Below are 113,252 nucleotides of genomic sequence, written 5' to 3' on the forward strand. Positions count from 1 at the left end.
GGCGATACGGAGGCTCTGCTCTCGCTGCTCGCCAGCAAGGGCGTCATCTCATCGAGCGAGGCCCGCGCAGTCACTTCCGCGCCGCCAGCCGAGCAGGGTGATCGCCTGGTGGCGATTCTGCGCAAGAAGGGCGTGCTCGCGGACGGCGACGTACAGGTGCTGAAATCGAAGTCGCGGCAGGTGAGCGTGGCCGCAACGGACGCCCGCCCAGCCCCGGCGTCCGTCGTGCCGCCGCCGGCCGCGACGCCTGCCGGTCCTGCGCCGATACCGCGCAAGGCTGCGGCGTTCGAAGTCGGCGGCTTCGAGATCGCGCCGGTCGGCTACCTCGCGCTGACGGGTGTGAGCCGCAACACCAATACTGGCACTGCGACCACGACCAATTTCGGCGCGATCCCGTTCAGCAACACGGTCCAGGGCAATATGACGGAGACGCGGCTCTCCGCGCAGAATTCGGTGCTCGGTCTGCGTGCTCACGGCAACATCAGGGGTGTCGATCTCACCGGCTATTTCGAGGGTGATTTCAACGGCAACGACCCGGCGAACACGTTCGTCAATTCGAACAGCCACACCTTTCGGATGCGGCTAGCCTATGCCGACGTGAAGGCCGGCCAGTTCGAGACAAGTTTTGGCCAGACCTATAGCTGGCTGACGCCGAACCGCTACGGCATGGGTCCAGATCCTTCGGACATTTTCCTCACCAACAACATCGATCAGAGCTTTCAGGTCGGCCTGCCTTGGGCGCGCCAGGCGGCGGCGCACTTCGCGTGGCACGCGACACCGAACTTCACCATCGGTGCCGGTATCGAAAATCCGCAGCAGTACGTTGGTAGCAGCGAGGTGGTCTACCCGTACGCGTTCAACGCGCAGCTCGGACCGCAGTTCGACACCGGAGCTATCCCCGGCACGCCGAACCGGATGCCGGATGTGGTCGCCAAGGTGGCCTACGACAGCGACGTGTGGTCCGGGACGCGGCTGCATCTCGAGGCGGCCGGCATGTGGCGGCATTTCCGGGACACGACTCTCCCGACGGTCTACCAAGGGGGCTTCACCTGGCATGATGCGAATGGTTGGGCGACGACGGTTGCGGCGAATCTCGAATTCTTCAGGACCTTCACGCTTGTGGGCAATGCGTTCTGGAGCGATGGCGGCGGCCGCTATCTCGGTGGGCTCGGTCCAGACGTCGTGCCCATAGTAACGGGCAGTCCGGGTAACCTTGACACCGCGCTTTCGACGGTTCGCTCGTACGGCTACCTCGCCGGCTTCGAATGGCGCGTTCTCTCGCCGACGATCTTGGCGGCCTATTACGGACAGGCGCACTTCGACAGTAACTACTTCCTGGACATTTCCAACCCGTCGCCTAACCGGTATGCCGGCTTCGGCTATCCGCAATCGTCGAATGCCGCCAACAAGCAGATCGAACAGTGGACGCTCGATCTCAAGCACACCTTCTGGGCTGACCCGCAATACGGCGCCATCACAGGGCTCGCGCAATACTCCTATCTGCGGCGTGAGGCCTTCTTCGTAGCCAACGGCGCGCCGCCTGACGCGCATACGCACCTGTTCTTCACTGAGCTGCGCTACCAGCTTCCCGGCAACTAAGCGAAACGCGAGGATTTAGACCAATGATCAAGCACGCAATTGCTCTCGCTTCGCTGTTGAGCCTTTTCGCAGGCGACGCCCTGGCGGCTGATCTCGCGGCGGTGCCCTATGCGCAGGTAACAACGATCGCCACGCCGTGGACCGGATTCTACGTCGGCGTCGCCGGTGGGTGGGGGCGCGGAACCTCGCGTCAGGACCAGACCGGCGCTGCGTTCGCCGGCGTCGGTGATTCCGGAGATTTCACCCAGGCTGGATGGATCGCCGGCGGCACGGTCGGCTACGACTGGCAATTCAACATGTTCACGGTTGGAGTCGAGGGTGACATCTCGGCGGCCGATATCGACGGTAACACGTCGAATGCCGGCTGCGCCGGCGCAATTCCTTGCCGGACGAAGATCACCTGGCTGCACACCGGCCGCGGCCGCGTGGGGGTGGCGTTCGGCCAGTTCATGCCCTACATCACCGGCGGCGTCGCTTTCGCCGGGCTCAAGGCCACGAACTTCAACACCGAGAATTCCCAGCCGAATGGTATGTGGGGCGGGGTCGTCGGTGGCGGCCTGGAATGGATGTTCCTGCCGAATTGGTCGGCAAAGGCAGAGTATCTCTTCATCCCTTCGTTCGGGACGGCGACGCCGAGCGACTTGTCTGGCAAGGTGACCGAGCGCAACGTCAGCCTGGCGCGGTTCGGCGTGAACTACCATTTCGGGGACGCGCCGGTGACGGCTCGCTACTGATCGCCAAACGCGGACGGGCCTGAGCCGACACAATTGAAAATGCCGAAAGCAGCGGCCTGCTTCCGGCATTTTGCCTTGAATGAGCAATCGCGCCTTTGGCGCGCGAGTCCGATCAGCGGGATCGGCTGTCTGAATTCGCGCTCGCGACCACCTTGACGTGCGGCGACAGGACCGCGATCTGCGCAGGCGAGGCGGGCATTCCTTCGGCGGTCAGCGTCGGCGCGGCCGCCTGCTCCTGAACGTCGGCGGCGCCAAGCAATTGGACTTGCGTCGCCGAAATCGGAAATGATTTCACTTCGTAAGAGGGAAGCTCGCCGGCAAATGCGCTGACGGTGCTCGCAATCATCGTGCCGGCAACGGCAATCATCGAAAGAATCCGCATTTCAATTCTCCTTGAAAGACAACAATCGGAGGGTTAGTCGCGATGGCTGCGGGAGAGGTTCGCGGTTCTGCGAATGGCCTGCGGACAAATTTGGTTGCGATCTGCGCGTGCGACGAAGCGATCCGGAAACGCTTCGCTCCCGTGTTTCAGGACTGTTTCGCGCGATGACGAATCGTCCGCGCCTCACGCGCCAGATCTGGATTCTCGCACCGTCGCATCAGCGCGGTGGCGCAAGTCCGGCTTGAGCCCAAGGCCGAGGCCGGGCGCGCGGCGCGATACCATGCCGTTGTTGATTGCGACAGAAGATGCCAAGTCGCCGCTCTGCAAGTTTGCCAGCAGGCTGCTGCATCGCCACATCAAGAAGATGCGCAGGCAGGGACGGCATCTCGACGAGATGTCTGCCCGGGAACGGCGCAAGCTGCGCATCAGGGCCAAGAAGATCAGATATGCGCTCGAGTTCTTTGAAAGTCTTTTTCGGTCCCGGCGCGAACGGAAGCAGATGGCAGGGTTATCGTTTCCTGGTGCAGATCGGGCATTCGTTGCCGCGGATGTTGTGACCGAAATGCATCGCCTTGCGGCAAAGCGCTTTCGATTTCGCCGCAATCGCATCGAACGTCGCGCCAGTCCGAGTACCGAGCGGCCGTGATCAGCTAGATTCCTTCACCTGCGTCGGAAATGAAGGGATCGTCCGTGAAGAGAATGCTGTCCGTCGTCGTCGCGATGGTTACCGGTGGAGCGGCGACCGCCGACGCGGCCGATCTTTCGCGGCCGACCTACGTCAAGGCGCCCCGGCTCGAGAGCACGCTCTACGACTGGACCGGGTTCTATCTCGGCGTGAATGCCGGCTATGGTGTCGGCCGCAATCTCACGAGTGTCGGTTTTCCCGGCACGATCTTCAACGAGACGAATCGGCTGGCGCCGTTGGGTGCGGTCGGGGGCGGGCAGGCGGGCTACAACTGGCAGACCGGCAATTTCGGACTCGGCAACCTCGTTCTCGGCGTCGAGACCGACATCCAGGCGGCGGACCTGACGGATGATCGCGGCTGCGGCATCTTCTCGCTCACGGCGTGCAGCACGGACGGCCTGAATTATACGCAGCGGATCGGCTGGTTCGGCACGGTGCGCGGCCGTATCGGTCTCGCCAACGGACCGGTTCTGAGCTATGTGACCGGCGGCTTTGCCTATGGCGGCGTGCGGACCAGCATCACCGAAATCCCCGACAGCTTCGCGACCAGTGAGGTGCGCACCGGCTGGACGATCGGCAGCGGCGTTGAGGCCGCGCTCGCCGGCAACTGGACCGGCAAGATCGAATATCTCTATCTGAACCTCGGCACCCAGACGGGCGTCGGCAGCCTGCTCGCGACGCCCGCCAGCTTCTCATCCGATCTGCACGAGCACATTTTCCGGGTCGGCCTGAACTATCGGGTCGGCGGCACGCCTTATCGCGATCAGCCGGTGGCGAACTGGGCCGGGCTCTATCTTGGCGGCAATGCGGGTTCGGCGATTGCGCGCAATGCCAGCACCTATGGCGTCGCCGGCACGGCCGATCCCGGACGTCACGATCTGAGCCCGAAAGGCTTCATCGGTGGCGGACAGATCGGCTACAACTGGCAGGCCGCAAATTGGGTGTTCGGCCTCGAGGCCGACATCCAGGGCTCGAGCCAGCGCGACAACGAGGTGTGCCTGTTGTGGTGCGGCCCGCCGGTCGGCTTCGATCTCACCATCGATCAGCGGATGAGCTGGTTCGGCACTGCGCGGGCGCGCGTCGGCTATTCGGTCGGCTCCTCGCTGTTCTACCTGACCGGCGGCGCCGCCTACGGCAACGTCAGGACGACCCTGGTCGACACCAACAATTTCGGCCTGTTCGTCGCCCAGCAAGTCTCGGCCACGCACACCAAAAGCGGCTACGCCGTCGGCGCCGGCCTGGAATCGCCCGTCAATTTGTTCGGGCTGTTCGGGCCGAACTGGACCGCGAAGACGGAATACCTGTTCGTGGATCTCGGCAGCGTGACCGATCTGCACACCACTCTCTTCGGAGCGACGTTTGCCCACACCAGCCAGCTCCAGGAGCACATCTTCCGCTCCGGGCTGAACTATCACTTCAACACGCCGGTGGTTGCGAAATACTGAGACGACGCCATCGCGCATCCGCGACGTGCCCCGGACAGGGGGCAGTCGCGAGCCGATCACGCGCCGAGTTTGGACTCGCGTACCGTCGCGTCCGGCCTCCCGCGCAAGTCCGGGTTGAGCGCAAGGCCGAGGCCGGGCGCGCGCGGCGCCGATACCATGCCATTGTTGACGACGGGAAGCTCCGTCACGAGGTCGCGATACCAGGTCGACAGTGTCGCGCGCACGACCTCCTGGAAGATCGCGGTCGGCGCATGCAGCGCGAGATGAAGGCCCGCCATCAGCGCCACCGGACCGGTGCAATCATGCGGCGCGACCGGCTTGTTGTAGGCTTCCGCGAGCGCGGCGATCTTGCGCGCTTCGCTGAGGCCGCCGCACCAGGCGATGTCGAGCATGACGACGTCGAGCGCGTCCGCGGCGAGCAGGTTGCGGAAGCTCGCTGCGCCCGCGAGCGTCTCGCTGCCGCAGATCGGCGTCTTCACCCGGCGGCGCAGATCGGCTAGCGCCTGTGCATCGTCCATCTTGTTGAGGGGATCCTCAACCCAGAATACGCCAACATCTTCGAGCGCGCGGCAGATGCGTTCGGCGGCGTGCATCCCCCACAGGCTGTGCAGCTCGCACATGATGTCGATGCGGTCGCCGACGGCAGCGCGGATCTTGCGGAACGGCTCGAGGCCGCTCTTGAGATCGGTCAGCGTGATCGAGTGGCCGCCATTGGCGGCGAAGGGATCGAACGGCCAGATCTTCATCGCGCCGTAGCCTTCGCTCACCAGGCTTTCGGCGAGCGCGCCGGCGTCGCGCATGAAGGCGATCTGGTCGTCATAGGGGCCGAGCGCTGTGTCTTCAGTGCCGATCTCGCGGCGCTTGGCGCTCTTCGTGTTGTAGGCATAACCTGCGCAGGTGTTGTAGGCGCGGATCTCGGTGCGGCTCGCACCACCGAGCGCCTCGTGTACGGGAATGCCGTGGCGCTGGCCCTTGATGTCCCACAATGCGATGTCGATCGCGCTTGCCGCGCGCACCTCGGCACTGACGCTGTGGAAGCCGAGATAGGGCGTCAGCAACTGGCGCGAGATGGCCTCGATGCGGCGGGCGTCCTGGCCGAGCACGAGAGGCGCCGCAAGCTCATGTACCGCGGCCTCGACGGCCTGCGCGCCGCGAAAGCTCTCGCCGAGACCTGTGAACCCTTCGTCGGTCTCGACCTCGACCCAGATCAGATTCGGCCGCTCGTCAATGCGAATGGTTCGGAGGTTGGTGATGCGGGACATTCAAAGGTCCTCTTGTTTTTTCAGGCGTCGGTAGCGTCACGTCACCGGTGCCGGATTGAACAGTGTCAGGTCGTTGTGGATGCCCCAGCGATCCGACCACGGCTTGGTGCGGCCGCTGGCGACGTCGAGGATCAGGCGGAACAGGTCCCAGCCGGTTTCCTCGATGGTCTTCTCGCCGGTGGCGATGCGGCCTGCATCGAAATCGATCAGATCCTTCCAGCGCCGCGCAAGTTCGGAGCGCGTCGCGACCTTGATCACGGGGGCTGCGGCGAGGCCGTAAGGCGTGCCGCGGCCGGTGGTGAACACCTGCAGCGTCATGCCGGAGGCGAGCTGGAGCGTGCCGCAGATGAAATCGGACGCAGGGGTCGCCGCAAACAGCATGCCCTTCTGCGTCGCCTTTTCGCCGGGCGAGAGCACGCCGGTGATCGCGCTCGAGCCGGACTTGACGATCGAGCCGAGCGACTTCTCGACGATATTGGCAAGCCCGCCCTTCTTGTTGCCGGGCGTGGTATTGGCGCTGCGGTCGGCGCCGCCGCGGGCCAGATACGAGTCGTACCAGGCCATCTCGCGCACCAGCGCGCGGCCAACATCCTCGTTGATCGCGCGACGCGTGAGGAGCTGGATGGCGTCGCGCACTTCGGTGACTTCCGAGAACATCACGGTGGCGCCGGCGCGCACCAACAGATCCGCGGCGTAGCCGACGGCGGGATTTGCCGTGACGCCGGAGAAGGCATCGCTGCCGCCGCATTGCAGGCCGATGACGAGATCGGAGGCGGGGCAGGTCTCGCGCTTGCGCGTGTTGAGGATTTTCAGGCGCGCCTCGGCCTGGGTCATGATCGCATCGATGATCGCACCAAAGCCGTCGAAGGCTTCGTCCTGCATACGGACGATGGCGTCATTCACGCCCTCGGGCACGAGCCGCTCGGGGGCGAGCTTCTCGCAGCCGAGGCCAACGACGAGAATCTCGCCGCCGAAATTCGGGTTGAGCGCGAGGTTTTGCAGCGTGCGGATCGGCACGACAGCGTCGGGCGCGGTGATCGCGACGCCGCAGCCATAGGCGTGGGTGAGGGGAACGACGTCGTCGACGTTCGGATATTTCGGCAACAGCTCGGCGCGGATGCGCTTCACCGCATATTCCATCGTGCCCTTGACGCATTGCACGGAGGAGGAGATGCCGAGGATGTTCTTGGTGCCGACCGAGCCGTCCGGATTGCGGTAGCCCTCGAATGTGTGGCCTTCGAGCGGCGGCAGCGGGGCGGGGACGGCGGTCGAGATTTCCAGCCTGTCGAGGGCAGGGGCCTCCGGCATGCGGATGCGCGCCTCGTCGACCCATTCGCCGGCAAGGATCGGCGAGAGCGCGTAGCCGATCACCTCGCCATAGCGGATGATCGGTGCGTCTTGCGCGATATCGACCAGCGCCGTCTTGTGGCCTTGCGGCACGAAGGCGCGCAGCGTGAGCCCGCAGGCAAAGCGGGAGCCGGCAGGGAGCCCGAAATCATTGACCACGATCGCGACATTGTCGCGCTCGTTGAGCTTGATATAGCGGGGCTGCTCTTTCGCTGCGACTGACTGGTCCATGAGGACTCCAGGAATGGTAGGGTGGGTTAGCCGAAGGCAAACCCACCATTCTGGCGCGTTGAGAGAAGAGGTGGGTTACGCTTCGCTAACCCACCCTACGATCGCATCATCAGCCAGGGAACGTGTAGCCGGTCTTCACCGTGGTGTAGAACTCGCGGGCATACGAGCCCTGCTCGCGGGCGCCGTAGCTCGAGCCCTTCCGGCCGCCGAACGGCACGTGATAGTCGACGCCAGCGGTCGGCAGATTGACCATCACCATGCCGGACTCGCTGTTGCGCTTGTAATGCGTGGCGTATTTCAGGCTGGAGGTGCAGATGCCGGAGGCGAGGCCGAACTCGGTGTCGTTGGAGATCGCCAGTGCCTCCTCGTAGTTCTTGGCGCGGATGACTGCGGCCACGGGGCCGAAGATTTCCTCACGCGCGATGCGCATGTTGTTGTTGGCTTCCGTGAACAGCGCCGGCTGGAGGTAGTGGCCCGGGGTCTCGCGCTTGAGCAGCTCGCCGCCCCAGGCGAGCTTGGCGCCCTCGTCCTGGCCGATCTTGATATAGCGCAGGTCCTGGTCGAGCTGGCTCTGGTCGACCACCGGGCCGATATGCACGCCGGCCTTGAGCGCGTCGTCCACCGACAGGCCCTTCAGGCGCTCGGCCATCGCCGCGACGAAGCGGTCGTGGATGCCTTCGGTGACGATCAGGCGCGAGGACGCCGTGCAACGCTGGCCGGTCGAGAAATAGGCGCCGTTGACGGCGACCTCGACGGCGGTCTTGAGGTCCGCATCATCCAGCACGACCAGCGGATTCTTGCCGCCCATCTCGAGCTGGAATTTCTTCATGGGGTTCGAGAGCACGCAGGCCTGCGCGATCTTGCGCCCCGTTTGGACCGAGCCGGTGAAGGAAATCGCGGCGACGTCGGGGTGATCGAGCAGGGTCTGGCCGACCACGGAGCCGGAGCCGACGACGAGGTTGAACACGCCGGCCGGAATGCCGGAGCGGGTGATGATCTCGGACAACGCATGGCCTGAGCCCGGCACGAGCTCGGCCGGCTTGAACACCACCGTGTTGCCGTAGCAGAGCGCGGGCGCGATCTTCCAGGCGGGGATCGCGATCGGGAAGTTCCAGGGCGTGATGATGCCGATGACGCCGACCGGCTCGCGGGTGATCTCGACCTCGAGGCCGGGACGGACGGAAGCGCCTTTCTCGCCGATCAGGCGCAGTGCCTCGCCGGCGAAGAACGCGAAGATCTGGCCGGCGCGGGCGACCTCGCCAATGCCTTCGGGCAGGGTCTTGCCCTCCTCGCGGGCGAGCAGGCGGCCGAGCTCTTCCTTGCGGGCGAGGATTTCGGTTGAGATCTTGGTCAGCGCGTCAAAGCGCTCCTGCGGCGTCGAGCGCGCCCAGGCCGGGAAGGCGGCCTTGGCAGCCGCGATGGCCTTCTCGGTCTGTGCCTTGTCGGCCTTGGCATATTCGCCGACAACGTCGTTGGTGTTGGAGGGGTTGATGTTCTTGGTGATGCCGGAGCCATCGACCCATTCACCGCCAATGAAATTCTTCAGGATCGCAGTCATCTTTTTCCTCCAGGGAAGCTTTTAGCGCACGAGGCAAGGACGCTTGTCGTCGAAGGTCCAGCCGGGGATCAGGTACTGCATGGCAATAGCGTCATCCCGGGCACCAAGTCCATGCTGCTTGTAGAGGCCATGCGCGGCCTCGATGGCTGCCCGGTCGATTTCGATGCCCAGGCCCGGTTTGTCGGGGATGGCGATCTTGCCGCCCTTGATCTGGAGCGGCTCCTTGGTGAGCGCCTGGCCGTCCTGCCAGATCCAGTGGGTGTCGATGGCAGTGACCTTGCCGGGGGCGGCGGCGCCGACATGGGTGAACATGGCGAGCGAGATGTCAAAATGGTTGTTGGAGTGCGAGCCCCAGGTCAGCCCGTTGTCGCGGCAGGTCTGGGCGACGCGCACCGAGCCTTGCATGGTCCAGAAATGGGGGTCGGCGAGCGGAATATCAACCGCACCGAGACGCAGCGCATGGGAGAGCTGGCGCCAGTCGGTCGCGATCATGTTGGTCGCGGTCGGCAGCCCGGTGGCGCGGCGGAACTCGGCCATGATCTCGCGGCCGGAGAAGCCGGCTTCGGCGCCGCAGGGATCCTCGGCGTAGGCGAGGATGCCGTGCATGTTTTTGCAGAGCCGGATCGCCTCATCGAGCGACCAGGCGCCGTTCGGGTCGAGCGTCACGCGCGCATTGGGAAAACGCTTGGCGATTGCGGTGACCGCCTCGATCTCCTGCTCGCCGCGCAAGACGCCGCCCTTCAGCTTGAAATCGGCAAAGCCATAGTGATCGTGGGTCGCTTCCGCGAGCCGCACGACGGTCTCGGGCGTCATCGCTTCCTGATGGCGCAGGTTGAACCAATCCGGCTTGCCGGTCTCGCCTTCGACATAGGCGAGACTCGTCTTGCGGATGTCGCCGACGAAGAAGAGATAGCCGAGCGTCTCGACGCTCTTGCGCTGCTGGCCTTCGCCGAGCAGGGCCGCGACGGGCAGGCCCAGATGCTGGCCGAGCAGGTCGAGCAGCGCGGATTCCACTGCGGTCACGGCGTGGATCATCACGCGCAGGTCAAAGGTCTGCTTGCCGCGGCCGCCGGCGTCGCGGTCGGCAAAGGCGGTGCGGATGTCGGCGAGGATGTTGTTCAGCGCGCCGACGGTCTTGCCGATCACGAGATCGCGGGCGTCTTCCAGCGTCTTGCGGATTTTCTCGCCGCCCGGCACCTCGCCGACGCCGGTATGACCGGAGTTGTCGGTGAGGATGACGATGTTGCGGGTGAAGAACGGCGCATGCGCGCCGCTCAAATTGAGGAGCATGCTGTCGCGGCCGGCGACCGGGATCACCTGCATCGACGCGACGATTGGTGCGCCAGCGACTGGCGCGCTGGAGACTTCGACCATCGGCTGCTTCTCCCTTTTGTCTTTCGTTATTCTGCCGCCTGTTGCGTCGATTGCGCGGCGGGCAGGTTTTGCACGAGCGCAGTGAGTTCCGCAATCTCCTGCTCGGTGAGGTCGGTGAGCGGCGGTCGGACCGGGCCGGAGTCGCGGCCGATAACTTTCATGCCGGCCTTGATGATCGAGACCGCATAGCCCTTCTTGCGGTTGCGGATCGCAATCAGCGGCAGGATGAAGTTCTTCAGGCCGGAGTGGATGGTCTCATGATCGCGGTTGCGCACGGCGGCGTAGAATTTGGTGGCAAACTCCGGCACGAAGTTGAACACGGCCGAGGAGTAGGTCGTCACGCCCATGTCGAGATATGGCAGGGCAAAGGTCTCGGCCGTCGGCAGGCCGCCGATATAGGTCAAGCGATCGCCGAGCTTGGTGTAGACGCGGGTCATCAGCTCGATGTCGCCGATGCCGTCCTTGTAGCCGACGAGGTTCGGGCAGCGCTCGGCGAGGCGCGCGAGCGTGTCGGGCTGGAGGATGGCGTTGTCGCGGTTGTAGACGATGACGCCGATCTTCACGGCGGCGCAGACCGCCTCGACGTGGGCGGCGAGGCCCTCCTGCTCGGAATGGGTGAGGTAGGGCGGCAGCAAGAGCAGGCCGTCGGCGCCGGCCTTTTCAGCGCCGATCGCGATCTCGCGCGCGGTCGCGGTGCCGTAGCCGGTGCCGGCGAGCACGGGGACGCGGCCCTTGGTCTCGTCGACGGCGACCTTGACCACTTGCGGAACCTCAGTCGGCGTCAGCGAGAAGAACTCGCCGGTGCCGCCTGCGGCGAACAGGCCCGCGACGTCATAGCCGCACAGCCAGTCCATGTTGGCGCGGTAGGTTGCCTCGTCGAAGGAGTGGTCCGCCTTGAACGGCGTGACGGGGAAGGACAGGAGGCCGGAACCGATCTTCTGGGCCATCTCCTGCGGGGTCATCTTGCTCATGGGCGCTGCTCCCTTTGGGTTTTGAAGGCGGCGCGCGGACTTGCGCCGGATGTTCTGGGGGACACGCGCAAGGCGCGCGTCCATGAGCCGTTACTTAGGAGACCGTTCGATGCGCGTCCAAGCCAAAGCCTATATCGAATGATGCGAATTCAGCATCAATCTTCCATGGTCTCCGCAGCGGCCAATTCGCCCGCGATTTTCACCAGTGCCGAGAGTAGCGGGTTCTCGTCATCGCGCCGCCAGACCATGAAGAGCTCGACCGGAACGCGCGTGCGCAGCTTGAGCGGCCGCAGGCGGACGTCGGAGATTTTCAGGCTCGCGGCCGCCGCCGGCACGATGGCAAGCCCGAGGCCGGCGCGCACCATGGCGAGGATCGAGTGGATCTGGCTCAAATGCTGGACATAGCGCGGCAGCACGTCGGCGCGGGTGAAGAGCGCGACCAGGAGATCGTGGAAATAGCGGCTCTCATAAGGCGAATACATCACGAAGGGCTGGTCGTCGAAATCCTTGATGGTCACGGACTCCGCGTTCGCCAGCGGATGCTTCCTGGGGATCGCGGCGAGCAGGGGCTCGGCGACGACGCGACGGCTGGCAAGCTCCGGCCGCGCGATCGGCGGCCGCAGCAGGCCGGCATCGATCTGGCCCGAAGCGAGCGCCTCGAACTGGTCGCCGGAGACCATCTCCTTCAGCGAGAAGTCGACCTCCGGGAGTTTGGCGCGGCTGGCGGCGACGAGCTCGGGCAGGAAGCCGTAGGCGGCGGCCGCGGTAAAGCCGATCTTCAGCGAGCCGGTCTTGCCGAGTGCAATGCGGCGGGCGACCTGCGAGGCGCTTTCCGCGAGCTTCAGGATGCGCCGCGCCTCCGGCAGGAAGCTGCGCCCGGCCGGGGTCAGGCGCACCGAGCGGCTGGTGCGCTCCAGGAGCGGCGCGTCGATGATGTGCTCCAGCACCTGGATCTGCCGGGACAGCGGCGGCTGGGTCATGTTGAGCCGCGCGGCGGCGCGGCCGAAATGCAGTTCCTCCGCCACGGTGACGAAGCAGCGGAGCTGGTTGAGGTCGAACATCGATACTGGCCTTAGATGGATAAGGCGTTTCCCCGGCATTTCTAGCATCGATCACCTCCGAAACAAAGACGGCGGCTATCGAAGCCGCCGTAAGTTGCCTGGTCCCGCTCCGGTTACCCGGAGCGCTCAGGAGGAATGCTTCAGCACCACCCGCTGGATCTGGCCGACGACGACGAGGTAGGCGATCGCGGCGACCAGCGCGTTGACGCCGACGAAGACCAGGGCGCCGTTGAATGAGCCGGTTGCGGCCACGATGTAGCCGATCACGATCGGGGTGGTGATCGAGGAGAGGTTGCCGAAGGTGTTGAACAGGCCGCCGGAGACGCCACCGGCTTCCTTGGGTGAGGTGTCGGAGACGACCGCCCAGCCGAGCGCGCCGATGCCCTTGCCGAAGAAGGCGAGCGCCATGAAGCCGACCACCAGCGCCTGGCCGTCGACATAGTTGCAGCCGATGATCGCCATCGACAGCAGCATGCCGCCGACGATCGGGATCTTGCGGGCCATGGTCAGCGAGCCCGTCTTGCGCAGGATCGCATCCGAGATGATGCCGCCGAGCACGCCGCCGATGAAGCCGCACAAGGCCGGCAGCGTCGCGACAAACCCCGCTTGCAGGATCGACAGGCCGCGCTCCTTGACGAGATACACGGGGAACCAGGTCAGGAAGAAATAGGTCAGCGTGTTGATGCAGTACTGGCCGAGATAGATCCCGAGCATCATGCGGTTGGCGAGCAGCTGGCGGATGTGATCCCACTTCGGGCCCGAGTCCGGCGCGCGCTTGTCCTTCTGATCGTCCTTGGGCGCGTCGAGATCGACCAGCGCGCCGCCTTCCTTGATGTAGTCGAACTCGGCCTCGTTGATGGAGGGGTGCTCCTTCGGGCCGTAGATGGTCTTGATCCAGACCACGCCCATCACGACGCCGAGCGCGCCCATCACGAAGAACACGTAGCGCCAGCCGTAATCATGGGCGATCCAGCCCATCAGCGGCGCGAAGATCACGGTCGCGAAATACTGCCCTGAATTGAAGAAGGCCGACGCGGTGCCGCGCTCATTGCCCGGGAACCAGGCCGCGACGATGCGGGCGTTGGCGGGGAACGAGGGCGCTTCGGCAATGCCGACCAGGAAGCGCAGCGCGAACAGCATGGTGATGGCGGTTCCCGCACCGAGGAAGCCGACCCAGCCCTGCATCAGCGTGAACAGCGACCAGACGATGATGCTGAAGGCATAGACGACGCGCGAGCCGTAGCGGTCGAGCAGCCAGCCGCCCGGCACCTGCGCGATCACATAGGACCAGCCGAAGGCCGAGAAGATGTAGCCCATGGCGACGGGATCGAGATGGAGCTCCTTGGAGAGCGCGGGGCCGGCGATCGACAGCGTGGCGCGGTCGGCATAATTGACCGTAGTGACCAGGAACAGCATGGTCACGATGAACAGCCTGACGCGGGACCTCTTCACGTCCGCCGCGGACACCACTGCGCTCATGTGCGCGCCTCCTCGAATTCGAAATGTTTCCTCGAGAGGACTCCTAGAGGGGCGCGCACGAAAGTGTCCAACTTGAAGGGAGTATCGATTGATACCGTTTTTGGATTGATGGGACGGCAGGTTGGTGATTTGGCGGGACGCCGTCGCCCCACACTCCGCAGTCGTCCTGGCTTTCGCCAGGACGACTTTGGGGGGCGGTTTCTCCGCCCAATCCGGATATTTTCGCTAAGTGTCCGACCGAAAAATAAGTTGAGTGATATCAGCGAGTTCTGATTCCATTGGTGTTGCGAAGCATCAAAGGGATCGAGAATGTGGACTGATATCACTCGGGCACAGTTTGCCCGAGAGGAGCTGCGTTTGCCAAGCGACTTGACGGATGCGGAATGGGTCGTGCTGGAGAGGTTGCTTCCTGTGCGGGCCAAGCGCGGGCGGCGCCCGAAATGGAGCTATCGGGACATCGTCGAGGCAGTGCTCTATCTGCTGCGCGGCGGGTTGCCGTGGCGCATGCTGCCGCCCACTCTGTTTCCACCAATGACCACGGTGCAGTACTATTTCTACCAATGGCGGGACAGCGGATTGTGGCAATCGATCAACCACGCACTCCTGATGCTGGCGCGCGAGGCGATCGGCCGGGAGGCCTCGCCGACGGCTGGTGTGATCGACAGCCAATCGGTCAAGACCACCGAAGGTGGCGGCCCTCGCGGCTACGACGCGGGGAAGAAGATCAAGGGTCGAAAGCGCCACATCGTCACCGACACCCAAGGGCTCCTGGTCGGCGCGATCGTTCACGCTGCCGACGTCCAGGATCGCGATGGCGCGCCAGATGTCCTGTGCAGCATTCGCTACCGCTTCCCCTGGCTGCGCCATATCTTCGCCGATGGCGGCTATGCCGGCGGAAAGCTCAAGGCGGTGCTGGGAAAGATCGGCCGGTGGACTGTCGAGATCATCAAGCGCTCCGATGCCGCACAGGGCTTCGAGGTGCTTCCGCGCCGCTGGGTGGTCGAACGAACCTTCGCCTGGCTCGGCCGCAACCGCAGATTGGCCAAGGACTTCGAGCGAACCATCGAAAGCGCAACTGCCTGGCTCTTCCTCGCCTCCGTCCAACTCATGACAAGGCGCATCGCAGCCATAAAAACAGCAATGCAATTTTGAGTCAGACTCTAAGGCAGTCCGGCTTTCGCCGCGTTACTCCTGCGAACTACTCCCCTGGCAGCGGCGTCCGGCGCGGGGGGACGCCGAAGCGCTTCTTGTAGCTCACGGAGAAATGCGACTGGCTGGCGAAGCCGCAGCGCCAGGCGACCTCGCCGAGATTGGTGGTTCCCTTCTGGCCGCTCGCGACGATGAGCAGATGGGCCTGCTGTAGCCGCTCCTCCAGCAAAACCTGTCCGAAGGTCGTGCCGTGATACTGGAAGATCTTGTGCAGGTAGCGGACCGAGATGCGATGATCGAGCGCGGCGCGCTCGGGCGTCAGGGCGTGATCGGCGAGGTTGCGCCGGACATAGGCGCTGATGCGGTTAAACAGCGAGGTGCCGAGTGTCTCCCGGATCAGCGCGCCGTTGTCGCGCTGATCGCGGCATTCGATCATCAGGCAGAGCATGTCGATGATGCAGTCCTCGATCCGCGCGCTGTGCTCGGACGGCTGCATCTTCAACACCTGCTCGCCGAGCGTGGTGATGGCGGGCACCAGCAGCGGATTGGTGAAGTCGGCGGTCGCGCAGAGATCGTCGATGCCGGCGACACGGCCGGCGAGGCGCTCGCGATCGATCTTGATGGTGATGTTCTCCGACGCGTCAGGCACGTCGATCACGTAGGCCTCGGCGGCGTTCACGAGGAATACGCTGCCCGGCATCACCAGCCCCTCGCGGCCGCGCTGTTGGAAGCGCATCGCGTGGCGGGTCGGAAACAGGAAGACGAAATCCTCGGTCTTGTCGGCCTTGGCCGCCTCCTTGCGCCGGATCACGCGCTGCGCATCGGCGCGGAAATTGGAGACGCCCATGATGTCCGACTGCCAGTCGATCAATTCACCGCGCAGCCGGTCGGTGTGGGCCGACTTGATGTCGAGCCGGTAATAGACCTCGGCCATGGCCTGCCGCCAGGCCTCGATGCTTCCCTGTCCGTCTATTCCGGCAGTCGAATATGAGTTGCTCTGCGTCATGGCGCTCAGCTCACGGTTCACTCACGGACATGCGGTTCAAACAGCATACAAGAAGTGTACCAGCGGCGCAGGCGTTCTCCCAAATACCGCCGGTTGCAGGCGTGCGCTCTGGCAAAAAACACAGTGCGCCCAACGAAAAGACGATGGCGTCGCTCCAGACCTAGCTTGGCCCCGCGTTGCAGATCGGCCTCATGGCCGAAGCAAGAGGGGGTTCTCAATGACCACGAAATTCACGCGCAGGCGCGTTTTGACGGCGGTGCCCGCTGCCGCTGCGGTCGCGGCGTTTCCGGCACCGTACATCTCCGGTGCCACCCGGGCCGCCTCGAACGATCCGATCCTGATCGGCGTGCCGACGGCCCAGACCGCCCAGGCCGGCGTCGCCGACCACCAAGACTATCTCAACGGCACGACGCTCGCCATCGAGGAGATCAATGCTGCCGGCGGCGTGCTCGGGCGGCAGCTCAAGACCGTTGTCGTCGACATCGATCCGCTCTCGCCGGAGAGCGGGCAGGTTGCGATCAACAAGCTGATCGACGCCAAGGTGCATGCGATGTCCTGCGCCTTCGTGTTCACGCCGGTGCCGGTCGCCGACGTCTCGGCGCGCTACAAGGCGCCGTTCCTCTGGGGCCTGACGCAGCGCAACTTCACCGACATCCTTAGCAAGAGCGGCGATAAGTACTCCCACGTCTTCCAGACCGATCCCTCGGAAGTGCACTATGGCTACACGTTTCCGATCTTCCTGAAGGCGATGCGCGACCAGGGCGTGTGGAAGCCGATCAACAACGGCGTCCATATCGTGCAGGAGCAGATTGCCTACAACCAGACGATCTCGAAAGCGCTCCAGGCCGCGCTGCCCAAGAGCGAGTTCAAGCTCGCAGGCGTCACCGATATCCAGTACCCGGTGCAGGATTGGGGCTCGGTGATCCAGGAGATCAAGAAGATTGGCGCGGGCGCCGTGATGATCGACCACTGGGTCGCCGCCGAATATGCCGCCTTCGTCAAGCAGTACAGCGCCGATCCGCTGAAGGGCACGCTCGTTTATCTGCAATACGGACCCTCGCAGCCGGAATTTCTCGAGCTGTCGGGCCCTGCCGCGGAAGGCTTTGTCTGGAGCACCGTGCTCGGCGTCTATGCCGACGACAAGGGCAAGGAATTCCGCGCCAAGTACAAGAAGCGTTTCCCGGGCATCATGGGCCTTTGCTACACCGGCAACGGCTACGACGTGACCTATTACCTGAAGGCTGCGTGGGAAGCGGTCGGCGATCCCGCCAATTTCAAGGGAGTGTGCGACTGGGTGCGCAAGACGCCGTATCGCGGCGTGTGCGGCTATATGAGCATGAACAACGCGCTTCAGGAGTGTGCGCATTATCCTGATACGGGCGATGCGTTCGGCGCCAAGGAACTGGAGCAGGGCATGGCCCAGCTCTTCTTCCAGGTGCAGAACAACGAGCACAAGATCGTCTATCCGGACGTCCTGCGCGAAAGCGCGCTGCGCAAGGCGCCGTGGTGGTGACGTGCACGGCACGATGGCGTCCTCACCGCTCTTCGCCTGTCGCGACATCACGCTCGATCTCGGCGGCCGCGCGATCCTGCACGGCATCTCGCTCGCGGTCGAGCCGGGCGAGGTGCTCGGCATCATAGGTCCGAATGGCGCCGGCAAGACCAGCCTGTTCGAGGTGCTGTCCGGTCGCATGCCGCCGAAATCCGGCTCCGTGCACTATGACGGCAAGGACATCACGGCCTTGCCGCTGCACCAGCGCGCGCAGCTCGGCATCGGCCGCACCTATCAGACGCCGGTCGTGCCGGAGGGCATGACGGTCGCCCAGGTGCTCAAAGCTGCGCGACAGGCCTACCGCCCGTATCTGACGCCTGACGATTCCGAATGGGGTGCGGGGCTCGTCGCGTTCCACGTGCCGGGGAGCACGATGGCCGATCAGTTGGAAACACTGAACCGGCGCAAGCTGCTGATGACCTGCCTCTTGATGCGACGGCCAAAGATTCTGCTGATGGACGAGCCTGCGGCCGGCCTGATCAATTCGGAGATCGACGAATTCGACGAGGTCATGCGCGTGCTGGCGAAGGAGCTCAACATCGCGATCGTGCTGATCGAGCATCGCATGGAGCTGCTCGACACGATTGCGGATCGCGTGATGGTGCTCGATGCCGGAGAGATGATCGCCGAAGGCCGTCTCGACCAGATCCTCGTCGATCCCCGCGTGAAGGCTGCCTATTTCGAGTTCGAGGGCGGCGAGGGCGTGCACTGATGAGCGATGGCGCACGAGATGCCGTGCTCGACGTCCACGGTCTCTCCGCCGGCTGGGGGCCGCTGCGCGTGATCCACGACCTCGATCTCACCGTGTTCGCGGGCGAGCGCATCGGGCTGGTCGGGCTCAACGGCCACGGCAAGTCGACGCTGTTCCAGGCGATCGCGGGGCTGACCGGCTGGCAGCGCGGCTCGATTCTGCTCAACGGTTTTGAGGTCGGCCGCACGCGCAGCCAGGGACCAGGCCGCTACACCCACCAGATCGTTCGGCGCGGGCTCGCGCTGATCCCGCAGGGCGACGAAATTTTTCACGGGCTCACGGTGGAGGAGCATCTCGACAGCGGCGCCTACACCAAGGCGGCGTGGAAGGAGCGGGGCGTGCGCAAGCAAAAAATCCTCCAGATCTTTCCGCCGCTCGACAAGCTGATGAAGATTCCGGTCGGCCGCCTCTCGGGCGGCGAGCGGCGCATGGTCTCGATCGGTCGCGGCCTGATGGCGGATGCCGATCTCTTCCTCGTCGACGAGCCGTCGCTGGGGCTTGCGCCCAAGATCGGCAAGTCCGTGGTCGACGCGCTGATGGCGGTCGAACTCGGCAATTCGGCGATGGTGATCGCGGAGCAGAACCTCGCGCTGCTCGAGGGACGGGTCGACCGCATCATCGGCATGCATGCCGGCAAGTTGAAGGGCGAGGCTTCGGCTTCGAAGAGCCTGATGGGAGGCCACCGGTGAACTGGAGCTTCGTGCTCTCCAACGCGATCACGCTCGCCTGCATCTACGGCACGCTGGCGATCGGCATCTCGCTGACATGGTCGAGCCTCGGCCTCGTCAACATGGCCTTCGGTTTCATCTTTGCCTTCTCCGGCTATGGCGCCTGGCTCGCCAGCGTCAATATCGCGCCACAGCCGGCGGTGGTGATGGTCGCCGGCATCCTCACCGGCGCGCTGGGCGGGCTGATCGTCTGCCTGCTCGCCTTCATCCCGATCCACGACAAGCCGAACTTTCCGCTGCGCGCGCTCATCGCAACGCTCGCCATCAGTCTGATCGGCAACCAGGCGCTGCTCTGGTACTTTGGACCGCGCGCAAAATCACTGCCGCGCCTGTTCGGCAGCTGGAACGCCGACATCTTTGGCGTCGTGGTGACATCGGACAAGCTCGGCGCCTCGCTCTCCGCGGTCGTGCTGCTGACGCTCATCCTGTTGTGGATGCGCTCCAGCCGTCGCGGGCTCGAGATCCGCGCCATGATGATGAACCCGCATGCGGCTTCCATCGTCGGCATCGGCGTGCGCCGCACCGGCTTCTACGTCATGGCGCTCACCGGCTCGCTCGCGGGGCTTGCCTCGGTGCTCTTGGCGCAGACTTACTACGTGGCTCCATTCAGCGGCATCACGCCGATGGTGAAGGGGCTCAGCATCGCGCTCGTCGGCGGGCTCGGCAGCGTGCCGGGCGCGGTGATCGGCGCCGTCATCATCGGTCTCAACGAAGCTCTGACATCAACGCTGCTCGGCGGCCAGTATGTGCTGATCACGCAGTTCCTGTTGATCATCCTCGTGCTGCTGGTGCGGCCGCGCGGCATTGCCGGCCTGCTCGACAAGGCGCGGGAGGCCTGATCGATGACTGAAGCCGTCGAACAGGTCTGGATCGATCCGACCGACTGCCATTATCCGGAGTATCCGGCGCGTGAGGCGCCGACCAATGCTCATCTGTCGCACCAGGTCACCTGGAACGAGACGCGCGCCTTCAAGCCGCGCATGCATCCTGTCGGTCGCCTGCGCTACTACTACAAATGGCCTGGCCATGGCGGAAGGCTGTGGTGGCGCAAGCGCTATTGGCCGACGCGGCGGCGGTTCCTGCAAATCCGTGGCGAATACAATCCGAAGACGATGCGCCGGGAGAAGACCATCGTCGACAAGCGTCCGATCTGGTGGACGCTGGCGTTCATCGCACTCGTGCTCGCGCCGGCGATCGTGCCCGCCGCCGGCTGGAACACGGTGATGAGCGCGGCGGCCGTGTTCGGCATCTACTCGGCGATCAATTTGTGCTGGATGCTGATCATCGGCACCGCCGGCATCTTCTCGCTCGCGAGCTACGCCGTGGTGGGCGCCGCCGCCTATGGCACGACGTATCTGGCGATCCAGTTCGGATTACCCTTCTGGCTCCTGCCATTGCTCGGTGCGTTGATCGGGTTCGCCTTTGGCCTGATCATCGGCCTGCCGGCAATGCGGCTCGACGGCTTCTACTACGCACTCCTGACGCTGGGAGTCGTCGAGCTCTGCCGGGTTTACGTGGTGCAGTCGCGCGAGTTCGGCTCGGCGACCGGCGGCCTCTATGGCGCGCCTAGCTATCTGCCGGCCAGTCTTGGCCAGATGCCGCGATTGTTGTTCAGCTACTACGCGGCGCTGGCGCTGATGGTGTTCGCGCTGTTCGTCTACCGTTTCATCGACGGCAAGCGGCTCGGCCGCGTGCTGCGGATGGCGCCGGAAAAGCGCGAGGCCTTTGCGCAGGCTTGCGGCGTCGACTTCATCCGCGCGCGCATCATGGTGTTCTTGATCTCATCGACCGCGCTCGGCTTCATCGGCGGCTTCTACGCAACGCATTTCGGCGGCGCTTCGCCGAACCTGTTCTCCTTCGACACGGTGCTGCTGTCGCTCGCGATGCTGGTGATCGGCGGCATCGGCCGCTCGGAGGGCGCGGTCGCGGGCACCGCGATCGTGGTGTTCATCGATCGCGTGCTGATCGATCTCGGTCCGCTCCGCTACATGCTGATCGGGGCGATCATGCTGGGCGTGGTGCTGTTCCTGCGCGAGGGCCTGTTCGGCATCAAACGGCAGTTCCGCACCTGGCGGGACAAGAAGAAGAGCGAGCGCCGCGCCACGCGGGCGGAGAAAGGCGGAGAAATGTTGCCAGAAGAAGCCACCGAAACCGAGGACAAGGACCAGATCTTTTTCCGCCGCTTCGACAAGATGCAGCGCGACTTCCTGAAGCGGCTGGTGACCGACACCGTGATCGAGGAGCACCGCACCCGCCCGCTCGGGCAGCACAGCGAGGCGCTGGAGCGGCTGTTGATCTATTTCCGCAGGCAGGGCCAGGTCGACAAATACGCGATCATGGTGCTGGAGGAGTTCAAAGCCTACCGCATCGTGGCGCTGTCCGGTCATCGCGGCACGGCTCCGCGCGTGGTCGAGGACCGCAACTACGCAACACCCGACGAGGCCTATCACGCACTGTTCCTGCGGCGCGTCCAGGATCTCCTCGAAAGCTGACCTTCAACTCCGTTTCACTTCGCGAGACTCGTTTCGACCATGGCTGAGCAGAAAATCTTTGGGTACGCCGACAAGATCTCGGTCAAGCCCGGCGACGATATCGGACTTTACGTGCACGCCGACGGCACGACGACCGTCGAGGCGCAGCTCGTGCGGCTGATCCATGGCGACGCCCATCCCGCCGGCCCCGGCTATCGCGAAGAAGAGATCGACTGCGAGCTGAACGGCGCGTGGACCGTGCGCAAGCAGTACACCCAGGTGGGCGCGTTCCTGAACGTAGCGGACGCCGATCAGCGCCTGGCGCTCAACGGCAGCTTCACGCTCGCAACCTTCGTCTATCCGAACAGCCCCGGTGGCGGCAAACGGCAATGCCTGATGGGCCGCTGGGACGCCTTCGGCAATCGCGGTTATGGCTTGTGGCTCAATCCCGACGGGCTGCTCGAATTCGGCTATGGCGACGGCAGCGAGGTCGACTATCTCGACGGCGAGGTGCCGCTGCTCAAAAGCAACTGGTACTTTGTCGCCGCGACCTTCGACGCCACGACGGGCGTCGCGACGCTCTACCAGGAAGGCGTCTCCAACCGCTACAACAGCCTCTTGAGCAAGGTCGCCAATGTCGACTTCCGCTCCCATGTGCGCGAGACGCTGCGCTTCCGGCCGGTCAATCCGCCCGACGTTCCCTTCATCCTGGCGGGAGCACAGGACTTCCATACGCTGCGCGGACGTTTCGTCACCCAGTGCCTCAATGGCAAGCTCGACCGCCCCGCGGTGTTCGACCGCGTTCTGACGCGCGAGGAGCTTGATCAGTTCTGCCGCACAGGCATGGCGCCCGCGAGCGGACAGGTGGCATTCTGGGACACGACGGTCGGCTACACCGACAAGGGCATCGGCGACCGCGTAGTAGATACCGGCCCCTATACGCTACATGCCGAGGGCTATAACCGCCCGGTGCGCGGCCAGACCGGCTTCAACTGGAACGGCTGGGACGACTGCTACCGGCTGGCGCCGCAGCAATATGGCGGCGTCGAATTCCACGACGATGCGATCATCGACTGCAATTGGGAGCTGACGAAACGCTTCAGGATCCCGCCGCTGCGCAGCGGCGCCTACGCGTTCCGGCTGCGCGTCGGCGACGGCAAGGGCCTGCGCGAGGAGTACATCGTGTTCTTCGTCCGGCCGCAGCGGCCGACCGCGCCGATCGTGTTCCTGGTGCCGACCGGCAGCTATCTCGCCTATGCCAACGAGCATTTGAGCTTCGACGCCGAGATCATGCAGCCGCTCGCGGGACAATCGCCGATCGTGTCGCAGATCGACATCGAGCTCTACGAGACCCAGGAGTTCGGGCTCTCGCTCTACGACCATCACGGCGACGGGCAGGGAGTCTGCTACAGCACCTATCGGCGCCCGATCCTGAACATGCGGCCGAAGGCGCGGATGTCGTCGATGGGCGTCACCTGGCAGTTTCCGGCCGACCTCTCGATCATCGCCTGGCTCGAGCACAAGGGCTATGCCTACGATGTCGTCACGGAAGAGGATCTCCATCGCGAGGGCAAGGCGCTGCTCGATCCCTATCGCGTGGTGCTCAGCGGCACGCACCCGGAATATGTCTCCGAACCGATCCTCAACGCGATCGAGGACTACATCGCCGACGGCGGCCGTTTCGTCTATCTCGGCGGCAACGGCTATTACTGGAACATCGGCTATCACAAGGACGATCCCTGGTGCATCGAGGTCCGCAAGCTGAATTCGGGCATGCGGGCATGGCAGGCGCGGCCGGGCGAATATTATCTGGCGACCACCGGCCAGAAGAGCGGGCTCTGGAAGGATCTCGGCCGGCCGCCGCAAAAGGTGTTCGGCATCGGCTTCATCTCGGAAGGCTTCGACTCGGCGCGGCCGTTCCGGCGCATGCCGGATAGCTGGCATCGCCGCGCAGCCTGGATGTTCGACGGGATCGAGGGCGAGATCGTCGGTGATTTCGGCCTTGCCCACGGCGCGGCTGGCGGGCTCGAGATCGATCGCTACGACCGCGCACTGGGCACGCCGCCGCACACGCTGATCGTCGCCTCCTCCGGCGGCCACAGCGACAACTACCAGACCGTGGTCGAGGAGATCCTCTATCCCTATCCCGGGCTGTCGGGCTCGCATGACTACCGGGTGAGGGCTGACATGGTCTACTTCACGGCGCCGAACAACGGCGCGGTGTTCTCGACCGGCTCGATCGCCTTCAGCCAGTCGCTGCCCTACAACAATTTCGACAACAACGTCTCGCGGCTTCTGGACAACGTGCTGTCCGCCTTCAGCAAGGAAGGACGGCTGCCCGGCTCGGCCTGGACGGCGGAAGAGAAGCAGTGGCGGTGACGGTGGTCGGGCCCGACCTCGTGAGTGGAGCCTACTGGCGTACGCCTGGCAGCAGCGGCGCCAGCAGGCCGCGGGTGAAGCCGGGCGGTACGGCATCCAGTCCAAGAACGGTGCTTGCGGCCGGCAAGGCCGCGTCAGCCATCGCGGCGTGGCCTTCGGCGGATGGGTGCACGGCGCCGCCATAGACGGCGGAAAGCACGCCCCATGCGGCGTCGTGAATGTCGTTCGGCTGGCTCGCGGCGGGCAATCCTTGCGGATAGGTCATCGCGGCGAAATAGCTGTCATTGGCGTCGCGGATCCAGCGGGCGCGCGGCAGGTAGGCGCGATATTCGGAGGCGCCGCGGCCGCACAGCATCGGCTGGCTCGCGGCGGTGACGATGTCGGAGTTGAAGCTCTGGCCATTCTCGGCAAAGCAGGCGCGGTCGAATTCGGGGTCGGAGCCGGCATGCGCACAGAAACCGTGGTCGGCGAACAGACCCTGATGCGTATCGACGAAGGTCATGCGGTCGGATTCGGGATCACGGCACAGCGCGCCTTGCGTGCAGGTCGCGAGCCCCTTGAGCTGCGGCAGGAATTCGGTGTCGACATAGGTCGAGACGCGGGCGAGGCGTTGCGGATCGGCGTTGAAGGCGGGATGGATGTCGAAGCCGGCGCGGCCGCCGCGACAGGGCACGCCACCGTCTGCGAGCGCCGGATTGGCGTAGGAGACATAGACGACATGCGAAAGATCGCCGTCGACCAACGGCTTCAGCGCCTCGCGCAGCTTGACGAAATTCCTAGGCAGCTCGCGCGCAAGCGCATCGCGTGAATCGTCGACGCCAGCCATCACCCCGGAGCGCGTGAACAGCGCGCGTTCGGTCGCGGTGTCCACGATCACGTCGGCGACGAGGCCGGAGAAATAGACGTCGTTGGCGCCGATCGAGAGCAGCACGAGGTCGAGCTTGCGGTCCGACTGGCGTTTCTTGGCGGCAGTGAGCGCCTCGCGCAGCTCGGCCACTTGCGCATTGACGCTGGTCTGGCAGGTGCCGCTCTTGCCGGGCGGGCATTCGCGCGCGCGCTGCGAGCCGAGCAGTCCATCGCTGATGCTCGCGCCGGTGCAGGCGAGCGGCAGATAGGTCACGGCGATGTGGGGATAACGCACCGCGAGCGCGAGCGCGGTGCGGCTCTGGTAGCTGTAGAGCGAGCGATGGCAGGCGGCATTGAACCAGAGCGCGCCATAGCGCTGCCAGTTGGCGAGCGTGTCCGGCGCCTCGCAGGCCCGTCCGCCCTTGAAGCCGGCGCGGCTTGGCCGGTAGTACTGTCCGCCGGCAGTGCCGAGATAGGAGCGGAAGCAGAAACCGTCGTCGGACAGCGCGATGGGGCGGTCCGGATTGCCTTCGCCGGAGGCGATGCTGTCGCCAAGACCCGCAACGAAGATGTCGCGGACCTGGATCTCGGTCTGGATGCGTTGGGTCGGGTCGGAGCCGGAGGAGACGTCGACGGTCGCCACCGTCTGCCTGCCATAGCGGACGCGCAGGTTCACCGGCTCGGCGCAGTCGAAGGTCGAGGCCTGCGGCCCGTCGCCGTCATCGAACGACCAGGCGCAGACGGCTCCGACCGGCACGGCGCCGGTCAGGCGCACGGTGACCGGGTGGTCGACTGGCGTGATATAGTTCTCTTTCACGTTGTCGCGGGTGCAGGGCTGGTTGACCCGGCCCTGAAGGTCAATGCAGAGGCGGTTGACCATGTTGCGGGCCCAGCCGCGGCCCTCGCTCTGCATCTCCAGCGACTGCTCGGTGGCCAGGATGCTGCGGTTGCGAGCGTTCTCGACATGGAGCAGGAAGTCGCGCTCCTCGCGGAACAGGCGGAAGCGGTTGCGCACCTCCCAGGTGATCTGCAAGCTGCCATCCTGCGCGGCAGCGCGTTCAGGCGGCAGAGCGCCGAATACCCCGACAAGCAGGGCGCCGGCGAGGAAGGTGCGGAGGTCGGTTCGGATCATGGCCCGCGCTTTCAACGTCAAAGTTGAGGCGGAAATAAGAGAGGCTTCCTCGCCCGCCCTCGACGTCTGTCTGACCGGTTTAGCTCTTGCCGCAGGGTTTTGCCGCCGTCCAGCGGCTTAGCGCTTGCTGGCCTGTCGCAGCGACCGTTCGCGCTCCATCTGCGTCACCTGCTTGGGCAGGTTGGCCTGTGCGCAGGCCTCCGCCAGCCGCCGGCGTTCCTGCCACGGCTCCACGACGTTCATCCAGAGCTCGCGCGCTCCCATGATGGAGATGGCGAGGCCGAACGGGATCATGAAATAGAGGATGCGGAACACCAGGAGAGTCGCCAGGAGCTGCTCGCGGCCGAATTCGGGGAGCGCTACCAGCATGGCGGCGTCGAACACGCCGATGCTGCCGGGGGCGTGGCTGGCAAAGCCCAGCAGCGTCGCCAGGATGAACACCACAGCCAGCGACATGAAATCGATCGGCGGGGTGGACGGCACCAGGAGGTACATGGCCAGGGCGCAGAAGCCGAGGTCGACCACGCCGATCAGGATCTGCACGAGCGTCAGCGGCGCCGACGGCAGCACCACCTTCCAGCCCTTCTGGCCGAGCTCGCGGCGCTTCTCGCCCATCGACAGCCAGACCAGATAGGCGGCGATCGAGGCAAGGCCGCCGAGGGCGATCAGGCGGTTGATCGCCGAGGGGAGCTGATCCATGGCAGAGGCGGCATCGGGATGGATCGCCATGCCGATCGAGAGCACGAAGATGTTACCGAGCCAGAAGGTGAGGCCGGAGAGGAAGCAGATCTTTGCGACGTCGATCGCGTTCAGCCCATAATCCGAATAGATCCGGAAGCGGATCGCCCCACCGGTGAAGACGGTCGCGCCGATGTTGTGGCCGATCGAATAGGAGGTGAAGCTGGACAGCGCTGCGATGCGGTAGGGGACGTGTTTCTTGCCGATCGTTCGCAGTGCGAAGAAGTCGTAGAAGGTCAGCGTACAGAAGGCGAAGAAGACGCAGAGCGCCGCAAGGCCGATATTGCCGCGGGGAATCTCGGTTATCGCGGTCAGGATGACGCCGGTGTCGATGCCCTTGAGGGTGCGCACCAGCGTGGTGATCGCGAAGGCGATGATCATGACGCTCGCGGCAATGCCGAGCCGACGCCAGCCGATCCATCTCTTGAAGCCGCGTTTCAGCGCGGGCAGCACGTCCTGCATTCATCCTCCCGGCGGGGCACACTTAACCATAAAGCCTACCCAATCGAGCTGGGAGCCGATCGAGTGCGATCGTAGCCCGAAGGTTGGCACCGATCGCAAGGCATATCCTAGTTCCTTAAGGCAAAAACAGCGGTTTGTGCAGCCCTTGACAACGGAAGGTTCTGCGCTGGGACAGCCCTTTTTGTCATACGTCCTACACATTGCCGCGCGTTAAGGATTACGAGTCGCGGCATTGCCGTATCATTGCCCGCATTTTGCCAAACCGCGGCGCGGTTCGCCTTGTTCCAGCGCAAGGTTTTCGATCCTGTCGGAACGTCCCTCATGCGTGTCGGTTAGCGCCGCATCAGCAGCCGAACATGGCGCGATAGCGGCCTGCACGCAGGCAGGCGCCGCTCTGTTCCCGAAGTGCAAGGATTGAAATGATGGGACTGTTCACCAAGGACATCAAGACCATGAACGACCTGTTCGTGCATCAATTGCAGGACATCTATTACGCCGAGCGGCAGCTCACCAAGGCGCTGCCGAAAATGGCAAATAAGGCGACCGATCCGCAGTTGAAGCAGGGCTTTTTGACGCACCTGGATGAAACCAAGCAACACGTGAAGCGGCTGGAAGAGGTGTTCAAGATGCATGGCGTCGAGGTGAAGGCGATCGATTGCCCGGCGATCGACGGCATCATCAAGGAAGCCAACGACACCGCCGGCGAGGTCGCCGACAAGGCGGTGCTCGATGCGGCCCTCATCAACGCCGCGCAGGCCGCCGAGCACTACGAGATCGTCCGCTACGGCAGTCTGATCGCCTGGGCCAAGCAGCTCGGCCGCAACGACTGCGCGGCGGTGCTCGCCAAGACGCTCGAGGAAGAGAAGGCGACTGACAGGAAGCTGACCTCGATCGCCGAGACCAAGGTGAACCTGCGCGCGGCGAGCTAGGCCCCACCTCGCTCGAGGGAGCGCCGCGCGCAACGCGCGGCGCTTTCGTGACAGCGCTGCAATCATCATTCGTTCACTATCGAATCATGATGTGAGGCCGAGGGTGTAGTCTTCGCATGGGCTGCAATCGGGATGGCAGCATGCGGACCAATATCGCCAATACCAATATCGACTACCCGTCCTCGGGAAACGCACAGCGTTCGCGCCTTGCCACCTCGCTGACGCTCGCCGCGATGAGCCTCGGCTACGGCGTGGTGCAGCTGGACGTCACCATCGTCAACACCGCGCTGCATGCGATGGGCACCGCGCTTGGCGGCGGGGTGGCCGAACTGCAATGGGTGGTGAGCGCCTATACCATCGCCTTTGCCGCCTTCATCCTGACCGCGGGCGCGCTCGGCGATCGCATCGGCGCCAAGCGCGTGTTCATGGCGGGTTTCGCCCTCTTCACGGCGGCCTCGCTCGCCTGCGCGCTGTCGCCGAACGCCAGCGTCTTGATCGGCGCGCGGCTGATCCAGGGATTGGCGGCGGCGATCCTGGTGCCGAATTCGCTGGCGCTGCTCAACCACGCTTATCCGGACGAGAAGCAGCGCGGCCGCGCCGTCGCGGTCTGGGCCGCAGGCGCCAGCCTCGCCTTGACCGCAGGGCCGTTCGTCGGCGGCGGCCTGATCACGCTGATCGGCTGGCGGACGATCTTCCTGGTCAACCTGCCGATCGGGCTTGTCGGCCTCTGGCTGACCTGGCGCTACACCGACGAGACCACGCGTTCGCGTGCGCGCGAGATCGATCTGGCCGGCCAGTGCGCGGCGATCGGAGCACTGGGCGCGCTCGCCGGTGCGATCATCGAAGGCGGCGCGATCGGCTGGAGGCATCCTGCCGTGATCGCAGCCTTCGTCGCGGCCGCTGTGCTGGCCGTGCTGTTCGTCTGGCGCGAGCAGCGCACGGCGCAGCCGATGCTGCCGCTGTCGCTGTTTGGCAACCGCTTGTTCGCGCTGACCTCGGTCGTGGGCCTGCTCGTGAATGTCGCGATCTACGGCCTGATCTTCGTGCTCAGCCTCTACTTCCAGGAGGTCAACGGGCTGTCGGCCTGGTGGACCGGGCTTGCCTTCGTCCCGATGATGGGCGCGGTGCTGCCGGTGAATTTGCTGGCGCCGCGCGTTTCCGAGCGCATCGGAGCTTTCAGGACCATGATCGTGGGCGCGTGCGTCTCGGCGCTGGGCTGCCTCGGCATGCTCGGCATGGCTCCTGGCACGAGCTACTGGGCGATCGCCGTGCAGATGATCGCGATCAGCGGCGGCCTCGGCCTTTTGGTGCCGCCCCTGACATCGACGCTGCTCGGCAGCGTGGAGAAGGCCCGCTCGGGCATCGCGGCCGGTGTGCTCAATGCCACCCGGCAGACCGGCAGCGTGCTCGGCGTTGCGCTGTTCGGCTCGCTGGTTGCGGGGAGCTTCATGACCGGCCTGCACGCCTCGCTGATCATTGCGGCGGTGGTCCTGCTGCTGGCCGCGACGGCGATCTGGCGTAGCGCGCCAGCCGATGGTTAACCCCGAGTATGCTGCCTTGGGCTCACAGCTTTCGTTCACCATGCGCTGAACCAGCATGTAGCCGGTTACCTACTGTCCATCTCTCGCCTCTTTAGTGCAGGCGCCGAAAGGGGCCTGCCATGTACCAAGTTCTTTATTGCCTGACGGACGAGCATGATTGGGGTCTGGTCGCGCTGGGCGGCGCGGTCTGCCTGCTCGCCAGCGCAGCGGCCATCAGCCTGTTTCATCGGGCGCGCGCCACACATGGCTCTGCGCGTCTGGTCTGGCTTGCGCTCGATGCCATCGTCAGCGGCTGCGGCATCTGGGCGACGCATTTCATCGCGATGCTGGCTTACGGGCCGGGCGCCGGCGCTGCCTACAACGTTCCGGTGACGGTCCTGTCGCTGATCTTCGCGATCTCCGTGACCTTCGTGGGCCTGAGCATCGCGGTGTCCTCGACGCGCACGCTTTGGGTCCTCCTCGGCGGTGCTATCGTCGGCGGCGGCGTTGCGGCCATGCATTATACCGGCATGGCGGCGCTGGAGATGCCCGCGCGCATCGGCTGGGCGAGCGGCACGGTGGCGGCTTCGATCCTGTTCGGAATCGTGTTCGGTGCGGCCGCCATCCATGTCGCGGCGCGGCGCGACGACCTTCCGCACGCCGTGAACGCTACCGGCCTGCTCACGCTCGCCATCGTCTCGCATCACTTCACGGCGATGGGGGCCGTCGAGCTGACCCCGGATCCGACGCTCGCCATCAGCGGGCTGTCGATCGCGCCGGCGACGCTCTCCTTGCTCACCGCGAGCGCTGCGGCCGCCATCATCGCCATCGCGCTCGTCGCCGCCATCCTCGATCGCCGCGCCAAGGGCGAATTGGGGCGCCAGCAGGTCGTGCTCGACACCGCGCTCGAGAACATGTCGCAGGGGCTGTGCATGTTCGACCGTGACGGCAAGATCCTCCTGTTCAACGAGCGCTACGCCGCGATGTTGCGCAGGACCAACATGCAGCTCTCCGGCCGCCTGCTGCTCGACGTGCTGCGCGAAGAGCAGGCACGCGGTCTCTGGCAGGGTGATCCGGACCAGTTCTTCGCACAGCTTGTCGCCGACGCCCGCGACAGCCGCACCACGACCATGATCGTCAGCCGGTTCGGCCGTTCGATCCGTGTCGTCAACCAGCCGATGCAGGGCGGCGGCTGGGTCGCGACCTTCGAAGACATCACCGAATGGCTGGCGGCACAGGAGAAGATCTCTCACATGGCGCGCCACGACGCGCTGACCAATCTGCCGAACCGCGTGCTGTTCCACGAGCAGCTCGAGCAGGGCCTGCGCCACGCCAGGCCCGGCGACCAGCTCGCAGTGCTGTGCCTCGATCTCGATCACTTCAAGGACATCAACGATTCACTCGGGCATCCGATTGGTGACGCGCTGCTCAAGGAGGTCGGCCGCAGGCTGGCTGCCTGCGTTGGCGAGAAGGACACCGTGGCGCGGCTCGGCGGTGACGAGTTCGCCGTGGTCCAGCTCGGCAAGGAGGAGGAAGCGGCGGCTACCGCGCTCGCCGGACGCCTGGTCGAGGTGATCTCTGCGCCCTATCAGATCGCCGACCATCAGATCATCATTGGCGTCTCGATCGGCATCTCGCTGTCGCCGCAGGATGGCAGCAATCCGGACGAACTGTTGAAGAACGCCGACCTCGCGCTGTACCGCGCCAAGGCCGACGGTCGCGGCACCTATCGCTTCTTCGAGACGGGCATGGATGCCCGCGCGCAGGCGCGGCGGCTGCTCGAAATGGATATGCGGGCGGCGCTGGGCAGGCGCGAGTTCGAGCTCCACTATCAGCCGATCCGCGACGTCGCCAGGGACCGCGTCGTGGCCTTCGAGGCGCTGAGCCGATGGAATCACCCGCAACGCGGCCTGATCTCGCCGGCCGCCTTCATTCCGCTTGCGGAAGAGACCGGCCTGATCGTGCAACTCGGTGAGCAGGTGCTGCGCAACGCCTGCACCGATGCGGTCACTTGGCCCGAGGAGATCGGCGTCGCCGTCAACCTCTCGCCGGTGCAGTTCAAGAACCCGAACCTGGTTGCCTCGGTGACCGAGGCGCTGGCCGCCTCGGGGCTCGCCGCCGACCGCCTCGAGCTCGAGATCACTGAATCCGTGCTGCTCCAGAACAGCGAGGCGACGCTTGCGATCCTGCACGAGCTGCGCGCGCAGGGCGTGCGGATCTCGCTCGACGATTTCGGCACCGGCTATTCCTCGCTCAGCTACTTACGCAGCTTCCCCTTTGACAAGATCAAGATCGACCGCTCCTTCGTGTCCGAGCTCTCGACGCGCGAGGACTCGATGGCGATCGTCCGCGCCGTCACCGGCCTCGGGCGCAGCCTCGGGATCGCGACCACGGCCGAGGGCGTCGAGAACGATGCTCAGCTTGAGCTCTTGCGGCGCGAGGGCTGTACCCAGGCGCAAGGCTACCTGTTCAGCGCGCCGCGGCCGGCGTCCGAGGTTGCGATGATGCTGGCGAAGCCCCGCCTGCGCGCCTCTGCCTGAACGTCAGGCCTTGCGGAGCGCGAAATGCGCGCCGCAGAACGCCATCACCGCGCCGAGGCACAGTGCAGCGAGGCCTGCCAGCACGCCGGAGATGGTCGGGATCGGGCTTGGTGCGGCGGCCGCCTGTCCGGCGCCGGCGAGCAGCAGCACGCCGACCGCGATCAGGAACTGCCGCATCCTTTGCGGGATCTGACCCGAGACGGCGCTCTGCATCAGTGTCGCGGTGAAGTAGCCGCCGGAAAAGCCGACGGTGGCGATCAGCCACCACGCGATCGCCGCACCCGCCGGCATGAACTCACGCCTGTCCGAGCGCCAAAGCCCGCCGAGGTCGAGCCCGTAGCGCGCGCCCAGCATGTGCACCGCGAGCGCGAGCAGCACGCCCGCGATCATCGCGCCGCCGAGAATCAGGTGACGGGGAAAAAAGGTCGTCTCAGCCATGCCTGATTTGTAGGATGGGTGAGGGCGGTCGCGCAAGCCGATCAGGCCGCGCGCAGAGTTGATAAGGTCGATCGAGATGTCCGAGGTGCAGGAGGCCGCGCAAGTCACGAGCGAGCAAGGCACGAGCTACGCCTACAAGGCGTCGCTGATCGGCTCGGCGCACCGCTTCGGGCTGACGGATGAGGGCCTGTCGTGGCAGATCGCGGGCCGTGCCGGCCTGTGGCGCTATAGCGAGATCTCGGCGATCCGGCTGTCATACCGGCCGGTCTCGATGCAGCAGCACCGGTTTCGCGCCGATCTCCGCCATGCGGATGGCGGCCGCATCGCGATCCTGTCGACGACCTGGCAGACCGCGGCGCTGATGGCGGCGCAGGATCACGGTTTTCGCGATTTCATCGTCGCACTGCATGCACGCATGGCAAAGGCGGGTAGCCGCGCCAAGCTGACCGCGGGCCTCGGGCGCGCCGCCTACTCGGCAGCGCTCGCGCTTCTGGCAATGCTGGCGGTGGCGATGGCCGGGCTTCTCATCCGCGCGGTTGCGACCGGCGAATTCATCGGCGCGCTGTTCATCGTCGGCTTCGCCGCGCTGTTCACCTGGCAGATCGGCGGCTTCATCCGGCGCAACCAGCCGCGCAGCTACAGCTTTGATCGGCTACCCGAGGCGCTGCTGCCATAGGCACGGCTGCAACCGGCGGTCATCAAACGTGACTTCGCCGGAGCGCGCCCATGTCGCATCCTTGTCGTCATGGACCGCACCACGCGAATGCCGACGGCGGATGAGATCGCCGCAATCAATGCCACGCATCTGATCGAGACTCCGCTTCGGCCGGCCGACCTGCTGTTCCTGTTCGGTACCCGCGAGGATGTTGCGCTGCGCGCCGTCACCGCGGCGAGGCTCTGGCGGGACGGCTATTTCCGCTGGTCGATTGTCAGCGGCGGGGTGACGCCGGGCTCGGAGCAATCCGAGTGCAAGCTCATCAAGGCAGCGATGGTCGAAGCCGGCATTCCGGCCGGCCGCATCCTCGAAGAGCACCGGGCGATGAATACGGGGGAGAACGTCGTGTTCTCGCTGCCGGTCATCGATGCGGCGCTGGGGCTACAAAATGTTCGCAGCGTGATCTGCCTCGGCAATACCTGGACGGCGCGCCGCTACCCCATGACGCTTCACAGGCACTGGCCAGAGGCGACGAAAATGCTCGTGACCGTCGACAGTTTTGCGACGCCGCGCCGGCTCTGGCACACCGATGCCGAGTTTCGCCGCCGCATGCTGCACGAATGGGACAAGATCGCGCCGTACAAAGCGAAAGGCTTCATCGCGGACTGGCCGGAGGCGTGAGAGCCGGCGCGCTACTCCGTCGAGTCGAAATCCTCTTCCTTCGAGCGCAGCATCGCCGAGAGCGTGCGCAGGCCCGCGTCCAGCTGCTCGAAAGTCGGCGCGCCGAGCGCAAGGCGGACCGCGTTGGGGGCGTGACCGTTGGCGATCGCAAACGTTGTGGACGGCGTCAGCGCGATGTCGCGGCGGCCGGCGGCGGCGACCAGCGTCTGCGAGCGCCAATGCGGCGGCAGTGCGAGCCACAGATGATAGGACTTCGGGTCGGCCTGGATATCGAAGCCGGCAAGCCGTTGTGCCGCCAGATGCTGGCGCTTGCCCGCATCGATGCGTTTGAGGCGCGACAATTCGGCCGCGGTGCCGTCGGCCATCAGCCGCTGCCCGGCCGCGAAGGCATAGCCGGACGCGGTCCAGCCGCCCGAGCGCACCGAGGCGAGCACGCTTTCGCGCAAATGCGGCGGCGCGACGATGAAGCCGAGCGCGAGCCCCGGCGCGACCTTCTTCGACAGGCTGTCGAGCACAAGGCAGCGGTCCGGCGCGAGCGAGGCGAGGGGCGCCTCGTCGGTGAGGAAGCCGTAGACGGTGTCCTCGATGATCGGCAGGTCGAGCTTCTCGGCGACGCGCAGCACGTCGTTGCGGCGGGCGAGCGGCATCGTGATGCCGAGCGGGTTCTGCATCGTCGGCTGGAGATAGAGCGCGGCAAGATGCGCCTCGCGATGCGCCTTCTGGATCGCGTCCGGTCGCACGCCGTGCTCGTCCATCGCGAGCGGCACCAGCGCGATGCCGAGCCGCGCGGCGATGCCCTTGATGAAGGGGTAGGTCAGCGCCTCGACGCCGCAGCGTCCGCCCGCAGGCACGAGCGCGGCAAGCGCGGCGGCAATGCATTGCCGCCCGTTCGAGGTGAAGACGAGATGGTCGGCGTTCGGCGCCCAGCCCTTACGTGCCAGGAATGATGCGGAAATGCTCCGAGCTGCCTGCGTGCCGGTGCTGGTCGCAGGCCGCAGCGCAACCTCGAGCCCTTCGGGGCGCTCGAGACCGGCGAGGCTCTTTGCGATCATCGCCGATTGCTGCGGCAGGAGCGGATAGTTGAACTCGAAATCGATGCGCGCACCGCGCGGCTCGGCGGGAGCCGCGACGCCGCGCCGCGCCTCGCCGGAAATGAACGTGCCGCGGCCGACTTCGCCGACGACGAGGCCGCGGCGCAGCAGCTCCGTGTAAACCCGGCTCGCGGTCGAGACCGCAATGCCGCGCTCATAGGCGAAATTGCGCTGCGGCGGCAGGCGGTCGCCCGGCCTTAACGCCCCGTTAGTGATATCGGCGGCAATGGCATCGGCCAGCTTCACGTATTCGAACTTGGACATTATTGCACCGAGAGCAATGTTTTGCTTGCTCCGAGCATTGTAGTGGAGCATTTAAGTTCCATCAAGTTCCGCGATTGAGCCCCGGCTGCGCGAGCAATCCGAGGGCAATAAAGGAGCAGGCGCCGATCAGCGTCTGTGCCGGCGGCATCGCTTTCGCCGCGCGGGACGATTGCCGGAGAAGAAACATGACCACCATCTCGCAAACTGCCGGGCAGCCTCTCAGCCCACCCTCGTCAGGCGGATTTCTCCGCTCCCTCGTCAACGGCGCGTCGGCGCTGCTCGACTTCCTGGAGCGCCGTGCCGCCGTCAAGACGCTGAACGAACTCGACGACCGCGCGCTGCGCGACATCGGGATCACGCGCTCGCAGATCGAGGATGCCGTTTACGGGCAGGTGAAAGCCGAACTGACGCGGTATCTCTAGGCAACCGTCGGGTCAGGCTATCGCGACGTTGCTCCAGGCTTGGCCCCACGCAACTCCGCGGGCTCGATCGTCGTCGGAACGATCGGGCTTGCGGCGCGGCCTTAGTGTCGCGTTGCGCTCACGCCGATGCCGGACATCCAGCCGTTGCAGTCCTGTTCGGAGGCTCCGGACCAGTGCCACGGCCCGCGCCGTCGCCTGCCTGGCCACGAACAGCACCGTGGCGACGCGGCTGAGAACGCCGAGCAGGAACAGCACCGAGAAGATGTCGATATAGGCGAGGAAATCGCCGATCAGCATCAACTCCGGCGGGATCGGGATCCTGTGATAGTAGGCCGCTACAAGGATAACGACGGGGATGAAGGCGATGACCTGCCGCACCGTCAGCCTGTCCAACAGCGCAGCGAACTGCACCACCAGCACGTCCCATAGCGCATCGCCAATCGCGAGCGGGACCTCGTAACTCCATTTGCGCCACCAGTCCCGCATACGATTCCTCCAAAATCAGTGCCTGACCACCAGCACCGAGCATTTGGCGTAACGCACCACATGCCCGGCATTTGAGCCGAGGAAATAGGTCCGCATTGCTGGGCGGTGCGAGGTCATGACGATGAGGTCGGCCTTCATGTGCGCCGCTTCCTCCAGGATCTCGTGATAGATGCCGCCCTGGCGTACCACGCTGGAGATACGCGGGGCGTCGATGCCGGACTCGCGCGCGACGATGGCGAGTGCTTCCTCCGAGGTCTGGCGCTGCTGCTCGTCGAAATCGGCCGGCACATATTCGGCCAGCATCACCGGCGTCATCGGCAACACGTTGAGCAGGCGCACCGTGCCGCTCCAGGTTTGCGACAGCGTCGCGGCCGTCGCGATTGCAGGTTTTGCGAGATCGGTGTCGGCGAGGTCGATGGGCACGAGAATGGACTTGAACATCTGCGCCTCCCTGTCTTTCGACGGCTGAGGACGGCGCCCTGTGTCCTCATGCCTGCTTCAGCAACTTGGGGCTGACGAACAGCACCAGCTTCCCGCGCCGGTACGCCACGTCACCCCAATCCTTGACGTCAAAGTCGAAGACCGCAAGTCCCGCTGTGGGTAGATTGTGGGCGAGGGCCTTGCGGCCGGCCTCGTCGCCGCCGCCCATCAGCATCAATGCAATTTCATGCATGCCGGGATTGTGACCGACCAGCATCAGGCTCTTCGGCGAGGCCGGAATGGTTGCGGTGCGAATGGTTTCCAGGAGCTGCGCGGGGGCGGCGCCATAGAGTTCCGGCAGCAATTCGACCTGGGGCGGCGCAACACGGTCCTTCATCGCATTCCAGGCGATATCCCAGGTCTGCTTGGCCCGCACGGCCGGCGAGACCAGCACGGTATCGGGGAACGGCCGGTGATGGGCGATCCAGTCGCCAATCTGGGCTGCATCCCGATGGCCGCGGTCGTCGAGACGGCGGTCCTGGTCACGGCCGCTCGGTGCGTCAGTCTCGGTCTTGGCGTGACGCAGCAGCATCAAACGGCGCATGGCATTCTCGAATCATTCCGGTCTCAATTAATGTACAGGCACCGGTTCAGGACAAGGTGACAAGCGCCTGACCGGTGTCTTAAGAAAACGACATGAGCGAGACTTACACAAGCGTGTCCCAGGAAGAAGCCGGCTTTCGCGAGCGCGAGCGGCTGTCATTCGATCTCGACGCCGACATTTGCGTGATCGGCGCGGGGCTTGCCGGGCTCACGATCGCGCTGGAGGCGGCTCGGCTCGGGGCCAGCGTCGCGGTGCTGGAGGGCCGCCATGTCGGCTGGAACGCCTCCGGCAACCAGCTCGGCACCGTGATGCCGGGTTTTGCGCTGCCGCCCGCCGACCTGATCGAGCGCATCGGTTTCGAGGACGCGCGCGAGCTCTGGGCGCTGTCGAAGGAGGGCGCCGAATTCGTGCGCGCCAACGCCACCGAAGAGACGATGCCGGGGATCGGCGTGAGCGACGGAGTGCTCGAGGTCTCCAATGTCGATGCCGGCGACCGGTTGATCAGCCGGCTCCAGATGCTGAACGAGGATTTCGACACCGAGGCCGAAGGCTGGCAGGCCGACCGCGTGCGCGCGGTGCTCAAGACCGACCGTTATTTCCACGGCGTCTACTATCCGAAGGCGTTTCAGGTCGACGGCCGGAAGTATGTCCACGGGCTCGCGGTTTTGGCGCGGCGGGCCGGTGCGCGCATCTTCGAGGACACGCCGGTCGTCAGCATCGATCATTCCGGCATCCGCAAGCGCATCGTGACGCCGTCGGCGCGCTTACGCGCCACGCATATTGTGCTCGCCGGCAACATCCATCTCGGCGCGCCGCTGAAGCGCCTGTCGGACACGCTGCTGCCGGTCTGGCGCTATGCCGGAATCACCGCTCCGCTCGGCGAGCGCCTCTCCGAGATCCTCGCCTTCAAGGGATCGGTGATGGATACCGACGGCATCGACCATTTCCGCATCGTCGATGGCGACCGCTTGATGTGGGAAAGCCCGGAGACGACCTGGGCCGCGGGCCCGCAGCGCTTCGCCGGCGCCGTCAAGCGCCGGATCCGCACCATCTTTCCTGATCTCGGCGAGGTCGAGATCGCCGAGATGTTTGGCGGGGCCACCGGCCAGACCGTGCACGGCATGCCGCAGATCGGGCAGCTCCGCAAAGGCCTGTGGGTGGCAAGCGGCTTTGGCCGCCAGGGCATGAACACCTCCGCCATGGCCGGGCAGCTTATCGTCCGCAGCATCCTCCGGGGTGACGAGCGATGGCGCCTGTTCTCGCCGTTCGAGCTGGTCTGGGCGGGTGGGATCACGGGGCGGGCTGCCGGCCAGATGATCGGGCTCTGGGGCAGGGCGAGCTCGGCCGCCGCCGGCTCGTTCGCCCGTTACCGCGAGCGGGTGCGGGTCAAGGAGCGGGAGCGCGAGGCGAAGCTGGCTGAAGCCAACCGGGCCGCCGGTACGGGTCCGCGGCGCCCGCCGCCTGCCGCGGTGCACCCCGTTCGGCCCGCGCCACGGCCGGAACCGGTGCCGCATGCCGAGGAGGCCGTGCCGCAGGAGCAGGGTGTCTCGCAATAATTTGAGAAAAAACTCCGCCTGACGGTGTAACGTCGCGCGTTGAAGCCCGTATCTCAGCGCGTGGACAGGTGAAAAGTCCCCTCGCACGGAGAAAGAGATGTTTGATCGCCGCATCCTGTTGACGTCTGTCGCCGGCCTGTTCGGCCTGACGGCGTTCCGCTGGTCGAGAGCGACCCCGGCCAAGGCCGCGGAGAAATTCGAGATCGAGAAGACCGAGGCCGAGTGGCGCGCCCAGCTCACGCCTCAGCAGTACGAGATTTTGCGCAACCAAGGCACCGAGCGGCCCGGCTCGAGCCCGCTGTTGAAGGAGCATCGCAAGGGCGTTTTCGCCTGCGCCGGCTGCGACCTGCCGCTGTTCGCCTCCGACACCAAGTTCGAGAGCGGCACCGGTTGGCCGAGCTTCTACCAGCCGATCGAGGGCAATGTCGGCAAGACCGAGGACCGCACCTTCGGCATGGTCCGCACCGAGGTGCATTGCCGCCGCTGCGGCGGCCATCTCGGCCACGTCTTCGACGACGGTCCAAAGCCCACCGGATTGCGCTACTGCATCGACGGTTTTGGGCTCGTTTTCCACCCCGCGGCAGCGTCCGCGACATAAGGGGTGTGCCCGGCAATTGTTGCCGGCCCGGCAATTGTGCCCCGGTCTCACGGCCGGGGCATGTCTATTTAAATCTTTGATTTCATTGAAATACCCGCATTGGCATAGGCCTTGCGACGTCTCCTTCGATTGCGGCCAAGGGTCGCGAACGGTCGGCCGGCCGCCGGAATCGAATTTGGAGACAAAGTTATGGGTATCTTCGATGCAATGAACACCTCGGTGGGTGGCCTGCAGGCGCAGTCCTACGCGCTTCAGAACATTTCCGGCAATATCGCGAACTCCTCCACCACCGGTTACAAGGGCATCGGAACCAGCTTCGAGGATCTCATCCCCGACGCCGAGGTGCCCAGCAAGCAGGTCGCCGGCGGCGTCACCGCGCATGCGCAGGCCACGATCACGACCCAAGGCACGATCTCGTCCTCCAGCGTCGCGACCAACATGGCGATCACCGGCGACGGCTTCTTCTCGGTGCAGAAGGCAAGCGGCGTCGTCGACAACGTGCCGGTGTTCGACGGCGTCAACTACTACACGCGCCGCGGCGACTTCCAGGTCAATGCCAACGGCAATCTCGTCAACGGCGCCGGCTACTATTTGATGGGCGTTGCGGTCGACCCGAAGACCGGCAACGCGCTCGGCAACGTGCCGACGGTGCTGCAATTCCAGAACAACTTCGTCCCGGCACAGGCGACCACCTCAATCCAATACGCGGCGAACCTGCCATCCCAGCCGAACACGTTGGGGAGCTCGACGGCGACGAGCGGCTCACTCGTGGCCTATGGTGGCCTCAATCCGTCCGACTTCGTGTCGAGCCCGTTGCCCTATGTCGATGCGACGACCACCGGCACGACCGTCAACAACAAGGCTGCTGCTGCCATCACCTCCGCGACGAAGCTGTCAGGCGCCGCGGGTAGCGACTCCTTGACGACGGATTTCGCCGCTGGCGACACGATCGTGGTCGACGGCACCACGATCACCATTACCGCGGCCGGCACTGGCTTGCAGGATTCGACCCACGTCCGCGCGGACGATACCGTCGGCGATCTGCTCTCGGCGATCGGCGGGATCACCGGCGTGGCTCCGACGATCAGCGGCGGCGCCATCACGCTTCACACCGGCGCCATGCAGGATCTCAGCATCACGAGCACGCCGTCGGCCGACCTTTCCACGCTCGGTTTCACGAGCCCGGTATCGCAGGCCCACGGCACCGGCAACAGTGTCGTGACCAGCAACGACGTTTCGACCTTCACCAAGGAGTCCATCAGCGGCGGCGCAGTGACCGCGTACAATGCTACCGGTACGCCGGTGAACCTGCAATTGCGCTGGGGCAAGGTCGACAGCGCCTCTCTCGGCGCCGGGCACTCCGACACTTGGAACCTGTTCTATCAGTCGAACGCCAGTGCGACCGGCACGCAGACTGCATGGATCAACACCGGCACCAATTTCACCTTTGCCAGCGACGGCTCGCTCACCTCCCCGAGCGGTTCGGGCATCACCATCCCCAACGTCACAGTCGGAGGCCAGTCGCTGGGCTCGGTTGCCTTCAACATCTCCTCGGGCGGATTGACGCAATATGCGAGCACCAGCGGCGCCGTCACCATCAACACCATCACGCAGAACGGCTACGCCGCCGGCCAGCTCCGCTCAGTCGCCGTCAACAACAACGGCATCGTGGTCGGCACCTTCTCCAACGGCCAGAACCTCGATCTCGCTGCGGTGACGCTGTCGCACTTCAACGGCACCAACTACCTGAAGGCGATGGACGGCGGCGCCTACGCCGTCACCGACCAGTCGGGCCCGGCGATCGACGGCGCTTCCGGCACCATCAGCGGCTCGTCGCTCGAGGGATCGAACACCGACATCGCCGACGAGTTCACCAAGCTGATCGTGACCCAGCAGGCCTATTCGGCCAACACCAAGGTCATCACGACAGCGAACTCGATGGTGCAGGATCTCCTGAACGTGTTGCGCTGATCAGCGCTGACGCAGCGTAACCAGAGGCGGGCAGTAGCATGGGTTTGAGTTCATCCCTCGCCAGCGCGATGAGCGGTCTGCGTGCCAACCAGGCCGCGCTTTCGATCGTCTCCTCGAACGTCGCCAATTCGCAGACGCCGGGTTACGTCGCCCAGTCGCCGAACCAGATCGAGGTCACCACCGGCGACTTCGGCTCGACGGTGACGACCACCGGCGTCAGCCGCGACCTCGACACTTACGTGCAGGGCCAGCTCCGCACCGAGACCGGTGGCGGCGGCTACGCCGACCAGATGGCGAATATTCTGAAACAGCTTCAGAATGTGTACGGCAACCCCGGCGGCAGCGGCACGCTCGAAACCGCGCTGAACGATTTCACCAGCTCGCTCCAGGCGCTGTCGACGAGCGCGGGCGCCTCGTCGGCGCAGACGGTAGCGGTCGCCGCGGCGCAGTCGCTGGCGCAGCAGCTCAACCTCACGACCAAGGGCATCCAGTCGCTGCGCAGCAATGTCGAGCAGGATCTCGGCACCTCGGCGCAGCAAGCCAACGCGTCGATGCAGCAGATCGCCGACATCAACACCAAGCTGCAAGGCCTGAGCTCGAGCGATCCGTCGGCGGCGACGCTGATGGATCAGCGCGATCAGGCGATCAACACATTGTCGAAATATGTCGACGTCCGCGTCGTCACCGACGGCTCCAACCAGGCGAACGTCTACACCAACACAGGCATCCAGCTTGTCGGCGCCGGCCTCGCCTCGAAGTTCACCTTCACGTCCGCAGGGGCGCTGACGGCGAACTCGCTCTATGACAGCAATCCGGCCAAATCCGGTGTCGGCGCATTCAACATCTCGCTGCCGAACGGCTCGTCGATCGACGTCGTCGCCAACAACGTGGTGTCGTCGGGACAGATTGCCGCTGACCTCAAGCTGCGCGACCAGACGCTGGTGCAGGCGCAGACCCAGGTCGACCAGCTCGCCGCGACGATGGCGAGCGCGATGTCCGACAAGACCACGGCCGGCACGGCCGTCGCCGGCCCGCCGTCCGGCTTCGCGGTCGACATTTCCAATACGGCACCTGGCAATTCGGTCAATCTGACCTATACCGATACCGCGACCAACACCCAGCGCCAGATCGCGATCGTCAACGTGGCGGATCCGGCGGCGCTGCCGTTGCAAAACGCCACCAATGCCAATCCGCTCAAAATCGGCGTCGACTTCTCCGCGCCGATGGCCTCGATTCTATCGACGCTCAACACCGCGCTGGCCGGCAGCGCGCATCTGTCGTTTGCAGGCTCCGGCACAACGCTCCAGATTACGGACGACGGCACTGGTTCGAGCACGGTCAATTCGGCCTCGGTGACCAAGACGATCTCCTCGCTCCAGTCGGGCAATGCGCAAATGCCGTTGTTCACGGACGGCAGCGCGCTCTACACCGGCGCGATCACCTCATCGGGATCGCAGATGACCGGGCTTGCCGGGCGCATCGGCGTGAACGCGGCGGTCGTGACCGACCCGAGCAAGCTCTCGGTCTACAACACTTCGCCGGTGACGCCTGCCGGCGATACCACGCGCTCGGACTTCCTCTACACGCAGCTCACCAGTTCGGTGTTCTCCTATTCGCCGACGACGGGGCTGGGCTCGTCGAGCCAGGCGTTCACCGGCACGGTCTCGAGCTATCTACAGCAGTTTCTGAGCATCCAGAGCAACGCTTCGACCCAGGCGACGGCGTTGCAGCAGGGCCAGAGCGTCGTTGTCTCGACGCTCCAGGCAAAATTCAACTCGACATCCAGCGTCAACATCGACTCGGAGATGTCGAACTTGATCCAGCTCCAGAATGCCTATGCCGCCAACGCCCACGTGATGTCGGTGGTGCAAAGCATGATGAACACGTTGCTCCAGGCTCAAACGTAACCAAGTGTAGGGCTCTGAAAGATGTCGATCAGCAGCATCAACTACTCTTCGTCGATTCTCGGCGCGCAGATACGCAACATCAACCAGCAGCTCACCGACCTGTCGACGCAGCTGTCCACCGGCAAGCTGTCCCAGAACTATTCGGGCATGGGCACCAACGAAGGCTTCGCGATCGCCTCGCGCGCGCAGCTTTCGAACATCGCCGCCTATACCGACACGATCACCAACGTCAACGTCAGCATCAACCTCGCCAACACCGCGCTCCAGTCGCTGACGACGATCCGCAATACGGTGCAGACGGGCTCCGCCAGCACCGCCCAGGATCTCAACGTCAACGGACAGACCATTGCGCAGAACACCGCCGCGGCCCAGTTCGCCTCGATGGTCGGCGTCCTCAACACCCAGTCGGGCAACCGCTATCTGTTCTCTGGGACCGCCTTCAACACGCAGTCCGTCGCCAACGCCGATGATATCATCAACGGCACGACGACGCAGGCGGGCTTCAAGACCGTCATGGCCGAGCGCCAGGCGGCCGACCTCGGCGCGAATGGCATGGGCCGGCTGGTGCAGACGCAGCCGACGGCGAGCTCGGTGCAGGTGTCCGAGGACGTCGCAGGATCGCCGTTCGGGCTGAAGATCGCGGCCGTCTCCTCGACGCTGACCGGCGCCACCGTGACGGGGCCGAGCGGATCGCCGGTGTCCTTCTCGGTCGATCTCAATGGCAACAATCCGAACAATGGCGACAAGCTGAGCGTTCAGTTCACGCTGCCGGACGGCACGACCGAGCAGATCGACCTGACCGCCTCCAGTGCGACGCCGACGCCGGCCGGGAGCTTTGCGATCGATGCAAGCACCCCCGTCAACCCGAACAATACCGCCTCGAACCTCAACACCGCGCTGAACACCGCGATCCAGAAGCTCGCCAACACCTCGCTGGTGGCGGCATCCGCCGTGGCCGCCGGCGACAATTTCTTCAACACGGATAGCTCGGCGATCGGCGCTGCCAAGACCAACCAGGCGACCCCAGCGGCACCGATCAGTGGCACCACCGCGCTGTCCGGCACGGCTCCCTCGGACTCGATCTCACCCGGCTTCTCCGTCGGCGATTCCATCACCGTCAACGGCACCACACTGAGCTTCGTCGCCTCGGGCGCGACCGGGAACCAGCTCAACGTCACCGACAGTATCCAGACCCTGCTGAGCAAGATCGATTCGATCACGGGCACCTCGAAGCCGTCGACAATCCATGGCGGCGTAATCACGATCAACACCGACGATGCAGCGACCCTGAGCATCTCGGGCTCGACCGCGGGCGCCACGGCTGCGCTTGGCGCGCTCGGCTTCGCCTCGTCGCCGATCACGGCCACCCAGCCGCCCTTGCGTGTCGGCTCCTCACCGGCGAGCTCGGCGACGACGCTGGTGAACGGCTCGGCCAATACCGTGAAATGGTATCAGGGCAATGACGGGCCCGGCTCGGCGCGCTCGACCGCGGTGGCGCGAGTCGACGATTCCGTCACGGTGCAATACGGCGCGCAGGCCGACGAGGATGCGATCCGCAGCCAGTTGCAGGCGATTGCCGTGTTCGGCACGTTCTCGACCTCGCCGACCGGGCAATATTCCGGGGCGCAGGTTGCAGCGCTGAGCCAGCGCACAACGCAGGCGCTGACGCCGCAGCCCGGGCAACAGAAGATCGAGGACATCCAGACCGACATCGCGATGGCCCAGAACACGATGAAGGACGCCACCACGCGCCAGACCCAGGCCAAGGCGCAGCTTCAGACCATCATCGACCAGGCCGAGTCGGCGTCTCCCGACCAGGTCGCGAGCGAGATCCTGTCGCTCCAGAACGCGCTCCAGGCGTCCTACCAGACCACGGCGAATCTGGCGCAGCTCTCGCTCGTCAAATTCCTGTAAGGGAGCGTTAAGGCTCCATTAACCATGCCTGTTTACCTCTTGGTGAGGATTTGGGGCGCGCGGGGCAATTGATGTCGGATCGGATGCAGCTTGTGGTCGCAACGCCGTGCTTCGGCGGGCAGGTGTCGAGCATCTATGCGAGCTCGATCTTCTCGCTCCAGCGCGCCGTGCACGGCATGTCCAATCTCGAGCTCAAGGTGCTCTTGCGCGACGGCGACGCGCTGATCACCCGTGCGCGGGCCAATCTGGTCGCGATGTTCCTCGACGATCCCAAGGCCACGCATTTCCTGTTTGTCGACGCCGATATCGGCTTTGCGCCCGAGCAGGTGTTCCGGCTGATCGAAAGCGGCGCCGACGTCGTCGCCGGCTGCTATCCGATCAAGCGCGTCAACTGGGACAAGGCCAGGCGGGCGATCCAGGCCGGCAGAGCCGATGTGCCGGCGGCTTCGCTCGATTACGTGCTGGAGATCGAGGATCCCGACCGCATCGTCGTCGTCAACGGATTTACGCGCGTGCGCTACGCGGGCACCGGCTTCCTGATGATCCGCCGTCACGCGCTGGAGGCGATGTGCCGGCATCCGAACTACGCGGGCTTGCAGTTCTTCCGCGAGCATTCTCACGACACGCTGGCTGCGAGCCAGAACCGCTTCGCGCTGTTTGAATGCATGATCGACCCGGCAACCGGCACCTACCTCTCCGAAGACTTCGCCTTCTGCAAGCGCTGGACCGATATCGGCGGCGAGATCTGGGCCGACATCCAGAGCTCGCTCGACCATGTCGGGCCGTCGGTGTTCCACGGCGACATCGCCTCGCAATTCGCGCCGGCACCCGCCGCCGCAGCAGACGCTGCCTGAGCCAGCCGGATGAGCGTCGGCGTATCCCGATTCCACGCTGACGACGGGCCGCGCTACGGGCTGCGCGACCTTTTCACGCCGCTGGAGACGCTGCTTGCCGCCGGTGGCGACCCGCGACTGGCGCTCGATCCACGGGACGGTCTCAACGCCTATGCTTGCGCGCCGCAGCCGACGCCCGAGATCTGGAATTTCGCATCTTCGACCGCATCCTCGATCTCGCAAGCGGCGTATGAGCGCGCCGCGCTCGCCCGCGAGGAACTCGTGCATAAATCGCTGTTCGACGAGGTGGAGGTCGCCTTCGACGCCCGTCTCGAGGACATGCGCGATGAATTGCGCACCCATCTCCAGCTCTCGCCGCGGGTCGATGTCGTGTTCTCGCCATCCGGCACCGATGCGCAGCTCTACTCGCTGTTCCTGGCGCGCGCCGTGCTCGGCGCGCCGCCGGTCACCGTCGTCGTCGGCTCCGACCAGACGGGAAGCGGAACGGCGTTTACCTCGCGCGGGCGCCACTTTAGCTCGGTGACGGCGAGCGGTGTGTCGGTCCGCAAGGACGGCCCGATCGCAGGTCTTGGCGGCGACAGTATCGCGCTGCCGCTGACGGATGAGGCGGACGCCGACTCCGCGGTGCTTCGCGCAATCGAGACGGTGGTCGCGCAAGGCGCGCCCGTGCTGCTTCAAATCATGGACTCCTCGAAGTTCGGCTGGCGTGCGCCGAGCGAGGCCTGTCTCGACGAGATCGCAAAACGTTGGCCGGGCAAGGTTCAGATCGCTGTCGATGCCTGCCAGATGCGGCTGGGCCGGCGGCGGCTGCGCTTTTATCTCGACCGCGGCTACATGGTGCTGGTCACCGGCTCGAAATTCTTCGGCGGGCCGGCCTTCAGCGGCGCGCTGCTGGTGCCCAAGGGATTTGTGCGCGCGCTCGATCGCTTGAACGAGATTGCGCCGGGCTTCCTCGACTACGCCAGCCGCTTCGACTGGCCGAAGGGCTGGAACGGCTTGCGATCACGCTTCGAGCGCCGACCGAATTTCGGTCAGTGGCTGCGCTGGGAGGCGGCGCTGGCGGAGATCGCCAGCTACTACGCGCTGCCCGGTGCCTTCCGCGCCAAGGCGCTCGGCGAGCTCAGGGCCGGCGTCGACGACATGATCGCCCTGACGCCTTCGCTCGGCGCGATCGCGTCCATCGCGCACCGAAGCGGCGTGGACGACGAGGAGTTCGTCCACGACACGATTTTTCCCGTCATGCTCCTGCGCGATGGCCGGCCGGTGTCGATCGCCGACACCAACGCGGTCTATCGTGCGCTCGCGCGCGACCTGAACGACGACGGCGTCGGCAGTGCCGCGGACCGGCAGGTGGCTGCGCAGCGGTATCTCGTCGGCCAGCCGGTGCGTCTGGTGCGGCCAGACGGCACACAAGCCGCGCCGCTGCGGCTCTGCATCGGTGCGCAGCTCGTGACCGGCGCCTGGTCGGCGGATGCGGCGCAAGCGCAAAGGAATCTTCAGCACGTTCTCGACCGCATCGCCGATGTGCTGGCGAAGATCGAGCTGCTGCTTGGTCGCACGAACAGTGCGGCATCTGCATCCGGAGCCTGACATGCAGTCCGAAGTTTCGCATCCGCCCGGCGTGAACGCGCCGCAAGTTGCCGATCGTATCGGCTTTGCGCGGTTGACGCATCAGGCGTTCGCCGGCGTCGATCTGCGGCCGTTACGCGATCAGCTCGTGAGCAGGATCGCCGAGGGCACCGCGCAGGCGGGCGAGGGGCTCGACCTGTCGCTGATCGCGCAGCTTCTCGGCGACAAGGAGGCAGGTCTTGCGATCCAGGCTGAGGTGCTTGCCTTCCATCAATTGTTTCGTTCGCCTTGCGCCGTTGCAAAGCCCGCGCTGCGCGTGCTCGCGCTTGCCGCAGCCATCGACATGGGCGGCAACACTCCGATCGAATTCCTGCTCGAAAGCTCGGACATCGAGCTGTTGACGCTCTACGTCGTCAAGGGCGTGGGCCTGCCGGAGCCGCTGCCGGATCACGACGTCGCCATCGTCGTCGCATCCGATTCCGAGGAATGCCGCGAGGCGCTCGCGGCGATCGATAATGCCGTCTCGCGCTGGCCGCGGCCGCTGCTCAACCGTCCGGACCGCATCGCCAACCTCGATCGCGACAAGCTGCATCGCCTGCTCGCCGGCACGGCGGGCCTCGACATTCCCGCAACGGTCTGCGCGACGCGCGCGCAATTGTCGGATCTGTCGCAAGGACAGATCTGGTGCGAGGATATCACGGCCGAGTTGCGCTTTCCGATGATCGTGCGGCCGCGCGGCACGCATGCCGGCGTGGGCCTCGTGAAGGTCGACGATGCCGCCGCGCTTGCCGATTATCTGACCGAGCGGCAGGAGCAGGAATTCTTCGTCGCGCGCTTCGTCGACTATTCCAGCGCCGATGGACTGTTCCGTAAATATCGCCTCGCCATCGTCGATGGCCGCGCTTACGCCTGTCACATGGCGATCGCAGATCGCTGGGACATCTGGTATCTCAACGCCTACATGGCCTTCAGCGAAGAGAAGCGCGCGGAGGAAACCGTCTTCATGCGCGACTTCGATGCCGTCTTCGTGAGCCGTCATCGTGCTGCGCTCGACGAGATGATCGCCCGCGTGGGGCTGGACTATTTCACGATCGACTGCGCCGAGAACAAGAGTGGCGAGCTCCTGATCTTCGAGGCCGACAACACGGCCGTGGTGCATAACATGGATTCGCCGGACGTGTTTCCGTACAAGCAGCCTCAGATGCGCAAGATCTTTGCCGCGTTCACCGCGATGCTGTCGCGACATGCGAAGGCGGACGGGAGCGGAGCATGAACGAGATCATCCGGGGCGATATCCAGAGCACTCCTGCAGGCGCGTCGCTCGATCCGCAGGATTGGAATGCGTTTCGTGCGCTCGCTCACCGCATGCTGGACGAGACGATCGACCAGATTGCCAATGTGCGCGAGCGGGCGGTGTGGCAGCCTGCACCGGACAGCGTTCGCGCGCAATTGAAGGCGGATGTGCCGCGCGGGGCAACCGATCTCGGCGAGGTCTATCGCGAATTCTCGGAAGTGATCGCGCCTTACGCAACCGGCAACGTCCATCCCGGTTTCATGGGGTGGGTGCATGGCGGCGGCACCGCGGTCGGCATGCTCGCGGAGATGCTGGCGGCCGGGCTCAACGCCAATCTCGGTGGTCGCGATCACATGCCGATCGAGGTCGAGCGGCAGATCACCGCATGGATGCGCGAGTTGTTCGATTTTCCAAAAACCGCCAGCGGCATCTTCGTCACGGGGACGTCGATGGCGAATTTGATGGCGGTGCTGGTGGCGCGCACGAGTGCGCTCGGTGCGCTGGCTCGACAGCATGGCATCGGCAATGACGGCGGACTGCTCACCGCCTACACGTCGAAAGCCGCGCACGGTTGCATCGCGAAGGCGATGGACATCGCTGGGCTCGGCACCGATGCGCTCCGTCAGATCGAGATCGACGCCGAGCATCGCATCGACGTTTCGGCACTGCGTGCGCAGATCGCCGTCGATCGCGAGGTCGGCTTCAAGCCGTTCCTCGTCGTCGCGTCTGCCGGCACCGTCGATATCGGCGCGATCGATGATCTCGCCGATCTCGCCCAATTGTGCCGCGAGGAGGGGATCTGGTTCCACGTCGACGGTGCGTTCGGGGCGCTGGCGATCCTTTCGCCTGAGCTTGCGCCGCGCCTTGCCGGCATCGAGCTTGCGGATTCCGTCGCGCTCGATTTCCACAAATGGGGGCAGGTGCCCTATGACGCCGGCTTCCTCATGGTCCGCGACGGAGAGAAACATCGGCAGGCTTTTGCGCAGCCTGCGGCGTACTTGCGGCGCGAGGCGAGAGGGTTGGCGGCAGGCTCGCAATGGCCGTGTGATTTCGGCCCCGATCTGTCGCGCAGTTTTCGTGCGCTCAAAACCTGGTTCACACTGAAGACGTTTGGCACCGACAGGCTTGGCATGATGATCGCGCACACCTGTGCGCTCGCCCGATATCTCGAAACACGCGTTCTCGCCGAGCCGCGACTGGAATTGCTCGCGCCAGTCAATCTCAACATCGTGTGCTTCCGCTATCGTGCCGATGACGAGGTCAATCGCGAGATCGTTGCCGATGTCCAGGTTTCAGGCATCGCCGCGCCCTCGAGCACGACGCTGGACGGCAAGTTTGCGATCCGCGCCGCGATCGTCAATCACCGCACGGATGTGACCGACATCGACGCGCTGGTGGCCGCCGTGCTGGATTTCGGCGCGCGGCGAACGGGCGATGGTCTGGTCGAGATCGACGCACCGCCGCTTGCGGCACAGTAATCCCTCAAGAGCGCCTGAAAACGAAACCGCCCCGGACCAGGTCCGGGGCGGTTTCGTTCAAGATCTGCGAGACTCTAGGCTGCCGAGTTGACGTCGGCCTTGACCTCGGTCTTGGGATGCGTGGCTTCGAACTGCTCCCGCAACTTGTCCTCATAGGAAATCAGCTTGCGGGCATCCTTGAGCGCGCGATAGAGGTCGCCGCTCATGATGTTGTTGTTGATGCCCTCGATGATCGGCCAGGCGCTCGGTACCGCCGTGACGATGTCGCGCACCAGGTTGAAATAGGTGCCGTGCTGGCTCTGCGGATCCGGCGAGATGTACATGAGCTGCACCGCCAGATAGACGAGCCTCGCCGGCGTGTTGGCGGTCTCGGGCGTGAGGATGTCGCGCTCGCGCAGGATCGGCACGTTCTCGCCGTCGATCAAAAGGCGGGCGCGCTGGTCGGTATTGGTGATCACGCAGTTGCCGACGATGATGCGTTCGTGCGGTCTGAGCTCGACTTTGAGAGCCATGCCTGTTCTCCATCAACGCTTTTGTAAATGAGCGACTGGCGCGCCCAGTCAATGCGGCTGTCGGCTCTGGTTGGGCCTGATCCTTGCTGAATGTGGTTAACGCGTCGTAAACGCCGGCGGACATCGCCGAAATGCGAATGATTTCAATTGGCTGTCGGTCGACAAGGGTCCAGCTTAAACCGTTGCGAGATACCGTTTCCGCCCGACACGGACAAAAGCGGGGGGTTCATTTCACGGATTGTTAGAAGCTTGGACGCACCGTCCGCCGGTCGTTTGATCAATCTCGGTCAAACAGGACGCGTAGCTACTACCAGAAAGGTAACAGTATGTCCGGTATCGTTCTCTCCGCATCGGTTCGTCAGAACCTGCTCTCCCTCCAGTCCACCGCCGACCTCCTCGCCACCACCCAGTCCCGTCTGTCGACTGGCCGGAAGGTGAACTCGGCTCTCGACAATCCGACCAACTTCTTCACCGCCCAGGGCCTCGACAACCGCGCCAGCGACATCGGCAACCTGCTCGATGGCATTGGCAACGGCGTCCAGGTGCTGCAGTCCGCCAACACCGGCATCACCTCGCTGCAGAAGCTGGTCGACAGTGCCAAGTCGATCGCCAACCAGGTGCTGCAGAGCCCGACGGGCTACTCCACGAAGTCGACCGTGACCTCGACCGCGATCACGGGTGCAACCGCCAGCAACCTGCTGGGCACCGCCTACACCAACAACACGGTCGCCGGCACTGCCGTGCTGAACGACAACACCGGCACTGCGGTCAATATCACAGCAGCCACCCAGCTGGTTGGCACCGCGGGTGCGGCGTCCGACGACCTTAGCACCGCCATCACCAACGGTTCGGTCCTGACGGTCAACGGCAAGACCATCACGTTCGACAACACCGTGACCACTTCGACCCAGGATGCCGCCGGCAACTTCACCATCGGCATCAAGTCGGGCAGCACCTTGACGGTGGGCACCGTGCTTTCCGCGATCGACACCATCACCGGGACCGGCACGGCTTCGACCGTCGCGAGTGGCAAGCTCACGCTGAGCACCGGCACGACCTCTGATCTCACGATCTCGGGTTCGGGCAACGTGCTCGCCGCGCTCGGTCTCACCGCCGGCACGACCGCTCGCGTCCCGCCCGCCATCTCGGGCCAGACGCTGACGATCGCCGCCACCGGCGGCGGCACTGCCACCAGCATCACCTTCGGCACGGGTACCGGCCAGGTCTCGACGCTGAACGGGCTCAATTCGGCGCTCGCGGCGAACAACCTGCAGGCCTCAATCGACTCCACGGGCGTGATCTCCATCACGACCACCAACGACGCGGCGTCTTCGACGATCGGCACGGTCGGCGGCACGGCCATTACAAGCGCCGGTCCGTTCCACAGCGCCACCGTGTCGGCTCCGGTCGCCGATCCGACCTCGCAGGCCCAGCGTGCAAGCCTGGTTGCGCAGTACAACAACGTGCTCGCGCAGATCAACACGACGGCGCAGGATGCGTCCTTCAACGGCGTGAACCTGCTGAACGGCGACACGCTGAAGCTGACGTTCAACGAAACTGGCAAGTCGACGCTGAGCATCACCGGTGTGACCTTCAACACCGCCGGTCTCGGCATCTCGAACCTCACCTCGGGCACCGACTTCCTGGACAACGCTTCGGCCAACAAGGCGCTGACCGTGCTCAATGCGGCCAGCACCACACTGCGCTCGGAAGCATCGACGCTGGGTTCGAACCTGTCGGTCGTGCAGATCCGCCAGGACTTCAACAAGAACCTGATCAACGTCCTGCAGACCGGCTCGTCCAACCTGACGCTGGCCGACACCAACGAGGAAGCGGCCAACAGCCAGGCGCTGTCGACCCGCCAGTCGATCGCGGTGTCCGCGCTGTCGCTGGCCAACCAGTCGCAGCAGAGCGTGTTGCAGCTTCTGCGCTGATACGCGGCGAAAATCGCCAGCCAAAGCATCGCGGCGGGGCATTTGCCCCGCCGCTTTTTTTCGTCTCGCGATACGACCGCTTGGCAGGGGGGGCGGTCGTGGGATTAACCGATCGCTAACCCTGCCGCTTAAGCCGCCATTAACCTTAATTTAAAGGACAGCCCCTAAAACTGGACAAAAGCCAATTCTCCAGATCGGCGAGCCCCGATTCGTACCCGGTTTCGCGTCTCAACAGGAAGATCCGCCAATGTCCAACATCGTTCTTTCGGCATCAGTTCGCCAGAACCTGTTGTCGCTTCAGTCGACGGCAGACCTGCTCGCGACGACGCAGGAGCGCCTTGCGACCGGAAAGAAGGTGAACACCGCGCTCGACAACCCCACCAACTTCTTCACTGCCCAGGGGCTCGACAATCGCGCCAGCGACATCAGCAATCTCCTCGACGGCATCAGCAATGGCGTTCAGGTGCTGCAGGCCGCCAACACCGGCATCACCTCGCTGCAGAAGCTGGTCGACAGCGCCAAGTCGATCGCGAGCCAGGTGCTGCAAAGCCCGACGGGCTATTCGCCCAAATCCAACGTCACGTCAGCCGTGATTACCGGTGCGACCCCCAACAATCTGCTCGGCACGGCCTATACCAACAACACGGTCACCGGCACCGCCGTCAACAACGACAACACGAGCGGCGCGCAGCCGATCACCGCGGCGACCAAGCTGATCGGCACCGCCGGCGCGGGTTCCAACGACCTCGGTACCGCAATCACCAATGGCTCGGTTCTGACCGTCGACAACAAGACCATCACCTTCTCGACCTCGCAGACCACCTCAACCACCGATTCCTTTGGCAACGTCACCATCGGCATCGGCTCCGGCAGCACCTTGACGGTTCAGACCGTGTTGAGCGCGATCGACAGCATCACCGGTGCCGCGACGGCCTCGACCGTCAACGGTAGCGGCCAGCTGGTGCTGAGCACCGGCACGACGCAGGATCTGACGATCTCCGGCTCAGGCAACGTGCTCACGGCGCTCGGCCTCGCCGCCGGCACCACCGCCCGCGTCCCGCCCCCGCTGAGCGGCGAGACGCTGACGATCGGTGCAACCGGCGGCGGCACCGCGACGAGCATCACCTTCGGCACCGGCACCGGACAGATCTCGACGCTCAATCAGCTCAATGCGGCGCTGGCGGCGAACAACCTGCAAGCAACGATCGACACGACGGGACACCTCAACATCGTGACATCCAATGATGCGGCTTCCTCGACGATCGGCACGATCGGCGGCACGGCTGCGGCGAGCGGTCAGCCCTTCTACGGCCTGACCGCGCCAGCCCCTGTCGCCGACCCGGATTCTCAGGCCACTCGTGCGAATCTCGTCGCGCAGTACAACAACGTGCTGGCACAGATCAATACGACTGCGCAGGACTCCTCCTACAATGGTGTGAACCTGCTGAATGGCGACACGCTGAAGCTCGTGTTCAACGAAACGGGAAGATCCACGCTGACCATTCAGGGCGTAACGTTCAACTATGCCGGCCTCAGCCTTGCGCCACTGACCCAGACTGTTGATTTCCTCGACACCAATTCGGCGAACGCCGTCCTTACGTCGCTCAATTCGGCCAGTACGACGCTTCGTGCAGAGGCATCGACGCTCGGTTCGAACCTGTCGATCGTGCAGATTCGCCAGGATTTCAGCAAGAACCTGATCAACGTGCTGCAGACCGGTTCCTCCAGCCTGACCCTCGCCGATACGAACGAGGAGGCGGCGAACAGCCAGGCGCTGTCGACGCGGCAGTCGATCGCGGTCTCCGCTTTGTCGCTGGCCAACCAGTCGCAGCAGAGCGTACTGCAACTGCTCAGGTAGTCCCGGAGCTGACGGGCCTGGTTTGAGATTTCGCGGCGAGGCTGGTGCCTCGCCGTTCTATTTGAATGAGATCGCTAAGACTCGATTAGCTGAGATCGATATATGACAAGTGCTGTCATTTACAGCGCATGCACTCGCATTTAGCTTTGACGTGAGAGAAGAATCCGCGACCCGTACTTGTCCGGAGTGCTTCCACACTCTCACGTAAGCAAATCTTAAGCGGTGCTGCCTAGGGTTGGGAAAGAAATCCTTAAGCCTGTTCAACGGGCGAGGAAGCCTCCAGGGTGATCAATGTCGAATTCTGCTGCTTCGGCCTACGCGCGTGTCGCTACGACCACTGCATCTCCTCGTGATATCGAGGCGCAGACGCTGCTGAAGGCCGCGAACAAGCTGCAGGACGCGATCAATAGCGCCGACCCGCTCAGCGAGCAGACGATGCAGGCGCTGATGTTCAACCGCAAGCTCTGGACCATTTTTCTGAGCGAAGCGATGCGCGACAACAGTCCGCAGCCGCTCGATGTGCGGCAGAAGATCGCCAACATCAGCGTGTTCGTGCTGAGCCAGACTGCAGCGTTGCAGGCCAGCCCGCAGTTCGATCACTTCCGTCCGCTGATCGAGATCAACCGTAACATCGCGGCCGGTCTGTCCGGCCGGCCGTAGGAGGTCCTCGTGGCCGACGTGATGAGCATCCTGTCGAGCTCGTATAAATCGGCCGGCATGTCGGTTCCGAGCAAGACCAAGTACGTCGCGGTCGACGCGACGCTCTACCAGGGCACCTGGTCCGGCACATATTCCGACGGCAAGAAGTTCTCGCTCACCATCTCGGAAGTCAGCGGATTTCGCGCGCAGGTCAGGTATCAGAGCGGCGGCACGTCGCAATATCAGCAGGTCCTGATCAAGGACTCTTCGTTTCGCTTCGGCAATACGAAGTTCACGCTGACCGGTTCTGGCAAGGCGCAGATCAAGAACGTCGTCACCGATCCCGTGACGGGCTCGAGCTATCTCGACACGGCCCAGGCTACGATGAGCACCTAGGCGCTGCGGTCGGTCGAGACCGGACGCGGGAGCTCGGACTTGCTCAGATCGAGGGCGTGGAAATAGGCGCGGCGACGCAGCATCGCGTCGTCGGGAAATTGCGTCACCACCGCGTCCGTCTTTTCATTGACGACCTGAAAGACGAACGAAGCCGCGGCCTGGTTGAACACGACCTGGCGCGAGACGTTCTCATTGCCCTGCAAATCATTGCGCGCGGCCGCGCTCGCATCGCTTGCGGCGACCGTCTGGTTTGCCGGCAAATCGGTTTGCACGGCGTCGTTCGCCGTCGCGCTCGACGCCGATATGGGCAACGTAGCGGCCGGTATCCCCACCGGCCTGATACTGAAATCTGTACTCACGGCAGCCTCCTGGCCTTGCCCCCGAGTCAAATCCCACCCCGTCCAATCGCGCAACTATGGGGAACTACTATTAAAGGTCCGGTTACGGAATATGGCTAACGGCGCACCTGATTCGCGGCGCGCATTTTCATCAAATCGGGCCTATCGGGCATTCTCAGAGCGAGCGGCTGACTGAGAGCGGCGTAATGTGGCGCGGGCCCGGTGCCGCGCGCCGTCCGGTGGCGGTGTAGGTGTTCGGAACGTTGCGCTTCTGGATCTCGGCGTTGACGCCGCGGATCACGCTCTCGGACACCGCGTGTGCGGTGGCGAGCACGGTGAGATTGACTTGCAGCATGGCGCGGAACGCATCGTGATGGCGATGCAGCGTCGAGAGCAGCTCGGGCGCGGATTTCGCAAGCTGAGTCTGGTTCGCCTTGAGCTGGCTGACGGCGCCGACGTAGCGGCGGGACAATTCCTGCTTCTTCGATTCAAATGCCAGCGCTTCGCGCAAGCGGCCCGCACGCACCAGCTCGGTCTCCCGCTCGATCAGCCCGAGCAGCGCGCTCATCGCGTCCATCAGGTCCTCAGCGAGCTTGCGCGCCTCTGCGCTGCCCGGTGCGCTCGCGCTGCCGGGTGCAGCGGCAGCGCGAGGGGCGGGCACCGGCTGACGTGACGCGTTGAAGTGGTTCATGTCGTTTGGACCTTATGCCGTGCGGACGGTTTTCGCCTGCTGCAGAATGAGGGTGCGGTAGACTTCGCTGGCCACGCCGACACCGCCGGCATTGGCGAAATTCTTCGAGTACTGCTCGGTCAGCATCGAGCGCCACACGCCGGTGCCGACCGTGTCGCCGAACGGCCCTTCGCCCTTCAGGCCCGACGTCATCTGCGAGAACATCGCGTTGAGGAACATGCCCTCGAAGTCGGTCGCGGTCTTCTGGGCCTTGGCCTGCTGCTGCGGCGAGACCTTTTGCAGGGCGCTCGCAAGCTCGAAGTCGGGCCGGCCGTTGCGGCTCTGCACCGAGAAGGTGGAGGAGGCGACGGGGGCCGAATTGATCATGCCGGTCTGCATCACATCACCTCGATGTCGGCTTCGATCGCGCCGGCGGCCTTGATCGCCTGGAGGATGCTGATGAGGTCGCGCGGGCCGATGCCGAGGCCGTTGAGGCCGTCGACGAGCTGCTGGAGCGAGACGCCGTCCTTGACGACCGCGAACTTCTTGCCGTCCTCGGTGACGCTGACGCCGCTGCGCGGGGTGACCACGGTCCGGCCGCGCGACAGCGGATTGGGCTGGCTCACTTGGGGGCTCTCGGAGATCGTGACGGTGAGATTGCCCTGCGCGACTGCGACGGTAGCGACGCGGACGTCACGGCCCATCACGATGATGCCGCTTCGTTCGTCGATGATGATCTTGGCGGCGAGATCAGGATCGACCTGGAGCTGCTCGATCTCGGTGAGGAAGGCGACGACGTTGCCCTTGAACTCCGGCGGAATCGAGAGCTGCACAGTGGAGGGATCGAGCGGCTCGGCGCTCTTGACGCCGAGATAGTCGTTGATGGCGGCCGCGATGCGTTTTGCCGTGGTGAAGTCGGCATTGCGCAGCGCCAGCCGCACGTTCGGCAGGCGGTTCAGCGCGAACTCGATCTCGCGCTCGATGATGGCGCCGTTGGCGATGCGCCCCACCGTCGGCACGCCGCGAACGATTTTTGCGGCTTCGCCCTCGGCCTGGAAGCCGGAGATCGCGAGCGAGCCCTGGGCGACCGCATAGACGTTGCCGTCGGCACCTAACAGGGGGGTGACGAGCAGGGTGCCGCCCTGCAAATTCTTGGCATCACCGAGCGCGGACACCGTGACGTCCATGCGCGTGCCCTGTGTCGCGAAGGCCGGCAGATTGCCGGTCACCATGACGGCGGCGACGTTGCCGGTGCGGATGGTGGCGCCGCGGATGTTGACGCCCATGCGTTCCAGCATCGCCTGCAGCGACTGCTTGGTGAAAGGGATGTTGTTGAGCGTGTCGCCGGTGCCGTTGAGGCCGACGACGAGGCCGTAGCCGATGAGCTGGTTCTGCCGGACACCTTCGATATTGGCGAGGTCCTTGATGCGCGAGGTCGCGCTTGCAGGCACGGCCATGAACGCCAGCGCTGACAGCGCGGCACATGCCGCCCCCAATAACCTTGCCCAACGCACGCCTGGCATCCTCTGCTCCCCGAGGCTCCTTTAGATCTCGGACCCGTTCGACACTCCCATGACGAGCTGGTCCGAACCTCTCTATGCGAGCGCCGTGCCAGCGTGATGCGGTGAAGCTAGACGGTTGAATAGGTTGATTAAATTGCGCTTCATCGGCGCCAGCCGATGTTCGCCTTGAGGAGCGAAACTGCCGCCTGTCGGCAGATTTTGCCGGGCTGTTTACGCCTCATTAACCATAATGCGGCGAAGCTGCCGCCATCGATCACGCGGATTCCTTCGATGCGCATCTACGGACCGAATGGCACCACGCTTGGAGCGCCCGCCAGCCAGACCAGGCGGACGAGCTCCGGCACCTTCGTGCTGCCCGATACCTCCTCGACGCAGGAGACCAAGTCCGCATCCGCGCCGAAGGCCGCTGCCAACATTGATGCGCTGCTTGCGCTGCAGGGCATCGAGGAGGACCCGGTCGAGCGGCGCAAGCGCTCGGTCGCCCGCGGCAAGACCGCGCTCGACGTGCTCGACGATCTCAAGATGGGACTGTTGTCGGGTAACCTCGACGCCTCGACGGTGATGCGCCTGCGCGATGCGGCAGCAAACCTCAAATCGTCCTCCGGTGATCCCGGCCTTGATGCCGTGCTCTCCGAGATCGAGCTGCGCGTCGAGGTCGAACTCGCGAAGGCCGGGCAGGCCTGAGCGTTATCCGTCGTCCTGAGGTGCTCGCGTAGCGAGCCTCGAAGGGCGATGGCCCGGCGGTCGCCGCGAGGACATTGAACGCGCTGATTCATCTCGGCCGTTCATCCTTCGAGGCTCCCAGCGCGGTGCTGCGCACCGCGCTACTCGCGCCTCCAGCGACAACGGCTTCGCCGTTGCGCGGGGATGACGGGGTCTCTTGACGCCGCTTCCTGCTTCTGCTGCGCGTCGTAGCGGCGCTGGGCGGCGAGGACGTCCTTCAGGTTCTCCTCGGCCCAATCGCGCAAGGGATCGACAGCGGCGGCGAGCGTCAGCCCGAGCTGCGTGATCGAATACTCGACCGTCACCGGAACGGTTGCGATGGCGCGGCGCTTGATCAATCCGTCGCGTTCGAGTGACTTGAGAACCTGGCTCAACATCTTCTGCGAAATGCCTTCAATCGTCCGGCGCAACTGATTGAAACGCATCGCCTCCGCGCGCAGCAGCAACAGGATCAGCACCGCCCATTTGTCGCCGACGCGATCGAGGATCTGGCGCGTCGGACAATTGGCTGCGTAGACGTCGGGCTTCATGTCTTGGTTCCTCGCGATCTGTTCCGGTTACGCGTTCCGGTTACTCTTGCGTAAGCAGGTAAGCCAAAAGTGCTCTCTTAACACCAGCATTCTTTGCGATATCTAGTCACCGCTAGTTACCACAGAAGCAAAGGAGCCTTCCATGAAAATCGCAGTCGTCGGGGCCTCGGGCCGGGCCGGTTCGGAGATCACCAAGGAACTGTCCCGCCGCGGCCATGCCGTCACCGCCATCGCCCGGAACCCGGAGAAGATTGCCAGCCTGCCGAACGTCGCCCCGACGAAGGGCGACGTGCTCGACCAGGCCGGGCTCGCCAAGCTCTGGGCCGGGCAGGACGTCGCCATCAGTTCCGTCCACTTCCTGGCCAGCGATCCGCACAAGCTGATCGGCGCCGCCAAGGACTCGAAGGTTGGCCGCTACCTCGTGGTCGGCGGTGCGGGCAGCCTCGAGGTCGCGCCGGGCGTGAAACTGGTCACAACCCCCGGTTTTCCCGCCCAATACAAGGCCGAAGCGGAGAAAGGTTCCGCATTCCTCGATCTGCTGCGGCAGGAAAAGGAACTGAATTGGACCTTCATCTCGCCGTCGGCCCTGTTCGTGGAGGGTGAGCGGACCGGCAAGTTCCGGCTTGGGACCGATCAGCTTCTCGCAGATGCGAGCGGGAAGAGCTGGATCACCTTCGCTGATTACGCCATTGCACTGGCCGACGAGATCGAGCGGCCTTCGCATCTGCGGAAGCGTTTCACGGTCGGCTACTGAGTGGATAACCGCCCCCAGGTGCTTGCCGATAAAGCTGCCGGTGCAAGGACTTGGGGGCGGTAACGCCAACATCAGGGAAATATTGTCTGTCACAAGAGGCCGCTATATAAGCCCGGCTCAACGGACCCTGTCCGTCGCGAGTCGTTGCTTAAAAAAGAATAGGCCGCCCTTGGAAAAGTTGAAAAATTACCGACCGACCGAAAAAGAGCCTTTCATGAACGACCGGCAGAAGGAGTACTTCCGTTTGAAGCTCCTCGCCTGGAAGGATGAGATCCTCAAAGAGTCCAAGCTCACCCTGCAAGCTCTGCAGGAGGAGAACGTCAACCACCCCGATCTCGCCGATCGGGCTTCGTCCGAAACCGACCGTGCCATCGAACTCCGCGCCCGCGACCGCCAGCGCAAGTTGATCGCCAAGATCGATGCAGCGCTTCAGCGTATCGAGGACAACACCTACGGCTATTGCGAAGAGACCGGCGAGCCGATCTCATTGAAGCGGCTGGAAGCCCGCCCGATCGCAACGCTGTCGGTGGAAGCGCAGGAGCGCCACGAGAAGCGCGAGAAGGTTTATCGCGACGAATAGGCCGGAAGGCCAAAGGCGTCCGCCGCTTGAATGCCGCGGATCCCGCGCGTAGACTCGCGCCGCCATGATGATTTGCTCTCTCAACATCGCATCGGTCTTCTTCCTGGGCTGATCCCGCTTCCATGAGGAAGCGCTGATCGACCCCGTGGGCTGTGCCCAGCGGGATTCCAGTGAACCGAATGAGTCGGCCGGGTTCCGCATGACGCGAACCGACGATGGCTGGCGACAGCTCGAGAGACAATCATGACCGATAGAGATGAAGTGCGTGCGCTGAGCGCCGCGCAAATTGCGCAATTCATTGCGCAAGGCTTTGTCCGGATTGACAACGCCTTTCCCCGGGAACTCGCAGAGCAGGGCCGCGCCATCTTGTGCCGCGATCTGCCCTGCAGCGAGCACGACCCGTCGACCTGGACACGCCCGGTGATCCGGCTGTCCGGGTATGGCAATCCGCCGTTCCCAGAAATCGCCAACACGCCAGTGCTGCATCGCGCGTTCGACCAGCTGGTCGGTGCGGGTCGTTGGCGGCCGCGCAAGGATATCGGCGGCACCTTCGCTGTGCGCTTCCCGCATCCGGACGATCCCGGCGATGCCGGCTGGCACATCGATCTCAGCTTCCCCGGCGAGGATTGCGATCCCAACGAGCGGCACGATCATTCGGCGTGGCGGGCCAACATTGTCTCGCGCGGGCGCGCGCTGTTGATGCTGTTCCTGTTCTCCGATGTCCGCAAGGATGATGCGCCGACGCGGATCAGGGTCGGCTCGCACATGCCGATGGCGCGCTATCTGGCGCCGGCGGGCGAGGCCGGGCGGTCGCGGATGGTGCTGGATGAGATGGGCGCCGACTGCGAGATCGCGCTCGCGACGGGCGCGGCGGGCACCGTCTATCTCTGCCATCCCTTCCTGGTGCACGCGGCGCAGCAGCATCGCGGAAAGGCGCCGCGCTTCATGGCACAGCCCGATCTTCCTCCTGCCGAGCCGTATCGGCTCGATCGCGCCGATGGTGACTATTCGCCGGTCGAGATCGCGATCCGTATCGCGCTCGGACGTGACTGACGAAGGCGATGTTCGCCCATGCTGTCGTGGCGCGTGTTCACGCGCCACGGCCATCTCGTTGCGTGATGCGGTTCATCGCGGCGAACACGAAAACTGAATCGCGATCAAGGGACTAGACCCAACTCCTTCCTGCTCACGTGAGCTCGGAAGAGAAAGAGCCTTCACTTCAGGTGAGGATGTTTTTGCGAGTCGGAGCAACGGGATCGACTCGACTTCTAAAGATGCGGCCAGCGGCACGAAGCATCGCCATCGTCGCGCATCCTGTGCCTGCGCGGAGCGTGCGCCGCCATAAAGCCGGGACCAGCTCAACAACTCCTTAACGGCCGGCAGCAGGCCATAGGCCGCATCGGTCAGCTCGTACGCCACCCGCAGCGGCTTTTCGGCGAAGTTGATTTGGCAGACGAGCCGTCCTGCTCGAGCTGGCGCGGCTGCGTCGCCGGCATGTGCTGGGTGATGCCGGCGGCCGACCGCCGCAAGGCGCCGAAGTGTAGCCCGCCGGGTTCCACGCCTCCAGGCGCCGGACTGGTCGGTGCGCCTCGTCGCGACCGGCGTTCCCAGGCTGCCCTACAGCCTGCCGAAGGCGAGGCGGCTGCTCGGCTGGCAGGCGCGATCCATAACGAGGCAATTCTGAGCTCTGCCGAGAGCCTGATCCGGCTTGGCCTCGTCAAGGCGTAACGCGTGCGCTCCTCCCGCAGCGCTTGTCAGGCGGGAGCGGGGATGCTGAAGTGGCGACTTCAGTTGCGTAGCGTGGGAGTCGGCGCCGATGGACAGAATTCTCGCAGCCGCAAAGGCGATCGCGCTGGCGCGCCGCAACCACGCTGCCCTCGCGCCGCTCGAGGTTCCCCCGCGCGATGAGGCAGAGGGTTACAAGATCCAGCGCGCGCTGCACGACGTGCTGCTGCCCCATGTCGGCTCGCTGGTTGGCTACAAGATCGGCTGCACCAGCCAGGTCATGCAGGACTACATGCAGATCGACCATCCCTGCGCCGGCGGCGTGTTCGAGAAGGTCGTGTACGACAGCCGCGCAAAACTGGCCGTTTCCGACTATGTCCGCGTCGGCGTCGAATGCGAAATCGCCGTGCGGCTGATGCGCGACCTTGCCCCCGGCGAGGCTCCGTTCACCGCCGAATGGGTGGGAGAGGCGGTCGATGCCTACGCCCCCGCGATCGAGATCGTCGACGACCGCTATGTGAAGTGGGAGACGATGGGCGCGCCGACGCTGATCGCGGATGATTTCTTCGCCGCCGGCTGCGTGCTTGGTGAGGCGGTTCCGCGTTCGTCGGTGCCCGACCTCAAGGCGGTCGCCGGCCGCGCCCTCGTCAACGGCGAGGAGGCGGGCAAGGGTACCGGCGCCGACGTGCTCGGCCATCCCCACAACGCACTCGCTTGGCTCGCCAATCATCTTGCCGCCGAAGGCAAGGGCCTGCATGCCGGCCAGCTCGTGCTCACCGGCAGCCTCGTGAAAACGCTGTGGCTGAAGGCCGGCGACAAGGTGCGGATGGAGCTGGACGGTCTTGGTGTGGTGGAAGCGAAGTTTACGTGAGGGCAATAGCCTCATTTTCCGCAGTCATTCCCCGCGAAGGCGGGGAATCCAGTACGCCGCAGCATAGCGATTGAATCAAAGGCGTCTTGGAGTACTGGATCGTCCGCCCCAGTGCGCAATTGCGCACAAGGCGGACGATGACAGTGTTCGTTTGTCGTAATTGCCGCGCTCGTGGCGAGCCGACAGTCACAACAACGCCGACCAAAAATCTTGCGGCCTCCGGCAGGGGAGCTACCGGAGGCCGCGTAGAACATCACGTTGTGCCTAGGTTCACAACGAGATGTGGGAGCTCGGGAGAAGCTTTAGAAGGGCAGCAGCACGTCCATCACTTGCTGGCCGTAGCGCGGCTGTTGCACGTCGGTGATCTGGCCGCGGCCGCCATAGGCGATGCGGGCCTGGGCGATCTTGGTGGAGTCGATGGTGTTGTCGCTCTGGATGTCCTCGGGCCGGACGATGCCGGCGACGACCAGCTCGCGAATCTCGTAGTTGACGCGGATCTCCTGCTTGCCTTCGACGACGAGATTGCCGTTCGGTAGCACCTGGGTCACGACCGCCGCGACGTTGGTCTGCAAGGCTTCCTGGCGCTGGACGGAGCCCTTGCCGTCGCTCGATGACGTCGAGTCGGTGGTGAGGAGGCGGCCGGGCAGGACCTTGAGGGGCTGCGTGACCGTTTTGCTGCCGATGAAATCGGTAATCCCTGAATCTTCCTTGGCGGTGCGGCTGCGCTGGGTCTCGTTGGCGATGTTGGCCTTGTCGGTGAAGTTGACGGTGATCGTGAGGAGGTCGCCGACCCGATTGGCGCGCTGGTCCTTGAAGAAGGCGCGGCTGCCGTTGCGCCACAGCGAGTTCGGATTGTAGGAGGCGACTTCCGGCTTCGGCATCGGCATCTGCACCGGCTTGTAGCCGGGCTGCGTCGTCGGATTGTCGATCGCGGACAGTTTCGGCTGTTCGCCGATCTGCGACAGACGGTCGATCGAGGAGCACCCGCTCGCAAAGGCGAAGGTGGCGAGCAGCGTGCCGGAGAGGGCGATACGACGAAGGCGGGCCGCGGAACTGAACTTGGACATGACTTACTCTGACTTGGCTTGTGCTTGCGCGATCTGGGTTGGCGAAACGGGGGCCTGGATCAGGCTTTGGGCGAGGGCGGCCGCTGCGGGCGTCTCCTCGCGTCTGGACGAGGTCTGTTCGACCGTGGGGGCGGCCGGCGCGGATTGGCTGGCGCCCTGGACCGTGACCTGGCCGCGGCCGGTGACGACGCCCTGGAGCGTACGCTTGGACTGCATGTTGAGGACCGAGACGGTGTCGCCCTCGGAGCCGCTGTCGACCGCCTTGCCGCGGGTGGTGAGGTAGAGGCCCGGCACCTGGTAGATGATGGTGACATTCTGGTCGCGCTGCACGAGGTCGGGCTTTGCGATGTCGGCGACCCGGACCGCGCTGCCCGCCCGCATCGGATGACGGAGCTGCATGCCGACCGCTCGCTCGCGCGAGGCCGCTTCGCCCTGGACATCCGCCCTCGGGCGGCGCTCCAGCGTGACGTCGGACGACTTCAGCATCTCGGAGCGGTCGATGTCGCGGGTCAGCACGGCGACCTCCACCGTCTCGATTGCGGTGCCGGTGAGGCGCAGCTTGGCCGGCGCGAGGCTGTTCTCGTTGTTGATCTCGAAGCTCAGGTCGAAGCGGCCGCTGCGCGCGTCGTAGCGCGTGGCAGTCGCCTGGAGTGCACCGGTGTTGGAGGCATCCAGCCGCACGTCGGAGACGCCGCGGTCGAACGTGACGGTGATGTTGGCGGCGTCCCCGAGGCCGAAGCGGCGCTCGAGCGCGGAGGCGACCGCGAGCTCGAGATCCTTGTTGGCAAGCGTGCGCGCGAGTCGCGTGACCGTGACCTCCTTGAGGTCGCCGGTCATCACGCCGATCACCTGCTTGGCGCGCAGCACGCTCAGGACCTGCGCGACCGGCAGCGCGCCGGTGGTGCCGAGATCGGGCGAGCGGTAGACCGGGATCTGCGCGGCGGAGCCCGCATTGTCGATGAGGTCGCCGACCCGCACCACATCGGAAGTGACGGTGATGCTGGCGCGCAGCGTCGGCGGCGCGATGCCGTCGTCGGCGGCGCATGCCGGCGCGGAGAGTGCGAACAGGGTGGCAAGGGTGGTGATGGTCTTGCGCATCATCGTCATTCCCTAGCGGAACAGCGCCGTGGTGGATTGCATCATCTGGTCGGCGGCGCTGATCACCTTGGCGTTCATCTCGTAGGCGCGCTGTGCGGCGATCAGGTCGCTCATCTCCGAGACGACGTCGACATTGGCCTGTTCGAGGCTGCCCTGCGTGATCGTGCCGTAGCCTTCGGAGCTCGCGGTGCCGTCCTGCGGCGAGCCGGAGGAGGGCGTTTCGGTGAACTGGTTGTTGCCGACCGGCTGGAGGCCCGCCTTGTTGATGAAGCGCGTCAGCGCGAGCTGGCCGATGATGGTCGAGCTCGACGAGCCCGGCAGCGTCACCGAGACCTGGCCCTGCACGTTGACCGTGAGGCCCGAGGCGTTGTTCGGGATCGTGATGGTCGGCTGCACCGGGTTGCCCTGGGCGGTGACGATGCGGCCCTGGTTGTCCATCTGGAAGGTGCCGTCGCGGGTGTATTGGTAGGTCCCGTCAGGCATCAGGACCTTGAAGAAGCCTTCGCCCGAGACCGCCAGATCGAGATCGTTGCCGGTCTGCGACAGCGTGCCCTGGGTCATGCTGCGCGGCGTGCCGACCGTCTTGACGCCGCCACCGATGTCGACGCCGACCGGCAGGATGGTGCCCTGGTCCGACGACTGCGCGCCGACGCGGCGGATGTGCTCGTAGATCAAATCCTGGAACGCCGCGGTCTGCTTCTTGAAGCCGGTGGTGCGCAGGTTCGCGATGTTGTTGGAGATGACCTGCACGTTGAGTTCCTGTGCCGCCATTCCGGTCGCAGCGGTGTGAAGCGCTTGCATGTCAATCGTCTCCTGGTGGCGTTACGCTGGAACGTCGGCGAGCTTCTCGATCGCCGATTTGTGCATGTCGCTCTGCTGCTGGAGCAGGTTGGCGACCTGGGTGTACGTCCGCATCACTTCGACCATGCGGCTCATTTCGCCGACCGCGTTCACGTTCGACTTCTCGATGTAGCCCTGGCGCACGGTGGACTTGGCGTCGACCTGCTGGTTCGCGGAACCCTGGGCGTAGAGATTGGCGCCCTGCTTGGCGAGCTTCTGCGGGTCGTCGAAGGCGACCATGCGGATCTTGCCGCGGATCGAGTCGACACGGGCCGTGCCCTCGAGGACGGTCACCGTGCCGTCGGGCGCGACGTTGATGTCGTGGTCGGTAGGCTGGAAGGTGATCGGGCCGGCATTGCCGAGCACGAGATTGCCGTCCGACGTGACGAGCTGGCCCTGGTTGTTCAGCGAGAACTTGCCGTCGCGGGTGTAGCGCTCGCCGCCGGCGGTCTGCACCGCGAAATAGGAATTGCCGTCGACCGCGAGGTCGAGCGGGTTCTTGGTCTCCTCCATCGGGCCCTGGCCGACGTCGCGGAAGGTGCCGCGGTCCTGCACATAGGAGACCCGGCGGTCGGAGCCGACGAAATTGTCCTCACGCGCGCGGGAGTTGAGGAATTCCTCAAACAGCGTGCGATCGGCCTTGAAGCCGTTGGTGTTGGCATTGGCGACGTTGTTGGCGATGACATCCATCTGCCGTTCCAACGTCATCTGCCGCGATAGACCGACCAGAAGCGCGTTCTGCATCGGATGGTTCTCCCCTGTGGAGGTCCGCTTCGCCCGCTCTCCCAAGCGTCTTGGCCGACCCGTCGATGAGACCTTCGGGCTCTCCCAAACCGTCCGGTCTCGGCCCTTTCTCAGCGAAAGCCGTGCCAACGCGAAAAATGACGTATTTACAGTAGTTTAGGTGCTCGGGAGGGGTGGGCGAGGGGCGGCAGAAAGGTTCTGTTGACCATGTTTGCCCGGCAGATTTTTCCTAGCGCGGGGGCAATCGAAAGGTTCTGTTAACCATGATTACCGTAGCGTTTGCAGCCATGAGGAGCGCGTAGCGCGCTGGGGCATTTGTATCGCGTCACTGGCCGACCAGGAGGCTTCGCTCTCTCAGACCCTTTATGTGAGCGAGCGCGGCGACCATGGCAGAGAACGAAGCGGAAGGCGGCGCAGCCACTGACGGCACTGAGGCGGCCCCGCCGAAGAACAAGCTCAAGCTCATCATCATCGCGGTCGCCGCGCTCGCCATTCTCGGCGGCGGTGCGGCAACCTGGTTCCTCTTCTTCCGTCATGGCGACGACGAGCATCATGCCGAGGCCGCGCCGCCGCCGAAGCCACCGGCCTTCGTCGACGTGCCCGACATGATGGTCAACCTCGCCGGCGCGCCCGGCGAGCGCGTGCAATATCTGCGGCTCAAGATCGTTCTGGAGCTGAAGGAAGAGAAGCAGATCGAAGCGATCAAGCCGACGATGCCGCGTGTCACCGACATCTTCCAGACCTATGTGCGGGAACTGCGCCCGTCCGACCTCAACGGCTCCGCCGGCATCTTCCGCCTCAAGGAAGAGCTGACCAAGCGCGTCAACGCGGCGGTCGCGCCGATCCAGGTCAGCGCGGTGCTGTTCAAGGAAGTCGTGGTGCAGTGAGGGTAATGGGCTAGCGCCATGGCGGGCAACGATCCAGTCGACCAAGATGCCATAGCCGCCCAATGGGAGGCCTCGCTCGATTCCGAGGATCCCGCGGAGGCCGCTGCCGAGAATGAACTATCCGAGACCATGGCCCTGCAATGGGCGGCCATGGTCGAGGACGGCAGCCGCGATCTCGGCAACGGCAAGAACTCGGGCGAGCGGGTGCTGTCGCAGGAGGAGATCGACAATCTCCTCGGCTTCACCGTCGGCGATGTCACGCTCGACGACCATTCCGGCATTCGCGCGATCATCGATTCGGCGATGGTCTCCTACGAGCGCCTGCCGATGCTCGAAATCGTCTTCGACCGCCTGGTGCGGTTGCTGACGACCTCCTTGCGCAATTTCACCTCCGACAACGTCGAAGTCTCGCTCGACCGCATCACCTCGGTGCGTTTCGGCGACTATATGAACTCGATCCCGCTGCCGGCCGTGCTCTCGGTGTTCAAAGCCGAGGAGTGGGAAAACTTCGGCATGGCGGTGGTCGATTCCAGCCTGATCTATTCGATGATCGATGTGTTGCTCGGCGGTCGGCGCGGCGCGAGCCAGCTCCGCATCGAGGGCCGGCCCTACACCACGATCGAGACCGAGCTGGTCAAGCGGCTGGTCGAGGTGGTGCTGGCCGACGCCGAACAGGCATTCCGGCCGCTGTCGCCGGTGACCTTCACGATCGACCGGCTCGAGACCAATCCGCGTTTCGCCGCGATCAGCCGTCCTGCGAACGCCGCGATCCTGGTGCGACTGCGCATCGACATGGAAGATCGTGGCGGCAACATCGAACTACTGCTGCCTTACGCGACCATCGAGCCGATCCGGGGCGTCCTGCTCCAGATGTTCATGGGCGAAAAGTTCGGCCGCGACACGATCTGGGAAGGCCATTTCGCCACCGAGATCGTCCAGGCCGAGATCGCGGTCGATGCCGTGCTCTACGAGGCCGACATTCCGCTCAAGCAGCTGATGCGGCTGAAGGTCGGCGACACGCTGCCGCTGGACATGCGCGCGGATGCCAACGTGACCGTGCGCTGCGGCAGCGTCACGCTGACCGAAGGGCGGATGGGACGCGTCGGCGACCGCGTCGCGATCCGCGTGACGAAACCCCTGCGGAAGCCAGGTACGACACTTGCGATGTTCGAGAAGGTCGACGAGCAGAACAAGATGATGGAGGCACCATGAACCACTCCCTAGGCATGGCGATCGAGATGCTGGTCGCGATCCTCCTGATGCTGACGATCGGCTACTGCATCCTGCTCAACAAGCGGCTGACGCGCTTGAAGGCGGACGAGCATTCGCTGAAAGCCGTCATTGGCGAGCTGATCACCGCGACCGAGATTGCCGAGCGCGCGATCGGCGGGTTGAAGCTCGCAGTCCGCGACGTCAACGAGAATCTCGGCAGCCAGCTCGCCGCCGCAACGCAGATGTCCGACCAGCTCTACCGCCAGCTCGGCGAGGCCGACAACGTGGTGCGGCGCCTGTCCAAGATCGCCATCGCTGCGCGCCCCGTGACGAATCCGGAAGCTGCCGCAGCCCCGGTCGCCAAGCCCTCGGCGGCGAAGGCGGTGGCGGCGGCTGCCGAAGCGTTCTCCGAGCGCAGAAGGTCCAACGGGCTTGCCGCATAAAGTCGCTGTATGAAATCCTTTCGTAACATCCGCGTCATTCCCGTCGTGCTGATCGCAGTCGCCGCCCTCGCGACGCTGAAGGTCGCGGGCCTCGTGATCAACGGCGGCTATGTGTTCGACTACCAGCCGAACACGACCAAGAAGTCGTGGGCGCAGGAGAACCTCAACTTCCCGACCGGCCGCGAAGACCCCGACATCACCGGCTCGACGCATGGCGCGCCGAAGGAGGCTTCCAAGGAGGAGGCGCCGAAACCGGCCGCGCCCGAGACCAAGCCCGAAGGCAAGGTGATCAAGCCGGAGGAATCCCGCGAGCAAACCTCGCCGGCCGAGCGCGCGATTCTGGAGCGCTTGCAGAACCGCCGCCAGGAACTCGAAGCGCGCCAGCGCGAGATCGACATTCGCGAGAGCCTGCTCAAGGCGGCCGAGAAGCGCATCGAGTCCAAGGTCGAGGAGATGAAGGCGGTGGAATCCCGCATTTCCACCTCCGCGGCCGAGCAGAAGGCGGCGGAAGCTCAGCGCCTCAAGGGGCTCGTGACCATGTATGAGGGCATGAAGCCGAAGGACGCCGCGCGAGTGTTCGATCGCCTGGAGATGGGTGTGCTGATCGAGATCGCCACGCAAATCGCCCCACGGAAGATGTCGGACATCATGGGCTTGATGCAGTCCGAGGCTGCCGAGCGGCTGACGGTCGAGATGGCGCGCCGCGCCGGCGGCGGAGACCGCTCCGGGGATGCGGCCGATCTGCCCAAGATCGAGGGTCGCCCGACACCAAAGTCCAATTGAAGACCTGGATCAATTGAAGACCTGGAGAAGACAGCCGGGACGAGCTTCGGCAGGGCCGAGCGGTATCGCGCTACGCCGGGTGCCGGATTTCTGCAGTGCAGCTTGCGCCACTTCGATGATGAATTAGGGCGCTGGTAATCTCTGCCGATAATGCTTCTCGGCATGAGAGTTGCGATGGCTACATTTGTTGCTCTCCTCGCTCTTCATTTCGTGGATGAGCAGCTATTCGGCGCCCGGTACACCCGAGGTGCAACGGCAATGCTGGTGCAGATCGCGAGGTCGTTCGGTTAGGTGGCGGAGGCTGTTCGCGTCCAGACTAAAGCGCGATGAGATTAGGATGAATCGTCATCGCGCTTTAGGTTGTTGTTTGTGCATGATCTTTTCGGAAAACCGCTTCACACTTTTCCGGATCATGCCCTAGTTCACGAGCCGCCGGTCACCACAGCGATCTCCGACTTTGCCAGCCGTCGAATCGCGCCAGCTTTCGAGAGAAATTGGCATCCCGCATTTTTGCTTGATCAGCGCCGCCTTGGTGACGCGCGTCACAAGATGCAGAGTGCTGTGGCAGCAGGAGCATTCGTAAACCTTCAGGGCATATCCCCTGGCGATCGGAACGAGAGCAACGAGTGCTCGTGCCCTGCTACACAGAATACAGCTTGCTTCCCCGTACATCGATCGAGCCCCCGCTGACCAATCGAATTCGGATCATTATGACGACAGTCATTCTGAGTCGTGCATTGCTTGCAACATCTATCGAGTGAGCGGAAGCGGTCGGCAACAGTCCTTTTGCCGGATGAAGTGCCCAGCTTCGCGTTTCAGCTGTAGCCGAATGGAGCTTCAGCTTCTGAACGTGCGATGAGTTGACGCGTGCAAATGTGAGGTGGCTGACAGTCGCGCCGAACGGTTCGTCTTAATTTTAGCCATTGGCAATCAGCAGCGCAGGAGGAAGCTATGAACTACTCGTCCGTAGCCGAGCGCGCGATTGAGATCGTCAATCGGCTGCTCATCGCGGCGATGACATCCGCCTGGACCTCTGCATTGGATCACCAGCACGCGTTGCCGACGTCTGAGGAAGATTGTAGCGCCGATGAATGCTCGGAGCAGGAACGTTCTCTCGTGAAAAACTTGGCAGAGAAGCACCACTGAAAGCTGGCTCGCGCCGAACGCGCCGCGTCCATGGTTGAGCTGTCAGCGATCTCCGATCCGAGCGCGCCACCGGGCCTCGAACGTGTCGAAATCTCTCGCGGCCGACGCTTGCGAGTCCAATGGATTGGTCGACCTTACCGCGATCGCGGTTGTAACCTCTGCGTCGGCACCTGCCTGGGCCTCCCCGTGCTTCGGCCACTCCAGCAGCGATTTGGAGAGCATTGGCTTGCCCTCGTACCAGCATTTCCGCCCATCGATAAGGCGATAGGACCACCAGCGCCCCTGCGTCGACGACGGTATCGCGCTGCTGCATTGTTGCTTCGCCACCGCGTCGCTTCTTCCCATTGGCAAGAGCCCAAGGGCGCAAGCGGCGAGAGCGATCGATCGGAGGCGGCTCTTCATTGGTCCGCACTAGAATTACTTCGCTGCTGTAATCGACTTACAGCAACGACCAGCTCGGGACGTTCGAGAACTTCGATCAGCTTGTCGAGAGTACGCTCGGTACTCTGGGGGCGCGGCTGAAGATATTCTTCGAGGATCGATTGCGCTTCGCTGATTGCATGAAGTGCTAATTGTTGATCAGTCATCACTTCTTACCCATCTAAAAAAATTGCGCGCTATGAGAGGCGGAATAAATCAAGTCGCTTTTGGGGAATATTCACGCTTTCCACTTGGTTCCGATCAAATTTTGTTTCGACGTGGAACCCGAGACAGACACCTGCCGGTCGAAATTCTTCACACCAGCAGCTCGTGATGAGAGGCGTCAGCGCGAGCGGAGGCCAGGTTCAAGGTGTCAGCGGAGTCGTGCCCCGGCGCAAGCGCTTCAATCGCTGGGACTCCGAGCAGTCCCGGGTGTGCTGTGTTTGCAACCGGATCAAGCGACGAAGGGGTAGGGGGCAGCTCCGTGAGCGCAATAGCGTTCAAGCCTTTGGAATCGGCAATCTCGTTCCTGAAGTGAAATGCGTCTTCAGCGCCGAGTGCTGTGAGAGGGTGTGAGCCCAGGAGCGCGAGTGTGGCAGCGGACAATTCAGAATGATCCGCGGCAGACTGAATGGCCGCGATGCCTTGCTCGCTTGCTGCGCTGGAGACCCGATTGGCCGCGAACGAAAAAACAAAATGGTCGCTGTTGGTGGCGAGATGGTTGGCATTGAGCCCGCTGATCGTCTCAGGATTCGTTTCAGCCTGGCCGATGTCGTCCCCGCTCTTGGTGGCCGTCGTCGGACTGCTGGAGCTGCCCGACGCCATTTCGACTTGGCTGGGGTCGTTCGTCGAGTCTGGACTGGCTGCCGAGTGAAGTGTTTGGCTGGCGTCGCTTCCGCCCGCTGTGCCGTCTTGTTTCGATGGCCCATCGGTTGATGGCGGATCCGTTTGCGTTGCGGTGGCTTGGCTGTCGAGGTCCCGGAAGCCTGCGCCGTGGATGGTAATCGTCACAACCTGTGGGGTGCCGTCGATCGTGGTCACCGTGAAGGTATCGGTCAGCGTATCGCACGCCTTGAGCGCCCGGACCGCGCAGTTGTCCTCGTCGAGTGCGTAGGTCCATACGCCCGCCGCCGTCATCGTGAAGGTGCCGTAGCCGTGCGTGCTCCACTTGGGCGCGCACACCGCGGTGAACGTGTTGGACGGATTGTCGACATCAGTGTCGCTGAGCATGCCGGTGGCCTTCGGTGCCTCCGGCGTCCTGCAGACGGGTTCGGTCACTGAGCCCGTCGTGGTACCTTGGATGATGGCGGGGTCGTTGGCGCCTTGGATGGTGATCGTCACCACCTGCGGCGTGCCGTCGATCGTGGTCACCGTGAAGGTGTCGGTGAGCTTGTCGCAGACATTGAGCGCCTGCACGGCACTGTTGCTGTTGTCGAGCGTGTAGGTCCAGACGCCCCCTGCCGTCATTGTGAAAGTGCCGTAGCCGCCCGCGCTGGCCTTGGGCGCGCACACCGCGGTGAACAAGTTGGATGGATTGTCGACATCAGTGTCGGTCAGTGCGCCGGTCGCGGTCGGCATACCCGGCTTGCAGCCGGCGGCCTCGATCACGCATCCGGTTGTCCTGCCGCAGATGATGGCGGGATCGTTGGCGCCATGGATGGTGATCGTCACCACCTGTGGCGTGCCATCGATCGTGGTCACGGTGAAGGTGTCGGTCAAGGTGTCGCCGACATTGAGCGCCTGCACTGCGCACTTGCTGTTGTCGAGCGTGTAGGTCCAGACGCCGGCCGCCGTCATCGTGAAGGTGCCGTAGCCGCCCGCTTCGGGCGAGCAGATCGGCACGAAAGTGTTGGGCGTATTGTCGACGTCGGTGTCGGTCAGCGTACCCGTCGCGGTCGGAATTCCCGGCTTGCAGCCGGCTGCCTCGGTCACCGAGCCGGTCGTGTCGCCCGAGACAATCGCGGCATCGTTGGCGCCGTGGATGGTGATCGTCACAACCTGCGGCGTGCCGTCGATGGTCGTCACGGTGAACTTGTCGGTCAAGGTGTCGCCAACATTGAGCGCCTGGACCGTGCTGTTGGCGTTGTCGGCCGTGTAGGTCCAGACGCCCGCCGCCGTCACCGTAAACGTGCCGTAGCCGCCCGTGCTGGCCTTGGGCGAACTCACGACTGTGAAGGTGTTGGGCGCATTGTCGACGTCTGTATCGGTCAGTGTGCCGGTCGAGGAAGCGCCGGGCGCCCCATTGGCAATGCCGCCCGCTTCGATTGACGAACCGGCCGCGACGCCGGAAATGATGGCGGCGTCGTTGACGCCATCGATGTTGATTGTGAAGGTCTGAGCAGTCGAAAGGTTGCCGTCCGACACCGTAATGACGAAATCATCCGTCGTCGGCGCCGTCAGCGCGTTGATCGCGTCACTGTTCGGTACGAAGGTATAGGCGCCGCTGACGCTGTTCACATAAAGCGTGCCATAGGTGCTGCCTTTCGACACATCATACGTCACTCCACCCAGGACCGTATTGCCGGCGGTCCCGCCGCTGATACCGAAAACCAGTGGCGCGTCACTGGTGCTGCTGGCGCTGAACGTGCCGCTGGTCGCAGTGAAGGTGTCAAACAGCACCGTATCGAGTTCGACCGGTCCCGACTGAATATTGAGCGTCGGCGGCGAATGAAAGATCTCGGGAACGACGATGGTGCTAGGCAGTATGATCGGAAGCGAATGTAGCTGCGCGGGAGCATCGGACTCTATGAAATTGATCGGCTCCAGCGGCAGCGTCTCCGGGAAGGGAGTCGTACCGGAGCCCTTCGGCCCGATCTCCTTCGAGAGATTGGCCCACACGTCATGCTCCGCCGCCTGGAGCTCCTCCATGCGGGCCATACTATTGACGAGCTGGTTGACGCTGACCGATGACCCAATCTTGTTGAGCAGGACCGTCTCGCCAGGATCCTCCACGATGATGTGTCGTGGGATCGCCTCCTTTGTCACGAGCTCGAACGCGCCGTGCTCGACGTCCTTGTACGTGATGCTGTCGTTGTCCAGGAACGTGATGTTCGCGTCTGCGGCCTCGGCACCCTTCAACATCGAGAACATCAATGCTCCGAGCGTCAGCATTCCGAACCCGCCCGTATGGATCCGGCCGCGAATGCTCCCAACAGGTGTGTCGAGCGTCAGGGCGCCGCTCTTTGCCGACCGGCCGGCAACGAAAGCAAAGGTGCCTTTGGATATCGTGAACAGGGCCGAACACGCGATGCCGTCGGGATCGCAGACGAATTCGCGCAGCTCCATGCGGGCATCGCTGGAGAGGTTGAAGAAGGTGTCGTCAATGAAGCGAATGCCGATCTGACCGTCGGCGGAAGTCTCGATCACGTCACCGAGGCAGAGTGGATCACCAACCATGACTTCGGTGGCGATACCGCTCGCGCGCCTGAGGATGCCGCAACCGATCGCCGTGTGGACGGTCCCGATTATCTTCGGAGGCGGGACCACGGAGGTCACGTCTCCGGCCTCAACGCCGGACGCAACTAACATAGCCTTCGACCTCGTCAGTCGAGGAACTCAGGCTCAGCGTGGCGCCGTTTTTCTTTCGCTCTGGTCTGCCTTCGCCACGAGATCAATACATCATGGCGCCGGCAGCCCGAGGCTTGCCCGCCGAAATCCTGATCGAGATGACCCAAGTCGATTCAAGAAAGAGACGCGTTCAGCGCGAGGCCGCTGTGAACTACTTTCGTCTCGCTGAATATCCGGCCCCTTCCATCGAAGCGATCTGCTTTTCCAAATGAGAGGTAGTGCAATTTCGCGGCATTCCGGATCTGCGGAACAAAAATAGGCCGGCGGGGTGGATTTAACAACAATTAAATTATACTATTTGCCGTCCTACTTGCGAAAAACCGTAGAGGACTGGGGGCGAAGATCTTCTCGATGAAGGGGGAGGTCATGCGCGCGCATTCGATAGTCGGATTAGTGGTCGCTTTCGTTCTGACGCTCACCGGCTTTTTGCCCGATGCTGCGCGCGCGCAAGCCGATTCCGCCAAGCCAGTTCTTCAGAACTTTTCGTCGAAGCCAATTGGGAAGGTCGTAGCCGCCGCGGGCTCCGTCACAATCGAGCACGCGAACGCGGTCGTCGTTCAGGCCAACGTGCCCCCCCAAGCCAATCAGACGAAAGTCGGCGATCCCGTCTATCTGGGGGACGTGGTGCTGACGGGGGATGACGGTCGCGTTGGCATCAACTTTACCGATGGCAGCTCGTTCAACCTGTCGAGCAACGCGCACATGACTTTGGACGAGTACGTCTACGACCCGAACGGAAAGTCCAATTCGACTTTCTTCAGCCTCGCCAAAGGGACGTTCACCTTCGTTGCCGGCAAGGTCGCGAAAACCGGTGACATGAAGGTCGACACCCCGGTCGCCACGATGGGCATCCGAGGCACCACGCCCCATGTCGAGATCTCCGACAACGGGTCGGTAAAATTCTCTACCCTCATCGAGGAGGGCAAGAGCAAGAGCAAGGTGACAAAGAAATCCGCCGCGTCCACCGGGTCATCCGAACAGAAAGCCGACCGCAAGCTCAACTTGAACATCTGCCGACGATGCTAGAAGCCTTTCACCAGGGATAGAAATTTCCCCAATCCGTGATCGGGATTCCTGATATGAAGCCGAGCACGACAGGAACCATCACCGGCGGCGTGGCGTCCGGTCTCGTCCTGCTATTGCTCCAGTTGCCGGCGGTGGCGCAGACTCCTAAGGAGGAAGGGAGCTATCTCAAGACGATCGAGCTGTGCAACAGCGTCGCGCGCGCATCGCTCGAAGCGCGAATTGATGGTTGCACTGCGTTCATCGACGCGCACCGAGGCGCGACGAAGGCCTTGGCCATCGCCTACAACAATCGCGGCAATGCTTATGCTGAAACGGGACGCTATGACCGCGCCATCCACGATTTCGATCAATCGATCGAGCTCAATCCTGGCTATACCAAGGCGTTCAACAACCGCGGTGTGGCCCACCTGATGAAAGGCGAATACGACCTCGCGATCGAGTCTCTGGATGAGGCCATCAAGCTCAATCCCAGCTACGGCGAGGCCTTCGCGAACCGTGCACAGGCCAATCTGCGAAGGAACGCGTATGATCGTGCGGCGCAGGATTACGACGAGGTCATCCGGTTGCGGCCAGATCTGGCGGGCGCGTGGAGCGGACGCTGTTGGGCCCGAACCATGTTGGGCGCTCTACCGGCCGCGCTCGAAGACTGTAACAAGGCGCTGCAATCGGGATCGGGCAATGCGGCAACCTACGATTCGCGCGCTCTGGTCTACCTGAAGATGGGCCAGCTAGCCGCGGCCATCGATGACTATAACTCAGCGCTGCGGCTCGAGCCGAAGCTGGCGAGCGCGCTTTATGGGCGCGGACTTGCCAGACTCAAGCAGGGCGACAAGGCCTTGGGTGATGCCGATATCGCGGCGGCACAGGCAGTTCAGCCCGGGATCGGCGACGACTTCGTGCGCTACGGCGTGCGGTAGAGGCTGGGACCGTGCTAGCAGCATCGATTGGAGCGCTACAGGAGATCGCCACACGCCATCATTGTGCCGATTTGGAATCTCCACTGCGAATATCGAGGTATTAAAATCCGGTGTTCAGCCGGGTTCGATGGTGCTTAGATTTAATCTGCGTGACGACGTGACGGGCGCAGGCTTACGGACTCCGCCCGCCACTTTGGAGTAGGCATTCCCTTAAGGCCCGCCTCCAACTCTTGAAATTTTCCGTTCTTCCCAACACTCGGAGGCGGGCCTTTTATTTTGCAGCAGACCGTGGGTCGCGAACTGGTGGCCCGAACATACGGAAGTCATCGTCCGGTTCTGTTCAAGAGATGTTGCCGTGGGCCGCACCGTTGGCCAAGAAGTCCGTTGCCATGCCACGCTGCGCAGTCCGGTAGGATGGCACCGTAGCATTACTCTCCTCGTAGCATTACTCTCCTCGTTGTGATGTTCTGTCTCGCACACGCCGTGCTGGGGGCGCGTGAAGCAAGAGCCCAGTGTTCAGCGCGCGATGTGCTGCAAAGTCAACTCCGGCTCAAGAACACTCCCTCACCACGAGCGCCGCGCGTTCCAATCCGCTCCGCCGCCGACGTTCAGGTGTGGAAGACGATTGCGGTAGGCACATTTGCAGATAAGTTCACCCTCACGGGCGCCCTGGAGGCGGTCGGGTGCAGCGTTGGAAATCTGGCAGGTGAAGTTCTCGCCAGTCCTGTCTTTTCCCTCAGCGTTACGAAAACGAACGCGGATCTCTTCGCGGTCTTCGTAGCCGAGCTGGGCTTTCTGACCGACACGGCGCCGCTGGGAGATATCTATGCGCGCGCTCGGCAGCTGGGTTTTGCGTTTGCGCCAGCAGAGGTCGCCCCACAACTGAGGCTGCAATATTTCGATCAGCCGGTTGGTGAATTTCTCATCATTGGAATGGAGCCGATCAGCACGAGGGAGGGCGAGCCAGTCATTCTGACAGTGGCCAATGGCGGAGCAGGACTGATTATCATCGGGCAGGATGGCAAGGCTGACGCACAAATATCCGTACGATCCCGCTTTCTGTTCGTGCGGCCGACAGGAGCCGAGACCGCAGCATTCGTCCTGCCCTAAGACTATCGGCTGCTGAGAGGACAACTTCCCCGAGGCGATTGGCGGACTTCACTGGGCAAGACCCCTCACGGACCGCCCGATTGCCGGCGGATGTCTTCGAGCAGGCTGCGCATCGCCTCGATCTCCTTGCCGAAGCCTGCCCAATCACCGGATTTCAATCGCTCCATGGCCTGACCGTAGTGAGCAAGCGCCTCTTGTGCGCGTGCCGCCGCGGCCCCATCGCCAGGCGATTCCGGGGTCCCACCCGACGCTCTCGTTGCGGGCCCGCTGTTTGCGAAGAGCGCCGACAAAGCTTCCTCAAGCGTTTCCTTCATGACGACGTGCTCGCCATAGGCGGCAATCACCCGTTTCAGCTCCGGCAAATGCCCTTGCTCGGCCCGCAAATACAGTGGCGAGACGTAGAGGATTGAATTCTCGATTGGGATCACAAGGAGGTTTCCTCTGATCACCCGCGATCCCATCTGGTTCCACAGCGAGATCTGCTGGGAGATCTCCGTGTTCTGATGAATGCGCGCCTCGATCTGGAACGGTCCGTAGACCAGCTTCTCCTTGGGAAATTCGTACACGATCAGCTTGCCATAGCCGGGCTCGTCGCAGCGCGCGGCGAGCCACGCGATCATGTTGTCGCGGCGGCTCGGTACCATCGGGATCATCAGAAAGAACTCGGCTTGCGATTCACCCGGCAGCCGCATGATGATGTAGTAGGGCGCCATCGCGGTCGTGCCGTCCATTGCAGAGATGCCGTCGCCGGCCGGCTGGCGCGGGAATTGCCAGAGATCCTCGCGGTTGTAGAAAACATCGGCAGATTCCATGTGATAGGTTTGGAAAAGCCGAGCCTGTATGAGGAAGAGGTCTTCGGGATAGCGAATATGCCTTTGCAGATCGGCAGGCATTGCCGTGAACGGCTTGAAGAGAGCCGGGAAAATTCGACGATAGGTCGCGGCGATCGCGTCCGCCTGGTCCATCAGATAGAAGTCGACAGTGCCGTTATAGGCATCGATGATCACTTTCACCGAGTTTCTGATGTAGTTGAGATTGAGGCTGGACGCCCGCTGCGCGTAGGGAAAATATTCGCTGGTCGTGTAGGCGTCCTGAATCCAGAACATCCGGCCCTCGCTGACGACGAGGTAGGGATCGCGATCCAGCATCAGGAACGGGGCAATCGTGCCGACCCGCTCCTGAATGTTGCGCCGGATCATGATCCGGCTGCCGTCGACGATGTAATCCGAGAGAAGAAGGTTCACGTCGTTGAAATGGTGGGCGAAGATCAGTCGCCGCACCATGCTCGACAGCGGGACGCCGCCGTCGCCGTCATAGGACGCGTAGACGTTGTCCTTTCCCTTGGGATAATCGAACTCCGGCACGGTTGCCTTGACGATGACGTAGTCCTCTGTCTGCTGCCCGTAGTAGATGCGCGGCTCGCGAATGTCGGGACCACCCTGCGCAACCGGAGGAACATCGTGCAGGTAGAGGAGCGGAAGCCCTTCGCTGCTCTTCTGGGTGACCGGACTCAGCACCGCACCATTGCCGTGGGTGAACAGGATGTGGCGGTTGACCCAGGTCTGCGCGTTGGGCGGCAGAAGCTCGGAATTCAGCTCGCGTGCCGAGAGCATCACGCTCTGGTAGGTGCCGCCGAGCCAGTAGCGGTCGACATCGAGGTTACGCAGCTTGTAGTAGGTGCGGATCTCCTGCAATTGCGCGTAGGTGTCGGCCAATGGTTGCCAATCCCACAGCCTTATATTCTCGATCGTGGCCTTGTTGGCTTCGAGCGTGCGGAAGGTCAGGGTATGCTCGGCAGGGAACGGCTTCGGTGAGATTCGATTGAGATTGTAGGCCTCCCGGGTCAGCGCGATGTTGCGTTCGATGTAGGGACGCTCCCAGTCCAACTCGTTTGGCCTGACGTAGAAGCGCTGAAAAGCTGCGGGGATGATGCCCGACAGCAGGAAAGCGGCGCTGAACAGCAGCGCAATCGCGGCGGTGGGGAGGCGGTAGGTGCGGACCCACAGGTTCGCCCATGCGGTCAAGGCGGCGACGATCGACAGCGCGATCAGGATCCACAGGACCGGCAATTCGACGTTGACGTCGGTATAGCCTGCGCCGACCACCACGCCGTTGTCGCCGAACAGCAGATGGTAACGGTCGAGTCCGTAGGACCACGCCTTCACGCCGAAGAAAAGGCCAAGCAGCGCCGAACCGTGGGAGATCGCCGCCGGCGACATTCGCTGGGCCCGGTCCTCGATGTCGCCATGCACCCAATAGACAAATCCAGCGAACAGTGCGCTCATGACGAGCGTCAGCATTGCCCAGTTCTTGACAGCGACAAACGCGGGCAGGGAGAACAGGTAGAAACCGATATCCTTGCCGTACAGGGGATCGTTGCTGCCGTAGGGCACCTGATAGATGAACCGGAGCAGTGTGGCCCAGTTGCCGACCTCGCCCCAGGCGACAAGCAAGGCGAAGAGGCAGCTGCTGGCGGCGATCACGCCGCGCCACGGCAGCCGCTCGCGCAGGAATTCAAGCGGATCAGGCTGAGCCGCAGCGGCCGCAAGTGTTGGGACGAAGGCCGCGGGCAGCCGGGGTCGCCGCCCGGCAAGACCAAGCGCAATCCGCGCGTTCACCCACAAGACCGTGGCCGTCGCGGCGAAAACGACAAGGAAGCCAGCGGTTTTGGCGCCGATCGTGATCCAGAAGATCTGCCTGTAGCCGACCGCAGCGAACCACATCCAGTCGACCAGGATGTCGCTCACGAGAGCGAGCAGGATCAGGCCAATGACGACGGCGATGGCCGCGATAATGAACCCTGCCGCAGCACTGCGCCGCGGTGCCTTCTGGCCGGGTCCGGGGATCCCGATCGTCATGTCCGCACTATAGCAGAACGGCAGCCCGGGCGGCGCTCCGTGGACGTGCGACCGATGGCGCGAACTGCCCATACGCTGGAGGCCCGGACTGGCCATTTCGGAGACGGTGGTGCGGCGCAGCGAGCGCAGGTCAAATCAAACCGACAGCATTAACAAGTCCTTAATTGGCGAAACCTTAAAGTCGAGGGCACGGGCCGGCCCCATTGCCGGCATGGATCGTCGGACCGGATGAAATGCCGCCAATGGCGCGACAGGCTGCCGCTGGATTTTGGTCGCGAGCCCGCGCCTTGGTATTGACCTCGGCGCCGGGCGCGCGCCGTCATGTCCGCGCGCTGTCCACACTGGCCGCCTGCCTGTTGGTGGGCCTGGCTTCGCCTGCGCGCGCCGAACCGGTGCGGGGCGAGGCGACGTTCTCGGCCGCCGGCGGCTTTGCGCGCCTCGTCATCAAGCTCGGCGAGGACGTTTCCTCCGAGGTGACGACCGCGGGCTCGATCCTGATCATCCGCTTCGAGCGACCGGTCGATGTGCCGGTCGATCGCATCCCGGAGGGAGCACCCGACTACGTCAATTCCGCGCGGCGCGATCCCGACGGCGGGGCGATCCGGCTGTCGCTGGCGCGCCGCGTCACCGTCAATACCATGAATGCCGGCGAGCGGACCTTCGTCGACCTTCTGCCCGAGGGTTGGAAGGGCGCGCCGCCGAGCCTGCCGATGGACGTGGTGAAGGAACTCTCCGATCGCGCGCGTGCCGCCGAGCGCGCGCTGCGCGCCCAACGCGTGGCCGCCGAGACCAAGAAGCGTCCGCCGATCCGCGTTCGCGCCTCGGTGCAACCGACCTTCGTGCGCTTCGTCTTCGAGATGCCCGACGGCGTCGGCGTCTCTTCGGTGCTCAACGAGCAGAAACTGACGCTCGCCTTCAACGCCAATCTCAACTTCGATCTCGCCGACGCGGTCGTGGCAGCCCCGCCGAACGTGGCCTCGATCAAGCAGAAGGCCGACATCGACCAGACCAATGTCGAGATCGCGCTGATCGGCGAGGCCGACGTGCACTCTTTCCGCGACGACAAGAACTATGTCGTCGACGTCGCCTTCCAGCCGGACAAGAACAAGGCCGCGACGACGGCCGAGCAGGTCCTGGCACCGGCAAAGCCGGCCGCGGCCCATGGACCGCATGCGGCGGCCGAGAAGAAGGAGATGCCGCGCGAGCTCGCGCCGCCCACCTCCGAGGCCATCGCGCGCGAGGCGAAGATCGAGGTGAAGCCTGAGGCGGCGGGCGCGCCGCCAGCTGCCGAAGCGCCGAAGCCCGCGCCGGTGCAGGCCGCGCCCGAACCTGTTGCGGCTGAAGCTGCGCATCCGGCCGAGACGCCGAAACCTGCGCCAGCGGCTGCAGAGGCCGCGGCGCCGGCTGCCGCGCCGAAACCCGCGGCACCGATGGCGGCCGAAGCGCCGAAGGAGCCGGTGAAGGAGGCCGCGAAGGAGCCGGTCAAGGACGCGCCGAAGGACATGGCGAAAGCCGCACCAGTCGAGGCGCAGGCTGCGGCCGTCTCGCAAGACGCCGCGCCGAGCGTCGATGCCCGCCGCGACAGCGACGGCCTGCGCGTGACGTTCCCGCTCTCGGTCGCAACCCCCGCCGCCGCGTTCCGTCGCGGCGACACGGTCTGGCTGGTGTTCGATACGCAGAAAGCCATCGATGTCGAGCCGATCCGCGCCAAGGGCGGCGCGATGATCGGCGAGGTCAGCCGCACGCCGCTCGACAAGGGCCAGGCCATCCGCATCCGCCTCAACCGGCCGCTGGTCTATTCGCTGTCGAGCGAGGAGAACGGCAAGGAGACCAACTGGCTCCTGACGCTCGCCGACAAGATCCAGGCGACGCCGCTGCCGTTGATGATGATGCGCAACATCACCGACCCGGCGCTCGCCAATATCGCGATCCCCTTCGCCAATCCGGGCTTGCTGCACAAGCTGACCGATCCCGACGCCGGCGACACCCTCTATGTCGTCACCGCGCCACGGCCGGTTCGTGGCTTCATCAAGCGGCAGGACCTGGTCGATCTCTCGCTGCTCGAATCCGCGCACGGCATCGCCATTCGTCCGAACTCCGACGAGGTCGGCGTCGAGGTCGGCTCCGACAAGGTGATCCTCGGCAAGAAGGGCGGGCTGACGCTCTCGCCGGTTGACGTCTCCGCCGAGCGCGCGCCGACCGCGGTGCGGCCGGTCTTCAACATCGAGGAATGGCGCAAGGGCCAGTCCGAGCTGTTCATGAACCGGCAGAGCGCGCTGGTCGCCGCGATCGCGGCGGTCGAGCCGGCGCAGCGCTCGATCCCGCGCCTTGACCTCGCGCATTTCTACATGTCGCGCGCCATGTATCACGAGGCCAAGGCGATCACCGACGTCATGCTGAACGATTCCCTCAACAAGGAGGAATCCTCGGCGCTGATCATGCACGCGATCTCGAGCATCCTGATCGGCCGGCCGGGGCAGGGGCTGAAGGATCTCGCCAATCCCGTGATCGGCAACAGCCACGACTCGCAGCTCTGGAAGGCGCTCGCCTATGCGCGCCAGGGCAAATGGGCGGATGCTCGCGAGAAGTTCAAGAACGTTGAGTTCGCCATCGCCTCGCTGCCGCTCGACGTCCAGCGCATCGTGACGATGGATGCGATGCGGGCCTCGCTCGAGGTGAAGGACTATGCCGGCGCCTCCAAGCGGCGCGGCGAGCTCGAGGTTGTCGGCGTGCCGCCGGACATGGCGCCGTCCTTCGCGGTGCTGCGCGGCCGGCTCGCCGAAGCGCTCGGCCACGACAAGGACGCACTCGACGACTACAAGTTCGCGGTCGGCTCGGACGACCGGCCGGCGGCCGCCGAGGCCAAGCAGCTCGAGGTGGCGCTCCGCCAGAAGCGCGACGAGATCACCAAGGACGACGCGCTGCGCGAGCTCGAGACGCTGGCGATGACCTGGCGCGGCGATGCCATCGAGGTGAAGACGCTCCAGTTGCTGGCGCGGATGTATGCCGACATGGGGCGTTACCGGGATGCGCTCGCCGCGGCGCGCACCGCGACCAAGCTCCAGCCGAATGCGGACGCCTCGCGCCAGGCGCAGGACCTCGCGCAGGAGCTGTTCGCGCAGATCTTCCTGAGCTCCAAGGGCGACGATCTTCCGCCGATCGAGGCACTCGGGATGTTCTACGAGTTCCGCGAGCTGACGCCGATCGGCCGGCGCGGCGACGAACTGATCCGCAAGCTTGCCGATCGCCTGGCGTCCATCGATCTGCTCGACCAGGCCGCCGAGCTCCTGCAATACCAGGTCGACCACCGCCTCGAGGGTGCCGCGCGCGCGCAGGTCGCGGCCCGTCTTGCCATGGTCTATCTCGCCAACCGCAAGCCCGACATGGCGATCTCGGCGCTGCGCGCGAGCCGCATCAGCGATCTGTCCGGCGAATTGCGTCAGCAGCGTCTGCTGCTCGAGGCGCGTGCGCAGAGCGACGTCGGCCGTCATGACCTCGCGCTCGACATCGTTTCCAACGTCGCGGGCCGCGAGGCGATCCGCCTGCGCTCCGACATTTTCTGGGCGGCGCGGCGCTGGCGCGAATCCGCCGAGCAGATCGAGCTCTATTACGGCGAGCGCTTTCGCGACTTCAAGCCGCTCAACGCGGTCGAGAAGAGCGACGTGATCCGTGCCGCCGTCGGCTACGCGCTTGCCGACGATGCGATCGGGCTGTCACGCTTCCGCGAGAAATACGCGCCCTTGATGAGCGAGAGCTCCGACCGGCTCGCCTTCAACATAGCGAGCAAGCCGGCGGCCGCCTCCAGCGCCGAATTCGCCGAGATCGCGAAGCTCGCTGCCAGCGTCGACACGCTTGACGGCTTCCTGCGCGAGATGAAGCAGCGCTTCCCCGATGCCACCGCCCGCGCGCCCATGCCGCCGCAGGCCAAGGACGAGACCGAGCACACCGGCTCGCTGCCCGCGATCCCGCCGGTGAGGCAGATCAAGATGACCCGCTAGGCCCTCTGACCATCTCGATCCTGCGCGACGGCGACAGCGGGGAGTTCCGCGCCAAGGCCGACCGGGCCACCATCGACAAGCCCGGCTACCCCGAATGTGTCGTCATGCTCGTGCAGATCGGGCATCACCTCAGCAAGCACTATGACGTGAAGGGGTAGAGGACCTCGCAACGAGGCGTCAGCCCCCGTAACTCTGCACCAAACTCCCTGCCACCAGCGACCAGCCGTCCACCAGCACGAAGAAGATCAGCTTGAACGGCAGCGACACCACCGCCGGCGGCAACATCATCATGCCCATCGACATCAGGACCGAGGCGACGACGAGGTCGATGATCAGGAAGGGCAGGAACAGGAGGAAGCCGATCTCGAAGGCGCGCTTCAGCTCGGAGATCATGAAGGCGGGGATGAGGATGCGGAGCGCGAGCTCGTCCGGCGTCGCGGGCGGTGCTTCGCCCGAGAGGTCCATGAAGAGTTTCAGATCCTTCTCGCGCACGTTCTTCTGCATGAAGCCGCGCAGGGGGACTGAGGCGCGCTCGAGTGCGGCCTCGACGGTGATCTGGTTGGCGACCAGCGGCTTGATGCCGTCATCATAGGATTTCTGCAGGACCGGTCCCATCACGAAGAAGGTGAGGAACATCGCGAGCGCGATGATCACCGAGTTCGGCGGCGCGGTCGCGGTGCCCATGGCGGTGCGCAGCAACGACAGCACGACCACGATGCGCGTGAACGACGTCATCATGACCAGGATCGACGGCGCGATCGACAGCACCGTGAGCAGCGCGATGAGCTGGATCGCGCGCTCGGTGACGCCGCCGCCACCCTGGCCGCCGAGATTGATGCTGATGTCCTGCGCATGCGCAGGCGCCGCCAGGAGAGCGGCGCCGATCAGGACAGGAAGGAAAAAAACTCTACGCGGGAAAGCCGGGCGTCTCACGAAGACGGCTTCGGACGGCCGAGGAGCGAGGCCATCTCGTCTTCGAGATTTTCAAAGCTCGTCTTTGCGGGCGCAGCCGGGGCAGGTGCCTCGTTGCGCGACGGGCGCACCGCGGGTGCCGGCGGCTCGGGCGCAACGGGAGGCGCGACCGTCTCGCCGGCGGGCCGGCGCAGTGCGGCCTCGAGTCGCTGCGCCATCTCGGCGAGATTCTGCTCGGCGCTCGAGGGCCCGGCCGGGGGCGGAGGCGCCGGCGGGGCAGGAGGTGCCGGGGGAGGCGGTGGCGGCGCGGCGGCGCGCACCGGCGGAACCTTCGCCGGCTCGCTCTGGCGCGGGGGACGCGGCATCATCGGCTCGCTGCGCGGGACGCGCGGCGGCATCGGCTCGGGCCTCGCCTGCGGCTCGCGCTCGGGGCGCGGCGCGATCGGTTCGGCGCTGAAGCCGGCGAGCGGATCGCTGCGGCGCTCGGTGAGCGCAGGCGCGGGGCGGCGCACTTCGTCGGCGAAGGAGGGGCGCGCAGGCCGCGGCGGCGGCTCGGGCATCTGAGGCTCGGAGTGGTCGAGCAATTCGGGGCGCGGCGAGGGCTCATCCCAGGCGGCAGGTTCGGGCATCGGGGCGAGGCGCGGCGGCTCGGCATTCCCCGACCGTTGCGGCAACTGATCGCGACTCGGGGCGGCACGCACGATGTTGGGCTCGACGACGATGTCGGTCGGACCGCCGATCATCAGGAGATGTTCGACATTGTCGCGCCGGACCAGCACCAGGCGGCGGCGTCCGTCGACGGCGGCGGCATCGATCACGGCAAGCCGGGGCATCCGGCCGCGCTGCGTGTTGGCGCCCAGCCGGTTCGTCGCGAATCGGCGAACCAGCCACGCGGCCAAGCCGATCAGCGCCAGAACGACGATGAACGCGAAGATAAAGGTCAAAGGGCCTTGCATACTTGTCCCCGGCATATGGCGCTTGTCTCATGCGGCCAATGGTCGAAATCCATCCCGACCAACAGCTCGCGACGCCCCAGAAGTTCGATCCCTTAACACCCAACGGCAAGTTCTGCCGTCCCCAGTTCTTAATAACCCATGAATCGTCCGATCCAAAACGACTTCTTGGGGATTGTTCCGGAGCCAAGCGGTTGGGTTAACGAGTATTTTGGAGGCGTAGAATCACGGGGACGAAACTTTGGCGTCTCAAGGAGGGACATCTGCCGGTGACATCTTAACCAGCCGTTAACCATACACGCGGCAAATTCTGCCTAGCTCCGGGTCTGATCCGGGGCAAGGAGCCGCAAGCCATGTCCATCAACGACCTCCCGGTGCTCTCGGCGCTTCGCACCAAGATGCAGTGGCACCAGGAACGCCAGCGCGTCCTGTCCGAGAACGTCTCCAATTCCGACACGCCCAGCTTCCGGCCGCGCGACCTGGTCGAGCCCAAGTTCGATAAGGCCGGCGCGGTCACCGGCTCGATGGGGCCGATCGCGATGGCCCGCACCAGCGCCTCGCACATGACGCCGTCGGGCGCGCCGTCGAGCTTCGACCAGAACAAGAATGCGGGCTTCGAGACACGCCCTGCGGGCAACGCGGTCAATCTCGAGGAGGAGATGATGAAGTCCGCCACGAACCAGATGGATTACGCGGCCGCGACCTCGCTCTACTCCAAGAGCCTGCACCTTCTGAAGACAGCAATCGGTAAGGGCTAGAGCATGATCCGGAAAAGTGTGCAGCGGTTTTCCGAAGAGATCATGCTCAAACCAAAGAGCTAGCGGAGGCGCATCATGGCGAATGACAGCAGCGACTTCGCCCGTTCGATGGCGATTGCGACCTCCGGCCTGCGCGCGCAGGCCGGGCGCATGCGGGTGATCTCGGAGAACATCGCGAACGCGGATTCCACCGCCCAGACCGCCGGCGGTGATCCCTACCGGCGCAAGGTGCCGACCTTCTCCTCCGCGCTCGACCGCTCGCTGGACGCACAGGTCGTCACTCTCGGCAAGATCAAGCCCGACCAGTCCAACTTCCGCGTCAAATACGAGCCGAATAATCCGGCCTCGGACGCAAGCGGCAACGTCAAATATCCGAACGTGAACTCGGTGGTCGAAATGACCGACATGCGCGATGCGCAGCGGTCCTATGAAGCCAATCTCAACATCATCAGTGCGACGCGCCGGATGATCCAGCGCACGCTCGACATCCTCAAGGCCTGAACAGGAGGCTCAAAGCCATGGCTTCACCGACGATTGCTGCCAACGCCTATGCCAACCTCGCGCGCGTGCTGGAAAACAGCGCCGCCGGCAAGGGATCGGAGACGAACGGCCCGTCCTTCGCCGCGCTGCTCAAGGACTCCGTCGGCAGCGTCATCGAATCCGGCCGCAAATCCGATGCGCAGACGGTAGCCATGGCGAGCGGCAAGGCCAACGTGATGGACGTGGTGACGGCGGTCGCCGAGACCGACGTCGCCGTCTCGACGCTGGTGTCGGTGCGCGACCGGGTGATCCAGTCCTACGAAGACATCATGAAGATGGCGATCTGATCTTCTGTACGTCATTCCGGGGCGGTGCGAAGCACCGAACCCGGGATCTCGAGATTCCGGGTTCGCGCTGCGCGCGCCCCGGAAAACTGATGGGTTGTAAGGCGAGAATTCAACAATGACCGGACCTGAAACGCTTGACGTTGCCCGCGATGCGATCTGGACGATCGTGATCGTGTCGTCGCCGTTGATGGTGGTGGGGCTCGTGGTTGGTGTCGTGGTGTCGCTGTTCCAGGCGCTGACGCAGATCCAGGAGCAGACCCTGATCTACGTGCCGAAAATCCTCGCGATCTTCGCGACCATGCTGCTGGCATTACCCTTCATGGCCGATGCGCTCCATTCCCACATGCTGCGGATATCGTCGCGAATCATCGGCGGCTGATGCAGTATGCGTAAACCATGCGCATCGACGTCTCGCTGCTGCCGGCGCTCGCCGCGGCCTTCATGCTCGCCTTCGCCCGGGTCGGCGCGATGGTGATGCTGCTGCCGGGCCTCGGCGAGACCAATATTCCGACGCGCATCAAGCTGTCGATCGCGCTGCTGCTCACGCTGATCATCCTGCCGCTACATCGCAACGCCTACCATGTCGACATGGGCTCGATCGCCTCGCTCCTGGTGCTGATGCTGCATGAGATCGCGATCGGCATCGTGCTGGGCGCGACCGCCCGCGTGACGCTCGCCGCCCTCCAGGTCGCCGGCGCCGTGATCGCGCAGCAGATGGGGCTCGGCTTCGTCACCTCAGTCGATCCGACGCAGGGCCAGCAGGGTGTGCTGGTCGGCAACTTCCTGACCATGCTGGGCGTGACGCTGCTGTTCGCGACCGACAGCCATCACCTCGTGATTGCTGCGCTCAACGACAGCTATGCGATCTTCGCGCCGGGCGAGACGATGGCAAGCGGCGATGTCGCTTCGCTGGCGACGCGCGCCTTCGCCGCCGCGTTCCGTCTGGGCTTGCAACTCGCCGGGCCGTTCCTGGTGTTCGGCCTCGTCTTCAATATCGGGCTTGGCGTGCTGGCGCGGCTGATGCCGCAGATGCAGGTCTATTTCGTCGGCGTGCCGCTCTCGATCTTCGCCGGGTTTCTCGTGCTCGCCGTGGTGCTCGCGGCGATGATGGGCACGTTCCTCGATTACTTCATCGGTGTCATGCACCAGATGATGCCGCTGAAGTGAGGGATTGATGGCGGACGACAACGATCCCGAGAGTCAAACAGAAGACCCGACACAGAAGCGCCTCGAGGAGGCGCTCGAACGCGGCGACGTCGCCAAGAGCCAGGAGATCAACACCTGGTTCATGATCGCGGGCGGCACGCTCGTGGTCTCGACCTTCTCGGGCTCGATCGGCAGCGGGCTGGTGACGCCGATGCGCAACCTGCTCGCCAATTCCTGGATGATCAAGACCGACGGCGGGAACCTGCTCGCGCTGATGCAGCAGATCGAAGTCGCGGTTGTCGCCGCGATCGGCGTGCCATTGCTGATGCTGGTGCTGGCTGCGATCGCCGGCAACATGCTCCAGCACCGCCTGGTGTGGTCGGCCGAATCCCTGAAACCCAAATTCAGCAAGCTTTCGCCTGCAGCCGGCCTCAAGCGCATCTTCGGCAAGCAGGCGGCGGCGAACTTCCTCAAGGGCATCGGCAAGCTGATCGTGCTCGGCGCGGTCATGACCATGATCCTGTGGCCGGAGCGGTACCGCATGGAGGCGATGGTCAAGCTCGACCCGGCCGCCATGTTGGGCGCCACCACCAGCATGACCATCCATCTGCTCGGCGCAGTGGTCGCGGCGCTCGCGATCATCGCCATCGCCGACTATTTCTTCCAGTATCGCAGCTGGTTCCAGCGGCAAAAGATGTCGCTCCAGGAGATCAAGGAAGAGTTCAAGCAGTCCGAAGGCGACCCGCACATCAAGGGCAAGATCAGGCAGTTGCGGCAGCAGCGCGCCAAGAAGCGCATGATGGCGGCGGTTCCAAAGGCCTCCGTGATCATCACCAACCCGACCCACTATTCGGTGGCGCTGTCCTACGAGCGCGGCATGCAGGCGCCGATCTGCGTCGCCAAGGGCGTCGACAATCTCGCCTTCAAGATCAGGGAGGTTGCCCGCAACCACGACATCCCGATCGTCGAGAACGTGCCGCTGGCGCGGGCGCTCTATGCCACCGTAGAGATCGACAAGGAAATCCCGGTCGAGCACTACCATGCTGTTGCCGAGGTCATCGGCTACGTCATGCGGCTGAAGCGCGGATTTGGCGCCGGACGGCAATAAAGCACCCGAAAAGTACCGGAAATGGCCGTAAACTGGGAATCAGCGTACGTTTCGTCCCTGCCGCCCTTGCGCCTGCGGGTCCGATTCAGGCAGGGAGGGCCCGTTGCGCGCGGTTCGCGCGTTCTTTTCCTGCCGACAGGCTACGCCCACCTGAGATGACCGCCGAGACCGACCACAACCTGTCACGCGAACCTGTTGCGGTGCATGAGCAGCCGCAGCGCTCGGGCAGCATCGCGCTGGTGTTCCTGGTGGCGGCGACGCTCGTGGCGGTCGCCGTCGGGCTGATGACGCTCGGCCGGACGCAGGCGCAGCCCTATATCCTCGGCATCCTCGCCGTGCTGGCGATGGTCGGCCTGTTCAACCTGTTCGCCTTTGCCGCCGGCATCGTTCGCTTCGCCGATCGCAATCTCGACGATCCCATCATCGCACGCATCTCCGATCATGCCTTTGACGGACTTGCGGTGACCGATCCGCGCGGGCATGTCGTCTATTCCAATGCGGCCTATCTGACCATGACCGGCGCTTCCGGCCCGCAAGACGTGCGGCCCGTCGAGCGCGTCTTCATCGGCAACCCGGATGTGTCGGAGGCCGTGTTCCGCCTGCTGAAGGCCGCGCGCGAAGGCAAGCGGCAGCAGGAGGAGGTTCGCATCTCCGGCCATGACGGCAGCCAGGGGCGCTGGCTGCGCATGCGGGTGCGCCCGCTCGGCACGGGCAAGCGCGAGGCCAGATATGCGGTGTGGTCGATCGCCGACATCACCCGCGACCGCGAGCGCCAGGAGGACGTGTTCCAGGAGCTCCAGCATGCGATCGAATATCTCGATCACGCGCCGTGCGGCTTCTTCTCCGTCAATCCGGCCGGGGAGCTCGCCTACGTCAACGCGACGCTAGCCAACTGGCTCGATTACGATCTCGCCGAGATCGGCTCGGGCGGCCTCAAGCTCATCGACATCGTCTCCGGCGACGGCGCCTCGCTGCTGACCTCGATCGTGGCGGTGCCGGGCGAGGTGAAGACGGAAGTCTTCGACATCGACCTGCGCATGCGCACGGGCAAGACCATGCCGGTGCGGCTCTATCACAAGCTGGCCTTCGGAGCCGACGGCACGCCGGGCCCGTCGCGCACTCTCGTGATCAGCCGCGCCCGCGACGAGCGCAGCGATCCCGATCGCGCTGCCGAAGTGCGCTTCATGCGCTTCTTCGACCACACGCCGATGGCGATCGCCACCGTCGATCGCGGCGGCAATGTGGTGCGGGCGAATGCGCGCTACGCCAAGCTGGCGCAGGGCCTTGGCCTGGACAGCGCCAGCAAGTCGATCTTCCGCGCGATCAATTCGCGCGACCGGCAGTTGCTGATCGCGGCGATCAACCAGGCCGCCGAAGGGAAGGGCGACATCGCGCCGGTCGAGGTGGCGCTGGAGGGGACGAAGGAGCGCTGGGGACAGTTCTTCGTCACGCCGGTCGACGAGGGCGAGAACGACGCCGAGGCCGCGATCGTCCACATGCTCGAGACCACCGAGCGGCGTGCGCTGGAGAACCAGATCAACCAATCTCAGAAGATGGAGACGGTCGGCCAGCTCGCCGGCGGCATCGCCCACGACTTCAACAACGTGCTGTCTGCCATCATGATGGCGAACGACTTCCTGCTGAACGCGCACAAGCCGACCGATCCGTCGTTCCAGGACATCATGCAGATCAAGCAGAACGCGACGCGCGCTGCGACCCTGGTGCGGCAGCTCCTCGCCTTCTCGCGCCGTCAGACGCTGCGGCCGCAGGTGCTCGATCTCGGCGATGCGCTCTCCGATCTCACCATGCTGCTCCGCCGGCTGATCGGCGAGAAGGTGAAGCTCGATCTCGTCCACGGCCGCGACCTCTGGCCGGTCAAGGTCGACGTCTCCCAGTTCGAGCAGGTGATCGTCAATCTCGCCGTGAACGCGCGCGATGCGATGCCTGACGGTGGCAAGTTGATCATCCGCACCGCCAACGTCGCCACGGAGGAAGCAGGCAAGCTCGCCTACAAGGGCATGCCGGCGGCGGATTATGTGCGGATCGAGGTCGCCGACACCGGTACCGGCATCCCCGCCGACATCCGCGACAAGATTTTTGAGCCGTTCTTCTCGACCAAGGAGGTCGGGAAGGGCACGGGTCTCGGGCTGTCCACCGTCTATGGCATCGTCAAGCAGACCGGCGGCTTCATCTACGTCGATTCCGAGCCGGGCAAGGGCACCTCGTTCCACATCTTCCTGCCGCGCCATCATGCCGAACCCGAAGCGCAGGTCGAGACGCCGACCGCCGTTGCCGCGACGAATGGCGCGGCCAAGGAAGCGCCCGCGGCCGAAGCCAAGCCGCGCACCGACCTCACGGGGCAGGGTACCATCCTGCTCGTCGAGGACGAGGAGGGACTGCGCGCGCTCAACGCGCGCGGCCTGCGCTCGCGCGGCTACACTGTGGTCGAGGCCGAGAACGGCGTCGAGGCCATGGAGGTGCTGGACGAGCAGAGCGGCGCGATCGATCTTGTCGTCTCCGACGTCGTGATGCCGGAAATGGACGGCCCGACGCTTCTGAAGGCGATGCGGGAGAAGAACCCCGACATCAAGTTCATCTTCGTCTCCGGCTATGCCGAGGATGCCTTCGAGAAGAGCCTGCCCGAAGGCCAGCAGTTCGACTTCCTGCCAAAACCGTTCACGCTGAGCCAGCTCGTCGCCGCCGTGAAAGAGACGATGAAGGCGGGGTGAGCTGGGGGATCGGGCGATGGCGCCGCATTCCTACTCGCAAATAACAGGTAATTCCGCACCACCCCGCGACTGAGGGCCGCAGCCGCAGGTTCCGAAACCGGCTTCACTTTTGCGTTCCACTGCCCATCTTAATGCCACCTCCCCATGCCGGGGATTTGGGAAACGCACATGGATTTCTCGTTACGCAGCCGCAGTCTCGTGAAGGCGATTGCCGTCGTGCTGGCGCTGGCGCTGCCGACCGCGCTCGCGATCACCTCCGCCGACGCCCGCGTCGGTGGCGGCCTCTCGTCGGGCTCGCGCGGTTCGCGGACCTTCTCCGCACCGCCGTCGACCTCGACCGCCCCGGGCACGGCCACCCCCTTCAACCGCACCTATAGCCAGCCGGGCGCGAACTCGACCGCGCCGATGGGGGGCGGCATGTTCAACCGTCCGGGCGGCAGCATGCTGCGCGGACTCGCGGCGGGCTTCATCGGCGCCGGCCTGTTCGGACTGCTGTTCGGCGGCGGCCTGTTCGGTGGCCTCGGCGGCCTGTCGTCGATCCTCGGCCTGATCCTCCAGATCGTGCTGGTCGTGTTCCTGGTGCGCATGGCGATGTCCTGGTGGCAGCGCCGTCACACACCACAGGCGGCCTATGCGGGGGCGGGCGCAGCCAGCGGACCGCAGCCGAGCTATCGCAGCGGACTTGGTTTCGGTCTTGGCGCCAACAACGCGCCGCTGGAGATCCAGCCGGCCGATTACGAAAGCTTCGAGCGCCTGCTCGGGGATATCCAGGCCGCCTGGTCGAACGAGGATGTTGCAAAATTGCATACGCTCGCGACGCCGGAAATGGTCGCCTATTTCGAGAAGGATCTGACCGAGAACCGTGCCCGCAACGTCGTCAACAAGACTTCCAACGTGAAGCTGTTGCAGGGCGATCTGGCGGAAGCCTGGCGCGAGGACGTGACCGACTATGCCACCGTCGCGATGCGCTTCGCGCTGACCGACAAGACGGTCGATCGCAACACCGGCGCAATCGTTGCCGGCAGCGAGCAGCCGACCGAAATCACGGAGGTGTGGACCTTCGCGCGCCGGCCCGGCAGCAACTGGGAACTGTCGGCGATCCAGCAGACCAACTGATCGCCTTGCGACCTCTGGAACAAAGGCGTCGTGCTCCGGCACGGCGCCTTTTTGTTTGGGTACTTCACGTCGCGGCGGCGGAATAATGCGGCGCGCCTCGGGTTCGAGTCAGGCGGCGGCCAAAATAAAATCACAACCGGAGGAAGCGATGACCCGTTTCGAGAGACCGACGACATTCCCAAGCTTCGCGTTCGCCGTGGCTGCGCTCGCCTTGCTCGCGGCACCGTCTGCTCAGGCACAATCGGCCGACATGACCTTCTTCGTCACCTCCAGCGGGCCCGGCAAGGGCGCCGATCTCGGCGGCCTCGATGGCGCCGATGCGCAATGCCAGAAGCTCGCGCAATCCGCCGGCGCCGGCACCAAGACCTGGCACGCGTACCTTTCGACGCAGGCCGCCGACGGCAAGCCCGCCGTCAACGCGCGCGACCGCATCGGCAAGGGTCCCTGGCAGAATGCGAAGGGCGCCGTCATCGCCAAGGACGTTGCCGATCTGCACAGCGCCAACAAGATCAACAAGGAGACGTCGCTGACCGAGAAGGGCGAGGTGGTGAACGGTTTTGGTGACCAGCCGAACCGGCACGACGTCCTGACGGGATCGCAGCCCGACGGCACGGCCTTCGCAGGCACCGACGATCGAACCTGCAAGAACTGGACGTCCAGCACGCAGGGAGCGGCGATGGTCGGCCATTCCGACGTCAGCGGTCCGGCCACGAACCCGACGGCTAAATCCTGGAATACCGCACATCCCTCGCGCGGTCCCGATGGCGGCTGCTCGCAGGCCGACCTGAAGAGCACCGGCGGCGACGGGCTGCTCTACTGCTTCGCGGCGAACTAGGGGAAGTCATTCCGGGGCCTGCGTGATCGCGAACCCCAATGCGCAATTGCGCATTGGGGAATCTCGAGATTCTCAGGTGCGCAATTGCGCACCATAGTTCGATGCTTCGCATCGCCCCGGAATGACGGAGACTGTGATCGTCTGCTAAACTCGTCGCAGATAGATCACGGATAATCCCTCATGAAATACGAGCTCTATTACTGGCCCGAGATCCAGGGCCGCGGCGAATATGTGCGGCTGGCGCTGGAGGAGGCGAGGGCGGCCTATGTCGACGTGGCGCGCGGGCCGCGCGGCACGGCTGCGATGATGAAGATGATGGATGCGCAAGGAGGAACGCCGCCCTTTGCGCCGCCGTTCCTGAAAGCCGGCAAGCTCGTCATCGGCCAGACCGCCAACATCCTGCTTTATCTAGGCAGCCGCCGCGGCCTCGCGCCAAAGACCGAGGCCGGCAAATTATGGGTGCATCAGCTCCAGCTCACGATCGCCGATTTCGTGCTGGAGATCCACGACACCCATCATCCGCTTGGGCCGTCGCTCTACTATGAGGACGCACGGCCGGCTGCGAAGAAGCGCACCGCCGAGTTCTGGAAGGAGCGCGTGCCGAAATATCTCGGCTATTTCGAGGAGCTGCTCGATGCCAATGGCGGCATCTACCTCACCGGCCGCAGGCTCACCTACGCCGACCTCTCGCTGTTCCAGATCGTCGACGGCCTGCGCTATGCGTTTCCAAAACGCATGCGCGCCTTCGAGAAGGAAATCCCCGACCTCGTCGCGCTACGCGACCGCGTCGCGGCGCGGCCGAACATCAAGGCCTATCTCGCAAGCGAGCGCCGCATTCCCTTCAACGAGCAGGGCATCTTCCGCTGCTACAAGGAGCTCGACACGTAAGCTACCAGACGCCCGGCAGCAGCCGATGGCGCACGCGCAGCGCATAGTCGGCATAGCCGGGCAGGCCCTGGATCAGCGTGCGCTCCTCGATACGGATGCGGATCGCGAGCAAGACGAGGAACAGCGGCACCATCGCGACGCCCCACCATGAGCCGACCAGCAGCGGCACGCCGAGGAAGAACAGCACCATGCCGCTGTACATGGGATGCCGCACATAGGCGTAAGGTCCGCTCGAGACCACGTGCTGCGCGCGCTCGGTTTGCAGCTTCACCACGGGTGCGGCGAATGAGTTCTCGCGAAACACCCAAAGAATGCAGGCCGTCGAGAGCAGGCTCAGCACGAAGCCTAGCACCTGCAACGCGACTGGCACGTCAGAGGCGAGCCACCGCCGGTCCAGCCCCATCGTGACCAGCCAGGCCAGCATCGCCAGGATGAATACGGCCATGAAGACCTTGTCGGCGGCCGGCTGGTCTTTCTGGATGACCGGGCGGAGGCGTTCGGCGAGCAGCGCCGGATCGAGCCGGTATAGCCACCAGCCGCAGACCGGGCCGAGCAGCGCAGAGGCGATCAGCCACACCCACAGGGAGGGCCAGTCCAGCGTGCCGGCGCCCGCAAACATCAGCGCGCCCATCGCGACGACGACGATCGAGTTCTGCAAGAGCAGTCTTGCGATCATGCGCGGTTCCCTGCAATTCGCGCATGATGCTAGCGCCGCTATCTGGCAAAGATGCGGCCTGAAGGCTGGCGAAAGCCGAGGTTAGGCGTACTGATCGATCCGCGTGCCCTGGCCCGGCGGCAGCGGCGGAGCCGGCGGCGGCTGATAGCTGGAATCGGAATCGTTAGCCTTGGTCTGGTCGTCCTGCTGCTTGGACGTGTCGTAGTTTGGCACCACGACCGCGATCGGAGGCGGCGTAACGCTGGAAACACTCATCCGCAAATCCTCACAGATTGAAACACGCGAGCATGACCCGCGGGAGCCGAAACTTCCGTGAAGCAGATCGTTAAAATGCGAGGGATTTGAGCGCGCTTGCGCTATCCGCCTACTCGTCCTTCGGCCGCGTAATCGCGATCGAGGCTTCGGTCTTGGTGCGCGCGCACTCCATGTTCAGCCGCTTGTAGCGCATCGACACCTTGTCGCCGCGCAAAATGCCCATGCGCTTCAGGCAGCGCGTCGCACCGGTCGAGGTGTCGTCCTTCGGCAGCGTGAAGATGATCGCCGCCGCCGAGGCGACGAGATCATAAAACTGCGGCGTCGGCCGTCGGTCGCCCTTGGCATAGAGCTCGTTGGAATAGGTCTGGCCCTGCGCACGACAGCCGAGCGACAATTCCTTCGCCGCCGGATGGGTGAGATAGATGATGTTGGCGGCCTTGAAGTTGACCTTCAGCCCGTCGATGCCGTTGCCGAGCTGCTTTGCGATGTCGTCGCACTGGTCCGCGCGAGCGGGGGAGGCGAAGACCACAAGGCCGGTAATTGCGGCGGCAAGCAGGATCGCGCCGCGGACGTTCAAGTTCAATGTCATGATGAAAAGCCCCTTCGGGGGCGCATTCAACCGTCGGCGGGACCGAAGTGCAAGGGGTGCAACGCGGCGCGGTTGTGCAGAGGCAGCGGACCGTGACCGCCGAACGACAGCGGCCGGAACGAGCGGACCGGGACAGCGAATCGGGATGGCCGGACGGCACAGAGCTCCCTTCCTTTTGCGCCGAAAATGCGCTTAGAACGCTTCCATGCCAGGGGCCTGCAAGAGGGCTCCGAAAACCCCGAGATCGCCCCCATGAACGCTCCCACCGCCTTTCCCGACCAGTCCCAGCCTGTTCCGCCCTACAAGCACACCCCGCTGTTTCCGCTCGGCAAGGACGAGACGCCCTACAAGAAGATTTCCAGCGAGGGCGTGCGGGTCGAAAAGGTCCTGGGCAAGGACATGCTGGTGGTGTCGCGCGAGGCGCTGCGGGCACTGTCGGAGGCGGCCTTCGGCGAGATCAACCACTATCTGCGGCCGGGGCACCTGAAGCAGCTCCGCGCGATCCTGGAGGACGGCGAGGCCAGCCCGAACGACAAGTTCGTCGCGCTCGACTTCCTGAAGAACGCCAACATCGCCGCCGGCGGCGTCCTGCCGATGTGCCAGGACACCGGCACGGCGATCATCATGGGCAAGAAGGGCTGCAACGTCATCACCGACGGTGCGGACGAGGCAGCGCTCTCGGAAGGCGCGCGCGACGCGTACCTCCGCCGCAACCTGCGCTACTCGCAGGTCGCGCCGCTGTCGATGTATGAGGAGAAGAATACCGCCAACAACATGCCGGCGCAGTGCGAGATCTACGCCGAGGGCGACGATGCCTACAAGTTCATGTTCATGGCGAAGGGCGGCGGAAGCGCCAACAAGAGCTTTCTGTTCCAGGCAACCCCCTCGGTGCTGACCAAGGACCGGCTGCTCGCCTTCCTGAAGGAGAAGGTGCTGACGCTGGGCACCGCGGCGTGCCCGCCCTATCACCTTGCGATCGTGATCGGCGGCACCTCCGCCGAGCTCTGCATGAAGACGGTGAAGCTCGCTTCCGCCCGCTATCTCGACGCGCTGCCGACCCACGGCTCGCCCGACGGCAACGCCTTCCGCGACGTCGAGATGGAGCAGGAAATCCACAAGATGACGCAGTCGCTCGGTGTCGGCGCGCAGTTCGGCGGCAAGTATTTCTGCCACGACGTGCGCGTGATCCGCATGCCGCGCCATGGCGCCTCGCTCCCGATCGGGCTCGGCGTGTCCTGCTCGGCCGACCGCCAGGTGCTCGGCAAGATCACCAGGGACGGCATCTATCTCGAGGAGCTCGAGCACAACCCCGCGCAGTATCTGCCGCAGGTCGAAGAGACGCTCGGCGGCGAGGTCGTCAAGATCGACCTCAACCAGCCCATGAAGGACATTCTGGCGACGTTCGCGAAATATCCGATCAAGACGCGGGTCTCGATGACCGGCACCATGATTGTCGCGCGCGACTCCGCACACGCCAAGCTGCGCGAGCGGCTGGAAAAGGGCGAGCCGCTGCCGGATTACTTCAAGAACCATCCGGTCTATTACGCGGGTCCTGCAAAAACACCCGAGGGCTATGCCTCCGGCGCGTTCGGCCCGACCACGGCGGGCCGCATGGATTCCTTCGTCGACCAGTTCCAGGCCGCCGGTGGCTCGATGGTGATGGTCGCCAAAGGCAACCGCGCGCCGGCCGTGCGCGAGGCCTGCAAGAAGTATGGCGGCTTCTATCTCGGCTCGATCGGCGGCGCCGCGGCGAACCTCGCCGAGCACTGCATCAAGAAGGTCGAGGTGCTCGAATATCCCGAGCTCGGCATGGAAGCGATCTGGCGCATCGAAGTGGTCGATTTCCCGGCGTTCATCATCGTCGACGACAAGGGCAACGACTTCTTCAAGGAGTTGAACCTGGGCTAGCACGCGTCCTCGTAAGAGTTCGCAAAAGCATCCTGATCAAGTTGCCACGCGTGCGGCCGCCCGTCGGCCGGGCGCGCGGCTTCGATTCGTTAGGCCGGACCAGCTCCGCCTGAACCAACCAAGGCTATTCGTCTCGTGTCATTCTCGACCACAAGTCCGCCGCTCGCTCGCGCTCTCGCCGAGCGCAACTACGACCGGCCGACCCCCGTTCAGATCGCCGTGCTTGCGGCCGAAGCTGTCGGCCGCGACCTTCTCGTTTCGGCCCAGACCGGCTCGGGCAAGACGATCGCCTACGGGCTCGCCATTGCAAAGAATCTGCTCGGCAGCCTGGAGCGCTTCGAGCGGGCTGCCGCACCGCTTGCCTTGATCGTCGCGCCCACTCGTGAGCTCGCCTTGCAGGTCCATCGCGAGCTCGCATGGCTCTATCAACATGCGGATGGGCGCGTCGTCTCTTGCGTCGGTGGCATGGATCCGCGCCGCGAACAGCGCGAGCTTGCCGCCGGCGCTCACATCGTGGTCGGGACGCCCGGCCGATTGAGCGATCACTTGCGGCGCGGCCATCTCGACATCTCGGAATTGAAGACCGTCGTTCTCGACGAGGCCGACGAGATGCTCAATCTCGGTTTTCGCGAGGATATGGAATTCATCCTCGAGACCACGCCGGACACGCGCCGCACGTTGTTGTTCTCGGCGACCTTCCCGCGTGGCATCGTTGCGCTGGCAAAGCAGTATCAGCAACAGGCGTTTCGGATCGAGGTCGCCGGCGACGAAGGCGGTCACGCCGATATCGAGTACCGCGCCATCCGGATCGCCCCCGGTGACGTCGAGCATGCGGTCGTCAACGTCTTGCGTTTTTTCGAGTCGCCGAGCGCACTGGTGTTTTGCAACACGCGAGATGCCGTCAGGCATTTGCAGGCGGCGCTGCTCGAGCGTGGTTTTTCCGTGGTCGCGCTCTCCGGCGAGTTGACGCAGAACGAACGGACCCAGGCTCTGCAGGCGCTGCGGGATGGACGTTCCCGCGTCTGCGTGGCTACCGACGTGGCGGCGCGCGGCATCGATCTGCCGAGCCTCGACCTCGTCGTTCATGCGGATCTGCCGAATGATGCGGAGGTCATGCAGCATCGCTCGGGCCGCACCGGCCGTGCGGGCCGGAAGGGTGTCAGCGTCCTGCTGGTGCCACCCGCACGACGACGGCGTGCCGAACTGCTGCTGAACCTGTCCGGCACTGACGCCGTCTGGGGCACCGCTCCGCAGGCGGACGAGATCCGCAAGCTCGATCACGAACGCATGCTGAAGGATGCGGTGTTCGCCGAGGAGACCACCCCCGACGATCTGGTACTGGCGCAGGCCCTGCTTGCCGAGCGGTCGCCTGAGGACATCGCCGCGGCGCTCGCGCGTCTCTATCGCGCGCGGCTTCCATCGCCCGAAGACATTCTCGATCCCGGTGAGGGGAGCGGCCGGCCGCGCGACGGGCGCGGTCGAGACAACGCGGGAACGTCGCGCGGCGATGACCGTCCCGCAGGGCCCCGATCGAAGACGGGAAAATCTTCGTCGCGCCACGGCATGGCGGAGGCCAGCGTGTGGTTCCGCGCCGCCATTGGACGAAGAAAGAACGCGGAGGCGCGCTGGCTCTTGCCGATGATTTGCCGTCGCGGCGGCATCGACAAGCGTGACATCGGCGCCATCCGGATTATGGACACCACCACCGAGTTCGAGATTTCCGAGCGGGTCGCGGAATCCTTCGCCGTCAAGATCCGGCGTCCGGACAAGGAAGACAGCATCCGCATCGAGCCGATGGCAGATGCTCCCCAGGGCCAGGCGCCTTCGGACAAGCGCACACACGCGCCCCGACGCGAGGCCGGCGATACCGATCACAGTGCTCGTCGCAGCGACCATTCCCGGGACGCGACAGGGCCAAAGCAACGCGGCAAGCCGCACGGCGACAGCGGGTCGAAATTCCCCAGCGAGCCGAAATTCGGGAAGAAAAAGAAACACCGGGACAAGCCCAGTCACGTCGAGCAATCGCGGCCTGCAAGCGCTTGGCCTGCGAAAGGTGCCCCTGGAAAGAAGGCAAAGAAAAATCGTCGGGACTAATCCGTCGCCGTACAAAGCAACACCGAGAGGCTCGGCGATGTTCTACTTAAGCTGAACGAGACATGGTTGAGCCAGCTCCGCCGTGATTGTGAGACCAGCCATTTGGAGCACAAGATCACCAAAGCTTCGAAGTAAGACTGCTGGGTCCTGCGGCGGTGCGTCTGGGAGCTGGGGCGATCAACCTGCTGCGACAGCTATCGTATACAGTCCGCATGGCAGAGCCGGTCGACCGCGTTCTTGCGTAGCCAAGATCCAAAGCGGACATGGGCAAGCCGGAGGTCGCAGACCTTGACGTGGTTCCAATTCATGTCTATATCGCGCCCACTCGATAGATGGCCGACGACTTGGGCCGCTTCGCCTCGCTACTGACGGCGCGCACGTTTCAGACCCCTTCTCCAAAAATCGATCGACTGAAGAAGGGTGCCGATCCCTCGGCGCCTAGGTCTTACGTGTACAGTGTCAGTGAAAGGATATTCTCTGTGAGCTGCGAGGCTGAGAAGTCAGTCCACCCAGCGCGCGATTGGTAGGCTTCGGATATCATCGTGAGTGTTAAACATAACTCAGGTCTGGCGTCGCCCGACACGCGACATTGGACGCGCATTCTCGGCGGCTATCGGACACCAAATCACGTGCGCAGCATTGCCGAGCTGGCGATCACGGCATTGCCGCTCGTGACGTTATGGACTGCAGCTTGGTTCACATTCTCCATTGGCCATGCCTGGGCTTCATTGCTCATCGCGGTTCCTGCTGCTGGCTTTCTCTTGCGCCTGTTCATGATCCAGCACGACTGCGGCCATGGCACCTTTTTCGCCAATCGTCTGGTGAACGACTGGGTCGGCCGCGTCATTGGGGTGCTCACGCTGACGCCTTACGACTGGTGGCGCCGCACCCACGCGATCCATCACGCCACCACCGGCAACCTCGACCGGCGCGGTATCGGCGATATCGATACCCTGACAGTGCGCGAATACCAGGCCCGTTCGCGGTGGGGCCGTCTGAAATACCGACTTTACCGCCACCCGCTGGTCATGTTCGTGCTCGGACCAGCCTATCTGTTTCTCCTGCAACACCGCCTCCCGGTCGGCCTCATGCGTGACGGTTGGCAGCCTTGGGCCAGCACAATGGCAACCAATCTCGGCGTTGCCCTGATCGCCGCCGCCCTCACATGGTTCATCGGTATCAAGGCGTTCCTGCTCGTACATCTCCCGATCATGCTGCTCGCCGCCACGGCCGGCGTATGGCTGTTCTATGTTCAACATCAGTTTGAGCAAACAGCGTGGGAGTGCGACGAGCGCTGGAATCTGCATCAAGCCGCCCTATACGGCAGCTCACATTACGATCTTCCGGTGTTGCTGCGCTGGTTCACAGCCAACATCGGCATCCACCACGTGCACCATCTCTGCAGTCGTATCCCCTTTTACCGGCTGCCGCACGTGCTGCGCGACCACCCGGAACTGCGCGAGGTCGGTCATATAACGCTTCTGCAGAGCTTCGGGTGCGTAAGGCTTGTGCTGTGGGACGAGGCTCAGCGCCGCCTGGTGTCGTTCCGTGAAATCAGAGCTCGAGAGTTGCAGGACGCGGCGCCAAAGCTCGCTGGACCATAGCCGATTTTGATACCGGCACGGTTGGCACATTGCCTGGGTCAGGGGCTCGAGGCATCAACGTCGCCTGTTGGCCCTCAGTGACATGATCGTGCTGTAGTATCGATTGCGATTAAGATCTTAAGTTGCGTGCGCGATGTTGCTCGCGGCCTCACCCGCGACATATCCCGCAGGCACCAGGGCGAGCGCGCTTGCGCGCCACGCCGGTTCGTTGCATTCGCGCGAGCCGCTCCTGCTGTTGGGACGGACAGGACGGCCGCAGCAGCAGAGAGCACGCTTGGGTAAAGAGGTTAGGCCCGCGTGCCGGTGAAGGGGAAGCTGCCCATCGGGCCGATGCCCATCTCACCGCTCATGCTGTCGCCGGAGACCTTGCCGATGAATTCGAGCGTCAGCGGCATCGGATTGGTGATCGAGACTTTCCAGTTGACGGCATCGCCGCTGACCGCACCGTCGAAGATCTCGGCGGTGTTGCCTTCCGCGCCCTGCGTGCCCGTGAGCGTGCCGTCCGAGCTCGTCAGGCTCAGCGTCGCCTGGCGCTCACCCATCGGCGTCGTCATGGTCAGATTCCAGTTGCCGTCCACAGCCATTCCCGTCTCCCTAAACTGTCGTGGTGAGCCCGCGTCGCGCGGTCCGTCCAGAGTTGAGCGTATAGCCCAACTCAATGCCGCTGCCTAACGCTCTCTTCGCCGCAGTCAGGCGCGGGCGGCGGCGCGCAGGCGGCCGGTGATGATGATGCGGAAGATCACGTATTGGATGGCGAACGCCGCGATCTTGGCGCCGACGGCGACGACCGACACGTAGAACGCCCACAATTTGAGATCGCCGGTCCAGGCGACCGCGATGGTGCCGGCGCCGAGCACGAACATCAGCACCGCCCAGGCGTAGCCTGCGGCTGTGACATATTCCGGAATGACGTCGGTCACCCGCGCCGGCATATAGCGCAGCATCCAGCCGGGCTTGAGCATGATCGCGCCGATCGCGAAATGTGCGATCGAGGGCTTTGCCAGGACGAAGCGCGGATCATGGGTGAGAATGGTGGCGGTCCCCAGCACGATGACCAGCGCGAGCGAGGCGTAGGTCATGTAGCCGAGCGAGTTGCCCTTGACGCGGGCATAGATCACCTGCGCAATTGCCCCTGTAACCGCCAACGACGTCGCCAGGATGATGTTGTCGGTTGCGAGATAGATGATCAGGAAGACGATGGTCGAGAGGAAATCGGAGGCGAGGCGGGCGAATACGTCCTTCATCGTCGGTCCTGTCGGTTAGGAGTTGGGCAGTGCGACGGGCGCACCGTACTTGATCCTGCGGTACTCGGGGTACCACTTCGTGAAATACATCGCGCTGTTGCGGGCGGCAAAGGCCACTGCGAGGCCCGACCAGATCGGCAGGCCCGGCACGTAGAGCAGCACGACGTTGGAGGCCATCATCAACAGCGCGGCCGCGGTCCAGGCGGCGGTGATCGTGTAGTTGGCGCGCAGGAAGCCCGGCATCGCGGCGGTCTCGGCGGGGACCTCTTCGAGGGCATATTGCAGCGTGAACGGGTGGCGAGCCAGCATCGAGCCGAGCGAGATCACGAAGATGCCGGCATCGACCGAAACCTTCACCGCGAGCGCGCTCAGCAGCGGATTGAGCAGCGCGAGATAGATACCGATGCCGGCGAACAGGATCGCCGATCCGGCGGCGAGGATCTTCACCGAGCGGCCACGCACCACATCGATCGCGATGGTGGCAAGGCAGATTGCAGAGGCCGTGAGCACGCTGACCTTTGCCGATGCCAGGAACATCAGGAAGCCAAAGGCGCCATAGGGGGCAAGGATCAGGAAGATGGTCATGAGCCGCCTCGGTCAAGTCAATCTTTACAATGTAAAGATCAATAGTTCAGGCCAAAGCAAGGGTCAAGTGAAATCTTTACAGTGTCAAAATGATGTGAATGACTTGTAAAAAGTGAATTGCAGCAATGGCTTGCACCGCAGCTTCGTCGGCGACGTCGCGCCAGGGTAGCTGCGACAGGATCGTCAAGGCACACGTGATCAACAGGCTGATGGTGATGACAATGCCGCCGACGCGGCCGATCTGAAACCGGAGCGAGTTCGGCGCGGCGGACAGGCCGAAGGGATGGATCAGCCGCGACAGCAAAAGTGCGCCCATCAGGAGGTGAACGCGCAGTGCTGAGGCGCCGGACATTTCGATCATGGCCACCATCAGCGTGATGATCGGCACATATTCCATGAAGTTGCCGTGCGCGCGGATCGCGTTGCGCAAGCTCGTGTTGCCGCCGTCGCTGAAGGCGGCCTTGTTGCTCCGCCGCAGCCGGATCACTTGCAGCGCGAGGACGGCGTAGATCAGGGCGAGGATCGCGAGATAGAACGCGGTGATGGAGGGCATGTGCATGTGAGGCTTCCTCGTGAGGCACGGCATGCTTTTTCAACGGTGTCATTCCGGGGCGCGCCACTTGGCGCGAGCCCGGAATCCATCGTGCCGCATCAGGCGCGGCGAAAATGGATTCCGGGCTCGTCGCTTCGCTCCGCCCGGAAATGACGGAAGTGGGACCTACGCCGCTCCGACCCAATTGCCGTGAAACCCGTCGGGCACGCGGTGGCCGAGTTGTACGAGCGCGACGGGGCCTGCCTCGACATCGGTGGCGTTGAACACGGCGAGATCGCTGCGGTTCTCGCGGGCGCGCCAGACCACCGCGAGCAGCCAGCCCTCGCCTTCCGCGGCATCCTTGGCACGCTCGACGAATACCGGCTCGGAGATGCTGTCGCCGGCCGGCAGCAGGTAATGGCCGAGGCGTTTTCCCGCACCATCGACATGCACGATGCCGGACAGCGCGGTGAACATCGGCAGTCGTGGGTTGGCGCAGGCGTACCAGCCGTGGCTCGTCTTCAATCCTGCGCGACGATCATCGACGCGCGGGAATTCGCCGGTGAGATCGTCGAGATAGGTCTGCTGGAAGCGGTCGGTATTCCCGGTGAGATCGAACGTCCAGCGGCAATGCCGCGCGAACGATTTCTCGGGATTGGTCGGCCTGCCGTCGGGATGCGGAAACAGCGGCGCCTCCTCGAACTGCATGACGTCGGCGACGATGCGGTTGCCGTCCTCCCAGGCGTTCATCACGTGGAAGACGTAGCAGGCTTCGGCGCGGAACCAGACGATGTCCTCTGGCCTGCCGTTGCGCTTCATCACGCCGACAAAGGCACCTTTCTCAGGCTCCCAGGCGTAGGGCGGCCGGCCCTTCATCGCACGCTCCATGCTGCCGGTGATGGGCAGGATCGGAAACAGCACGTGGTTCTCGGTAACGATGAAGTCATGCACCATGCTGGCATAGGGCGCCTCGAAACGCGCAAAGCGCGTCGCCTTGCCGCTGGCGTCGATCGCGCCGTAGGAGAGGGTGGGCGTGAGCGGGCCGCTCGCATTGTATCCGAAGAACACCATCTCGCCGGTTGAGGGATCGATCTTCGGATGTGCGGTGAAGGGGCCGGCGACGCGGCCCTGGTAGTTGCAATAGCCGCGCGTTGTGAGCGTGCCGGGCTCGATCTCGGTCGGCAGATGACCCTCTTCGAGCGCGAGCAGCTTGCCGGCGTGGAAGATGACGTTGGTGTTGGCGACGCCGCCGTCGGTCAGGTGCGCAGGCGCATCTGGCAATTTGCTGCCGAAGCCCTTGCCGAAGAATGCGCGGCCGGCATCATGCTCGGCCTGCCATTTCGGGGTGCGGACCCAGCGGTTGCGGTAGCTCGCGCGACCATTCTCCAGGTGGAAAGCGTGCAGCATGCCGTCGCCGACGAACCAGTGCGCGCCGGGTACGTCGAACTGTGGATTGGGACCGTTGCGATAGAGCGTCCCGTTCAATTCGCGCGGCAACTCGCCGACGACCTTCAGGAACGGCGCGTCGGCCTCGAACGGGATGGGCGCGCGATTGGGCGGCACCTGGCTGAACACATCCTGCTGCATGGCGGATTCTCCCTGATCTTTACATCGTAAAGATAAGGTAGTGGCGAGCCGGGCGCCGGTCAAGCGAAATCTTTACACTGTCAAAATGACGTCATATAACGCCAGTCATGGCCAAGACCGAAACCATCCGCCGCGCTCGCCCCAGAAAATCGCCGTCATCCGCCGCGAAGGAGCGGCCGCGCCGCGCCGCGAGTGCGAAGGCCGAGACGCCTTATCACCACGGTGCGCTGCGCGAGGCGCTACTCAAGGCGGCCGAGCGCGTGCTGGAGCGCGACGGCCTCGGCGGCCTCACGCTGCGTGCGGTGGCGCGCGAGGCGGGGGTGTCGCATGCCGCGCCGACCCATCATTTCGGCGACCTCACCGGTCTCGTCAGCGAGCTCGCCGCGGTCGGCTTCCGCCAGTTCAATGCGGCGATGGCCTCGGCCTGCGATTCCGCGACGACGTCACTCGAGCGGGCGCTGGCGCGACCCAAGGCCTATGTCGCCTATGCGCAGGCCCATCCCGGCATGTACGGCATCATGTTCCGCACCGAGCGGCTCGACTATTCCAGGCCGTCGCTGCACGAAGCCGCGGAGGCCTCCTTTGCGGGGCTTGCCAACGCCATCGGCGCGATGCGCCAGGAGCAGATCAGCCGCGATACAATGACGCTCGACCAGGCGGCAGCGATCGCGCGCGCCTGGTCGATGGTGCACGGCTTCACCATGCTGCTGCTCGACGGCCGGCTCGAGGATATTTTGGGGCGGTTGCCGAATGGCACCACGGCCGAGCAGCTTCTGGAGGCGATCCTGAAGTCGACGGTGCCGAAGTGGCCAGTTGAGAGCGGCGCAGCGAAAGGCTAGCGCGTCGCGAGTTAGGTACTGCCGAAGGATTGGGCGCCGGCCCGATCAAGCGCGGCGCTCGCGATGAGCAAAATCACGGCGAATGTGACACGCTTCATGATGAGGCCCTCATGCCGCGGAACTCCCCTCATTCAGACGTGTTCATTGTGGGGAAGGTTCAAACGGGGCCTCGAGACACCTGACATGGCCGCGGAATCGTTCTAGAAGAGCGCCTTCGCCTCGTCCCGCGTTGTCACTTATCTCGATCATGTCAGCCATATCGTCGAACAAACCCTATCGCGTCGGCCGCTCCAAGACCGGACTTGGCCTCTTCGCCACCAAACCGATCAAGAAGGGTACCCGGATCATCCGCTATTTCGGACCGATCCTGGACTGTCGGATCCCGGAACAGGACGACATCGAGAACAAATACCTGTTCGAGCTCAACGGCCGCTGGACCATCGACGGCTCGGTGCGCAAGAACGTCGCGCGATACATCAACCATTCCTGCCGGCCCAACGCGGAATCCGACGTGCGGCCGCGCGAGCGCAAGGTCTTCATCCGCGCCATCAAGAACATCGAGGCGGGCGATGAGATCAACTACGACTACGGCACCGACTATTTCAAAGCCTATCTCAAGCCGATCGGCTGCAAGTGCGCCTCCTGCGAGACGAAGCGGAAGAAGCTGCGCGCCGAGGCGCGGGCCGAGCGGGCCAAGGTGAAGGCGCGCCCCGCGCGCAAGGCCAAGAAGACGGGCGCGAAGGCTGGCGCCAAGAAGAAGCTCAACGGCCACGCCTTCGGCAAAGCGAACGGCCGCGCGCGGGCTTAGGTCGAGTTCGCCTTCACCAGCGCAATGGTGCTCCAGCTGACGCCGGCGGGACGGTTTGCCGCCTGGATCGATTCCGAATGCACGTTGAGCATCAGCTGCAGGCCATACGGCCGTACCAGCTCGGTCGTTTCATCCGGCGAAACCTCGAACATGCGCCGGCCGGGTGGCACCGGGCCGTGACGCAGAGTCATGATGACCATGCCGTCGTCTGCGACCCGCGAGGCGAGATTCGGCATGGCGCGGCGACGCTGCTCGATGTCGAGATGCATCCAGACCGCGGTGAGCATCACCAAGTCGAAGGTCGCGTTGCGGCGGCGCAGGAGCGCAAGATCGGGCAGGCTGTCGTTCAGCCATTCGATGGCGGGCGAGGGATGTCGCGCAATGGCGCCCAGCCGCAAGGCATCGGTCGGCTCGACCGCGACAACGTGATGGCCCATGTCGGCAAACCACGCCGCATCACGTCCCGTGCCGGCGCCGATGTCGAGCACGCGACGCGGCGAAGAGGGCATGAGGTGCAGCACCGCGCGATGGGCGTCGGCGGACCGAATGTTCTCATAGCGCGTGAAAAGTTCGCCTGCTTCTTCTGCATAGCCTTCGGTGCCGCTGACCGGTTGTGACATCGCGCCATCCCTTCGGATCCGTGCGATTGTTGGCAGCACGGGCGGAGCGAAGCAATCGGCTTCTCCGTCATTCCGGGGCGATGCGTAGCATCGAACCCGGAATCTCGAGATTCCGGGTCTGGTGCTGTCGCACCAGCCCGGAATGACGGTGTCACGCTGTCACAGCGCCACCGCTCTTCCGCAGCCCCACATACTGCAACTCCGCGAAAACGCCCGTCGCGATCGCCTGGGCGACGACCATGAGCTCGCCGGCAAGGTTCGGCGACACCGCACCGGAGAACAGCAGCGCGATGCTCGCGGCCGTCCAGGCGGCGTTGCCGACCACGACGAGGATGACGAGCGCTTTCGGCACCGAGCTGCGCGAGGCAAGCCATCCGACCAGTGCGGCATAGGCGATCAGGAACAGGCCGGTCTCCCGCAGCAGCGTCTCGGGCAGATTGAACAGCGAGGCGAAGACGCCGGCGCCGAAGGCAAGGCCGATGGCCGAGACGCCGCTGAAGATCGCGTCGGCGAGCAAGGCACGGCGCAGGAAGGTGGATGCGAAGATCATGGTCGTTCTCCTTCTGTGGGCTTCGGGGTGAAGATCAGCGCAGGCCGTGCCAGCAGGCGCGAATGATGCGTGCGAGACGAAACGGGCACAGGCCTTTTCCCACGCTGTGCTCGAGCGCCAGCACCTGCGCGACGACGAAGTCGCCGGTCGAATGCATCAGCGGTTCAGGCATGTTGAGGCTGCGCGCGAGCATGCGGGCTGCAAGCTTCACTGCCCAAGGCAGCAGGGTGTCGGCAACGGTCCGGTAGAGAAGCAACGCGATCATGGTCATCTCCTGTTGCCCGGAAAGATGAGCCACGGCCCTGCGCAATTCGATTAGCTCGGGGGTAAGAAAGACGCCTGTTTCTGGATATTTCTCAGATGTTCGACGCTGTCGCCCAGGACGTAGTTCGTCGCTTCAGGCTGATTGGGATGCGCTCGCGCTGAAGATCACAAGGGTCCCGGGCATCAGCGTGTTCGCCCGCAAGGGTGTCGGTTTCTTCGCAGTGTCCGTGATTTTACGGATATCCGCCATCATGGGCGCCTCGACAGTCACGGCCAAATACGGATCGCATCGCGGCATAATCGAATTAAAGTTGTCATGACATAAATTTCATGCATGTTGCCGCGGAGCCAAAAAAGGGACACGGCGGATCCTAACTCAGAACCCGACCGGCTCAACAATCATGATGGTGGCGCGCATTTTGCTCGTGTCTCGTGCAGGCGAGTGGTGACGAACGAGCCAGATGGCGTTGAGGGGAGCGGTCGAATGAGCACCGCGGGTTGGGTATGGACGGTGATTTGTGGCTGCGGGCATCCTTGAGCGACGCGAGCGCTGGCCTCGCACGCGTGCGAAACAGTGCTGCTGCGTTTCTTGAGGAATTTTCTGCTTCTGCTTCCAAAGAGAAGAAGGAGCATTGGATTCTCAATTGGATGACGGCTGGTGATCGGCATCGCGCATCGGCCGAACTCGCAGCCAAGGACAACCTGCCGGATAGAGCCAGTGAATTCTGGCTTTGCGCCCTGACTGCGTTTGAAGTGGCGAGACAACTGGCTTGTCCGGAGAATTCATCCGGCGCCGTACTTGCGGACAGGATCGAGGGGAGTCTCAGAAGCTTTGAATCTTGTGCGCCTGATCGGGTGGAGCGAGTAGAGATCGAGCTTTTCGAGGGAGTGCTTCTTGCCGGGTATTTTCTGCCGGCGGCGCGTTCCGAACAACCGGCACCTGCGGTCATTTTCGTTAGCGACGAGGAGTCTCCGGCCGAGTCGATCGTGAGTCGGCTATTGCCCGCCGTCAACGATCGTAATCTGTCGGTTCTCGTCGTGAGCGGAGACGATGCATCAAAACATCGTCTGTTCAAGCCCGAAGCCTTCTTGGCGAGTTGGCTAAATTATCTGGAATGCCGATCGGACGTTGATGCCGGCCGAATTGCTGTCAGCGGCGAGAGAACGGCCGCCGGCTATGCAGCGCGGATCGCCGCATCCGATCGCAGGATAGTGGCCGCCGTATGCGACGGCGGCCTTTGGGCATCGCTCCGACATCGAGCCAGCGTGGGCTGGATGACGGGAATATGGGACACGGCCGGCGATCGTACGCGAACGTCAAGTCTGCAGTTGGTCCGCCGAATGCGGTGCCCGGTCTTGATCGTTGCGGGTAGCCGAGCGCTGTTCGACCAGCAGAGCGCTCTTGAGCTGCAAGCCGACTGCAAGCTTGCCGGATTGGATTGTTCCGTTGCAGTACATCAAGCCTCTGGCGAGCTTGAGAATTTCGTCACAAAGGACGACCTCGTTCTTGATTGGCTTGAGCGGAAGCTGCGGTCACGCGGGTAGTTTGAGTCAATAAACTACCTGTAGCCAAAGAAGCTCAAATCGAACGGCTGCCGGCTGTGTAACTCCAAAGCCTCGTGCGTTGCTGCCCCTGATCACGAGATATCTATGGCTAGCAATCTGGACGCCAACCGCGCATTCTTCGCAATCGTCGTCAGCGCGACGTTGATGTCTGCCAGGGTTTTCTCGTCGAACTCGTTGAACATAGTCGAGTTTAGAGCAAGCTTCCTCTTGGCGAGCTTCGCAATTTCAGCTTGTGCCTTGGTGGTAAGAGACATCAAGACGTAACGTGCGTCGTCTGCACGAGTCGCGCGCGACAGGAAGCCGTCCTTCTCGAGACTCTTCGTCTGATTGGTGACGAACGCCGGATGAATCCGCAACTTGTTCGCGACATCGATTCCAGCCACGCCCTGTCCCCCATCATCCAACTCGTCGATGGCCATCAGAATCAGCCATTGCGGTTCCGTGATGCCGAGGAGTTCGGCCCAGCTCTTATGGATCTCCTCCAATTGAGAGTGGATCTCCACCACATTCCAGATGAAATCCTTGATTGCCCGGTCGAGGTTTCTCTCGATCATTTT

At 64.2% G+C, this 113,252-nt stretch carries 105 protein-coding genes (1 of these 105 cut by a window edge); 62 read left to right on the forward strand and 43 right to left on the reverse strand.

What is annotated here, in order from left to right:
• Window positions 1-1,599, forward strand: partial view of a hypothetical protein gene (locus NLM33_RS44295; protein ID WP_254104930.1) — the 3' portion only. The gene continues 87 nt to the left of window position 1, outside the view; 1,599 of the gene's 1,686 nt are visible here — the last part of the coding sequence; its start codon lies off the left edge, out of view; its stop codon occupies window positions 1,597-1,599.
• Between the two features lie 23 nt (window positions 1,600-1,622).
• Window positions 1,623-2,333 (forward strand): outer membrane protein, encoded by a 711-nt coding sequence (locus tag NLM33_RS44300; RefSeq protein WP_254104932.1) that lies wholly within the window; start codon window positions 1,623-1,625, stop codon window positions 2,331-2,333.
• 112 nt (window positions 2,334-2,445) lie between these two features.
• Here NLM33_RS44300 and NLM33_RS44305 read toward each other — a convergent pair whose 3' ends face one another.
• On the reverse strand, window positions 2,446-2,715 hold the full coding sequence (locus NLM33_RS44305) for a hypothetical protein (RefSeq protein WP_254104933.1): 270 nt from the start codon (window positions 2,713-2,715) through the stop codon (window positions 2,446-2,448).
• 280 nt (window positions 2,716-2,995) lie between these two features.
• Here NLM33_RS44305 and NLM33_RS50070 point away from each other — a divergent pair, with 280 nt between their 5' ends.
• Together NLM33_RS50070 and NLM33_RS44310 are read left to right on the forward strand one after the other, a co-directional pair.
• Window positions 2,996-3,361 (forward strand): CHAD domain-containing protein, encoded by a 366-nt coding sequence (locus NLM33_RS50070; RefSeq protein ID WP_371930080.1) that lies wholly within the window; start codon window positions 2,996-2,998, stop codon window positions 3,359-3,361.
• Between the two features lie 53 nt (window positions 3,362-3,414).
• The gene (locus NLM33_RS44310; protein ID WP_371930181.1) at window positions 3,415-4,845 is read left to right on the forward strand and encodes an outer membrane protein; all 1,431 of its coding nucleotides are present in this window, start codon (window positions 3,415-3,417) and stop codon (window positions 4,843-4,845) included.
• Window positions 4,846-4,901: 56 nt separating this feature from the next.
• On the opposite strand, the gene NLM33_RS44315 is transcribed toward NLM33_RS44310, so the two are convergent.
• From NLM33_RS44315 to NLM33_RS44345, 7 genes are all read right to left on the reverse strand, one after another.
• A complete protein-coding gene (locus NLM33_RS44315; RefSeq protein WP_254104938.1) occupies window positions 4,902-6,107 on the reverse strand; it encodes a mandelate racemase/muconate lactonizing enzyme family protein in 1,206 nt (401 codons plus the stop codon).
• 36 nt (window positions 6,108-6,143) lie between these two features.
• Window positions 6,144-7,685, reverse strand: a complete 1,542-nt coding sequence (gene garD, locus NLM33_RS44320; RefSeq protein ID WP_254104940.1) for a galactarate dehydratase — start codon at window positions 7,683-7,685, stop codon at window positions 6,144-6,146.
• 109 nt (window positions 7,686-7,794) lie between these two features.
• Complete coding sequence (locus NLM33_RS44325; RefSeq protein WP_254104941.1) at window positions 7,795-9,243, reverse strand: aldehyde dehydrogenase family protein; 1,449 nt, start codon at window positions 9,241-9,243, stop codon at window positions 7,795-7,797.
• Window positions 9,244-9,264: 21 nt separating this feature from the next.
• On the reverse strand, window positions 9,265-10,617 hold the full coding sequence (gudD, locus tag NLM33_RS44330; RefSeq protein WP_254104942.1) for a glucarate dehydratase: 1,353 nt from the start codon (window positions 10,615-10,617) through the stop codon (window positions 9,265-9,267).
• Between the two features lie 26 nt (window positions 10,618-10,643).
• Entirely contained in the window at window positions 10,644-11,588 is a 945-nt protein-coding gene (gene kdgD / locus NLM33_RS44335) for a 5-dehydro-4-deoxyglucarate dehydratase (protein ID WP_254104943.1), read from the reverse strand.
• 155 nt (window positions 11,589-11,743) lie between these two features.
• Window positions 11,744-12,649: a LysR substrate-binding domain-containing protein gene (locus tag NLM33_RS44340; protein ID WP_254104944.1), complete on the reverse strand. Its 906-nt coding sequence runs from the start codon at window positions 12,647-12,649 to the stop codon at window positions 11,744-11,746.
• A 126-nt stretch (window positions 12,650-12,775) separates the two neighbouring features.
• Complete coding sequence (locus NLM33_RS44345) at window positions 12,776-14,128, reverse strand: MFS transporter (protein ID WP_254104945.1); 1,353 nt, start codon at window positions 14,126-14,128, stop codon at window positions 12,776-12,778.
• A gap of 309 nt (window positions 14,129-14,437) precedes the next feature.
• On the opposite strand from NLM33_RS44345, the gene NLM33_RS44350 reads away from it, so the two are divergent.
• On the forward strand, window positions 14,438-15,280 hold the full coding sequence (locus tag NLM33_RS44350; RefSeq protein ID WP_254099474.1) for an IS5 family transposase: 843 nt from the start codon (window positions 14,438-14,440) through the stop codon (window positions 15,278-15,280).
• A gap of 46 nt (window positions 15,281-15,326) precedes the next feature.
• Here NLM33_RS44350 and NLM33_RS44355 read toward each other — a convergent pair whose 3' ends face one another.
• A complete protein-coding gene (locus NLM33_RS44355; RefSeq protein WP_254104946.1) occupies window positions 15,327-16,283 on the reverse strand; it encodes an AraC family transcriptional regulator in 957 nt (318 codons plus the stop codon).
• Between the two features lie 217 nt (window positions 16,284-16,500).
• Here NLM33_RS44355 and NLM33_RS44360 point away from each other — a divergent pair, with 217 nt between their 5' ends.
• From NLM33_RS44360 to NLM33_RS44385, 6 genes are read left to right on the forward strand one after another with little or no spacing between them, the layout of a single operon-like run.
• Window positions 16,501-17,796, forward strand: coding sequence for an ABC transporter substrate-binding protein (locus NLM33_RS44360; protein ID WP_254104947.1), 1,296 nt, complete (start codon window positions 16,501-16,503; stop codon window positions 17,794-17,796).
• A gap of 13 nt (window positions 17,797-17,809) precedes the next feature.
• On the forward strand, window positions 17,810-18,547 hold the full coding sequence (locus NLM33_RS44365; RefSeq protein WP_254104948.1) for an ABC transporter ATP-binding protein: 738 nt from the start codon (window positions 17,810-17,812) through the stop codon (window positions 18,545-18,547).
• Window positions 18,547-19,275, forward strand: a complete 729-nt coding sequence (locus tag NLM33_RS44370; RefSeq protein ID WP_254104949.1) for an ABC transporter ATP-binding protein — start codon at window positions 18,547-18,549, stop codon at window positions 19,273-19,275. Before NLM33_RS44365 ends, NLM33_RS44370 begins: the two co-directional genes overlap by 1 nt.
• A complete protein-coding gene (locus tag NLM33_RS44375; protein ID WP_254104950.1) occupies window positions 19,272-20,153 on the forward strand; it encodes a branched-chain amino acid ABC transporter permease in 882 nt (293 codons plus the stop codon). Before NLM33_RS44370 ends, NLM33_RS44375 begins: the two co-directional genes overlap by 4 nt.
• A 3-nt stretch (window positions 20,154-20,156) precedes the next feature.
• Window positions 20,157-21,806, forward strand: a complete 1,650-nt coding sequence (locus tag NLM33_RS44380; protein WP_254104951.1) for a branched-chain amino acid ABC transporter permease — start codon at window positions 20,157-20,159, stop codon at window positions 21,804-21,806.
• A gap of 39 nt (window positions 21,807-21,845) precedes the next feature.
• Window positions 21,846-24,164 carry a LamG domain-containing protein gene (locus tag NLM33_RS44385; protein ID WP_254104952.1) on the forward strand — a complete coding sequence of 773 codons (2,319 nt, stop codon included), beginning with the start codon at window positions 21,846-21,848 and terminating at the stop codon, window positions 24,162-24,164.
• Between the two features lie 31 nt (window positions 24,165-24,195).
• On the opposite strand, the gene NLM33_RS44390 is transcribed toward NLM33_RS44385, so the two are convergent.
• Together NLM33_RS44390 and NLM33_RS44395 are read right to left on the reverse strand one after the other, a co-directional pair.
• Window positions 24,196-26,142 (reverse strand): hypothetical protein, encoded by a 1,947-nt coding sequence (locus NLM33_RS44390; RefSeq protein WP_254104953.1) that lies wholly within the window; start codon window positions 26,140-26,142, stop codon window positions 24,196-24,198.
• 117 nt (window positions 26,143-26,259) lie between these two features.
• A complete protein-coding gene (locus tag NLM33_RS44395; protein WP_254104954.1) occupies window positions 26,260-27,342 on the reverse strand; it encodes a YbhN family protein in 1,083 nt (360 codons plus the stop codon).
• A gap of 422 nt (window positions 27,343-27,764) precedes the next feature.
• Between NLM33_RS44395 and NLM33_RS44400 the strand changes: the two genes are divergently transcribed.
• The 3 genes from NLM33_RS44400 to NLM33_RS44410 all read left to right on the forward strand — a co-directional run bounded on the left by NLM33_RS44400 (window position 27,765) and on the right by NLM33_RS44410 (window position 32,331).
• Window positions 27,765-28,271 carry a ferritin-like domain-containing protein gene (locus tag NLM33_RS44400; RefSeq protein WP_254104955.1) on the forward strand — a complete coding sequence of 169 codons (507 nt, stop codon included), beginning with the start codon at window positions 27,765-27,767 and terminating at the stop codon, window positions 28,269-28,271.
• Window positions 28,272-28,411: 140 nt separating this feature from the next.
• Window positions 28,412-29,812, forward strand: a complete 1,401-nt coding sequence (locus tag NLM33_RS44405; RefSeq protein ID WP_254104956.1) for an MFS transporter — start codon at window positions 28,412-28,414, stop codon at window positions 29,810-29,812.
• Between the two features lie 119 nt (window positions 29,813-29,931).
• Window positions 29,932-32,331: an EAL domain-containing protein gene (locus NLM33_RS44410; protein WP_254104957.1), complete on the forward strand. Its 2,400-nt coding sequence runs from the start codon at window positions 29,932-29,934 to the stop codon at window positions 32,329-32,331.
• 3 nt (window positions 32,332-32,334) lie between these two features.
• Here NLM33_RS44410 and NLM33_RS44415 read toward each other — a convergent pair whose 3' ends face one another.
• Window positions 32,335-32,769 (reverse strand): hypothetical protein, encoded by a 435-nt coding sequence (locus tag NLM33_RS44415; RefSeq protein WP_254104958.1) that lies wholly within the window; start codon window positions 32,767-32,769, stop codon window positions 32,335-32,337.
• A gap of 76 nt (window positions 32,770-32,845) precedes the next feature.
• On the opposite strand from NLM33_RS44415, the gene NLM33_RS44420 reads away from it, so the two are divergent.
• Both NLM33_RS44420 and NLM33_RS44425 read left to right on the forward strand, forming a co-directional pair.
• The gene (locus tag NLM33_RS44420; protein ID WP_254104959.1) at window positions 32,846-33,445 is read left to right on the forward strand and encodes a hypothetical protein; all 600 of its coding nucleotides are present in this window, start codon (window positions 32,846-32,848) and stop codon (window positions 33,443-33,445) included.
• 87 nt (window positions 33,446-33,532) lie between these two features.
• Complete coding sequence (locus tag NLM33_RS44425) at window positions 33,533-34,105, forward strand: YdcF family protein (RefSeq protein ID WP_254104960.1); 573 nt, start codon at window positions 33,533-33,535, stop codon at window positions 34,103-34,105.
• 11 nt (window positions 34,106-34,116) lie between these two features.
• Here NLM33_RS44425 and NLM33_RS44430 read toward each other — a convergent pair whose 3' ends face one another.
• The gene (locus tag NLM33_RS44430; protein ID WP_254104961.1) at window positions 34,117-35,460 is read right to left on the reverse strand and encodes a PLP-dependent aminotransferase family protein; all 1,344 of its coding nucleotides are present in this window, start codon (window positions 35,458-35,460) and stop codon (window positions 34,117-34,119) included.
• 185 nt (window positions 35,461-35,645) lie between these two features.
• On the opposite strand from NLM33_RS44430, the gene NLM33_RS44435 reads away from it, so the two are divergent.
• Window positions 35,646-35,882 (forward strand): DUF1127 domain-containing protein, encoded by a 237-nt coding sequence (locus tag NLM33_RS44435; RefSeq protein ID WP_254104962.1) that lies wholly within the window; start codon window positions 35,646-35,648, stop codon window positions 35,880-35,882.
• A gap of 12 nt (window positions 35,883-35,894) precedes the next feature.
• On the opposite strand, the gene NLM33_RS44440 is transcribed toward NLM33_RS44435, so the two are convergent.
• From NLM33_RS44440 to NLM33_RS44450, 3 genes are read right to left on the reverse strand one after another with little or no spacing between them, the layout of a single operon-like run.
• Window positions 35,895-36,368: a hypothetical protein gene (locus tag NLM33_RS44440; RefSeq protein WP_254104963.1), complete on the reverse strand. Its 474-nt coding sequence runs from the start codon at window positions 36,366-36,368 to the stop codon at window positions 35,895-35,897.
• Window positions 36,369-36,383: 15 nt separating this feature from the next.
• A complete protein-coding gene (locus tag NLM33_RS44445; RefSeq protein WP_254104964.1) occupies window positions 36,384-36,809 on the reverse strand; it encodes a universal stress protein in 426 nt (141 codons plus the stop codon).
• A 46-nt stretch (window positions 36,810-36,855) separates the two neighbouring features.
• The gene (locus tag NLM33_RS44450; RefSeq protein ID WP_254104965.1) at window positions 36,856-37,392 is read right to left on the reverse strand and encodes a histidine phosphatase family protein; all 537 of its coding nucleotides are present in this window, start codon (window positions 37,390-37,392) and stop codon (window positions 36,856-36,858) included.
• A gap of 92 nt (window positions 37,393-37,484) precedes the next feature.
• On the opposite strand from NLM33_RS44450, the gene NLM33_RS44455 reads away from it, so the two are divergent.
• The 9 genes from NLM33_RS44455 to NLM33_RS44495 all read left to right on the forward strand — a co-directional run bounded on the left by NLM33_RS44455 (window position 37,485) and on the right by NLM33_RS44495 (window position 50,533).
• On the forward strand, window positions 37,485-38,948 hold the full coding sequence (locus tag NLM33_RS44455; protein ID WP_254104966.1) for an FAD-binding oxidoreductase: 1,464 nt from the start codon (window positions 37,485-37,487) through the stop codon (window positions 38,946-38,948).
• A gap of 97 nt (window positions 38,949-39,045) precedes the next feature.
• Window positions 39,046-39,546: a peptide-methionine (R)-S-oxide reductase MsrB gene (msrB, locus tag NLM33_RS44460; protein WP_254104967.1), complete on the forward strand. Its 501-nt coding sequence runs from the start codon at window positions 39,046-39,048 to the stop codon at window positions 39,544-39,546.
• Between the two features lie 189 nt (window positions 39,547-39,735).
• On the forward strand, window positions 39,736-41,517 hold the full coding sequence (locus tag NLM33_RS44465) for a flagellar hook protein FlgE (protein ID WP_254104968.1): 1,782 nt from the start codon (window positions 39,736-39,738) through the stop codon (window positions 41,515-41,517).
• Between the two features lie 38 nt (window positions 41,518-41,555).
• A complete protein-coding gene (gene flgK / locus NLM33_RS44470; RefSeq protein WP_254104969.1) occupies window positions 41,556-43,424 on the forward strand; it encodes a flagellar hook-associated protein FlgK in 1,869 nt (622 codons plus the stop codon).
• Between the two features lie 21 nt (window positions 43,425-43,445).
• The gene (locus tag NLM33_RS44475) at window positions 43,446-45,338 is read left to right on the forward strand and encodes a flagellar protein (RefSeq protein WP_254104970.1); all 1,893 of its coding nucleotides are present in this window, start codon (window positions 43,446-43,448) and stop codon (window positions 45,336-45,338) included.
• A gap of 71 nt (window positions 45,339-45,409) precedes the next feature.
• On the forward strand, window positions 45,410-46,192 hold the full coding sequence (locus NLM33_RS44480; RefSeq protein WP_254104971.1) for a hypothetical protein: 783 nt from the start codon (window positions 45,410-45,412) through the stop codon (window positions 46,190-46,192).
• 9 nt (window positions 46,193-46,201) lie between these two features.
• Window positions 46,202-47,782: a hypothetical protein gene (locus tag NLM33_RS44485; protein WP_254104972.1), complete on the forward strand. Its 1,581-nt coding sequence runs from the start codon at window positions 46,202-46,204 to the stop codon at window positions 47,780-47,782.
• A gap of 1 nt (window position 47,783) precedes the next feature.
• Window positions 47,784-49,034, forward strand: coding sequence for a RimK family alpha-L-glutamate ligase (locus tag NLM33_RS44490; protein ID WP_254104973.1), 1,251 nt, complete (start codon window positions 47,784-47,786; stop codon window positions 49,032-49,034).
• Window positions 49,031-50,533 (forward strand): aspartate aminotransferase family protein, encoded by a 1,503-nt coding sequence (locus NLM33_RS44495; protein WP_254104974.1) that lies wholly within the window; start codon window positions 49,031-49,033, stop codon window positions 50,531-50,533. The genes NLM33_RS44490 and NLM33_RS44495 overlap by 4 nt, the downstream gene beginning before the upstream one ends.
• A 74-nt stretch (window positions 50,534-50,607) precedes the next feature.
• On the opposite strand, the gene flbT is transcribed toward NLM33_RS44495, so the two are convergent.
• Window positions 50,608-51,045: a flagellar biosynthesis repressor FlbT gene (gene flbT, locus NLM33_RS44500; protein WP_254104975.1), complete on the reverse strand. Its 438-nt coding sequence runs from the start codon at window positions 51,043-51,045 to the stop codon at window positions 50,608-50,610.
• Window positions 51,046-51,371: 326 nt separating this feature from the next.
• On the opposite strand from flbT, the gene NLM33_RS44505 reads away from it, so the two are divergent.
• From NLM33_RS44505 to NLM33_RS44520, 4 genes are all read left to right on the forward strand, one after another.
• Complete coding sequence (locus NLM33_RS44505; RefSeq protein ID WP_254104976.1) at window positions 51,372-52,979, forward strand: flagellin; 1,608 nt, start codon at window positions 51,372-51,374, stop codon at window positions 52,977-52,979.
• 247 nt (window positions 52,980-53,226) lie between these two features.
• Entirely contained in the window at window positions 53,227-54,837 is a 1,611-nt protein-coding gene (locus tag NLM33_RS44510; RefSeq protein ID WP_254104977.1) for a flagellin, read from the forward strand.
• A gap of 291 nt (window positions 54,838-55,128) precedes the next feature.
• Entirely contained in the window at window positions 55,129-55,497 is a 369-nt protein-coding gene (gene flaF, locus NLM33_RS44515; protein WP_254104978.1) for a flagellar biosynthesis regulator FlaF, read from the forward strand.
• A gap of 9 nt (window positions 55,498-55,506) precedes the next feature.
• Complete coding sequence (locus tag NLM33_RS44520; RefSeq protein ID WP_254104979.1) at window positions 55,507-55,872, forward strand: hypothetical protein; 366 nt, start codon at window positions 55,507-55,509, stop codon at window positions 55,870-55,872.
• On the opposite strand, the gene NLM33_RS44525 is transcribed toward NLM33_RS44520, so the two are convergent.
• The 4 genes from NLM33_RS44525 to NLM33_RS44540 all read right to left on the reverse strand — a co-directional run bounded on the left by NLM33_RS44525 (window position 55,869) and on the right by NLM33_RS44540 (window position 58,403).
• Window positions 55,869-56,231, reverse strand: a complete 363-nt coding sequence (locus tag NLM33_RS44525; protein WP_254104980.1) for a hypothetical protein — start codon at window positions 56,229-56,231, stop codon at window positions 55,869-55,871. The two genes, NLM33_RS44520 and NLM33_RS44525, sit on opposite strands and share 4 nt — an antisense overlap.
• A gap of 154 nt (window positions 56,232-56,385) precedes the next feature.
• Window positions 56,386-56,901, reverse strand: a complete 516-nt coding sequence (locus NLM33_RS44530) for a hypothetical protein (RefSeq protein WP_254104981.1) — start codon at window positions 56,899-56,901, stop codon at window positions 56,386-56,388.
• A gap of 12 nt (window positions 56,902-56,913) precedes the next feature.
• Window positions 56,914-57,279: a flagellar assembly peptidoglycan hydrolase FlgJ gene (flgJ, locus tag NLM33_RS44535; RefSeq protein WP_254104982.1), complete on the reverse strand. Its 366-nt coding sequence runs from the start codon at window positions 57,277-57,279 to the stop codon at window positions 56,914-56,916.
• Window positions 57,279-58,403 carry a flagellar basal body P-ring protein FlgI gene (locus NLM33_RS44540; protein WP_371930081.1) on the reverse strand — a complete coding sequence of 375 codons (1,125 nt, stop codon included), beginning with the start codon at window positions 58,401-58,403 and terminating at the stop codon, window positions 57,279-57,281. Before NLM33_RS44540 ends, flgJ begins: the two co-directional genes overlap by 1 nt.
• Before the next feature lie 270 nt (window positions 58,404-58,673).
• Here NLM33_RS44540 and NLM33_RS44545 point away from each other — a divergent pair, with 270 nt between their 5' ends.
• Window positions 58,674-59,087, forward strand: coding sequence for a flagellar assembly protein FliX (locus tag NLM33_RS44545; RefSeq protein WP_254104983.1), 414 nt, complete (start codon window positions 58,674-58,676; stop codon window positions 59,085-59,087).
• Between the two features lie 140 nt (window positions 59,088-59,227).
• Here the strand turns inward: NLM33_RS44545 and NLM33_RS44550 are convergent, their stop codons facing one another.
• Window positions 59,228-59,656: a winged helix-turn-helix transcriptional regulator gene (locus NLM33_RS44550; RefSeq protein ID WP_371930082.1), complete on the reverse strand. Its 429-nt coding sequence runs from the start codon at window positions 59,654-59,656 to the stop codon at window positions 59,228-59,230.
• A gap of 142 nt (window positions 59,657-59,798) precedes the next feature.
• On the opposite strand from NLM33_RS44550, the gene NLM33_RS44555 reads away from it, so the two are divergent.
• From NLM33_RS44555 to NLM33_RS44575, 5 genes are all read left to right on the forward strand, one after another.
• Window positions 59,799-60,410 (forward strand): NAD(P)-dependent oxidoreductase, encoded by a 612-nt coding sequence (locus NLM33_RS44555; RefSeq protein WP_254104984.1) that lies wholly within the window; start codon window positions 59,799-59,801, stop codon window positions 60,408-60,410.
• Between the two features lie 214 nt (window positions 60,411-60,624).
• Complete coding sequence (gene dksA / locus NLM33_RS44560) at window positions 60,625-60,990, forward strand: RNA polymerase-binding protein DksA (RefSeq protein ID WP_085966600.1); 366 nt, start codon at window positions 60,625-60,627, stop codon at window positions 60,988-60,990.
• Window positions 60,991-61,233: 243 nt separating this feature from the next.
• Window positions 61,234-62,043: a phytanoyl-CoA dioxygenase family protein gene (locus tag NLM33_RS44565; RefSeq protein WP_254104985.1), complete on the forward strand. Its 810-nt coding sequence runs from the start codon at window positions 61,234-61,236 to the stop codon at window positions 62,041-62,043.
• A 393-nt stretch (window positions 62,044-62,436) separates the two neighbouring features.
• The gene (locus NLM33_RS44570; protein ID WP_254104986.1) at window positions 62,437-62,718 is read left to right on the forward strand and encodes a hypothetical protein; all 282 of its coding nucleotides are present in this window, start codon (window positions 62,437-62,439) and stop codon (window positions 62,716-62,718) included.
• A gap of 88 nt (window positions 62,719-62,806) precedes the next feature.
• The gene (locus NLM33_RS44575) at window positions 62,807-63,586 is read left to right on the forward strand and encodes a 2-keto-4-pentenoate hydratase (RefSeq protein ID WP_254104987.1); all 780 of its coding nucleotides are present in this window, start codon (window positions 62,807-62,809) and stop codon (window positions 63,584-63,586) included.
• A 302-nt stretch (window positions 63,587-63,888) separates the two neighbouring features.
• Here NLM33_RS44575 and flgH read toward each other — a convergent pair whose 3' ends face one another.
• The 4 genes from flgH to flgF are packed head-to-tail and all read right to left on the reverse strand — an operon-like array spanning window position 63,889 to window position 67,335.
• Complete coding sequence (gene flgH / locus NLM33_RS44580) at window positions 63,889-64,653, reverse strand: flagellar basal body L-ring protein FlgH (protein WP_254104988.1); 765 nt, start codon at window positions 64,651-64,653, stop codon at window positions 63,889-63,891.
• A gap of 3 nt (window positions 64,654-64,656) precedes the next feature.
• The gene (gene flgA, locus NLM33_RS44585; RefSeq protein ID WP_254104989.1) at window positions 64,657-65,754 is read right to left on the reverse strand and encodes a flagellar basal body P-ring formation chaperone FlgA; all 1,098 of its coding nucleotides are present in this window, start codon (window positions 65,752-65,754) and stop codon (window positions 64,657-64,659) included.
• Between the two features lie 9 nt (window positions 65,755-65,763).
• A complete protein-coding gene (gene flgG, locus NLM33_RS44590) occupies window positions 65,764-66,552 on the reverse strand; it encodes a flagellar basal-body rod protein FlgG (protein WP_254104990.1) in 789 nt (262 codons plus the stop codon).
• A 21-nt stretch (window positions 66,553-66,573) separates the two neighbouring features.
• Entirely contained in the window at window positions 66,574-67,335 is a 762-nt protein-coding gene (flgF, locus tag NLM33_RS44595) for a flagellar basal-body rod protein FlgF (RefSeq protein WP_254104991.1), read from the reverse strand.
• Between the two features lie 386 nt (window positions 67,336-67,721).
• Here flgF and fliL point away from each other — a divergent pair, with 386 nt between their 5' ends.
• From fliL to NLM33_RS44620, 5 genes are all read left to right on the forward strand, one after another.
• A complete protein-coding gene (gene fliL, locus NLM33_RS44600; RefSeq protein ID WP_254104992.1) occupies window positions 67,722-68,222 on the forward strand; it encodes a flagellar basal body-associated protein FliL in 501 nt (166 codons plus the stop codon).
• Window positions 68,223-68,240: 18 nt separating this feature from the next.
• Complete coding sequence (gene fliM, locus NLM33_RS44605; RefSeq protein WP_254104993.1) at window positions 68,241-69,434, forward strand: flagellar motor switch protein FliM; 1,194 nt, start codon at window positions 68,241-68,243, stop codon at window positions 69,432-69,434.
• Entirely contained in the window at window positions 69,431-69,877 is a 447-nt protein-coding gene (locus NLM33_RS44610; RefSeq protein ID WP_254104994.1) for a DUF6468 domain-containing protein, read from the forward strand. The genes fliM and NLM33_RS44610 overlap by 4 nt, the downstream gene beginning before the upstream one ends.
• A 9-nt stretch (window positions 69,878-69,886) precedes the next feature.
• Entirely contained in the window at window positions 69,887-70,660 is a 774-nt protein-coding gene (locus tag NLM33_RS44615) for a MotE family protein (protein ID WP_254104995.1), read from the forward strand.
• Window positions 70,661-71,611: 951 nt separating this feature from the next.
• Window positions 71,612-71,806: a hypothetical protein gene (locus NLM33_RS44620; protein ID WP_254104996.1), complete on the forward strand. Its 195-nt coding sequence runs from the start codon at window positions 71,612-71,614 to the stop codon at window positions 71,804-71,806.
• 398 nt (window positions 71,807-72,204) lie between these two features.
• Here the strand turns inward: NLM33_RS44620 and NLM33_RS44625 are convergent, their stop codons facing one another.
• The gene (locus NLM33_RS44625) at window positions 72,205-72,393 is read right to left on the reverse strand and encodes a hypothetical protein (RefSeq protein WP_254104997.1); all 189 of its coding nucleotides are present in this window, start codon (window positions 72,391-72,393) and stop codon (window positions 72,205-72,207) included.
• Between the two features lie 148 nt (window positions 72,394-72,541).
• Window positions 72,542-75,721, reverse strand: coding sequence for a VCBS domain-containing protein (locus NLM33_RS44630; protein ID WP_254104998.1), 3,180 nt, complete (start codon window positions 75,719-75,721; stop codon window positions 72,542-72,544).
• Window positions 75,722-75,846: 125 nt separating this feature from the next.
• Between NLM33_RS44630 and NLM33_RS44635 the strand changes: the two genes are divergently transcribed.
• The 4 genes from NLM33_RS44635 to NLM33_RS44650 all read left to right on the forward strand — a co-directional run bounded on the left by NLM33_RS44635 (window position 75,847) and on the right by NLM33_RS44650 (window position 78,846).
• Window positions 75,847-76,005, forward strand: a complete 159-nt coding sequence (locus tag NLM33_RS44635; RefSeq protein WP_254104999.1) for a hypothetical protein — start codon at window positions 75,847-75,849, stop codon at window positions 76,003-76,005.
• A 139-nt stretch (window positions 76,006-76,144) separates the two neighbouring features.
• Window positions 76,145-76,819 (forward strand): FecR domain-containing protein, encoded by a 675-nt coding sequence (locus tag NLM33_RS44640; RefSeq protein WP_254105000.1) that lies wholly within the window; start codon window positions 76,145-76,147, stop codon window positions 76,817-76,819.
• Window positions 76,820-76,932: 113 nt separating this feature from the next.
• The gene (locus NLM33_RS44645) at window positions 76,933-77,736 is read left to right on the forward strand and encodes a tetratricopeptide repeat protein (protein WP_371930083.1); all 804 of its coding nucleotides are present in this window, start codon (window positions 76,933-76,935) and stop codon (window positions 77,734-77,736) included.
• Window positions 77,737-78,348: 612 nt separating this feature from the next.
• A complete protein-coding gene (locus tag NLM33_RS44650) occupies window positions 78,349-78,846 on the forward strand; it encodes a hypothetical protein (protein ID WP_371930084.1) in 498 nt (165 codons plus the stop codon).
• Between the two features lie 65 nt (window positions 78,847-78,911).
• On the opposite strand, the gene NLM33_RS44655 is transcribed toward NLM33_RS44650, so the two are convergent.
• Complete coding sequence (locus NLM33_RS44655) at window positions 78,912-81,704, reverse strand: UPF0182 family protein (RefSeq protein WP_254105002.1); 2,793 nt, start codon at window positions 81,702-81,704, stop codon at window positions 78,912-78,914.
• Window positions 81,705-81,946: 242 nt separating this feature from the next.
• Here NLM33_RS44655 and NLM33_RS44660 point away from each other — a divergent pair, with 242 nt between their 5' ends.
• Window positions 81,947-85,702 (forward strand): lipopolysaccharide assembly protein LapB, encoded by a 3,756-nt coding sequence (locus NLM33_RS44660; RefSeq protein WP_254105003.1) that lies wholly within the window; start codon window positions 81,947-81,949, stop codon window positions 85,700-85,702.
• A gap of 177 nt (window positions 85,703-85,879) precedes the next feature.
• Here the strand turns inward: NLM33_RS44660 and fliP are convergent, their stop codons facing one another.
• On the reverse strand, window positions 85,880-86,635 hold the full coding sequence (gene fliP / locus NLM33_RS44665) for a flagellar type III secretion system pore protein FliP (protein ID WP_254105004.1): 756 nt from the start codon (window positions 86,633-86,635) through the stop codon (window positions 85,880-85,882).
• The gene (locus NLM33_RS44670; RefSeq protein WP_254105005.1) at window positions 86,632-87,570 is read right to left on the reverse strand and encodes a flagellar biosynthetic protein FliO; all 939 of its coding nucleotides are present in this window, start codon (window positions 87,568-87,570) and stop codon (window positions 86,632-86,634) included. The genes fliP and NLM33_RS44670 overlap by 4 nt, the downstream gene beginning before the upstream one ends.
• A 350-nt stretch (window positions 87,571-87,920) precedes the next feature.
• Here NLM33_RS44670 and flgB point away from each other — a divergent pair, with 350 nt between their 5' ends.
• From flgB to NLM33_RS44720, 10 genes are all read left to right on the forward strand, one after another.
• Window positions 87,921-88,325, forward strand: a complete 405-nt coding sequence (gene flgB / locus NLM33_RS44675) for a flagellar basal body rod protein FlgB (RefSeq protein WP_254105006.1) — start codon at window positions 87,921-87,923, stop codon at window positions 88,323-88,325.
• Between the two features lie 75 nt (window positions 88,326-88,400).
• Entirely contained in the window at window positions 88,401-88,826 is a 426-nt protein-coding gene (flgC, locus tag NLM33_RS44680) for a flagellar basal body rod protein FlgC (protein ID WP_254105007.1), read from the forward strand.
• Window positions 88,827-88,843: 17 nt separating this feature from the next.
• Window positions 88,844-89,152, forward strand: a complete 309-nt coding sequence (gene fliE / locus NLM33_RS44685) for a flagellar hook-basal body complex protein FliE (protein WP_254105008.1) — start codon at window positions 88,844-88,846, stop codon at window positions 89,150-89,152.
• 115 nt (window positions 89,153-89,267) lie between these two features.
• Window positions 89,268-89,531 carry a flagellar biosynthesis protein FliQ gene (gene fliQ / locus NLM33_RS44690; RefSeq protein ID WP_007612284.1) on the forward strand — a complete coding sequence of 88 codons (264 nt, stop codon included), beginning with the start codon at window positions 89,268-89,270 and terminating at the stop codon, window positions 89,529-89,531.
• A gap of 17 nt (window positions 89,532-89,548) precedes the next feature.
• Window positions 89,549-90,319 carry a flagellar biosynthetic protein FliR gene (gene fliR, locus NLM33_RS44695; protein ID WP_254105009.1) on the forward strand — a complete coding sequence of 257 codons (771 nt, stop codon included), beginning with the start codon at window positions 89,549-89,551 and terminating at the stop codon, window positions 90,317-90,319.
• Between the two features lie 7 nt (window positions 90,320-90,326).
• Window positions 90,327-91,406, forward strand: coding sequence for a flagellar biosynthesis protein FlhB (flhB, locus tag NLM33_RS44700; RefSeq protein WP_254105010.1), 1,080 nt, complete (start codon window positions 90,327-90,329; stop codon window positions 91,404-91,406).
• Window positions 91,407-91,561: 155 nt separating this feature from the next.
• Window positions 91,562-94,135, forward strand: coding sequence for a cell cycle histidine kinase CckA (gene cckA, locus NLM33_RS44705; protein WP_254105011.1), 2,574 nt, complete (start codon window positions 91,562-91,564; stop codon window positions 94,133-94,135).
• A gap of 144 nt (window positions 94,136-94,279) precedes the next feature.
• Window positions 94,280-95,251 (forward strand): TIM44-like domain-containing protein, encoded by a 972-nt coding sequence (locus NLM33_RS44710; RefSeq protein WP_254105012.1) that lies wholly within the window; start codon window positions 94,280-94,282, stop codon window positions 95,249-95,251.
• A gap of 148 nt (window positions 95,252-95,399) precedes the next feature.
• The gene (locus tag NLM33_RS44715) at window positions 95,400-96,086 is read left to right on the forward strand and encodes a lectin (RefSeq protein ID WP_254105013.1); all 687 of its coding nucleotides are present in this window, start codon (window positions 95,400-95,402) and stop codon (window positions 96,084-96,086) included.
• Between the two features lie 180 nt (window positions 96,087-96,266).
• Window positions 96,267-96,974, forward strand: coding sequence for a glutathione S-transferase (locus NLM33_RS44720; RefSeq protein ID WP_254105014.1), 708 nt, complete (start codon window positions 96,267-96,269; stop codon window positions 96,972-96,974).
• Window position 96,975: 1 nt separating this feature from the next.
• Here the strand turns inward: NLM33_RS44720 and NLM33_RS44725 are convergent, their stop codons facing one another.
• The 3 genes from NLM33_RS44725 to NLM33_RS44735 all read right to left on the reverse strand — a co-directional run bounded on the left by NLM33_RS44725 (window position 96,976) and on the right by NLM33_RS44735 (window position 98,494).
• The gene (locus tag NLM33_RS44725; RefSeq protein ID WP_254105015.1) at window positions 96,976-97,650 is read right to left on the reverse strand and encodes an isoprenylcysteine carboxylmethyltransferase family protein; all 675 of its coding nucleotides are present in this window, start codon (window positions 97,648-97,650) and stop codon (window positions 96,976-96,978) included.
• An 81-nt stretch (window positions 97,651-97,731) separates the two neighbouring features.
• Complete coding sequence (locus NLM33_RS44730; RefSeq protein ID WP_254105016.1) at window positions 97,732-97,905, reverse strand: hypothetical protein; 174 nt, start codon at window positions 97,903-97,905, stop codon at window positions 97,732-97,734.
• Window positions 97,906-98,014: 109 nt separating this feature from the next.
• Entirely contained in the window at window positions 98,015-98,494 is a 480-nt protein-coding gene (locus NLM33_RS44735; protein WP_254105017.1) for a hypothetical protein, read from the reverse strand.
• 252 nt (window positions 98,495-98,746) lie between these two features.
• On the opposite strand from NLM33_RS44735, the gene NLM33_RS44740 reads away from it, so the two are divergent.
• The 3 genes from NLM33_RS44740 (at window position 98,747) to NLM33_RS44750 (ending at window position 104,100) form a co-directional block, all read left to right on the forward strand.
• Entirely contained in the window at window positions 98,747-100,402 is a 1,656-nt protein-coding gene (locus tag NLM33_RS44740; RefSeq protein WP_254105018.1) for a fumarate hydratase, read from the forward strand.
• 135 nt (window positions 100,403-100,537) lie between these two features.
• The gene (locus NLM33_RS44745; protein WP_254105019.1) at window positions 100,538-102,496 is read left to right on the forward strand and encodes a DEAD/DEAH box helicase; all 1,959 of its coding nucleotides are present in this window, start codon (window positions 100,538-100,540) and stop codon (window positions 102,494-102,496) included.
• Window positions 102,497-103,038: 542 nt separating this feature from the next.
• Window positions 103,039-104,100, forward strand: a complete 1,062-nt coding sequence (locus NLM33_RS44750; protein ID WP_371930085.1) for a fatty acid desaturase — start codon at window positions 103,039-103,041, stop codon at window positions 104,098-104,100.
• Between the two features lie 287 nt (window positions 104,101-104,387).
• Here NLM33_RS44750 and NLM33_RS44755 read toward each other — a convergent pair whose 3' ends face one another.
• The 5 genes from NLM33_RS44755 to NLM33_RS44775 all read right to left on the reverse strand — a co-directional run bounded on the left by NLM33_RS44755 (window position 104,388) and on the right by NLM33_RS44775 (window position 108,048).
• Window positions 104,388-104,684: a hypothetical protein gene (locus tag NLM33_RS44755; protein WP_254105020.1), complete on the reverse strand. Its 297-nt coding sequence runs from the start codon at window positions 104,682-104,684 to the stop codon at window positions 104,388-104,390.
• A 105-nt stretch (window positions 104,685-104,789) separates the two neighbouring features.
• Window positions 104,790-105,344 (reverse strand): inner membrane-spanning protein YciB, encoded by a 555-nt coding sequence (locus NLM33_RS44760; protein ID WP_254105021.1) that lies wholly within the window; start codon window positions 105,342-105,344, stop codon window positions 104,790-104,792.
• 15 nt (window positions 105,345-105,359) lie between these two features.
• Window positions 105,360-105,929, reverse strand: coding sequence for a hypothetical protein (locus NLM33_RS44765; RefSeq protein ID WP_254105022.1), 570 nt, complete (start codon window positions 105,927-105,929; stop codon window positions 105,360-105,362).
• A gap of 76 nt (window positions 105,930-106,005) precedes the next feature.
• Complete coding sequence (locus NLM33_RS44770; protein WP_254105023.1) at window positions 106,006-106,488, reverse strand: MAPEG family protein; 483 nt, start codon at window positions 106,486-106,488, stop codon at window positions 106,006-106,008.
• 159 nt (window positions 106,489-106,647) lie between these two features.
• Entirely contained in the window at window positions 106,648-108,048 is a 1,401-nt protein-coding gene (locus NLM33_RS44775) for a carotenoid oxygenase family protein (protein ID WP_254105024.1), read from the reverse strand.
• Between the two features lie 107 nt (window positions 108,049-108,155).
• On the opposite strand from NLM33_RS44775, the gene NLM33_RS44780 reads away from it, so the two are divergent.
• Both NLM33_RS44780 and NLM33_RS44785 read left to right on the forward strand, forming a co-directional pair.
• On the forward strand, window positions 108,156-108,887 hold the full coding sequence (locus NLM33_RS44780; RefSeq protein ID WP_254105025.1) for a TetR/AcrR family transcriptional regulator: 732 nt from the start codon (window positions 108,156-108,158) through the stop codon (window positions 108,885-108,887).
• A 247-nt stretch (window positions 108,888-109,134) separates the two neighbouring features.
• Window positions 109,135-109,695, forward strand: coding sequence for an SET domain-containing protein (locus NLM33_RS44785; RefSeq protein ID WP_254105026.1), 561 nt, complete (start codon window positions 109,135-109,137; stop codon window positions 109,693-109,695).
• On the opposite strand, the gene NLM33_RS44790 is transcribed toward NLM33_RS44785, so the two are convergent.
• From NLM33_RS44790 to NLM33_RS44800, 3 genes are all read right to left on the reverse strand, one after another.
• Window positions 109,692-110,315 (reverse strand): bifunctional 2-polyprenyl-6-hydroxyphenol methylase/3-demethylubiquinol 3-O-methyltransferase UbiG, encoded by a 624-nt coding sequence (locus NLM33_RS44790; RefSeq protein WP_254105027.1) that lies wholly within the window; start codon window positions 110,313-110,315, stop codon window positions 109,692-109,694. The two genes, NLM33_RS44785 and NLM33_RS44790, sit on opposite strands and share 4 nt — an antisense overlap.
• A gap of 151 nt (window positions 110,316-110,466) precedes the next feature.
• Window positions 110,467-110,865 carry a hypothetical protein gene (locus NLM33_RS44795; RefSeq protein WP_254105028.1) on the reverse strand — a complete coding sequence of 133 codons (399 nt, stop codon included), beginning with the start codon at window positions 110,863-110,865 and terminating at the stop codon, window positions 110,467-110,469.
• A 34-nt stretch (window positions 110,866-110,899) separates the two neighbouring features.
• Window positions 110,900-111,130 carry a hypothetical protein gene (locus NLM33_RS44800; RefSeq protein WP_254106166.1) on the reverse strand — a complete coding sequence of 77 codons (231 nt, stop codon included), beginning with the start codon at window positions 111,128-111,130 and terminating at the stop codon, window positions 110,900-110,902.
• 503 nt (window positions 111,131-111,633) lie between these two features.
• Between NLM33_RS44800 and NLM33_RS44805 the strand changes: the two genes are divergently transcribed.
• The gene (locus tag NLM33_RS44805) at window positions 111,634-112,674 is read left to right on the forward strand and encodes a S9 family peptidase (RefSeq protein WP_254105029.1); all 1,041 of its coding nucleotides are present in this window, start codon (window positions 111,634-111,636) and stop codon (window positions 112,672-112,674) included.
• Between the two features lie 92 nt (window positions 112,675-112,766).
• On the opposite strand, the gene NLM33_RS44810 is transcribed toward NLM33_RS44805, so the two are convergent.
• Window positions 112,767-113,249, reverse strand: coding sequence for a MarR family winged helix-turn-helix transcriptional regulator (locus tag NLM33_RS44810; protein ID WP_254105030.1), 483 nt, complete (start codon window positions 113,247-113,249; stop codon window positions 112,767-112,769).
• Window positions 113,250-113,252 lie beyond the last annotated feature (3 nt).

It is taken from the genome of Bradyrhizobium sp. CCGUVB1N3, assembly GCF_024199925.1.
Taxonomy (GTDB): domain Bacteria; phylum Pseudomonadota; class Alphaproteobacteria; order Rhizobiales; family Xanthobacteraceae; genus Bradyrhizobium.

Excerpts from the sequence above, each read along its gene's own strand:
- NLM33_RS44300 (WP_254104932.1), top strand. The coding sequence starts at position 1,623 with ATGATCAAGCACGCAATTGCTCTCGCTTCGCTGTTGAGCCTTTTCGCA.
- NLM33_RS44305 (WP_254104933.1), bottom strand. The coding sequence starts at position 2,715 with ATGCGGATTCTTTCGATGATTGCCGTTGCCGGCACGATGATTGCGAGC.
- NLM33_RS50070 (WP_371930080.1), top strand. The coding sequence starts at position 2,996 with ATGCCGTTGTTGATTGCGACAGAAGATGCCAAGTCGCCGCTCTGCAAG.
- NLM33_RS44310 (WP_371930181.1), top strand. The coding sequence starts at position 3,415 with ATGCTGTCCGTCGTCGTCGCGATGGTTACCGGTGGAGCGGCGACCGCC.
- NLM33_RS44315 (WP_254104938.1), bottom strand. The coding sequence starts at position 6,107 with ATGTCCCGCATCACCAACCTCCGAACCATTCGCATTGACGAGCGGCCG.
- garD (WP_254104940.1), bottom strand. The coding sequence starts at position 7,685 with ATGGACCAGTCAGTCGCAGCGAAAGAGCAGCCCCGCTATATCAAGCTC.
- NLM33_RS44325 (WP_254104941.1), bottom strand. The coding sequence starts at position 9,243 with ATGACTGCGATCCTGAAGAATTTCATTGGCGGTGAATGGGTCGATGGC.
- gudD (WP_254104942.1), bottom strand. The coding sequence starts at position 10,617 with ATGGTCGAAGTCTCCAGCGCGCCAGTCGCTGGCGCACCAATCGTCGCG.
- kdgD (WP_254104943.1), bottom strand. The coding sequence starts at position 11,588 with ATGAGCAAGATGACCCCGCAGGAGATGGCCCAGAAGATCGGTTCCGGC.
- NLM33_RS44340 (WP_254104944.1), bottom strand. The coding sequence starts at position 12,649 with ATGTTCGACCTCAACCAGCTCCGCTGCTTCGTCACCGTGGCGGAGGAA.
- NLM33_RS44345 (WP_254104945.1), bottom strand. The coding sequence starts at position 14,128 with ATGAGCGCAGTGGTGTCCGCGGCGGACGTGAAGAGGTCCCGCGTCAGG.
- NLM33_RS44350 (WP_254099474.1), top strand. The coding sequence starts at position 14,438 with ATGTGGACTGATATCACTCGGGCACAGTTTGCCCGAGAGGAGCTGCGT.
- NLM33_RS44355 (WP_254104946.1), bottom strand. The coding sequence starts at position 16,283 with ATGACGCAGAGCAACTCATATTCGACTGCCGGAATAGACGGACAGGGA.
- NLM33_RS44360 (WP_254104947.1), top strand. The coding sequence starts at position 16,501 with ATGACCACGAAATTCACGCGCAGGCGCGTTTTGACGGCGGTGCCCGCT.
- NLM33_RS44365 (WP_254104948.1), top strand. The coding sequence starts at position 17,810 with ATGGCGTCCTCACCGCTCTTCGCCTGTCGCGACATCACGCTCGATCTC.
- NLM33_RS44370 (WP_254104949.1), top strand. The coding sequence starts at position 18,547 with ATGAGCGATGGCGCACGAGATGCCGTGCTCGACGTCCACGGTCTCTCC.
- NLM33_RS44380 (WP_254104951.1), top strand. The coding sequence starts at position 20,157 with ATGACTGAAGCCGTCGAACAGGTCTGGATCGATCCGACCGACTGCCAT.
- NLM33_RS44385 (WP_254104952.1), top strand. The coding sequence starts at position 21,846 with ATGGCTGAGCAGAAAATCTTTGGGTACGCCGACAAGATCTCGGTCAAG.
- NLM33_RS44390 (WP_254104953.1), bottom strand. The coding sequence starts at position 26,142 with ATGATCCGAACCGACCTCCGCACCTTCCTCGCCGGCGCCCTGCTTGTC.
- NLM33_RS44395 (WP_254104954.1), bottom strand. The coding sequence starts at position 27,342 with ATGCAGGACGTGCTGCCCGCGCTGAAACGCGGCTTCAAGAGATGGATC.
- NLM33_RS44400 (WP_254104955.1), top strand. The coding sequence starts at position 27,765 with ATGGGACTGTTCACCAAGGACATCAAGACCATGAACGACCTGTTCGTG.
- NLM33_RS44405 (WP_254104956.1), top strand. The coding sequence starts at position 28,412 with ATGCGGACCAATATCGCCAATACCAATATCGACTACCCGTCCTCGGGA.
- NLM33_RS44410 (WP_254104957.1), top strand. The coding sequence starts at position 29,932 with ATGTACCAAGTTCTTTATTGCCTGACGGACGAGCATGATTGGGGTCTG.
- NLM33_RS44415 (WP_254104958.1), bottom strand. The coding sequence starts at position 32,769 with ATGGCTGAGACGACCTTTTTTCCCCGTCACCTGATTCTCGGCGGCGCG.
- NLM33_RS44420 (WP_254104959.1), top strand. The coding sequence starts at position 32,846 with ATGTCCGAGGTGCAGGAGGCCGCGCAAGTCACGAGCGAGCAAGGCACG.
- NLM33_RS44425 (WP_254104960.1), top strand. The coding sequence starts at position 33,533 with ATGCCGACGGCGGATGAGATCGCCGCAATCAATGCCACGCATCTGATC.
- NLM33_RS44430 (WP_254104961.1), bottom strand. The coding sequence starts at position 35,460 with ATGTCCAAGTTCGAATACGTGAAGCTGGCCGATGCCATTGCCGCCGAT.
- NLM33_RS44435 (WP_254104962.1), top strand. The coding sequence starts at position 35,646 with ATGACCACCATCTCGCAAACTGCCGGGCAGCCTCTCAGCCCACCCTCG.
- NLM33_RS44440 (WP_254104963.1), bottom strand. The coding sequence starts at position 36,368 with ATGCGGGACTGGTGGCGCAAATGGAGTTACGAGGTCCCGCTCGCGATT.
- NLM33_RS44445 (WP_254104964.1), bottom strand. The coding sequence starts at position 36,809 with ATGTTCAAGTCCATTCTCGTGCCCATCGACCTCGCCGACACCGATCTC.
- NLM33_RS44450 (WP_254104965.1), bottom strand. The coding sequence starts at position 37,392 with ATGCGCCGTTTGATGCTGCTGCGTCACGCCAAGACCGAGACTGACGCA.
- NLM33_RS44455 (WP_254104966.1), top strand. The coding sequence starts at position 37,485 with ATGAGCGAGACTTACACAAGCGTGTCCCAGGAAGAAGCCGGCTTTCGC.
- msrB (WP_254104967.1), top strand. The coding sequence starts at position 39,046 with ATGTTTGATCGCCGCATCCTGTTGACGTCTGTCGCCGGCCTGTTCGGC.
- NLM33_RS44465 (WP_254104968.1), top strand. The coding sequence starts at position 39,736 with ATGGGTATCTTCGATGCAATGAACACCTCGGTGGGTGGCCTGCAGGCG.
- flgK (WP_254104969.1), top strand. The coding sequence starts at position 41,556 with ATGGGTTTGAGTTCATCCCTCGCCAGCGCGATGAGCGGTCTGCGTGCC.
- NLM33_RS44475 (WP_254104970.1), top strand. The coding sequence starts at position 43,446 with ATGTCGATCAGCAGCATCAACTACTCTTCGTCGATTCTCGGCGCGCAG.
- NLM33_RS44480 (WP_254104971.1), top strand. The coding sequence starts at position 45,410 with ATGTCGGATCGGATGCAGCTTGTGGTCGCAACGCCGTGCTTCGGCGGG.
- NLM33_RS44485 (WP_254104972.1), top strand. The coding sequence starts at position 46,202 with ATGAGCGTCGGCGTATCCCGATTCCACGCTGACGACGGGCCGCGCTAC.
- NLM33_RS44490 (WP_254104973.1), top strand. The coding sequence starts at position 47,784 with ATGCAGTCCGAAGTTTCGCATCCGCCCGGCGTGAACGCGCCGCAAGTT.
- NLM33_RS44495 (WP_254104974.1), top strand. The coding sequence starts at position 49,031 with ATGAACGAGATCATCCGGGGCGATATCCAGAGCACTCCTGCAGGCGCG.
- flbT (WP_254104975.1), bottom strand. The coding sequence starts at position 51,045 with ATGGCTCTCAAAGTCGAGCTCAGACCGCACGAACGCATCATCGTCGGC.
- NLM33_RS44505 (WP_254104976.1), top strand. The coding sequence starts at position 51,372 with ATGTCCGGTATCGTTCTCTCCGCATCGGTTCGTCAGAACCTGCTCTCC.
- NLM33_RS44510 (WP_254104977.1), top strand. The coding sequence starts at position 53,227 with ATGTCCAACATCGTTCTTTCGGCATCAGTTCGCCAGAACCTGTTGTCG.
- flaF (WP_254104978.1), top strand. The coding sequence starts at position 55,129 with ATGTCGAATTCTGCTGCTTCGGCCTACGCGCGTGTCGCTACGACCACT.
- NLM33_RS44530 (WP_254104981.1), bottom strand. The coding sequence starts at position 56,901 with ATGAACCACTTCAACGCGTCACGTCAGCCGGTGCCCGCCCCTCGCGCT.
- flgJ (WP_254104982.1), bottom strand. The coding sequence starts at position 57,279 with ATGCAGACCGGCATGATCAATTCGGCCCCCGTCGCCTCCTCCACCTTC.
- NLM33_RS44540 (WP_371930081.1), bottom strand. The coding sequence starts at position 58,403 with ATGCCAGGCGTGCGTTGGGCAAGGTTATTGGGGGCGGCATGTGCCGCG.
- NLM33_RS44545 (WP_254104983.1), top strand. The coding sequence starts at position 58,674 with ATGCGCATCTACGGACCGAATGGCACCACGCTTGGAGCGCCCGCCAGC.
- NLM33_RS44550 (WP_371930082.1), bottom strand. The coding sequence starts at position 59,656 with ATGAAGCCCGACGTCTACGCAGCCAATTGTCCGACGCGCCAGATCCTC.
- NLM33_RS44555 (WP_254104984.1), top strand. The coding sequence starts at position 59,799 with ATGAAAATCGCAGTCGTCGGGGCCTCGGGCCGGGCCGGTTCGGAGATC.
- dksA (WP_085966600.1), top strand. The coding sequence starts at position 60,625 with ATGAACGACCGGCAGAAGGAGTACTTCCGTTTGAAGCTCCTCGCCTGG.
- NLM33_RS44565 (WP_254104985.1), top strand. The coding sequence starts at position 61,234 with ATGACCGATAGAGATGAAGTGCGTGCGCTGAGCGCCGCGCAAATTGCG.
- NLM33_RS44575 (WP_254104987.1), top strand. The coding sequence starts at position 62,807 with ATGGACAGAATTCTCGCAGCCGCAAAGGCGATCGCGCTGGCGCGCCGC.
- flgH (WP_254104988.1), bottom strand. The coding sequence starts at position 64,653 with ATGTCCAAGTTCAGTTCCGCGGCCCGCCTTCGTCGTATCGCCCTCTCC.
- flgA (WP_254104989.1), bottom strand. The coding sequence starts at position 65,754 with ATGATGCGCAAGACCATCACCACCCTTGCCACCCTGTTCGCACTCTCC.
- flgG (WP_254104990.1), bottom strand. The coding sequence starts at position 66,552 with ATGCAAGCGCTTCACACCGCTGCGACCGGAATGGCGGCACAGGAACTC.
- flgF (WP_254104991.1), bottom strand. The coding sequence starts at position 67,335 with ATGCAGAACGCGCTTCTGGTCGGTCTATCGCGGCAGATGACGTTGGAA.
- fliL (WP_254104992.1), top strand. The coding sequence starts at position 67,722 with ATGGCAGAGAACGAAGCGGAAGGCGGCGCAGCCACTGACGGCACTGAG.
- fliM (WP_254104993.1), top strand. The coding sequence starts at position 68,241 with ATGGCGGGCAACGATCCAGTCGACCAAGATGCCATAGCCGCCCAATGG.
- NLM33_RS44610 (WP_254104994.1), top strand. The coding sequence starts at position 69,431 with ATGAACCACTCCCTAGGCATGGCGATCGAGATGCTGGTCGCGATCCTC.
- NLM33_RS44615 (WP_254104995.1), top strand. The coding sequence starts at position 69,887 with ATGAAATCCTTTCGTAACATCCGCGTCATTCCCGTCGTGCTGATCGCA.
- NLM33_RS44620 (WP_254104996.1), top strand. The coding sequence starts at position 71,612 with ATGAACTACTCGTCCGTAGCCGAGCGCGCGATTGAGATCGTCAATCGG.
- NLM33_RS44625 (WP_254104997.1), bottom strand. The coding sequence starts at position 72,393 with ATGACTGATCAACAATTAGCACTTCATGCAATCAGCGAAGCGCAATCG.
- NLM33_RS44635 (WP_254104999.1), top strand. The coding sequence starts at position 75,847 with ATGGCGCCGGCAGCCCGAGGCTTGCCCGCCGAAATCCTGATCGAGATG.
- NLM33_RS44640 (WP_254105000.1), top strand. The coding sequence starts at position 76,145 with ATGAAGGGGGAGGTCATGCGCGCGCATTCGATAGTCGGATTAGTGGTC.
- NLM33_RS44655 (WP_254105002.1), bottom strand. The coding sequence starts at position 81,704 with ATGACGATCGGGATCCCCGGACCCGGCCAGAAGGCACCGCGGCGCAGT.
- NLM33_RS44660 (WP_254105003.1), top strand. The coding sequence starts at position 81,947 with ATGGCGCGACAGGCTGCCGCTGGATTTTGGTCGCGAGCCCGCGCCTTG.
- NLM33_RS44670 (WP_254105005.1), bottom strand. The coding sequence starts at position 87,570 with ATGCAAGGCCCTTTGACCTTTATCTTCGCGTTCATCGTCGTTCTGGCG.
- flgB (WP_254105006.1), top strand. The coding sequence starts at position 87,921 with ATGTCCATCAACGACCTCCCGGTGCTCTCGGCGCTTCGCACCAAGATG.
- flgC (WP_254105007.1), top strand. The coding sequence starts at position 88,401 with ATGGCGAATGACAGCAGCGACTTCGCCCGTTCGATGGCGATTGCGACC.
- fliE (WP_254105008.1), top strand. The coding sequence starts at position 88,844 with ATGGCTTCACCGACGATTGCTGCCAACGCCTATGCCAACCTCGCGCGC.
- fliQ (WP_007612284.1), top strand. The coding sequence starts at position 89,268 with ATGACCGGACCTGAAACGCTTGACGTTGCCCGCGATGCGATCTGGACG.
- fliR (WP_254105009.1), top strand. The coding sequence starts at position 89,549 with ATGCGCATCGACGTCTCGCTGCTGCCGGCGCTCGCCGCGGCCTTCATG.
- flhB (WP_254105010.1), top strand. The coding sequence starts at position 90,327 with ATGGCGGACGACAACGATCCCGAGAGTCAAACAGAAGACCCGACACAG.
- cckA (WP_254105011.1), top strand. The coding sequence starts at position 91,562 with ATGACCGCCGAGACCGACCACAACCTGTCACGCGAACCTGTTGCGGTG.
- NLM33_RS44710 (WP_254105012.1), top strand. The coding sequence starts at position 94,280 with ATGCCGGGGATTTGGGAAACGCACATGGATTTCTCGTTACGCAGCCGC.
- NLM33_RS44715 (WP_254105013.1), top strand. The coding sequence starts at position 95,400 with ATGACCCGTTTCGAGAGACCGACGACATTCCCAAGCTTCGCGTTCGCC.
- NLM33_RS44720 (WP_254105014.1), top strand. The coding sequence starts at position 96,267 with ATGAAATACGAGCTCTATTACTGGCCCGAGATCCAGGGCCGCGGCGAA.
- NLM33_RS44725 (WP_254105015.1), bottom strand. The coding sequence starts at position 97,650 with ATGATCGCAAGACTGCTCTTGCAGAACTCGATCGTCGTCGTCGCGATG.
- NLM33_RS44730 (WP_254105016.1), bottom strand. The coding sequence starts at position 97,905 with ATGAGTGTTTCCAGCGTTACGCCGCCTCCGATCGCGGTCGTGGTGCCA.
- NLM33_RS44735 (WP_254105017.1), bottom strand. The coding sequence starts at position 98,494 with ATGACATTGAACTTGAACGTCCGCGGCGCGATCCTGCTTGCCGCCGCA.
- NLM33_RS44740 (WP_254105018.1), top strand. The coding sequence starts at position 98,747 with ATGAACGCTCCCACCGCCTTTCCCGACCAGTCCCAGCCTGTTCCGCCC.
- NLM33_RS44755 (WP_254105020.1), bottom strand. The coding sequence starts at position 104,684 with ATGGCTGTGGACGGCAACTGGAATCTGACCATGACGACGCCGATGGGT.
- NLM33_RS44760 (WP_254105021.1), bottom strand. The coding sequence starts at position 105,344 with ATGAAGGACGTATTCGCCCGCCTCGCCTCCGATTTCCTCTCGACCATC.
- NLM33_RS44765 (WP_254105022.1), bottom strand. The coding sequence starts at position 105,929 with ATGACCATCTTCCTGATCCTTGCCCCCTATGGCGCCTTTGGCTTCCTG.
- NLM33_RS44770 (WP_254105023.1), bottom strand. The coding sequence starts at position 106,488 with ATGCACATGCCCTCCATCACCGCGTTCTATCTCGCGATCCTCGCCCTG.
- NLM33_RS44775 (WP_254105024.1), bottom strand. The coding sequence starts at position 108,048 with ATGCAGCAGGATGTGTTCAGCCAGGTGCCGCCCAATCGCGCGCCCATC.
- NLM33_RS44780 (WP_254105025.1), top strand. The coding sequence starts at position 108,156 with ATGGCCAAGACCGAAACCATCCGCCGCGCTCGCCCCAGAAAATCGCCG.
- NLM33_RS44785 (WP_254105026.1), top strand. The coding sequence starts at position 109,135 with ATGTCAGCCATATCGTCGAACAAACCCTATCGCGTCGGCCGCTCCAAG.
- NLM33_RS44790 (WP_254105027.1), bottom strand. The coding sequence starts at position 110,315 with ATGTCACAACCGGTCAGCGGCACCGAAGGCTATGCAGAAGAAGCAGGC.
- NLM33_RS44795 (WP_254105028.1), bottom strand. The coding sequence starts at position 110,865 with ATGATCTTCGCATCCACCTTCCTGCGCCGTGCCTTGCTCGCCGACGCG.
- NLM33_RS44800 (WP_254106166.1), bottom strand. The coding sequence starts at position 111,130 with ATGATCGCGTTGCTTCTCTACCGGACCGTTGCCGACACCCTGCTGCCT.
- NLM33_RS44805 (WP_254105029.1), top strand. The coding sequence starts at position 111,634 with ATGGACGGTGATTTGTGGCTGCGGGCATCCTTGAGCGACGCGAGCGCT.
- NLM33_RS44810 (WP_254105030.1), bottom strand. The coding sequence starts at position 113,249 with ATGATCGAGAGAAACCTCGACCGGGCAATCAAGGATTTCATCTGGAAT.